84 protein-coding genes (2 of these 84 running past the window's edge) are annotated in these 115,343 nt (G+C 69.8%); 35 read left to right on the top strand and 49 right to left on the bottom strand.

Going from position 1 to position 115,343, the window contains the following annotated elements:
- The 4 genes from HHX37_RS03230 to HHX37_RS37525 form a co-directional block, all read left to right on the top strand.
- Positions 1 to 120, top strand: partial view of a hypothetical protein gene (locus tag HHX37_RS03230; protein ID WP_182884442.1) — the end only. 453 nt of this gene lie to the left of the window's left edge; 120 of the gene's 573 nt are visible here — the last part of the coding sequence; the start codon falls outside the window, past its left edge; its stop codon occupies positions 118 to 120.
- The gene (locus tag HHX37_RS03225) at positions 120 to 1,445 is read left to right on the top strand and encodes an RNA polymerase subunit sigma-70 (RefSeq protein WP_182884441.1); all 1,326 of its coding nucleotides are present in this window, start codon (positions 120 to 122) and stop codon (positions 1,443 to 1,445) included. Before HHX37_RS03230 ends, HHX37_RS03225 begins: the two co-directional genes overlap by 1 nt.
- A 128-nt stretch (positions 1,446 to 1,573) precedes the next feature.
- Positions 1,574 to 2,857, top strand: a complete 1,284-nt coding sequence (locus HHX37_RS03220) for a DNA cytosine methyltransferase (RefSeq protein WP_182884440.1) — start codon at positions 1,574 to 1,576, stop codon at positions 2,855 to 2,857.
- Positions 2,854 to 3,654 carry a very short patch repair endonuclease gene (locus HHX37_RS37525; RefSeq protein WP_182884439.1) on the top strand — a complete coding sequence of 267 codons (801 nt, stop codon included), beginning with the start codon at positions 2,854 to 2,856 and terminating at the stop codon, positions 3,652 to 3,654. Before HHX37_RS03220 ends, HHX37_RS37525 begins: the two co-directional genes overlap by 4 nt.
- Before the next feature lie 170 nt (positions 3,655 to 3,824).
- Here the strand turns inward: HHX37_RS37525 and HHX37_RS03210 are convergent, their stop codons facing one another.
- Positions 3,825 to 5,414 carry a hypothetical protein gene (locus HHX37_RS03210; protein WP_182884438.1) on the bottom strand — a complete coding sequence of 530 codons (1,590 nt, stop codon included), beginning with the start codon at positions 5,412 to 5,414 and terminating at the stop codon, positions 3,825 to 3,827.
- Between the two features lie 182 nt (positions 5,415 to 5,596).
- On the bottom strand, positions 5,597 to 12,664 hold the full coding sequence (locus HHX37_RS03205; protein ID WP_182884437.1) for a DUF4011 domain-containing protein: 7,068 nt from the start codon (positions 12,662 to 12,664) through the stop codon (positions 5,597 to 5,599).
- A gap of 564 nt (positions 12,665 to 13,228) precedes the next feature.
- On the opposite strand from HHX37_RS03205, the gene HHX37_RS03200 reads away from it, so the two are divergent.
- The 3 genes from HHX37_RS03200 to HHX37_RS03190 all read left to right on the top strand — a co-directional run bounded on the left by HHX37_RS03200 (position 13,229) and on the right by HHX37_RS03190 (position 19,099).
- Positions 13,229 to 14,659 carry an ATP-binding protein gene (locus HHX37_RS03200; RefSeq protein WP_220502549.1) on the top strand — a complete coding sequence of 477 codons (1,431 nt, stop codon included), beginning with the start codon at positions 13,229 to 13,231 and terminating at the stop codon, positions 14,657 to 14,659.
- Positions 14,656 to 17,532 (top strand): Z1 domain-containing protein, encoded by a 2,877-nt coding sequence (locus tag HHX37_RS37520; RefSeq protein WP_220502548.1) that lies wholly within the window; start codon positions 14,656 to 14,658, stop codon positions 17,530 to 17,532. Before HHX37_RS03200 ends, HHX37_RS37520 begins: the two co-directional genes overlap by 4 nt.
- A gap of 283 nt (positions 17,533 to 17,815) precedes the next feature.
- Positions 17,816 to 19,099 (top strand): hypothetical protein, encoded by a 1,284-nt coding sequence (locus HHX37_RS03190; RefSeq protein ID WP_182884435.1) that lies wholly within the window; start codon positions 17,816 to 17,818, stop codon positions 19,097 to 19,099.
- A gap of 284 nt (positions 19,100 to 19,383) precedes the next feature.
- On the opposite strand, the gene HHX37_RS03185 is transcribed toward HHX37_RS03190, so the two are convergent.
- From HHX37_RS03185 to HHX37_RS03155, 7 genes are all read right to left on the bottom strand, one after another.
- On the bottom strand, positions 19,384 to 20,169 hold the full coding sequence (locus tag HHX37_RS03185) for a DUF2637 domain-containing protein (protein WP_310740249.1): 786 nt from the start codon (positions 20,167 to 20,169) through the stop codon (positions 19,384 to 19,386).
- Positions 20,166 to 20,561, bottom strand: a complete 396-nt coding sequence (locus HHX37_RS03180; RefSeq protein ID WP_182884434.1) for a tyrosine-type recombinase/integrase — start codon at positions 20,559 to 20,561, stop codon at positions 20,166 to 20,168. Before HHX37_RS03180 ends, HHX37_RS03185 begins: the two co-directional genes overlap by 4 nt.
- A 515-nt stretch (positions 20,562 to 21,076) precedes the next feature.
- The gene (locus HHX37_RS03175) at positions 21,077 to 21,754 is read right to left on the bottom strand and encodes a transglycosylase SLT domain-containing protein (protein WP_182872949.1); all 678 of its coding nucleotides are present in this window, start codon (positions 21,752 to 21,754) and stop codon (positions 21,077 to 21,079) included.
- A gap of 48 nt (positions 21,755 to 21,802) precedes the next feature.
- Positions 21,803 to 22,288 (bottom strand): hypothetical protein, encoded by a 486-nt coding sequence (locus tag HHX37_RS03170; RefSeq protein WP_182884433.1) that lies wholly within the window; start codon positions 22,286 to 22,288, stop codon positions 21,803 to 21,805.
- 95 nt (positions 22,289 to 22,383) lie between these two features.
- On the bottom strand, positions 22,384 to 24,240 hold the full coding sequence (locus HHX37_RS03165) for a DNA translocase FtsK 4TM domain-containing protein (protein ID WP_182884432.1): 1,857 nt from the start codon (positions 24,238 to 24,240) through the stop codon (positions 22,384 to 22,386).
- 2 nt (positions 24,241 to 24,242) lie between these two features.
- Complete coding sequence (locus HHX37_RS03160; protein WP_182884431.1) at positions 24,243 to 24,614, bottom strand: effector-associated constant component EACC1; 372 nt, start codon at positions 24,612 to 24,614, stop codon at positions 24,243 to 24,245.
- Positions 24,615 to 25,246: 632 nt separating this feature from the next.
- On the bottom strand, positions 25,247 to 28,099 hold the full coding sequence (locus tag HHX37_RS03155; RefSeq protein ID WP_182884430.1) for an immunoglobulin-like domain-containing protein: 2,853 nt from the start codon (positions 28,097 to 28,099) through the stop codon (positions 25,247 to 25,249).
- Between the two features lie 454 nt (positions 28,100 to 28,553).
- On the opposite strand from HHX37_RS03155, the gene HHX37_RS03150 reads away from it, so the two are divergent.
- A complete protein-coding gene (locus HHX37_RS03150; RefSeq protein ID WP_182884429.1) occupies positions 28,554 to 29,585 on the top strand; it encodes a nitronate monooxygenase in 1,032 nt (343 codons plus the stop codon).
- Between the two features lie 4 nt (positions 29,586 to 29,589).
- Here HHX37_RS03150 and HHX37_RS03145 read toward each other — a convergent pair whose 3' ends face one another.
- From HHX37_RS03145 to HHX37_RS03135, 3 genes are all read right to left on the bottom strand, one after another.
- Entirely contained in the window at positions 29,590 to 30,306 is a 717-nt protein-coding gene (locus HHX37_RS03145; RefSeq protein ID WP_182884428.1) for an NADPH-dependent F420 reductase, read from the bottom strand.
- Between the two features lie 23 nt (positions 30,307 to 30,329).
- Positions 30,330 to 31,394, bottom strand: coding sequence for an LLM class flavin-dependent oxidoreductase (locus HHX37_RS03140; RefSeq protein WP_182884427.1), 1,065 nt, complete (start codon positions 31,392 to 31,394; stop codon positions 30,330 to 30,332).
- Positions 31,395 to 31,536: 142 nt separating this feature from the next.
- Positions 31,537 to 31,959 (bottom strand): winged helix-turn-helix transcriptional regulator, encoded by a 423-nt coding sequence (locus tag HHX37_RS03135; RefSeq protein ID WP_182881996.1) that lies wholly within the window; start codon positions 31,957 to 31,959, stop codon positions 31,537 to 31,539.
- A gap of 194 nt (positions 31,960 to 32,153) precedes the next feature.
- Here HHX37_RS03135 and HHX37_RS03130 point away from each other — a divergent pair, with 194 nt between their 5' ends.
- Both HHX37_RS03130 and HHX37_RS03125 read left to right on the top strand, forming a co-directional pair.
- Positions 32,154 to 32,567, top strand: coding sequence for a VOC family protein (locus tag HHX37_RS03130; RefSeq protein WP_182872958.1), 414 nt, complete (start codon positions 32,154 to 32,156; stop codon positions 32,565 to 32,567).
- 94 nt (positions 32,568 to 32,661) lie between these two features.
- Positions 32,662 to 33,000: an Imm51 family immunity protein gene (locus HHX37_RS03125; RefSeq protein WP_182881995.1), complete on the top strand. Its 339-nt coding sequence runs from the start codon at positions 32,662 to 32,664 to the stop codon at positions 32,998 to 33,000.
- A gap of 159 nt (positions 33,001 to 33,159) precedes the next feature.
- Here HHX37_RS03125 and HHX37_RS03120 read toward each other — a convergent pair whose 3' ends face one another.
- Both HHX37_RS03120 and HHX37_RS03115 read right to left on the bottom strand, forming a co-directional pair.
- On the bottom strand, positions 33,160 to 34,647 hold the full coding sequence (locus tag HHX37_RS03120) for a non-reducing end alpha-L-arabinofuranosidase family hydrolase (protein ID WP_182884426.1): 1,488 nt from the start codon (positions 34,645 to 34,647) through the stop codon (positions 33,160 to 33,162).
- A gap of 33 nt (positions 34,648 to 34,680) precedes the next feature.
- The gene (locus HHX37_RS03115; protein WP_220502547.1) at positions 34,681 to 36,048 is read right to left on the bottom strand and encodes an endo-1,4-beta-xylanase; all 1,368 of its coding nucleotides are present in this window, start codon (positions 36,046 to 36,048) and stop codon (positions 34,681 to 34,683) included.
- 816 nt (positions 36,049 to 36,864) lie between these two features.
- Here HHX37_RS03115 and HHX37_RS03110 point away from each other — a divergent pair.
- Positions 36,865 to 38,013 (top strand): ring-hydroxylating oxygenase subunit alpha, encoded by a 1,149-nt coding sequence (locus HHX37_RS03110; RefSeq protein WP_310740248.1) that lies wholly within the window; start codon positions 36,865 to 36,867, stop codon positions 38,011 to 38,013.
- 71 nt (positions 38,014 to 38,084) lie between these two features.
- On the opposite strand, the gene HHX37_RS03105 is transcribed toward HHX37_RS03110, so the two are convergent.
- From HHX37_RS03105 to HHX37_RS03080, 6 genes are all read right to left on the bottom strand, one after another.
- The gene (locus HHX37_RS03105) at positions 38,085 to 39,116 is read right to left on the bottom strand and encodes an ABC transporter ATP-binding protein (protein ID WP_182884424.1); all 1,032 of its coding nucleotides are present in this window, start codon (positions 39,114 to 39,116) and stop codon (positions 38,085 to 38,087) included.
- Complete coding sequence (modB, locus tag HHX37_RS03100) at positions 39,113 to 39,883, bottom strand: molybdate ABC transporter permease subunit (RefSeq protein ID WP_111700395.1); 771 nt, start codon at positions 39,881 to 39,883, stop codon at positions 39,113 to 39,115. The genes HHX37_RS03105 and modB overlap by 4 nt, the downstream gene beginning before the upstream one ends.
- 26 nt (positions 39,884 to 39,909) lie before the next feature.
- Positions 39,910 to 40,680 carry a molybdate ABC transporter substrate-binding protein gene (modA, locus tag HHX37_RS03095; protein ID WP_182884673.1) on the bottom strand — a complete coding sequence of 257 codons (771 nt, stop codon included), beginning with the start codon at positions 40,678 to 40,680 and terminating at the stop codon, positions 39,910 to 39,912.
- A gap of 18 nt (positions 40,681 to 40,698) precedes the next feature.
- Positions 40,699 to 41,109 carry a TOBE domain-containing protein gene (locus HHX37_RS03090; protein ID WP_111700393.1) on the bottom strand — a complete coding sequence of 137 codons (411 nt, stop codon included), beginning with the start codon at positions 41,107 to 41,109 and terminating at the stop codon, positions 40,699 to 40,701.
- Between the two features lie 99 nt (positions 41,110 to 41,208).
- Positions 41,209 to 42,351: a HupE/UreJ family protein gene (locus HHX37_RS03085; RefSeq protein WP_182884423.1), complete on the bottom strand. Its 1,143-nt coding sequence runs from the start codon at positions 42,349 to 42,351 to the stop codon at positions 41,209 to 41,211.
- 93 nt (positions 42,352 to 42,444) lie between these two features.
- Positions 42,445 to 46,431, bottom strand: coding sequence for a metallophosphoesterase (locus tag HHX37_RS03080; protein ID WP_182884422.1), 3,987 nt, complete (start codon positions 46,429 to 46,431; stop codon positions 42,445 to 42,447).
- Positions 46,432 to 46,931: 500 nt separating this feature from the next.
- Between HHX37_RS03080 and HHX37_RS37515 the strand changes: the two genes are divergently transcribed.
- Positions 46,932 to 48,227, top strand: a complete 1,296-nt coding sequence (locus tag HHX37_RS37515) for a cytochrome P450 (protein WP_182884421.1) — start codon at positions 46,932 to 46,934, stop codon at positions 48,225 to 48,227.
- 1 nt (position 48,228) lies between these two features.
- Here the strand turns inward: HHX37_RS37515 and HHX37_RS03070 are convergent, their stop codons facing one another.
- From HHX37_RS03070 to HHX37_RS03040, 7 genes are all read right to left on the bottom strand, one after another.
- A complete protein-coding gene (locus HHX37_RS03070) occupies positions 48,229 to 49,530 on the bottom strand; it encodes a sensor histidine kinase (protein ID WP_220501365.1) in 1,302 nt (433 codons plus the stop codon).
- Positions 49,527 to 50,216, bottom strand: coding sequence for a response regulator transcription factor (locus HHX37_RS03065; protein ID WP_220499373.1), 690 nt, complete (start codon positions 50,214 to 50,216; stop codon positions 49,527 to 49,529). The genes HHX37_RS03070 and HHX37_RS03065 overlap by 4 nt, the downstream gene beginning before the upstream one ends.
- 141 nt (positions 50,217 to 50,357) lie before the next feature.
- Positions 50,358 to 51,689, bottom strand: coding sequence for a cation:proton antiporter (locus HHX37_RS03060; protein ID WP_182884420.1), 1,332 nt, complete (start codon positions 51,687 to 51,689; stop codon positions 50,358 to 50,360).
- Between the two features lie 15 nt (positions 51,690 to 51,704).
- On the bottom strand, positions 51,705 to 53,093 hold the full coding sequence (locus HHX37_RS03055; protein WP_220502546.1) for a cytochrome P450: 1,389 nt from the start codon (positions 53,091 to 53,093) through the stop codon (positions 51,705 to 51,707).
- A complete protein-coding gene (locus HHX37_RS03050) occupies positions 53,087 to 54,133 on the bottom strand; it encodes an alpha-hydroxy acid oxidase (protein WP_208758792.1) in 1,047 nt (348 codons plus the stop codon). The genes HHX37_RS03055 and HHX37_RS03050 overlap by 7 nt, the downstream gene beginning before the upstream one ends.
- Positions 54,130 to 55,698 (bottom strand): NAD(P)-binding domain-containing protein, encoded by a 1,569-nt coding sequence (locus tag HHX37_RS03045; protein WP_182884419.1) that lies wholly within the window; start codon positions 55,696 to 55,698, stop codon positions 54,130 to 54,132. The genes HHX37_RS03050 and HHX37_RS03045 overlap by 4 nt, the downstream gene beginning before the upstream one ends.
- 65 nt (positions 55,699 to 55,763) lie before the next feature.
- A complete protein-coding gene (locus HHX37_RS03040; protein WP_220502545.1) occupies positions 55,764 to 57,353 on the bottom strand; it encodes a class I adenylate-forming enzyme family protein in 1,590 nt (529 codons plus the stop codon).
- Between the two features lie 183 nt (positions 57,354 to 57,536).
- Between HHX37_RS03040 and HHX37_RS03035 the strand changes: the two genes are divergently transcribed.
- A complete protein-coding gene (locus tag HHX37_RS03035) occupies positions 57,537 to 58,190 on the top strand; it encodes a GNAT family N-acetyltransferase (RefSeq protein WP_182884418.1) in 654 nt (217 codons plus the stop codon).
- Between the two features lie 65 nt (positions 58,191 to 58,255).
- Here HHX37_RS03035 and HHX37_RS03030 read toward each other — a convergent pair whose 3' ends face one another.
- From HHX37_RS03030 to HHX37_RS03015, 4 genes are all read right to left on the bottom strand, one after another.
- Positions 58,256 to 58,717 carry a PPOX class F420-dependent oxidoreductase gene (locus tag HHX37_RS03030; RefSeq protein WP_111700386.1) on the bottom strand — a complete coding sequence of 154 codons (462 nt, stop codon included), beginning with the start codon at positions 58,715 to 58,717 and terminating at the stop codon, positions 58,256 to 58,258.
- Positions 58,718 to 58,862: 145 nt separating this feature from the next.
- On the bottom strand, positions 58,863 to 61,076 hold the full coding sequence (locus HHX37_RS03025) for an ATP-binding protein (RefSeq protein ID WP_182884417.1): 2,214 nt from the start codon (positions 61,074 to 61,076) through the stop codon (positions 58,863 to 58,865).
- A 73-nt stretch (positions 61,077 to 61,149) separates the two neighbouring features.
- A complete protein-coding gene (locus HHX37_RS03020; protein WP_182872970.1) occupies positions 61,150 to 61,377 on the bottom strand; it encodes a hypothetical protein in 228 nt (75 codons plus the stop codon).
- A gap of 72 nt (positions 61,378 to 61,449) precedes the next feature.
- The gene (locus tag HHX37_RS03015) at positions 61,450 to 61,923 is read right to left on the bottom strand and encodes an NUDIX hydrolase (protein WP_310740247.1); all 474 of its coding nucleotides are present in this window, start codon (positions 61,921 to 61,923) and stop codon (positions 61,450 to 61,452) included.
- Positions 61,924 to 62,085: 162 nt separating this feature from the next.
- On the opposite strand from HHX37_RS03015, the gene HHX37_RS03010 reads away from it, so the two are divergent.
- The gene (locus tag HHX37_RS03010) at positions 62,086 to 64,338 is read left to right on the top strand and encodes an MMPL family transporter (RefSeq protein WP_182884416.1); all 2,253 of its coding nucleotides are present in this window, start codon (positions 62,086 to 62,088) and stop codon (positions 64,336 to 64,338) included.
- Positions 64,339 to 64,524: 186 nt separating this feature from the next.
- Positions 64,525 to 65,688 carry an MFS transporter gene (locus HHX37_RS03005; RefSeq protein ID WP_182881982.1) on the top strand — a complete coding sequence of 388 codons (1,164 nt, stop codon included), beginning with the start codon at positions 64,525 to 64,527 and terminating at the stop codon, positions 65,686 to 65,688.
- A gap of 45 nt (positions 65,689 to 65,733) precedes the next feature.
- Here the strand turns inward: HHX37_RS03005 and HHX37_RS03000 are convergent, their stop codons facing one another.
- Positions 65,734 to 65,979, bottom strand: a complete 246-nt coding sequence (locus HHX37_RS03000; protein ID WP_182881981.1) for an AbrB/MazE/SpoVT family DNA-binding domain-containing protein — start codon at positions 65,977 to 65,979, stop codon at positions 65,734 to 65,736.
- 42 nt (positions 65,980 to 66,021) lie between these two features.
- Positions 66,022 to 66,759 (bottom strand): MBL fold metallo-hydrolase, encoded by a 738-nt coding sequence (locus tag HHX37_RS02995; protein WP_182884415.1) that lies wholly within the window; start codon positions 66,757 to 66,759, stop codon positions 66,022 to 66,024.
- A gap of 54 nt (positions 66,760 to 66,813) precedes the next feature.
- Between HHX37_RS02995 and HHX37_RS02990 the strand changes: the two genes are divergently transcribed.
- A complete protein-coding gene (locus HHX37_RS02990; RefSeq protein WP_182882048.1) occupies positions 66,814 to 67,629 on the top strand; it encodes a putative RNA methyltransferase in 816 nt (271 codons plus the stop codon).
- A 110-nt stretch (positions 67,630 to 67,739) separates the two neighbouring features.
- Positions 67,740 to 69,521 carry a prolyl oligopeptidase family serine peptidase gene (locus tag HHX37_RS02985; protein WP_182884414.1) on the top strand — a complete coding sequence of 594 codons (1,782 nt, stop codon included), beginning with the start codon at positions 67,740 to 67,742 and terminating at the stop codon, positions 69,519 to 69,521.
- 38 nt (positions 69,522 to 69,559) lie between these two features.
- Here the strand turns inward: HHX37_RS02985 and HHX37_RS37510 are convergent, their stop codons facing one another.
- Positions 69,560 to 71,092 carry a PP2C family protein-serine/threonine phosphatase gene (locus HHX37_RS37510; RefSeq protein WP_310740246.1) on the bottom strand — a complete coding sequence of 511 codons (1,533 nt, stop codon included), beginning with the start codon at positions 71,090 to 71,092 and terminating at the stop codon, positions 69,560 to 69,562.
- Positions 71,093 to 71,250: 158 nt separating this feature from the next.
- On the opposite strand from HHX37_RS37510, the gene HHX37_RS02975 reads away from it, so the two are divergent.
- The 3 genes from HHX37_RS02975 to HHX37_RS02965 all read left to right on the top strand — a co-directional run bounded on the left by HHX37_RS02975 (position 71,251) and on the right by HHX37_RS02965 (position 77,125).
- The gene (locus HHX37_RS02975) at positions 71,251 to 75,465 is read left to right on the top strand and encodes a HAMP domain-containing protein (protein ID WP_182884413.1); all 4,215 of its coding nucleotides are present in this window, start codon (positions 71,251 to 71,253) and stop codon (positions 75,463 to 75,465) included.
- 3 nt (positions 75,466 to 75,468) lie between these two features.
- Entirely contained in the window at positions 75,469 to 76,101 is a 633-nt protein-coding gene (locus tag HHX37_RS02970) for a response regulator (protein ID WP_182872977.1), read from the top strand.
- 82 nt (positions 76,102 to 76,183) lie between these two features.
- Complete coding sequence (locus HHX37_RS02965) at positions 76,184 to 77,125, top strand: MerR family transcriptional regulator (RefSeq protein WP_182884412.1); 942 nt, start codon at positions 76,184 to 76,186, stop codon at positions 77,123 to 77,125.
- Positions 77,126 to 77,150: 25 nt separating this feature from the next.
- Here HHX37_RS02965 and HHX37_RS02960 read toward each other — a convergent pair whose 3' ends face one another.
- Complete coding sequence (locus HHX37_RS02960) at positions 77,151 to 79,157, bottom strand: NYN domain-containing protein (protein ID WP_182884411.1); 2,007 nt, start codon at positions 79,155 to 79,157, stop codon at positions 77,151 to 77,153.
- Positions 79,158 to 79,386: 229 nt separating this feature from the next.
- Positions 79,387 to 82,296, bottom strand: coding sequence for a sigma-70 family RNA polymerase sigma factor (locus HHX37_RS02955; protein ID WP_182884410.1), 2,910 nt, complete (start codon positions 82,294 to 82,296; stop codon positions 79,387 to 79,389).
- A 140-nt stretch (positions 82,297 to 82,436) separates the two neighbouring features.
- Here HHX37_RS02955 and HHX37_RS02950 point away from each other — a divergent pair, with 140 nt between their 5' ends.
- A complete protein-coding gene (locus HHX37_RS02950) occupies positions 82,437 to 82,979 on the top strand; it encodes an orotate phosphoribosyltransferase (RefSeq protein WP_111700374.1) in 543 nt (180 codons plus the stop codon).
- Here the strand turns inward: HHX37_RS02950 and HHX37_RS02945 are convergent.
- A complete protein-coding gene (locus HHX37_RS02945) occupies positions 82,951 to 83,397 on the bottom strand; it encodes a hypothetical protein (protein WP_182881975.1) in 447 nt (148 codons plus the stop codon). The two genes, HHX37_RS02950 and HHX37_RS02945, sit on opposite strands and share 29 nt — an antisense overlap.
- Before the next feature lie 79 nt (positions 83,398 to 83,476).
- The gene (locus HHX37_RS02940; RefSeq protein ID WP_310740245.1) at positions 83,477 to 84,181 is read right to left on the bottom strand and encodes a DedA family protein; all 705 of its coding nucleotides are present in this window, start codon (positions 84,179 to 84,181) and stop codon (positions 83,477 to 83,479) included.
- A 177-nt stretch (positions 84,182 to 84,358) separates the two neighbouring features.
- Between HHX37_RS02940 and fbaA the strand changes: the two genes are divergently transcribed.
- The 4 genes from fbaA to HHX37_RS02920 all read left to right on the top strand — a co-directional run bounded on the left by fbaA (position 84,359) and on the right by HHX37_RS02920 (position 88,543).
- Entirely contained in the window at positions 84,359 to 85,381 is a 1,023-nt protein-coding gene (fbaA, locus tag HHX37_RS02935; protein ID WP_111700371.1) for a class II fructose-bisphosphate aldolase, read from the top strand.
- A gap of 237 nt (positions 85,382 to 85,618) precedes the next feature.
- On the top strand, positions 85,619 to 86,041 hold the full coding sequence (locus HHX37_RS02930; protein WP_182884409.1) for a DUF3151 domain-containing protein: 423 nt from the start codon (positions 85,619 to 85,621) through the stop codon (positions 86,039 to 86,041).
- Positions 86,042 to 86,256: 215 nt separating this feature from the next.
- Positions 86,257 to 87,540 carry an adenylosuccinate synthase gene (locus HHX37_RS02925; RefSeq protein ID WP_111700369.1) on the top strand — a complete coding sequence of 428 codons (1,284 nt, stop codon included), beginning with the start codon at positions 86,257 to 86,259 and terminating at the stop codon, positions 87,538 to 87,540.
- Between the two features lie 73 nt (positions 87,541 to 87,613).
- Positions 87,614 to 88,543: a glycerophosphodiester phosphodiesterase family protein gene (locus tag HHX37_RS02920; protein WP_182884408.1), complete on the top strand. Its 930-nt coding sequence runs from the start codon at positions 87,614 to 87,616 to the stop codon at positions 88,541 to 88,543.
- 219 nt (positions 88,544 to 88,762) lie between these two features.
- On the opposite strand, the gene HHX37_RS02915 is transcribed toward HHX37_RS02920, so the two are convergent.
- The 3 genes from HHX37_RS02915 to HHX37_RS02905 form a co-directional block, all read right to left on the bottom strand.
- Positions 88,763 to 88,981: a ferredoxin gene (locus tag HHX37_RS02915; protein WP_182881973.1), complete on the bottom strand. Its 219-nt coding sequence runs from the start codon at positions 88,979 to 88,981 to the stop codon at positions 88,763 to 88,765.
- A gap of 21 nt (positions 88,982 to 89,002) precedes the next feature.
- Positions 89,003 to 90,199 (bottom strand): cytochrome P450, encoded by a 1,197-nt coding sequence (locus tag HHX37_RS02910; protein ID WP_182884407.1) that lies wholly within the window; start codon positions 90,197 to 90,199, stop codon positions 89,003 to 89,005.
- A 145-nt stretch (positions 90,200 to 90,344) separates the two neighbouring features.
- Positions 90,345 to 91,463 carry a magnesium and cobalt transport protein CorA gene (locus HHX37_RS02905; RefSeq protein WP_182881971.1) on the bottom strand — a complete coding sequence of 373 codons (1,119 nt, stop codon included), beginning with the start codon at positions 91,461 to 91,463 and terminating at the stop codon, positions 90,345 to 90,347.
- Between the two features lie 381 nt (positions 91,464 to 91,844).
- On the opposite strand from HHX37_RS02905, the gene purD reads away from it, so the two are divergent.
- From purD to HHX37_RS02885, 4 genes are all read left to right on the top strand, one after another.
- Positions 91,845 to 93,086 carry a phosphoribosylamine--glycine ligase gene (gene purD, locus HHX37_RS02900; protein ID WP_182881970.1) on the top strand — a complete coding sequence of 414 codons (1,242 nt, stop codon included), beginning with the start codon at positions 91,845 to 91,847 and terminating at the stop codon, positions 93,084 to 93,086.
- Positions 93,087 to 93,100: 14 nt separating this feature from the next.
- Positions 93,101 to 93,988 carry a phosphoribosylaminoimidazolesuccinocarboxamide synthase gene (locus HHX37_RS02895; protein ID WP_220502594.1) on the top strand — a complete coding sequence of 296 codons (888 nt, stop codon included), beginning with the start codon at positions 93,101 to 93,103 and terminating at the stop codon, positions 93,986 to 93,988.
- Between the two features lie 175 nt (positions 93,989 to 94,163).
- On the top strand, positions 94,164 to 95,441 hold the full coding sequence (gene murA, locus HHX37_RS02890; RefSeq protein ID WP_182881968.1) for a UDP-N-acetylglucosamine 1-carboxyvinyltransferase: 1,278 nt from the start codon (positions 94,164 to 94,166) through the stop codon (positions 95,439 to 95,441).
- A gap of 262 nt (positions 95,442 to 95,703) precedes the next feature.
- On the top strand, positions 95,704 to 96,948 hold the full coding sequence (locus tag HHX37_RS02885; RefSeq protein ID WP_165900650.1) for a transcriptional regulator: 1,245 nt from the start codon (positions 95,704 to 95,706) through the stop codon (positions 96,946 to 96,948).
- A gap of 117 nt (positions 96,949 to 97,065) precedes the next feature.
- Here the strand turns inward: HHX37_RS02885 and hisC are convergent, their stop codons facing one another.
- Entirely contained in the window at positions 97,066 to 98,121 is a 1,056-nt protein-coding gene (hisC, locus tag HHX37_RS02880) for a histidinol-phosphate transaminase (RefSeq protein ID WP_182884405.1), read from the bottom strand.
- Positions 98,122 to 98,153: 32 nt separating this feature from the next.
- The gene (locus HHX37_RS02875; protein ID WP_182881966.1) at positions 98,154 to 98,669 is read right to left on the bottom strand and encodes a hypothetical protein; all 516 of its coding nucleotides are present in this window, start codon (positions 98,667 to 98,669) and stop codon (positions 98,154 to 98,156) included.
- 135 nt (positions 98,670 to 98,804) lie between these two features.
- Here HHX37_RS02875 and HHX37_RS02870 point away from each other — a divergent pair, with 135 nt between their 5' ends.
- Both HHX37_RS02870 and HHX37_RS02865 read left to right on the top strand, forming a co-directional pair.
- Positions 98,805 to 100,997, top strand: coding sequence for a glycoside hydrolase family 6 protein (locus HHX37_RS02870; RefSeq protein WP_182884404.1), 2,193 nt, complete (start codon positions 98,805 to 98,807; stop codon positions 100,995 to 100,997).
- A 147-nt stretch (positions 100,998 to 101,144) separates the two neighbouring features.
- Positions 101,145 to 101,810, top strand: coding sequence for a polysaccharide deacetylase family protein (locus HHX37_RS02865; protein WP_182884403.1), 666 nt, complete (start codon positions 101,145 to 101,147; stop codon positions 101,808 to 101,810).
- Here the strand turns inward: HHX37_RS02865 and HHX37_RS02860 are convergent.
- From HHX37_RS02860 to HHX37_RS02835, 6 genes are all read right to left on the bottom strand, one after another.
- On the bottom strand, positions 101,789 to 103,009 hold the full coding sequence (locus HHX37_RS02860; protein WP_182884402.1) for an acyltransferase family protein: 1,221 nt from the start codon (positions 103,007 to 103,009) through the stop codon (positions 101,789 to 101,791). The two genes, HHX37_RS02865 and HHX37_RS02860, sit on opposite strands and share 22 nt — an antisense overlap.
- A 77-nt stretch (positions 103,010 to 103,086) precedes the next feature.
- Positions 103,087 to 103,761 (bottom strand): NUDIX hydrolase, encoded by a 675-nt coding sequence (locus HHX37_RS02855; protein WP_111700359.1) that lies wholly within the window; start codon positions 103,759 to 103,761, stop codon positions 103,087 to 103,089.
- A gap of 39 nt (positions 103,762 to 103,800) precedes the next feature.
- On the bottom strand, positions 103,801 to 105,636 hold the full coding sequence (locus HHX37_RS02850; protein WP_111700358.1) for a DUF4434 domain-containing protein: 1,836 nt from the start codon (positions 105,634 to 105,636) through the stop codon (positions 103,801 to 103,803).
- Positions 105,637 to 105,698: 62 nt separating this feature from the next.
- Positions 105,699 to 106,787, bottom strand: a complete 1,089-nt coding sequence (locus HHX37_RS02845; protein ID WP_182872994.1) for a glycosyltransferase — start codon at positions 106,785 to 106,787, stop codon at positions 105,699 to 105,701.
- A gap of 14 nt (positions 106,788 to 106,801) precedes the next feature.
- Positions 106,802 to 108,064, bottom strand: coding sequence for a nucleotide sugar dehydrogenase (locus HHX37_RS02840; protein ID WP_111700357.1), 1,263 nt, complete (start codon positions 108,062 to 108,064; stop codon positions 106,802 to 106,804).
- 98 nt (positions 108,065 to 108,162) lie between these two features.
- Positions 108,163 to 109,830, bottom strand: coding sequence for a glycosyltransferase family 4 protein (locus HHX37_RS02835; RefSeq protein ID WP_111700356.1), 1,668 nt, complete (start codon positions 109,828 to 109,830; stop codon positions 108,163 to 108,165).
- A gap of 56 nt (positions 109,831 to 109,886) precedes the next feature.
- On the opposite strand from HHX37_RS02835, the gene wecB reads away from it, so the two are divergent.
- The 4 genes from wecB to HHX37_RS02815 form a co-directional block, all read left to right on the top strand.
- The gene (gene wecB / locus HHX37_RS02830) at positions 109,887 to 111,014 is read left to right on the top strand and encodes a non-hydrolyzing UDP-N-acetylglucosamine 2-epimerase (protein WP_182884401.1); all 1,128 of its coding nucleotides are present in this window, start codon (positions 109,887 to 109,889) and stop codon (positions 111,012 to 111,014) included.
- 88 nt (positions 111,015 to 111,102) lie between these two features.
- Positions 111,103 to 113,172, top strand: coding sequence for a glycosyltransferase family protein (locus tag HHX37_RS02825; RefSeq protein WP_182884400.1), 2,070 nt, complete (start codon positions 111,103 to 111,105; stop codon positions 113,170 to 113,172).
- Between the two features lie 185 nt (positions 113,173 to 113,357).
- Positions 113,358 to 114,287, top strand: coding sequence for a CPBP family intramembrane glutamic endopeptidase (locus HHX37_RS02820; protein ID WP_182884399.1), 930 nt, complete (start codon positions 113,358 to 113,360; stop codon positions 114,285 to 114,287).
- A gap of 42 nt (positions 114,288 to 114,329) precedes the next feature.
- On the top strand, positions 114,330 to 115,343 hold the 5' portion of the coding sequence (locus HHX37_RS02815) for a sensor histidine kinase (protein ID WP_182884398.1). The gene runs 261 nt beyond the window's last position; the window shows 1,014 of its 1,275 coding nt (coding positions 1-1,014); the start codon lies at positions 114,330 to 114,332; the stop codon falls past the right edge of the window.

Raw genomic sequence — 115,343 nt, 5'->3', positions numbered from 1 at the left:
CCGTGGGTGCTGTGCGTGGTGGGTTCTTTCGAGAAGCCCATTCCGGCCGACGAGCGGGCGGCGGACCACCGAATCGGCGCGCGCTGCCATCTGGAGATCGTTCACGTGGACGACCTCTGATGGAGAAGACCGGCGACGAAGCGCTGAAAGGTGACTGGCTGGTCGACGTTTGGCGAACGCTCGACCAGCGCTCACGGGACATGGTCACGATGCGAGCGAAGAACCGTACGCTCGACTCCATCGGTCGCGCATGCGGTGTCAGCCGCGAGAGAGCCCGGCAGGTCATCAAGAACGCCCAGTGTCAGCTGTCCGAGAAGGCGCGGTGCGCCGCACCTGAGTGGGCCACGGGAATCTTCGAACTCCTGCAGACACGGGTCGCTGTCTCCGACGACTACCTATCAGAGACCCTCCGCGACGACAGCGGGCTCGTACGCGCGTCATTACTGATGGCGGAAGGCCTATGCCATCCCAGGGCGTGGTCGGAGGAACTCACCGACCACTGGTCGCTCAGCCCCGAGGCATTGGACGGTCTCCTGCGTGAGCTGGCGGAAGAAGCCCCATGCAAGAAGGACGAGCTGCGTGACCATGCGGCGAACATCGGACTCCCCGAGTCCCTCGACATCGACGCGATCATGTCCGCCAGCAAGAGCCCGTTGGTACTGGACGAGTCAGGTGCCTGGGTCCGACGGACCGCCAAGAAGAGAGACGTCGCTTACCTCTGGCTTGCCGACCAGGGCGAACCGAGACGAGCGGAGGCGATCGCCGAAGCCATCGCGCTGAACCCCCACGCGACTGCCGAAGCGCTTCGGCGGGATGGCCGGTTCCGCCAGGTCCGCCCTGAAGGCACGTGGGCGCTCACGGACTGGCCGCTCGACGGCGTCAGCGAGCACACCAACGCCCTAGACGTGATGATCGAAGTCTTGGCCGACCTGGGCCCCTTACCGCGACGCGAGTTAACGAACGAAGTACGCCGCCGCTACCCTGTCAGCTACTCCCGAGTCCAGCAATGCCTGATCAGCTCCCGAATCGGCCTCACCCCCGACGGACGGATCGGCCTCGTCGAACACGGCGCGTACAGCACGGAGGAGAGGGAACCGCGGCGCCCCGACAACGCCGTTCACGACGAGGGACTCGGCCTGCTGGCATTCCACCTCACCGTGGACAAAGACGTGGTGAGGGGAAGCGGGATAATCATCAGCCCGTGGATCACCTGGCAACTGGGACTACGCCAGGCACCGATGGAGAAGAGTTTCACGCTCCAAGGCAGCGGCCGGCCGATCATCTTCAGGAGGGCGACATCCGCCGCGCAGATGTCCAGCCTACGACTCGAGGTGGGTGAACAGGGCATGGTCCTGGGCTGCAAATTGGCGGTAGTCCTGCGACTTCAACCTGGCACCATGACCATCCGCCACGTCTGCGCCCCAGGAGCCTGTCCCACCACCTGACCTCGGGGGCCGCGCGAGCCGGTGCCGGGCCATCGGCGTCCTCCGCCACACCCCAGGTTCGACACCGTTTTCGATTTCCACTCGGCGGGAGGTGGCTTGGATCATCAACTCCGCGGTACACTTCGGCAATGTCTGAGCTGCTGGATTCCGCCAATCAGGACAGAACGAGCGTCGAACTGTTCGCGGGCGGCGGAGGGCTGGCGATGGCCGTCGCACGCGCCGGCTTCAGACCCTTGCTCTTGAACGAGTTCGCCAAGTGGGCGTGCGAGACCCTCGTCGCCAACGGCGCCAAACCGTATGACATCGAAGGAGAGCGGCCTCCCATCCCCACCTCCGGGGAGAGGCCGCCGCTTCTACGCGGCGACGTGGCGAAAGCCGAATTCGACCATCTCGTCGGCCTGGTCGACGTACTCGCGGGAGGTCCGCCCTGCCAGCCGTTCAGCCTGGGCGGAACCGGCCGCGGGGACGAGGATCACCGCAACGGCTTCCCTCACATGTTCAGGGCCGTACGGGAGATGAGTCCCAAGGTCGTCATCTGCGAGAACGTGAGAGGACTCCTACGCCAATCGTTCGTACCTTACTTCGAGTACATCAAGAGAGAGCTCACGCTGCCGTTCGAACAGCGCCGGGAAGGCAGTTTGTGGCATGAACACGACACGCGACTGCGCGAGCTGATCGACAAGGACGGCGGTCCGTCGGACGAGCGGTACGACGTTCAGCACTTCGCGGTCAACGCGGCCGACTACGGAGTCCCTCAGATCAGGAATCGAGTCATCCTCGTCGCGTTCCGCCGAGACTTGGGCGTGGACATGAAGAGATTCGAAGAATTGGTGAAGCCGCAGTTCTCCGAAGCCAGTTTGTACGCGTCCATGGCCGACGGAACATACTGGGACAGGCATCCAGAAGTCCCTCGGAACGTCCGGGAGAGGGTCATGGAGAGACTTCCGCAACAGACACTCCTTTCGGCGGTGGACCAGAAACCGGCTTGGCGAACGCTCAGGGACGCCATCAAAGGCATCGACGGGCAGAGAACGCTCCCACCCATTCCGATCGAGCACCTCGACCGCAAGGAGCGATTCCTCGGCGGGTTCACCGATCATGTCGGCTGGCCGGACGCTCGGATCTACAAAGGCCACACCCCTAACGAACTGGACCGCCCCGCGAAGACAGTGAAGGCAGGCGTTCACGGAGTGCCCGGTGGGGAATCGGTGGTAGCGCTCGACGACGGGTCCCATCGTTACATGTCCGTGCGCGAAACCGCCCGGGTGATGACCTTCCCCGACACCTGGACCCTCGCCGGATCCCGCGGAGAGAAGATGCGGCAACTCGGCAACGCCGTCCCGGTGCTACTCGGACATGCCTTCGCTGAGGCTGTCGCGAAGATCCTCGGCGAGGCAGAGAAGCCGACATGAGCCCGGCCAAAGGACAGGAGCTAGGTCGTTGGAAGAAGGAATGCCCTCCCGACAGCGCCTGGCGCTGTAAGCCTGACCTGCCCCAATCCGCACGCACGAAGGAGCAGGACCGTGCGGCAGGCGGCTCGAACCGGCGCATGGTCGATCTCGGTGACGGCAGAACCGCCAGGGCATCGGTCGAACTGAAGCTCCGACGGCGTACACGACGCATTCGTGCGTACCTGCGATGGTCGAACGCCGGCAAGACCCAGGTGGAGTACCTCGGTGAGGTGGAAGAAGCGACAAGAGCGCGCAATCTTGCCGTAGCTTGGGAGATCGCCACGTCCAAAGGATTCGTGCGGACGCCAGATGATTCGATGCCAGACGAATCGTGGGCGAGCTCACCCGCCATTCGCGCCTCAATGCGCGGAAACCGCGGAAAGGATACCAAGCCGGAACTCGCCCTCCGCAAGGCTATCCACAGCCTCGGCCTCCGCTACCGCGTCGATGTCGCGCCTATCGATGGATTCAGGCGACGCGCGGACGTAGTGTTCAGAGGTGCCAAAGTAGCGGTCTTCTCCGACGGCTGCTTCTGGCATGGATGCCCCGAGCACCATAGGGCATCCCAACGGAACAGCGAATTCTGGACCAGTAAGATCGCCGAGAATCAAGCCCGCGACAGAGATACCGATCGTGTATTCATTGAATCCGGTTGGCTAGTCATCCGCGTTTGGGAACACGAATCACCCACCGAGGCGGCTGAGCGGGTGGCTGCAGCAGTAGCCATGCGAAGAGAAAGCGCCGCCTCCCGGGGTTAACACATGCATCAGGCTACTCATGCAGGCGGTTAGTGACTACACGCTCCCGGCCCCCACTAGATGATCTGATTTTCTCTAGGTTTTTGTTGGTTGCTTTGGTTGGCCGGCACGTCCGTACATCACGTTAGCAGGAACCAGCATGCGGACAAGCAAAGAAGCCCGGATAAGAATCAGCCATTGCCATCTTCCGGGTATTTGGGTGACCAGCGTGGCGTTCGCGTGAGTGCGATCGTCTCCTGCTCGATTCGGATCGCCCCAATCTGCATTCGCGCTGGACGCACCTCGAAGTGGCGATCTCTTTGGGGCCAAGAGGGGCTGGTGATTCCGCCTATCAGCTGGCCAAGCGTAGCCGGCTTCGGCAGCTGCATGATATAGCGCAGGGATGTGACATGAATATCGTGCACGGGGAGCGTGCCAGCATAGAGCTGCTGAGGCGTTCCCACCGCCCAAGCCCACTCGACCTCCGCGAATCGAGGCCAGCCTGAAGGAAGGGCGTAAATCGCGTTGTCTGTGGCGAGAAAGGACCTGAGACGGTCGAGCTGTCTTACGCCTTTATCTGTGATGTCCGCGATTTTCATCGACTCTCCCAATGATTGGGCGTCGATAGGCCATTTCACCTCTAAGCAGATGCCAACGCCCGCAGAAGGATCAACAGCCACCACGTCCAAGTCCCCCGCGATTCCTCCGGCTGCCCGCTTGATCATGACCCCTTCAGTCACAAGTACTCCCGGGATCTCACGCAAAAACTTACCCCATGCGTTAGCCCGTCTACCAAGGTCTTTACTCAGCTTCCCAGAGCGGGATGGGTCGCTTGCGACAGCTCGCAGCAGCAGACGCTCTGTGCCAATTGGATTCACAAGGGCGGGGCAAATGATGAGCCGGTCTCCGCACGGAATGAGGGGAGCGGCGAGGGGACTGGCTCCCGGAGTGAAGGTCGCCAGCTCAACGACCTCTTGAGCCAGCTCCAGACCCGCCCCCTCTCCGACGGCGTCGGCCAGCCTCTCCGCAATTGTATTCTTATGCATCGACATCAGCGTGGCCCTCGTATCCCGGGTGATGGCTGCGATCCTGTCTAGTAGGTAACAGAGCCCAACCAGGGCTGCCCAGTATTGGACAGCGTTACCCACCGTCAGCTGCCCCCGGAGCGTGAAGGAATCTTGGAGACTTCCTTCTGGAAGCGCTGCCCGGTAAGCCTCAATAGCCTTCCTCCCCCACTGGGCTGACGACCTGAGTACATTCGTCGGGATCCCTGCGGTGCCCTTTCCCCGTGCAAGGCGGTTGAGCCAAACATTGACTTCAGAACCGCCGGTATCCGGGTATCTTCGTGGGCTGGTCAACACTTCCAGCATGAGATCGGCCGCCTCAATGGCAGGATCCTGAGTGATGGCAAGCTTGAAAAGACCCGATGACTTGGTGACCGAGAACGCGCCAACGCTAATTGCGGTTTCGAGCCGCTCTGTAGCGTCGAGCTCTCTTGCGAAAGCTACGACCTCTCCGGCGTCCTTCTGTGAGCAGTCCCCGTGGCCGTACGGGAAGCGAGCGTTCCAGTTGACCAGGCGGGCGAAAATTCTCGTCCATAAGGCGGAATCTTCGGTAACATGTGGATCGCCCGATATTAGCGCCTCTTCGTGCCGTATCCGTGCCGCCTGCTGGAGCAGGGTGAGGATACGATCCGGCCCTGCTCGCCAGGCCTTCAATCTAGACACCATCTGACGGCGGCTCTTGAGGTAACCCGCCAGTTCGTCATGAGCGTTTCTCATGGAGACTATTCCGCCATCAAAGCAGGTGAAAGACAACTGCTTTCACAGCCGTCGCCCAGGCGATCGCGTTGGATGAGGTGCAGGAGCCTCTCGAGCCTCAAGAGCTCCTGCACAACAGGGACACCTACGCTGGGCTGGCACGCCGGACGCGGCCCGTGAACGCGGGCGCTGGTAACGGTCGACTACACGATGCTGGTCTTCGTAGGCTTGTCCGACGACGCCCGCTCACGGTTCCGCGCCGCCCTAAGCAATGCGTCGCTTGAGTAACGAACCGTCAGTCCATCGAGAGCACCACGGCGTATGAGAACCCGCAGGTCGTCAGCGAGCAACTCGCTACTGATCCAGCTGCTCCTGCCTCCTCCGAAAAATCTCACCGTCTCGGTGAACAACTCCTGTTCTTCGATACCCGGCGCTTCCTTGGCCAGCTGGACCAGCACGATCTGTCGTTCCTCCGGGGCGATGTGGCTGATCTTGCGAGTGACGCCGGCGGATGGCGTCCGAGCCAGATTCACATTCATGCCAGGCAAGTAGAGGAAATCACCACGCTGGCGTACCCGCTTCCGTCGAATCAGGAGTCTCAGCGCTTCCTGAAGGGCCTCATCGACACTCGCTGTGATCCTTGCCGACCACCAGTCGCGAAGGCGTTGGCGTACCAGGTCCCAATGGATCGGAGCTTCCGCCTGCGCGATCGTATAGATCATGTCACCGACTTGAGAGGTGTCGTCCCAGTAGAGATCGACTGAGGGAAGGCGGGCCATCTTGTATGGCACTGCCCAGTCCCTCCCGGGCGTGTAGTTCCTCGCGTCCACCGTCCGAATCGCGGGCACAGCGAACGGACTTCGCTCACGCACCTTGACCGGTTGCTCGATGTTGGTCATGGCGTCGGTGATCGCCGACCGCAGACGTTCTTTCGTACCCTCGGGATCACGGAGCCAGTCGATGCTCCACACCCGGTGGAGGCGCCAACCAAGGCGCCTCAGCACTTCCCCGCGAAGACGATCGCGGTCGCGCGTCGCCCTGGCGGAACCGTACATGCCGCCGTCACATTCCACGCCGATAACGAAATTCTCGCGTCGCTCAGGGTGCCGAACCGCTATATCGATCTTGTAGCCGGCGACTCCCAGCCGACGCTCGACGTCGTAGCCCCATTCCTCCAGTGTGGAGGCGATAACCTCTTCGAATGGCCCGAACAACCCAGGGTCGCCCACGTCACCTTCGTGACGTCCGATCGAGCCTGTGTCTCCTTCCGCGTAGGCGAGATAACGCTTCAGGTGCCGCCTGCTGACGTTCTCGCCCTCATCGATGTCGGAGCTCCGGAGGGAGGCCAGGACCTCCACTCGACTGCGGGCGCGCGTGACCGCGACATTGAGTCGGCGCCAGCCGTCCTGGCGGTTCAAGGGGCCGAAATTCATCGCCAGCTTGCCTTCGTGATCGGGGCCGTATCCGATGGAAATGATGATTACATCTCGTTCGTCGCCCTGGACGGTCTCCAGGTTCTTGACGAAGAATCCGTCGAGCCGATCGTCGGCGAAGTACTTGTTCAGCCGTGGCCGAACTAGGCGAACCTCTTCAACAGCCTCCCAGATCGCCTCCGCCTGTCGCTCCGACATGGCGACGACGCCGAGCGAGAGACCGGGGCGAGTCTCGTAATGGTGAATAACGCGCTCGGCCACGGCCGCCGCCTCGATGCGATTCGTCGCGCTCTTGCCCCGGTCATAGACACCGTCGACCTTGACGAAGCTCACACCTACGTCCTGACCGCCTTCCACCGGCCCTGGGAAGGTGACCATAGTGTTCTCGTAGAACTCCCGGTTGCTGAAGGCGATGAGACCCTCATGCCTGCTGCGGTAGTGCCACTGAAGAGGCAGGCTGGGGATCACACCACTCGCCTTGCACAGGTCGAGCAGCGATTCGAAGGCGTCGGGGGTGTCCTCGTCGTAATCCTCCGACTCATCGCCGGAAGACCCAGTGAAGAACGACGTCGGGGGAAGCTGATTCTGGTCGCCCGCAACGATTAGAGACTTCCCGCGGTACACGCAGTTGACCGCGTCCTGGGGAAGCACCTGGGACGCCTCGTCGAAGATGACCACGTCGAAGGTGTAGTCGGTCGGCAGGAACTGGCTGACGGTGAGCGGGCTCATCATGAGGCACGGCTTGAGTGCTTGAATCGCGTGACCGGCTTCGGCGAGCAGCGTCCGAACAGGCTTGTGGCGCGTCTTCTTCTGCGCCTCCCGCGCGATCGTGGCGGCTTCTCCCACGTTCGGCTTAGGGCGACGAGTGTTGCAAGCGTCAATCACCAAGGCGTGCGCGGTCGAGATCAGAAGTTGATCAAGCTTGCGGAAGTCCTTGATCTGCGCATCCTGGTCTACACCTCGAACATCCTCAAGGCGTTCATCGTTCTCGAGTACGACATCGACCCAGGCCGAGAGCATGGCGCGCTCGATCATGTCGGATAGCCGATCCGAGCTGACACGACTACTGATCATTTGGTCGACGATGCCGCTCAGGCCATGCGCGCCCAGCCTGGCGCGTGCGCCGGTGAACGCACGCCATTCCCTAGGACCGTCCGCATCCGATCGCATACGCAGCAACGTTTCGCGCGCGGCGTCGGCACCGCCTATGAAGGCCTTGGCGAGCCTGTTGGCTTTCGCGTCGTCGAAGAGTCCGAGGACTTCCGACTTCGCCTCGTTCCACGACTGGTATGCGGCCGCGAGCAGGGGATCGTCCGTGGAAAGGATGAAGGCTTCGGCGGCGACGGACGTCATACTCCCGGTGACTTCTCGCACCTGCCTGGTCCAATTGAGGGACCGCCCCACAAGGTCGAGGTCCGTCTCGACCTGAGCGTAGAGACCACCTAGCAACGCTGTGTGCCGCTCGGCTTCGCCGCCGAATGCCGATTGGGCGGACATGGCCGCTCGTACCGCCGTCAGCTTCGCGCGGGCTTCATCGACGTCACCCGATCCGTCCGTGCCGTGCACGGCCTCGTTCAACTCGATCACCGCGTTGAGTGCCGAAATATGCTCGCCGTACCATTCGATCGCGTTCTCGAAGTCGAGACGTTCCAGGCCGAGCCGGGGCCCGTTGAGAGGCGCGGGTACGAGGCTCCGTTTCCACTCCTCCAGGTCGGCGGCGATCTTCGTTGCCAGTGGCTGAACCGTCTCGTTGGTGTTGCCGCCTACAGCGACCTGTACGGCGAGCGCGTCGCTGTCGAAGACATCGCGCGCTCGCTCATCGATGCGGTCGGCCTGGTCGAGTCCTCGCGATATCGCGTCGAAGTCCGTGGCTTCGCCGGCCCAGAACGAGCCGAGGGAACCCGCGTGCCGCAGTTCCATAGTTCGGGACTCGGCGGCGGCACGCTTCCAGGCCAGAGCCTGGCCGAGGCCGTCGAGGAGATCCATACTCCACACGCCAGTCCGAGTCAACTGGGCTATGTACGCCTTGGCTCGGGCGTGCGCTCCATCAAACCTTTCGGAGATCTCCTCGAGGTCGCTCGCGGAGAGGATCTCCGAGGTGAACATGTCCGAAGCCGCCGCGCGTGCCGCCGCCAGTCGAGCAGTCGCGGCCCGGCTGGCGCTGGCCGCAGCCCGGGCCTTCGCCCGCTTGGAGTCGTCCAACCAAGCTGGCTCGGGCTTCCTCGCCGCATCGGCGCAGGACATGACAGAACAGAAGGCGACCACCTCGCCGAGAGTCTCGGGAACGGGGAGCCCGCAAACAGCTGTCACCTGCGGCAGCGTCTTGAGATGCGCGGAGATCAAGGCACCGGTTCGGATGGCAGCGGGGTCTGGAGTGGATCCCAGCGTGACTTGCCGGGCGAGTGCGCCCAGATCCGCGGGGTTGGGAATTAGCTCACGAATCTTCCGTGCGGTTTCGACCGCCCGGATGATGGCGTGGAAGTCCGTCCGCTCTTCCTGCCAGAACTCTCCCAGCCAGTCCTTGTTCGCGTCCGCTGCTTCATCGAAGGCGCTCTGTGCTCGCCGCCACTCCAGCGCGAGCGGTAATAGTTCCACGAGGCCGCTGTTCCACGAACCTGCGGCCGTGAGTTCCGCTACATATCGCCTATCCGCACGGTGGATGGAGGACAAGACGCTGAAGATGCCCTTCTGCGTCGCAAGTCGTTCCGCTATCTCCGGGAGGCCATCCGCTGCTAGTACAGCGTCTGTGAAGCCGCTGCTGGTGGCCTGCTCACGTGCGCCACGCAGCCGGTACACGACGCTTTCCAACGTGCGAATCTGGTCATGCGTCGGCAGGGGACTTGTGGCGTCGAGCCAAGAGGCGCGCGGCTTATCGGAGACGTTCGCGAAAGCGATGAGATCACAGAGCGCGACGACTTCCGTGAGCGTGGCCGGTGTCCGTACACCGAACATGGCCGCGAGCCTCGGAAGTCCGCGAAGCCCAGATTGAAGGACTCGCGCCGACTCGATCGCCCCCCGATGGGGTGTCCCGCCGCGAGCCACCTGGGCGGCGAAACGCTCGGGGTCCACGATACGTGGCGCGAGGGACGAGATCCGTTCGGCCACAGTTAGCAACTGGTCGATGAGGTCGAAGTCCGTGCTCTCGCCGGACCAGTACTCGCCAAGTGAAGGAAAGCTCTCCTCAGCGACGTGCCAGAACGCCTGGTGGGCCCTCTGCCAGTCGATCGCTTGCGGCACACGAGTGACCATGCCGTCGGTGTAGGTAGACGTCGTGCTCAGCCGTGCGAGATAGCGTATGTCCGACCGGAAGGGACCCTCCAACCACCGCACGGCATCGTCGAGGTTGTCGGCGCTGAGGACACGGTCGGTGAAGTTGAGCTCCGCGCGATCGCGAGCGCCACGAAGCTCTGTGAGCGCCGCGCTCAACGACGTCGCCGCGTTTCGCGCCCGCTCACGCTCCTCGGAGTTGAGCCAGGCGGCTTCGGGCTTGTCAGCGGAGCAAGCGAGCAGCGTGAGTTCACAAAGAGAGATCGCCTGCTGTGCGTTGGTCGGTGCGGCGACGCCATACAGAGTCGCGATCCCGCGGAGGGAATCACGGTGCGCTGTGATCATCGCCATGGTGTCAGAGAATCTCTTCGCCAGATCCTTGGCGGACGTGCTGTCCAAGCCGGACAGAAGCACACCTGTTGGTTGGAGCCGGTCCAGCGATGCCTGGTGGAGAGGGATCTCGTCGACCAAGTCGACAGGGATATCGCGCCACGAGTCGCCGGCGATCTGTCGTGCGGCGGTTTCGAGGGAGCGCACCTCTTCGAGAGCGCCGGCGAAACGGTCGATCTCCGTGATCGTGCCGGAGAGATCGGTTGCGGTCAGCCAGCCCGAGGGAACGTCGGGGCGACTCCGCGTGAGCCGCAGTGTCGCAAGGAGACGCTCGACAGAAGCGAGGTCATTTAATCCCAGTGAGCTGGCGAGTTTCCCGTGCTTGGCCAGGCACCGCTCGAGGCTCGCCAATCGTTCAAGCGCGGCGTCGACGGCCGGCAACGGATTGGCTCGGCCTCGCAGGTCCCGCCAGACGAAGTCCGGCCCTTCTGTGACCGGCCGCCAGGCCCTGGACAAAGCGTCGGCCGCGTCGAGGATGTCGACCAGGGCGTGGCCGGTGAGTTCGCCTGGGACGAATCCCCCGCCCACGACCGGGAGACTTGGAACAGCCTGCAGCTCGGCGAGCCTGCCGATGACATCGTGGAGCGTTCTATCCAGCGGGCGACGTGTCTCGTTGATCGCCTCAGCGTACTCGGATAGACGTCGTCGCAGGCTACGCACCCGGTGACGGTCCTCTTCGCTCATCGTCCGCGACGCCTTGACTCGCTCGTCGAGAGTGCGGCCGAGTTCTTGGGCGACCTGCTTTCGTCCCGTTTTCTCGCTATGAAGCGCGAGCAGGAAAGAACCGAGCCCAACTAGGTCGAGCCGGTTACGGACCACATCGAGAGCCGCGGCTTTCTCGCTGACGAATAGGACGCTGCGTCCTTGGTGGAGCAGAGCAGCGATCATGTTGGCGATCGTCTGGCTCTTGCCCGTCCCCGGCGGCCCGTCCATGACGAAGGTCCGACCGTCCACCGCGGTCGCGACGCACTGGCGCTGTGACGCGTCCGCGTCCAAGACCAAAGGTGTGTTCTCTGGCGGCTGGACGACATCGATGTCTTCCATAGGCGCGAGGGCGGCGGGTTCTGCACCGGCCGTCTGCGCACGTGGTCCCAGGGCGATGGCACGCACGACGGGGTGCTGAAGGATGCGGGCCTCGTTGTCGAGGAGGTCCCGGTACATCGCCTCTTTGTGAGCGTGGAAAACCGCGAGCACCACACGCTCGTTGACCTTCCAGCCACGTGGAGAGACCGCACGCCGTACAGCCGACAACGTCCAGGAAAGGTTGTCTGTGTCCAACTCCGCCGGGTCGGGCCACGAGAGTCGCACCTCCGCCGCCTTTACGGCAAGGGCAGGGTTCATGATCGGTTCACTGTCCTCGACCGCGACAAGGTCATACGAGCCGTCTTCGGTTCGGTCGAGGCGTGCCGGGATCAAGACGATCGGCGCGGCGTTGAACTCCCCCACAGGATCGTCACGCCATTCCACGAAGCCCACGCCGAGGTACAGGACCCACAGACCGGTCTCGTTGAAGTGCTGAGTCGATGCCGCCGAGAGGCGCTTCAGCGAACGGTCGAGCTGAGCTTGAGTGCTCTTCTGGGTGACCAGGAGCGAGCCACGAGAAGTCGGCCGCTCGCCATCCTCGTCGATCTTGTCGAACGACAGGCCGCGTTCGAGCCCTCGGATCACCGATTCCGGAGAGGGCGCGATGATCTCAAGCGTGGCGGTCTGTAGGTGCTTGAAGTTGAGGAGTCTGTTGCGCCCGCTGAGGTCGAGCAACGAGTCCCGCCAGGAACTCACGACCCCGAGCAGGACTTCTTCCGCGTCCTTTGGGGGCGAGATGGGCTTCGGCTCAGAGATTGCCTTTGGTTCGGGAGCGGCGACAGGCCCCGGCGGGGGCGGAACGACCACCGAGGTGTCCTCATCCTGGGCGGGTTCTTGGGCCCCACCCACGTCCCAGAGCTCTGGACGGCGACCACCAAGAGTCCGATCCAGCCACTCCTTGAATTGCGTGACCGTGAAGACAGGCAGGCCAGCGATCTTGCTCTTGACCAGCCGAGGGTCGTCAGGACTGACCCACTGATCGATAACGACGTGGGTGACGCTGGCCGTGAGGCGTTCAGCGACGTCGAGCCCGTAGCGCTCGGCTTGCTGACGCAGCTCGCGGATTTCGCTCCCCGAGCCGAGCATGAGAACGCGCACCTATGCCGCTACCTTCCAAGATCATCTGTCTGCGTGGCCTGCCATGAGCCGGAGCAGCTGATCATCGCTACCAGAATGACGGCAGTGCCGCGCCGGGCCGATGTGACTCGTGGCAAAGCAGTCACGAGCAGGAGAATGGCCCTTCATGTACGGATGGGTCAACTGCGCTCACACTGGACGGCTTACGGCAAGTTGCCACGGGTAAAGGCTGAGCCATACGAGAATGGTGTGGCTATGGCAGGCTCAAGCGACGAAGTGACCGCGTGGCGCTTCAACACACCCCCCGGCTGGCCAGCGCCTCCAGCTGGATGGACGCCGCCTTCGGGTTGGAAGCCGGATCCCTCGTGGCCGAAGCCGCCCGAGGGGTGGTCCTTCTGGGTTCCAGAAGGCGCGGAACCACCCGCGCCGCCGTCAGTTCCGCCAGAGACCGTGATCGAGCCGCCTCCTCTCACACCCCCCTCGGCGCCGATGCCCCCATCCGTCCCGCATATCGAGACTCGGGATGAGTGGCGAGAGGCCATCCCTGTCGTTGGATCTGTCGATCTGCCCCCGGATCCTCGCGCCTTGGAGAGTCTGGGGCGAAACCACTCCCTCGAGACAGCCCTCGCCGATCTCGTGGACAACTCCATCGACGCTGGGGCTACCTATGTACTCATCCGTCTGGTTCGCCAGGATGGCTATCTCAGGACGCTTTACGTCGTCGACAACGGCAAGGGGATGACACCCGAGACAGTTGACGCCGCCATGACAGTTGGTGGCCACCGGGAGTATGGCGACAGCGACCTGGGCAGGTTCGGCCTCGGGTTGAAAGCGGCTTCTTTCAGCCAAGCCGATGACTTCACCGTGCTGTCCCGAGCGGCCGGCCGACCCGCCGTGGGCCGCAGATGGCGCTTGCGGTCGGGACGAAGCGGATTTCAATGCGACATCGTCTCGGAGGATTTCGCCAGCGGGGAACTTCGCCGTGATTGGAACGTGCCCATGGGAGACAGCGGCACAGTGGTCCGGTGGGATCACCTGACGTGCTTCCCCGCGACCAATGACTCCACGCGTGTCGAGACCTTCGTCGCTCGCATGACCACAGATCTCTTCAACCATCTCGGCCTGGTCTTTCACCGGTTCTTGTCCGATGGGCGAATCCAGATCGCGCTCGACGTGACGGACGTGGAGCATCCCCTCCCAGGCGCGAGATTCACCGCCACACCGAAGAACCCGTTCGCGTACAGCCGACCGGGCCTCTCCGGTTATCCCAAGGAGCTGCGTGCGAGCCTGGCTGGCCGTGAGCTTCGTTTGGTCTGCCATGTCTGGCCTCCGCGATCCACTTCTCCGGAGTTCCGGCTTCCGGGAGGTGCCGCGTCCCGCCAAGGGTTGTACTTCTACCGCCGTGATCGTCTACTGCAGGCGGGCGGCGGATGGGGCGGCCTCCAGGGGGTGGAAGATCGCCTACAGCTTGCCCGGGTAGAGGTGGATATCGACGATGACATCGCGGGGCTCTTCCGGATGAACCCCGAGAAGTCCAAGGTGGTCGTCGGACCTGAGTTCGGCGCCCTCGTGGACTACGCCGCGGCGGAGGATGGAACGACGTTCGCCGCGTACCTGAAAGCGGCGGAGGAGCGCTTCAAGGAGTCTCGACAGCGCAAACGCCAGCGCAAGAAGATGCTCCCCTTGGGAGACGGCTTCTCGGACGCGATACGCGACGCTGTGGCCGCTGAGATCCCCACCCTTCCCGGCCGCCCTCCGATACACATCCGTTGGCGGGTCATGGACGGGGACGAGTTCTTCGACATCGACCGGCATCAGCAGACCCTTTGGCTCAACGAGCGTTACAGGAGAGCGCAGGGTGACACGCCGTTACTCAAGGCACTGCTCTATCTCCTGATGGAGGACGCCTTCCAGGGGGAACACCTTGGTCCTCGCGACCGGGACAATATCGACCTCTGGCAGGCCATCCTCACAGCAGCAGTGACAGATGAGACACTACCGGGAGGTACGGCGTGAGCGCGGAACTGAAGGACGCCTACGTGGATGCCCTCTCCGCGATGATCCGGCGGGGACCGCGCGATTTGCACGCTATGGCGAACGGGGTCGACCCAGGTGTGGCTGCCACCGACGCAACGCTCCGCGAGCTCCTGAAGGCCGCCGATCGCGACGACGCGCTTTTCGATGAGTTCCAGGTACGGCTGGCGACTTGGGACAAGCACGAGACCGCCGAGTGGACTGAGGGAACCAAACCCAGCACAAACGAGCGCCGTGACGTCATCATCCGACGGCTGAGGGTCGGCGACGCCACGGCCGGCCTTCTCCTGGATCTGTTTCCCGTCGCCGGCGGCGCCAGCCCCATCGTCATCGCGCCAGAGTGGGACGAGTGGTACACCGACGAGATTCGCAGGCGCCGGAACTTCTATTGGATCCACTACGCCCATCACCTCCGCGAGAAGGGTTGGGACGCGGACGCGGTCAGTTCACTGGACGTCGCCACGGATCGGGTCGTCGAGCGCCTGTCGGATCCCACCCGCCCGGAGATCTACTCCTCTCGTGGCCTGGTGGTCGGATACGTCCAGAGCGGCAAGACCGCCAACTTCACTGGCGTCATCGCCAAAGCCATCGACGTCGGATACCGACTGGTGATCGTCCTCACTGGCACGACGAACATGCTGCGGGAGCAGACTCAGCGACGCCTCGACATGGAACTGGTGGGCGTCGAGAACATCCTCCGCGGCATCGATCCGAACAACATCGAGGCGATGGGCAAGATCGACTATCGCGACGACGATGACTGGCGAGACGGGAAGTTCGTCAGTCATGGCCTGTTGCCTTCCGACGCCGGACGGCCCGACATCCACCGGCTCACCACTCGCGCGAAGGACTACAAGAGCCTTCACCAGGGAATCGCGGCGCTGGATGTCGAGCGTCGTGAGCGGCACCGCCCCTTCTACGACCCGGCGAACCTCTTCAATAGCGACGCGCGACTCGTGGTTCTGAAGAAGAACTCAACGGTCATGAAGAAGCTCGTCGCCGACCTGAGATTGATCACAACACAACTCGAAGAGATACCAACCCTGATTATCGATGATGAGTCGGATCAGGCCTCCGTGAACACGAGTAACCCGAAGAAGTGGAAGGAGGAGCAGAAGGAGCGAACGGCGATCAATCGACTGATCTCCGACCTCCTGTCGATGCTCCCCAGAGCTCAGTACGTGGGGTACACGGCCACGCCCTTCGCGAACGTGTTCGTGGACCCCACCGACGCGCAAGACATCTTCCCCAAGGACTTCCTGATCTCTCTGCGGCGACCACCCGGCTACATGGGCGCCCGAGACTTCCATGACTTCGATGATGGCGAGATCGAAGGGGCCCACTCTTCCGAAGAGGCCCATGTTCGTTATCTCGACTCCGATGAGTCCCAGGAGCACGAACTACGCGACGCGTTGGACATGTTCGTGCTCACCGGCGCACTGAAGCTCTACCGGCAGGAATGCGGTTATGGCCGCTTCAGGCATCACACGATGCTTGTCCACGAGGCTATGCAGCGGGCGCAACACAGCGAGTCCGCGAGACAACTCCGACAGCTATGGGATTCCGCAGGGTACTTCTCTCCTCGGGGGCTGGAGCGCCTCCGATCGCTCTACGAGAATGATGTCCGCCGAGTTTCGACCACGCTGGGCCAGGCCGAAGCGACACCCGAGTTCGATCAGGTAGCTCGATATGTGGGCACCGCCGTACGCCTTATCGCACCCCACGGGGATCCCGTGATCATCGTCAACAGCGACAAGGACACCGAACGGGAAGAACTGGACTTCGACCACAACGCGGTCTGGCGAGTCCTGGTGGGCGGAAACAAACTCGCCCGAGGTTTCACAGTCGAGGGCCTCACGGTCTCCTATTACCGCCGGGGTACGAAGCAGGCTGACACCCTGATGCAGATGGGACGCTGGTTCGGCTTCCGGAAGGGCTACCAGGACCTCGTCCGGCTGTTCATCACGGAAGAACTGCATGAGGCCTTCGAGGGGATTGTCCTCGACGAGGAACTCTTCCGTGACGAGCTCCGCCGCTACGCGGACCTTGTCGATGGACGCCCGCAGATCACCCCGGCTCAGATACCACCGCTTGTCCACCAACACCTGCCGTGGATCAAGCCGACGTCCGCGAGCAAGATGTACAACGCGGAGCTCGTACTTCGACGCTCCCCCGGGGCCCCAATCGAGCCCCGCGCCTACCCCAGCAAGTCCGAGCGCATCGCCGCCAACGCCGAGGTTTGGCGACCCTTGGTCGCTGCGATCGATCGGTGTGTCCGGTTCGGCGGGGACGGCACTCCCTCGTTCGAGGCCGACGTCGCCGTGGTCACCCACGAGGAGCTTCTGGACGCACTCAGGCGCCTCGAGTGGGCGGCAAGCGATGTCTTCATTCCCGACCTCTCCTGGCTCGTTGAGCTTCGCGAGACCGGGAAGGTCAAGGACTGGGTTCTGATCTTCCCGCGGCACGTGCGGACAGGCGAGGCGAAGGCCCGAATCTTCGGCAGCGAGCCGATGAGCCTGTTCCGACGAAAGAGGATCCGTACGGACTACTTCAGCGCGATCAGCGAGTCCAGGCACCGCACGGTGGCGGACGCGATCTCGAAGTGCGAGTCGCCGGCGGGTGACGAGACCGCTCGTGGCTTGAGGGGTCCACAGCGAGGTGCCGCCATCATCTATCCCGTAGTGGAGAAGGGTTACGTCGCGGGAGACCCCAGTGATGAGATCGACCCAAGCAACCTGACCTTCGCGTTCCATCTCCTCGCGCCCGAGTCCGCTACATCGGATGACCGCAAGCTGATCGCCTTTCGGACCAAGGTCAGCTCGAAGCCTGAGCAGGCCATCGTCGATGCCTCATAACGACGCGCCCCGGAGTCGGTGGAGACTCGACGAGAGGATCGAGTCGTTGCACGTCCGTCCCCCTATCCCCTGAGCAGGCGCGCAATCCACATGGTCGCTGAGATCCGCCCGTACTATCCGACGGAGCTGGCGGTGATGAAGGCTGTCGCCGACGCCCGAGCTGGCCGTGCGGGTCAGGCAGATCCACGCTGAGTGGGCTCCACGGCGAAGGTCTCGGTCGCTCCCCGTAAGTGATCACGTTGGCTATTGCGGGGGCGCGCGGGGGGATGCGACTGTGTTGGACATGGCGGACGAGGTGCTGCGGGCGCTCTATTACCCCTTCTCGCGCACGCTACAGGAAACCACTCTCAAGCGGGCGATCCTGCTCTACGACGAGGTGTTGTTCATCGACCCGAAATCGGCGCGTGTCCGTGCCGGCTTGTATGACGTCGAGCAGCATCAGCAGTACCTACCGGGCTCTGCGGCACATCGCCTGAGCGCCGAGTGGACGCAGATCGCGGATCGCTACGCCCTGCTGGAGTCGGAGGGCCTGGTCAGGTTCGTCGACCCCGGACCCGTGATCGAGCAGGGGTCCGTCGACCAGCTCATCACCGGGGCCATGCAGGCGGACATGCTCGACCAGCAGGTGATCGACCTGTTCGCCGGGCAACCGCCCACCTGGAGCATGCTACGCAGCCGCATCCCTGCCTCCGCGCTGCAGTTCCTCAGTCACCAGTACACCCCAAGGGTGCTGTATCCGGAGAACACGCGCCGGCCGTTCGAGGTCATCGATGGATTGGGCCACGCGCTCTTCGCGGACGGCAAGCCCAATCAGGAGTTCTCCCTTCCCGGCTGGCAGAAGCGCAGCGCTGTCCCGCAGGAGCGGGAGTGGGCAGCCGTTCTGCCTTACTACCTGGGATCATCAATTGCGACCACCACCGCGCTGGCTATGTCAGTGGAAACCGTCGCCGTGCCGCTCACGGACAGCGATGCTCACTTTCGGCTGCTGTCGGCCAGGTTCGCCCGTGCTGCGGAGATTGGCCCGACACTTGCCAACATTCCTGGCCTTCGCCGGGCCTCCTCCCAGGCAGCCGCGCAGAAGTACGCGCTGGTCGAGCAGCGCATCATCGATTCGGTGCTGGACAAGGAGGCACTGGATGCACTGTCGCTGGAGCAGTGCCTGCGCTACCGGGAAGAGACGGCGGACGAGCGCAGACAGTTCCGCTCCCACCTGGCGAGCATCGTGCGCAAGGTCGCCAGCCAGCCGTGGTCACCCAGAATCGAGGACGAGATCGATGAGGCGATCCAGGAGGCGCGCAGGGAACTGGACGACCATAAGGAAGCCCTGCGCAGCGCTTACCGGAGCCTGTTCAAGCGGACGGTCGTGGGGTTGAGCGTCACATCGGCGCCCGTGCTGCTGACCACGCTCTTTCCAGGAGTGTCACCATTGTTGGCGCTGTTGCTTGGCGGCGGCACGTTCAGCGGCATCCTCAGTGAGCCGATCAAGGACGTAGTCAACATCTGGCTGGACCGCACTAAGTCGGAGAACGGCCTGGCCTATCTGATGAAGCTTCCGGGGGCGAAATAGGCGGCGGGCGGGCCCCTTCGCGGCAGGGCGTCGGGGACGTCGGATACAGAGGGCACCTTCACTTGCCTGGACCTCGTGTAGTGGCGGGCCACCCGGAACTATGGTAATTCCGCCGCCACTCGCTGGGTACGGACACATTCGGGTCTCTCGCCTGAGATGCGCACCCGCAGTGGCCGCTCACTAGTGTCCAACGCCAATGTTCCTGTCCAGCTGACCCTGATTCGACGATGTCCCTGCCGTCTCCGCCTCGCGACGGATCACCCATTCCCCTTCCATCCCTCGCGTCAACTCAGCTCGCCAGCGAGTCCGGCCTTCTTGACCAGACGGCCCCAACGAGGGCTACGAGCGAAGGCCCGAGCGATGGCGATGCCGCTGGGCAGATCTCCGTCTGCCTGGCGGTTCTGCTGTGCCCACCGCCACGCCTCTCGCTGCAACGCCCGGCCGTTCCGAATGGGCTCAGCAGGCAAGCCGGCCTCTTCCTCCTGGGTGCCCTGTTGCTCCATGGGGTCAGCATCTGCGTCGGCGGCAGGACCCTTCCGGCCAGGGCTAAGAGCGTACAGATCCGGAGCTTCTGCCCGTCTTCCGGCGCACTGGCGGAGCTGGGACATCAAGAGCTCGTAGCTACCGACCAATGCCGCGCTCGGCCACGCCGCGATGATTCGGCCGATCAGGAGGCTGGATTCGGCGACAGCGACGTTCGCCGCGAGGCTGGCGAGGCTCCCGACCACGAGCAGGGTCCACGCCAGGACGCCACCGCGGGAGCCGTACCGGTTAGCCAGCAGGATGGACATCGAAGCGACGACGATCAGGCCGTCGACGGCGAGCGGAATGAGCACCGCCGCCAGGTGGTCCTCGCCGTAGCGCAGGCAGAGCTCGTGCATGTGCCGGAATGAGACGACCGCTGCGATCAGCGCCAGTAGCGCAACGCCTGCGATCGTCGTCCTCTGGATTCGGCGTACGGCGACAAGTTCTGGAGCTATCAGCGCCTCCTCGTCAGGAGGGCACCAGTGTCGATGAACCACCAGCACGTCCGAATGTCCCGAGTTCTCTTTCTCCGTTGCTTCCTTCACCTTGCGGATCGATTCCGGATCTTCGAGAAGGCGTCCAGGGCCGTCTCGTCGGCGTCGTCCAGGGTGTGTAGGTACTTCTCGGTAGTGGCGATGGAGGCGTGGCCGAGCCGCTCCTTGACCACCTGCAGGTCGGCGCCGCCAGCGAGCAACCATGAGGCATGTGCGTGCCGCATGTCGTGAATGCGCACGTGGATCCCCAAGTCGGCTTCCTTGAGCGCGGGTTTCCAGACCTGCCGTCGGAACCAGTCAGCCGGGATGTGGCCGTCGGTGTCGCGCTGCCGAGGCTGGCGTGGGGTGTCTTTCCCTTCCTCACCTCGGCGCTTCGCCCGGTACTGCGCGAAAGCAGCGCGGCAGTACTCGCAGCGGCACTTGCCCGCGTTGTAGGCGGACAAGGTCCCGTGCTTATACGTCTTGCCGTTCTCGTTCGGGACGAAGAGGCCGTGGGTTCAAATCCCGCCACCCCGACCAGGTAGTTGCAGTTCAAGGGCCTGATCGCTGGAGACAGCGGTCAGGCCCTTGATCGTTCGTTAGCGTGGCGTTAGTGGTGGAACCCGATCATGTAACCGTTGGCAACCCCAGGCAGCCCTAAAGATCCCCCCTACGGCACCCGATTGAACCTCGGCCCCAGGTCTGCGCTGCCGGTCCGTTAGCTCCCGGTCCTACTCACCACCCACTCATGTAGGCGTTGCCCGACTCGCAGCCCGGCTGCCCCGGCCTCCACGCGGTGAATGCTCATGGCCGACGTCATCGTGGAAGGTACGATCTACGCCACTCGACGCGGCGCTCGGCGACGGGTAAGGCTGGGACGCAGGGCTCGGCGGCCTGCCGAAGGACGGGAGGGCCACGGCGCCCTGGCGGCGCCGGCCACCCGGAGCTCCGGAAGCCGCTCGACGTCCACGCCGACGGGCTACCGGAGGTGCCGTACGGCGTCCTGCGCCGCGGGCCAGTTCCCGCGCAGGCGCTCCAGGTACGACCGGGCCTCCTGCCCCAGCTTCGCGCCCCGGGCGAACGCCCGCATGTTGCCCGGCCCGGCGTTGTATCCGAGAGCGAGCAGCTCGTCCTTCGTGTACGGGGTGCGCCACTTGGCCGGCAGGTGGCCGGCGAGGTCGTGGAGGTACCAGGCCGCGGACTCGATGGCCAGATCGGGGTCGTCGGGCAGCTCCTCCCACTGCCGGGCGGCGAAGTCGCGCCCCCGCTTGGCCTCGTCGAAGGCGGCCTTGTGCATGTTCGCTATGCCGAAGGCCGCGTCAGGCTTGAGCTTCTGCCAGGCCCGCTCCAGCGCCGGATCGTGCGGCTTGTTCGACTCGTTCAGCAGGATCGCCATCAGCAGCGACGAATGCACCCGGGCCTTGCTCGCATGGGCGACGACCCGAGGGGCGAAGCGTACGGCCTCGCGGTCCTCAGCGGAGCCGGAGGAGGGAGGGGGGGACGTCCGCTGAGGCCGATGCGCCCCCGGCGTGGCGGTCGCGACGGCCCCGGAGCCGAGAGGTTCGTGGTCTCCGCCGCAGGCGGCGGTGAAACCGGACACGGCCACTCCCACGGCCAGCGCGGCGAGACCGTGGCGGCGGCACTGACGCTTCCCCATCCTTCTGCTCCTTACGTCGCCGCTGCGAGTGCCCAGGACTCTCCGCGACTAACCGCCCTCGGAGCTCCACCCGCCCGGATAATCGGGGTCCCAGCGGCTTCTGCGAAGGAGGCTGGTCAGTGCGCGGCCGGTGAGGGGTTCGGCCTGACGGGCTGGGGCCAGCCGGTCGCTCAGGTCACCGACGTGCAGGTCGACGACCGCCTCCGCCAGGTCCGCCAGCGTGGCGGCGGCCATCCGCGCACGCGACCACGCGGTCGCGAACAACAGGCCCGCGATGACCGCGCCGGGCCACCACCACACGGCCAGCAGCAGGTAGAGCGCGGACCAGCCCGTCAGGCGCGCGGCGGCGGCCAGCGAGTCGCGCGCGGCCTCCACCGCGGTCCGGCTCTCCTGCGGCACGATCAGCCACAGGTGCGGCCAGCAGGCGCCCAGATCGAGCCCGTAGGCCTCGGAGACGTGCACCCGTGGGACGCGGAGGCGGTCGCCGATCCAGGCGGGCCTGGCGGGCTCCAGCAGGCAGATGCGGTCGGCCATCGCGAGATCGGACAGCGTGTGGGGCCTTCCTGGCTGGACAGGACGAACTGCTCCAGCTTGCGCGACGCGGAGATCTTGCGGAGCTCCGTGGACTCCTACGTCCGGGGGAAGATCTTGTGCCGGACCTCGGCGAGGCGCTCGGGGACGCGGTGCACCGGGGTCGCGGTGATCACCAGCAGGCCGAAGCCCGACAGCATCACCAGCAGCGGGATCGTGATGAACGCCGGCAGGATGCTCGACGGCGGCGCCGAGACGATGAAGCCGACCATGCCGCCCGCCGCCGACACGTTGTCCATGCCGTCGGTCGGTCCGCCCGAGGGGTACGGCGTGCCGTGGGCGACGTGCACGATCCCTAGGATCCCGGCCAGCAGCGCGGTCCAGCCGATGCCCATCCTGCTGGTCTCGAAGTTCTGGTCGGCCCGGCGAAACAACCGCCAAGAAACCCAGGAGAGCGCCGCGGGCAACGACCAGGCCAACGAGCCGAGCAAGGCGCGAATCACCGCATTGGCCATCTCCATCCAGCCATCACCGCTGTTGCGATTGATGACAGCTACACACATCGAAGCGACGATCAGCACCGCGAGCGCCACCCCGTCTCTTCGGCGATCGGGATCGATGTCGACAGACCGTTTCCAGGGGGTCCGGGCCAGATGGCCAACGCTGCGGGCCAGCAGCAGCCACGGCCCCATGACCAGCCTGCCGATCTGCAGGAAAACCCAGCTAAGCGGGTCACCGCTCCGCGACCGTCGCGCTGGTGGCTTCCGGCTGGTCCCCACACGGACTGGAGGGGTCCGCACGGGTGCAGCGGGCTGCGGGGCTCTCGCCGGCTCTGCGGCCGATACCCGGCCCCCGGCGTGCGAGTCCTTGCCCCGCGGCCTCCCCTCGGCTCTTGTCCGCCGGTCACCCACCGGTCGGCGTGGCAAGTCGGCGGCGGTGTTTTCCCCGCCGACCTGCCTGAACACCGGTATGGCCGCCTCTCCAGGAGGTGCCGGCCCATATGGAGTGGTCCAGTCGGTGATGAAACGGGTGGCGCGGGCCGCTACCCGGCGATCTGCGTCAGACTGAAGGCGGCGCAGGACGGTGAGAGCGGCGGTGACGACGTCGCCGTCTGCGTTCAGCAGGAGTTTTGCCGTTTCATCCACGGCGGTCAGGCGGATCCCGGGGTGAGAGTTGCGCAGGGCATCGTGCAGACCGGGGGGAAGCAGGGCGGGCCTGGCGGCGTTCTTCGCGATGACGACCTTCCCGCTGACCAACGACAGCTTCTGCGGGTGCTGGGTGGGGTTCGCCTCGACGGTGCGCTCATAGGCGTAGTCGTAAAGTTCGTCGAGGTCCACCTCGCCATCGAAGTTGAGATCGGCGGCACCGGTCTCCAGGCCTTCAACAAGGAATCGCGTGAAAACAGACGTTGTCGCGTCGCCGACGACACCGCCGTCCTCGAATGCGTACTGCAGAGCGTCGGACGCGGTCAAAATCACACGGCCGTGCCCCTGAAGCTGCTGTGCCGCCTGCAACGTACGCGCCTGTTTCGCGATCATGTCTCGCGGAAACGCGCCACTGCCGCAGCAGTCGAGAATCACCACCTTGGTTCGGGACCTGCTGGGGTTGAGCACGTCCTTGACGAACTGCGCGGAAACAGCAGTGGAGCCGAGCAGGCCGAATCGGGTGTTCGTCATCGCGAAGAAGAGGCGACCCTCCGGATCCAGAAGCCCGTGCCCGGTGAAATAGAACAGCAGCAGATCGTCGCGTTTGTGCCCGCTGAAGAACGCCTCCAGCCTCGTGCTGACCACATGGGACGGCTCGTTGATGACGGTCTCGACCTCGAACGCCCCGACGCCGGGATCGCTCAGTACACGCGCCAACGCCCGTACATCGGCCTGAGGGCCACGCAGCTTGCGCAGTCGGGCGTCCTCGGTGTAGTCGTCCGATCCGACGAGAAGGGCGTACCTGCCCATGGTCAGTGGCGTTCCTGCTGCGCGATGAAGGCGTCGAGCAGCAGGCGACGCTCCTCATCGGTGGCGTTGGGCAAGGTGATCGAGTTGTCGCCGAACTGCACGGTCACCGTCACCGGCTCCTGACGTCGGCTCAGCCATCCGTTTATCGCCGCGATGATCGTGGTGATGACACCACCGGAGGCGGATAACGTCACCAGCAGCGTCGTCCAGATCGCCCCATCCCCCGCTTTGGCGTTCGCCGGGGCCGAGTCGGGAAGGTGCCTCACGTCGTCCACGTCCAGGTCGAGGAGTTCGCCGCGCAGGTTACGAGAAAGTCGCTCGATTTCGATTTCGTCCGCTTCCGAGCCGACATCGAGAGACACCTTGAGTTCCAATATCCTCCTCCGCCCTCAGTCACCCACCGCGCACCTAAGGTAAGACCCTTCATTCTGCCAGCAGCAGCAGACACAGTCGCCTGCATCTCACGACTCGTTCACCTACAGCCGCAATTAGGCTGCAGTGATGGGACGCGCCGTAGACCGGTACGACGTGCCCGGCTGGCAGACAGAGCACCCCGTAGCAAGCAGAGCCCAGCGATCGAGGGAACCGACGGCTCGCATGACCGGCTCGGCCGTCATCTCACCAAGTTCCGGGTAGCCCTTTTCCTCCTAACCGATTTGAGGATTCAAACGCGTCAGGATGTGATTCGAGGCCATCACCCCACCGCGTCCCGGCCAACTGCTTGAGCGTCGTTGCCCTGGGATGCGGTGCAGCGACAACCCGGCCGAGGCCGCTTCGGGGCGAAGAGGTCGTGGATTCGAATCCCGCCACCCCGACCATGCAGTAACAGCTGAGAGGCCGGTTCCGATCATCGGAACCGGCCTTCTGCGTTGCCGGGTGACTGCCCCTCCACGCGGAGCGGAGCGGCATCGTGTCCTTCTGGCGGGCCGGCGAGGTTGAGCTCGCCGGCCCGCCACCTGCCTCCCGGCCCCGGTTCAGTAGCGGGAATGCGCCGTGGCCGGTCGGGTTAGGCGCAGTTGATGGCGGTGTAGGAGGGGTTGTAGGTCGAGGTGACCTGCCGGCCATCGATCGTCGCGGTCGCCGTCACGGTCGCACTGCCCGTGGCGATCTGCCCGGCCCTGGAGTTGAAGGACTGGTAGGCCTGCTTGCCGTGGCCGACGTCGGCCACGGTCTTCGAACCGTAGGGGGTGGTCAGCGTCACGTTCGCCGGCACGGCGGCGTCGTTGACCGCGGTCACGGCCACGTACGCCGTGGTGCCCACGCAGCGGGCGGTGGCGGTCACGGTCAGCGCGAGCTCCGGAACGACCGGCACCGTGAACGACGCCGTGCCCTCCGACGCCTTCAGGTAGTCGATGCCGAGGTACTCGACCTTGACCGTCCGGGTACCCGCGGGCAGACCTTCCGGCAGCGTGACCGTGGCCGCGCCGTCCTCCAGGTAGGCGAGCTTCGACCACGAGCCGATGCTGAACCGCACCTGACCGCCGGTCTCGAAGCCGTCGGCCGCCTTGACCGTGGCCGTGGCCGTGGTCGTCTGGGCCCCGCTCGCGTACGGCTTGACAGCCACCTCCGTGGTGGTCGCGACGTCGCTGTTCGGGATCTTGCGGATGTCGTTCCACTCGCGGAGGGTAATCGGGATCACGGTGCCGTGACGCGGCCGGACGACGCCCGCGTTGGTCATCGTGATCGCCTTGGCGTTCCAGGTCGGAGCCTCGATGTTCTCGTGGCACGCGGCCTGGTAGCCACCACCGTTCGTGTACCGGTCACCCCAGAGGTAGAACTGGCCGGGGCAGGAGGTGTCACCAGGGTTGGCCTTGAAAATGATCGGCCCCTCGTACCCCTGGTCGGCGGCCCACGTCGTGCGCCCCAGAGCCGGAGCGAGCGACTTCCAGTTGGCGATGTTGCTGTCCAGGAAGTCGGTGTGCTTCTCCGAGAAGATGTCCGACCCCTGGTTGCCGGCCTCGTTCTTGGTCACGCGGTAGTAGTAGTCACCGACCCGGATCGCGGTCGTGTCGATCCGCGACAGAGGGGCCGGGTTCTGCCAAACCTTGGGAGCGGAGAACGTCTGGAAGTCGCGCGTCGTGGTGTACCACATCTGCGCGTTCCCCTGACCGGTGCGGTTCACGGGGTCGTTCCACAGCGACTGTGCCCAGAACACGGCGTAGGCGCCGATCTCCTCGACCCACAGCGACTCGGGTGCGAAGGCGTTGCCCGCGTTGTCGGGCGCGACTTTCACGTGCCGCTGAGGAGTCCAGTGCACGAGGTCGTGCGACTCGAACACCTCGATGTACTGGGTGTCGTTGATGGCGTATCCGCCCTGGTCGTACCAGTTCAGGTCGGTGGCGATCATGTAGAACGTGTCGCCGTCGGGCGAGCGGACGATGTGCGGGTCACGAAGGCCCTGGTCGCCCAGCTGGGAGATGAGCGACGGCCGGCCTCCGGTCAGCCCGGTCCAGTCCAGAGCGGTGTTCCCGTTGGACGTCGCGAACATGATCTGCTCGCCGTCGGCGATCCCCTCGCCCTTGAAGTACCCCAGGAAGTACCGCTCGCGCTCCTCGGAACGGGGCATGGCGGTGATGGTCACCGGGAACGACTTCGTCTGCGAGGCCGACCCCTTGGTGATGGTCGCCGTCAGTACGGCGTCGGCGTCCGCACGGCCGAACGCCGGGCGGGTCACCTCACCCTTCGGGGTGACGAGGTCGGTGGTCGACTTCCAGGTGATCGTGGATCCGAACTCGCCGCTGACGGGGAGGTTGATGTTTCCGCGCAGGTCGTCGGTGTCGTGCAGGGTCAGGTCGAACGTGTCACGGCCGACCGCCTGCGCGTCGTCGAACTCGGCCTTCACCACAACGGGGATCTCCCGTGTGGTGACCTCCTGGGAGCCCTTGCGGACGGTCGCCGTGAGCGTGGCCGTCGCGTCGGGCTGCCCCTTCGCGGGCCGGGTGATCCTGCCGGTGACCGCGACCTTGCGTGCGCTGGGGAGGGCCGGCGGGGTGTAGACCTGGACGACCGACGGGTCCGAACTCGTCCACGTGATGGTCGAGCCCGCCACGGAGCCCACCTTGGGCAGAACGATGTCGCGTACGATCGCGCTGGTCAGGCCGAGGTCGATGGCTTCGGCGTCGGCGTGAACGCCGGTGGAGACGGTCCTTTTCGCCAGGGCGAGTGTCTCGTCGACGCTCACTGCCCGGTCGTAGACCCGGAAGTCCCGGAGCGTTCCGCGGAACGAGTAGTGGCTCGACGTCTGCGAGCGAGCGAGGAAGTTGCAGTTGGTCCCCGCGGCGTTCACCGACGGCGGCGTGGTCAGGTTCGTTGCCGTCGCGTGCTGCACGCCGTCGAGGTAAAGCGTGCCGGTCCAGCTCGTGCCGTTCGGGTTCAGCGACTGCGTGTAGGTGACGTGCGTCCAGGCTCCCTCGGTCATGCGGACGCGGTTCTGCTGGAGGTTCGCCGAACCCACCGCGACGCGGAACCGCTGGGTGTTCGACGCGAAGATGGAGCCCTGGGCGCCGGTGTCGACGTCGCACGAGCCGGACTTCGCGCCGAAGCCCCACATCTGGTGCTCGCCGACGTTCGCCGGGTCGATCCACACGTCATAGTCGACGGTGAGGTTCGACATGCCGGCGGTGAGGTTGTTCGGCAGCTTCACGTACGCACCGTCGAGGGCGCTCTCGTAGGAGCCGGGGTTGAACCTGACTCCATCGCCGGTCAAGGTCGCCTTTCCCGGATTCACGAGCGTGGCGTTCGCCGCCGAGCCCGCGCTACCCGAGTTGACCAGCGTCGTCCCACTGGTCTCGTCGAGGGCGAAGTGGTGCACCAGACCCTCGTCGAGCGTCCCCTCGGCGGCGTGCGAGGGCGTCGCCACGAACGAGACCGAGAGAAGCCCACCCAGTACCAGGCCGGTGACACCTCTGCCCTTGCGACTCAGCCTGTGACGTGACCTTTGCTGTCGCACTCTCAATTGGTCCTCCTTGATCCGGTCACTGTGATCAGGCCTCGTTGAGCGCTCCGACGAGACGAGGGCAGCACAGACAAAGTTCACCTCGCTGTGACACATGGGGGGACGGCGTGAACTGGGGGGAGACTGGGCTATATGTCCGGGTCTTGAATGCAGACACTAACCTCCAGCCCCAGCGAAAGATAGCCTCACCATAAGTAAGCTTTGTCAGTGAACCGATGAAAGCCATGCATGACCTGGATAAAGGCCCTATCCCCGTCTAACCAGGTCACGTGGGTTCTCACTGCCGATACTCGGTTCGGGGCGGGGAGAGCCGTACCTTGGTGATCTGCGCGGAGGCGGGACCAGAGAAGGGGCCGGCATGAGCGAGGCACTGACGGCCCTCGGGGTGAGCGCTCCCGTCCTGGCCGCGCCGATGGCCGGCGGCCCGGGCACGCCCGCCCTGGTCGTCGCGGCGGCGCGCGCGGGCGGCATGGGCTTCCTGGCCGGCGGGTACAAGGACGCCGGCGCGCTGGGCGAGCAGATCGACCAGGTACGCGCCGGTGGGGTCCCGTTCGGGGTGAACCTCTTCGCACCCAACCCGCTGCCGGTCGATCCGGCGGAGTTCCGGCGCTACGCCTGCACGATCGCCCCCGAAGGCCAGGCGTACGGCCTCGACCTCCTCGCCGCGGAGGCCGTCGAGGACGACGACCACTGGTCCGACAAGATCGAGCTGTTGCTGTCCCGACCGGTTCCGGTGGTCAGCTTCACCTTCGCCGTTCCGCACCCGGCGGTCGTCAGGGCACTGCGCGCCGCCGGGACGCTCGTCCTCCAGACCGTCACCTCACCCGCGGAGGCGCTTCAGGCCGCGGAGGCCGGGGCCGACATGCTGGTCGTGCAGGCCTCGGCCGCGGGCGGTCACTCGGGCACGTTCACGCCCCGGCGGAGCCCCGCCGACGTGCCGCTCCCCCGGCTGCTGGGCGAGGTGGCAAACCGCGTGTCCCTGCCCCTCATCGGCGCGGGCGGGCTGGCCACCCCCGCCGACGTGGTCCAGGCGCTGGGGGCCGGCGCCGCGGCGGCCATGGTCGGCACCGTTCTGCTGCTTGCCGACGAGTCCGGGACGTCGCTCCCCCACAAGGACGCGCTGGCGGGCGCGGCGGACCGGGGAACAGTGGTCACCAGAGCCTTCACCGGCAGGCCGGCACGGGCCCTGCGCAACCGCTTCACCGACCGCTACGGCGATCTCGCGCCCTTCGGCTATCCCGCGCTGCACCACCTGACCGGCCCCATGCGCCGGGCCGCGGCAGCCGCCCGGGATCCGGAGCGGATCAACCTGTGGGCCGGCACCGGCCACCACCACGCCACTCCCGAACCCGCCGCCCGGATCCTGCGACGGCTCGCATCCCGCCTCTGAGGAATCAGGGCGTCGGGCAGGGCGACGACGTCACTCCGCCGCGCGCGCGGAGCACCTCGCGGCCGCGCCGCGACTCGGGGAAACGATGGAGCATGGCACGCAGTCCGGCCGCGTGGATGTTCGCGCCGAACGGCTCCGTGCCCGGCTCCGTGCGGACGCCCTCGGCGAGCGGGCCGGCGATCACGGGGTCGAAGCCGAGCGCGTCCACGATCGAGGCGACGACCTCGACATCCTCCGGATCGTCGCCGGCGACGGCGATCGCGCGGCGGCCGGGAGCGCCGGCGGGACGGGCGCTCTCCTCCAGGTCGTGGTAGCCCATGTGGTTGAAGGCCTTGACGACCCGCGCGTGCGGCAGGAACGCCTGGACGATCTCGCTGGAGGACGTGCGCGGGTCGGTGAGGTCGTCCCGGACCCCGTCCACGTCCTGCCAGTAGTTCATCGCGTCGAGCACCAGCCTGCCCCGCAGCGCTTCGGCGGGGACGTCGCGATGCCTGCCGAGTGGCAGGGCCAGCACCACGGCATCCGCCTCGGACGCGGCCTCCACCGCGGTCACCGCGGCCGCGCCGGGCGTGACGACCTCGACGGTGAGGGAGATCCGTGCGGCCTCCCCGGAGCCCGCTATCAGGACGCGGTAGCCGGCCGCCACGGCGAGGCGGGCCAGGACGGTGCCGAGCTTGCCCGCGCCGAGGATGCCGATGGTACGGACATCGCCTGGTTTCATGGTCGCTCCAAGTCGCCGATGGGTCACGCGTGGACCGTGCCGGCTGCGAGCAGCTCACGTACGCGCGGGGCGACCTCTCGGCCCAGCAGCTCGATCGTGCGAGCACGGGCGTCGCGAGGAAGGTGCATGATGTCGTACTTGAGATCGAAACGGCTCAGGCGGAGATCGCGGGCCACCCTGACGATCTTGCGGGCGACCGTCTCAGGCGATCCCACGAAGAGCGCGCCGTCCTCGACCTCGGCTTCGTACCGCTCCCGATCGGGGGCGTAGAAGCCGCGCTCGGCGGCGAGATCCTCGACGACGGGCTGCCAGTACCGCCACCACGTCTCGACGGCCTCCTCGTCGGTGTCGGCGACGAGGCCGAGCGAGTGCTGGCCGATCGGCAGCGCGGGACGACCGAAGCGCTGAAGCGCTGTGAGGTACAACTGGACGTTCCTGGCGAAGCGCTGGGGCCGTCCGCCGATGACGGCCATCATGAGCGGCAGGCCGTGACGGGCTGCGCGCACCACGGAATCCGGGCTGCCGCCGACGCCGATCCAGGTGGGGATGCCGCCCGGCCGCATCCGGGGATGCAGTCGCTGCCCGGTGAGCGGCGGACGCACCGTCCCGGACCAGGTCACCCGCTCCTCGCGTTCGAGCCGCAGGAAGAGGTCGAGTTTCTCCTCGAACAGCCGCTCGTAGTCGGCCAGGTCGTAGCCGAACAGCGGGAACGACTCCGTCGCGGAGGCACGGCCCAGCACGATCCGGGCCCGGCCGCCGGACACCGCGTCGAGAGTGGAGAACTCCTGGTACAGCCGGACCGGGTCGTTCGTGCTCAACACGGTCACGGAGGTGCCGAGCCCGATTCGCCGGGTGGCCGTGGCGATCGCGGCGAGCAGCACCGGGGTCGCGGAGTCGTTGTGTCCCTCCCGGTAATGCTCTCCCACGCTGAAGACGTCCAGCCCCACCGCCTCGGCCAGCCGGGCCTCCTCCACGAGCAGGCGTACGGTCTCGGCGTCGTCGAGCACGCGCCCGCCGTCCGTCGCCACCTCCCCGAACGAGTTGAGCCCCAGCTCGAAGCGTGGGTGTTCGGACCTACCGACGGTCATGGTGCCAGACATACCGATCAACTCCCGTACGTGCGCCGACGGCCTGGAACAGGCCGCCTCAGCGACTCCGCATACCTGGGTACACGCCGGCGATCGGTAACTTCAATTGAACCGTGGTCACATGAAGTGGACCGACGAGGTCTCAGTCGAGATCGTCGATATCGAGGCCGGCCGCCTGGTCGAAGGCGCGGCGGTTGGCGCGGATCGCGTCCTGGTTGTCGGCCGCCCACCGGGTGAGCGCCAGGACGGGCTCGGACAGGGTGCGTCCGAACGGGGTGACCTCGTACTCCACCCGGGGCGGGATCTCCGGATAGATCAGGCGCTTGACGAGCCCGTCACGCTCCAGGCCGCGCAAGGTCAGCGTCAGCATGCGGCGGGAGATGCCGGGCGCCGTCCGCAGCAGCTCGGTGAAGCGCATCGGCCCCTTGTCGAGCAGCCCGATGAGGATCAGGCTCCACTTGTCACCGACCCGGTCCAGCACGGATCGGAGCACGTCCGGGTCGTGTTCGAGGCACGCCCTGCCCAGCGAACGCAGCACCCTGTCCGCCTCGGTCTGGTGTGACATGGTTCCCGCCTGCTCCGTCACCCGAAGGTGACCAGGTCATGTTGCTGTTACCGGTTGCCGAAGAGTACATCCGTGACCAAAAGCAACCTCCGTCGCCCGCTGACATCGGTCACGAATCGAGAAGCGCCGGACCGGGAGCCGCTCGTAGCGTGAGCTTCATGAGCACGACCCCTGAAGCGCGAAGGAGCAAAGGCATGAAGGCACACGTCAGCTCGATCCTCCTCGGTGTCCGTGACATGGACCAGGCCAAGCGGTTCTACACCGAGGGTCTCGGCTGGAAGATCAAGAACGACTACGGCGTCTCGGTGTTCTTCGAGTCGGACGGAGCTTCGCCGGTCGGCTTCTACGGCCGCGACGGCCTGGCCGACATGGTGGGAACGAGCCGGGACGGCAGCGGCTTCGGCGGGCTCGTCCTCACCTACGTCGTCCGCAGTGAGGCCCGGGTCGACGAGATCATGGCAGAGGCCGAGAAGGCCGGCGCCACGATCCTCAAGCCCGCCGGCGCGCTGCCGTGGGGCGGGTACGGCGGCACCTTCGCCGACCCGGACGGCTACATCTGGAGCCTCGGCTACAGCGCCCAGGGACAGGACCAGCCCTACGCGGAGTGACCCCGGCGCGAGGCTCCCAGACGCCCTCGGGGCGGCGCCGGCCGGGCCTGGGCCAAGGCTTGCGGCTCGAGAACGACAGTGGCAGCATGCGCCGGTGCATCCACTGAGACTGATCGAACCGACCCCGGGCGAGTACTCGCTGTTGCTGGACGCGGGAACCACGCGGGTCGACGGCGTGATCGAAGATCTCGGCCATGAGCCGAACGGATACTTCTGGGAAGGCGTCGCGCAGGTGCTCGTCGGCACCGAGGCGTCCGCCCTGGAGGGCCGGTTCTCGTACGACCCCGAAGGCGGCATGTTCTGCGCGTACGGAAAAGACCGTGGCGCGCTGGAGGAACTCGGCGTCCTGATGGCGGCCGTCGCGACGGACGCCGATCGCGTGCGGCGGCTCGTGGCGGCCGCCGAGGCGGACGGTTTCGAGTTCGACGACTGACTCGCCCGCCGCCGAGCGAGGCAGGCGGGGCCGGACGCGCTCGATCCGGGCCGGAACAGACTGAGGCGGGCTCGGCGTCGTGCCGAGCCCGCCTGTCTCGGGTCCGCCCGGTCCCGGCGTTCAGCCGTCAGGACGTGCGGGTGGAACCTGTGTCATGCCTTAGCGCTGCAGGGTCAGCAGGCCCGGACGGTAGGGCAGGAGACCGTAGTCGACGCCGTCGGAGCTGGGGCTGCGGCCCTGGTAGAGCAGCTGCAGGTTGCAGGGGTCGACCGTCTTGGTCTGGTCGGGGTTGTTGCGGACCAGGTCACCGTGGCTGATGTCGTTGGTCCAGGTGGCACCGCTGTTGGCCTTGCCGGCGAACGGGTTGCTCTCGGTCGCGGCGTTCGGCGTCCACGACCCGCTCAGGCTGTCGGCCGTGAACGAACGGAAGTAGCGGCCCCGCGAGCCGATCGCCTCGACGAGCATGAGGTACTTGTTCTGGCCCTGGAGCTTGTAGACCTCGACCGCCTCGAACAGGTTGTTGGTCGAGTCGCTCATGATCTGCGTGTAGTTCGAGCCGAAGCTGCCCGGGAAGTTCCCGATCGGCATGCTCTGCCGGTAGATCTTGCCGTTGTCGCCGGCGAAGAACAGGTACATGTTCTGGCCGTCACCGATCAGCGTCTGGTCGATCGGGCCGGTGCCCGAGCCGGAGATGCTCGCGGTGGACAGCGTCTGCTGCGCCGACCAGCCGTTGGGGTTGGTCGGGTCGCTGGAGGTCCGGTAGGAGAACGCCGTCCCGCCCCACTGGTAGGCCAGCACCCAGACGTTCTTGGGCGCGAAGTAGAACAGCGTGGGCGCGACCGTGCCCGAGTTCATCTTGGTCTGGGTGGCCGAGGCCATGTCCGACCAGTTGGTGAACGTGCTGAAGCCCATCGAACCCCAGCTCGACCCGTTGTCGTGCGTGGTGGCGTAGACCAGGTGCTTGCCGTTGTAGACGACGTTGGTGAAGTCCTTCAGCGAGACCCACCCGGACTTCGGCTGCGCCAGCGCGCCCGTCGAGGTCCAGCGGTACGACGACGGAAGCGGGCACGTGCCGGTCGGCGTCACCGACGGAGACGGAGACGGCGACGGCGACGCGGACGGCGACTGGGACGGCGTCGAGCTGGGCGACTGCGTCGGGGTGGAGCTGGGAGTGGCGCTGGGCGTGCCCGGGTTGCCGGTGCAGGCCACACCGTTCAGGGAGAACGAGGCGGGCACCGGGTTGCTGCCGTTGTACGAGCCGTTGAACCCGAAGTTGGTGTTGCCGCCCGAGGGAATGGAGCCGTTGTAGGACACGTTGGTGGCGGTCACCGACGACCCGGACTGGCTGTTGGTGGCGTTCCACATCTGGGTGATCTGCTGGCCGGCGTCGAAGGACCAGGTCAGCCGCCAGCCGTTGATCGCGTCACCGAGGTTGTTGATGGTGACGCTGGCGTTGAAGCCGCCCGGCCAGCTCGAACTGATGACGTAGTCGACCCGGCAGGCCACGGCGGCCTGGGCGGGCTGGGTGGCCAGCAGGCCGGCTCCGCCGCCCAGCAGGGCCGTGACGGCGCCGATCGCGAGACCGCGGCGCGAGGCGGTCGTGCCGGCGGAGAGGCGCGATGACCGCGCTCGCCAGGGCAGATGCATTCGAATTCTCCTTGTGATCATTAATAGCCGCCGTCAGGGGCTGGTGCAGGTAGCGGTCGGGGTGGCCGCCGTGCCGTTGGCGGTGAAGCCGAAGGTGGTGGAGCCGCCGGCGGTGATGGAGCCGTTGTAGGTCTCGTTGCGGACGGTCACCGAGGAACCGGACGTGCTCTGCCGGCCGTTCCAGAGGCTGCTGATGCTCTGCCCGCCGGGCCAGGTCCACTTCACGGTCCAGCCGTTGACCGCCGAGCTGCCCGCCTGAACCGTCACCTCGGACTGGAACCCGCCGCCCCAGCTGTTGATCGTCTTGATCGTCGCCGAGCATCCGCCGGGAACCGGGGACGTCGACGGCGAGGCCGACGGGCTCGCGCTGGGGCTCTGCGAAGGACTCGCGCTGGGGCTGACCGGCGGGGTGGGCGAGATGGTGGGACCGGAGTTCAGGGCGTTGAGGACCGCGTCGTAGGCGGGCTTCTTGTTGTTGCCGCTGAACAACAGCGGGGTGTCACCGGACCGCCAGGAGTCCTGGTCGCGCACGCCCCACGTGGTGATGCCGTTGCAGCGGGGCACGGCGAGGCAGTCGTTGGTCACGGCCGCGTAGGTCGTGGGCGAGGCGCCCTGGATGTCCAGCTCGGTGATCTGCACGTCCACGCCCAGCGCGGCGAAGTTCTGCAGCGTGGTGCGGAAGTTGCTGTTGTACGGGCTGCCGCTGTTGAAGTGCGACTGGAAGCCGACGCAGTCGATCGGCACGCCCCGCGACTTGAAGTCCTTGACCATGTTGTAGACGCCCTGCGTCTTGGCCCAGGTCCAGTTCTCGATGTTGTAGTCGTTGTAGCAGAGCTTGGCGGCCGGGTCGGCGGCGCGCGCGGTGCGGAAGGCCACCTCGATCCAGTCGTTTCCGGTGCGCTGCAGGTTGGAGTCGCGCCGGCCACCGGAGTTGCCGTCGGCGAACGCCTCGTTCACCACGTCCCAGGCGTAGATCTTGCCCTTGTAGTGGGCCATCACGCCGTTGATGTGGTCGATCATCGCCTGCCGCAGGCTGCTGCCCGACAACTGCTGCATCCAGCCCGGCTGCTGGGCGTACCAGGCCAGCGTGTGGCCACGCACCCGCTTGCCGTTCTGCACGGCCCAGTTGTAGACCCGGTCGCCGCTGGAGAAGTTGAACTGGCCCCGGTTGGGCTCGGTGGCGTCCGGCTTCATCTCGTTCTCGGGCGTCACCATGTTGAACTCGCGGTTCGCGATCGTGGTGTAGTTCGAGTCGCCGAGCCGGCCCGCGGCGATGGCGGTGCCGAAGTACCGCCCGCTCTGCGCGGCGGCGGCGCCGAGCGTACTCGCCGCCGCACCCGCCGGCGTGGTCGACACCGCCACCGCGGCGACCACGCCGAGTACGCCGACGGCCGCGGCCATCAGAACCCGCGGGCTTCTGGAAGGCCGCGACGGAATTAAGGCTTTGCTGCCCATGAGGGAGTGCTCCAGACTGAATCACGGGAAAAGCGGACAACGGGGGTCTCACCCACGCGATCGACGCCGCGTCCCGTGATCAGGGAACGCACACCACTGGGGCGTCGCGAAGGGCGGTCCTCACCGCTCACCACCACAGGGCAGGAGGAAGCCGCCTCGGGACACAGTTTGGAAACCACTCCGAAATGTGTCAAGCCCCGCAAGAAAGTTTCAGAGCGACGCTCTCGCCGTCACGGGCGGCGCCCGCTGATAACGCCTGATGAGGCGCACACCCGCCTGCCACCCTCCCGCAGGCGAGCGGCGCCCGTCCTTGACGCCTCCTCTTCGTCTCGTATTGGCTCCGATCTGCCACCACCACCGTCTGACAGAGAAGGAACCGCGACAGGGAAAGCGTGTGAGCGCTAACAGCCGAACCGGGTCCGTCACCCGGCGGCCGGCGCGGGGCGGTCCGGGGGACAGACACCACGTCCCTGGAGCCGCCCTCCCGGACAGTCACCGATGAGGAGGTTCACGACCGCAGAGACGAACGTCCAGGACGCTCGCCTTCGTCGCGTCGTGCCGGCACCGGCGCAGCCGCGGGTCGTCCGCCCCTTCTCGGCGGCGTCCGGTTTTCCCTCGCCGCACCCGCCCGCATCACACAAAAGCCTTGAAACCCGACGAAAAGGATCTTAATCTCGATCCGGTCGACACAGGCTTTCTGTGCCGTCTCACGGGACAGCCGCTCAGGCCCTCGTGCACCTGGTGTCATGCATCGGAGGTACGGTGACACCGCACTCGACCCCGGCGATCGAGCACATCTCCGCCGGGTACGACCCTGACCCGGCACTGTCGATGTCGTTGCACGCCGACGCGTACACGGATCCGAAGTGGTTCGGCGTCGACCAGAGGGCGATCTTCGCTCGCACCTGGCAGTGGCTGTGCCACGTGGAGAAGCTGCGGGAGCCCGGCAGCTACGTGACCGGCACGGTGGCGGGCATGCCGATCGTCGCCGTACGGGACGAGGCCGGCACGCTGCGGGCGTTCTACAACGTGTGCAAACACCGGGCGCACGAGCTGCTGTCCGGCTCCGGCGTCCGGCGCAGCATCGTGTGCCCGTACCACGCCTGGAACTTCGACCTGACCGGCCGGCTGAGACGGGCGCGCAACACCGGCGGCATGCCGGGCTTCGACGCCTCCGCCGTGTGCCTGGACCAGGTCGGGATCACCGAGTTCGGCGGCATGGTCTACGTCAACCTCGACCCCGAGGCGGCCCCTCTGGCGGAGCAGGCCGGGAACCTCGAAGCGGAGATCGAGACGTGGGCGCCGGACGTGGCCAAGCTGACCCTCGCCCGCCGGCTCACCTACGACATCGCCTCCAACTGGAAGAACGTCGTCGACAACTTCCTGGAGTGCTACCACTGCCACGTGGCCCACAAGGACTTCGTCTCCCTGGTGGACATGAGCACCTACAAGGTCACCACCTACGGGATCTACTCCAGCCACATGGCCCAGGCCGGCAAGACGGAGAACTCCGCGTACGACGTGTCGGACGCGACGGTCACCGAGCACGCGGTCTGGTGGCTGTGGCCCAACACCTGCCTGCTGCGCTACCCCGGCCGCGGGAACTTCATGGTCCTGCAGATCATCCCCGACGGCCCGGACCGCACGCGCGAGATCTGGGACTTCTACCTGGAGACCGCGGAGCCGAACGAGGCCGAACGGGACAGCATCCGGTACATCGACGAGGTGCTCCAGGTGGAGGACATCGCCCTGGTGGAGAGCGTCCAGCGCGGGATGCGCACCCCCGCGTTCACCCAGGGGAAGATCGTCTTCGACCCCGAAGGGTCCGGGTTGTCGGAGCACGCGGTCCATCACTTCCACGGCCTCGTCCTCGACGCGTACCGACGCGAACTCGGACGAGACCACTCGTGACGAGGTGACACGGTCACGGTGAGCGTCTCCACGTTCGCCCAGGTCCCCCGCCCCACCGGCTGAACCGGGCCTCATGCCGGATAGGCGTGCGTCTCCGTGGCCTTGACGGCGGCCCAGACCTCCTGGCCGGGGACGAGGTCCAGGTCGGCCGCGGCGGACGGCGTGACGTCGGCGGCGAGCGGGATCGGGCCGTCGAGGTGGACGCGGACGTTGTCGCCGTGCCGCTCGATGCCGTCGATCACGGCCTTCCACAGGTTCCGGGGGCTGCCGTCGGGGCGGGTCCGGTAGAGGGCGACGGCGGACGGCGGAAAGGCGACGAAGGCCGGGCCCTTCAGGCGTTCGGCGCTGCTCAGGCGGACGTCGCCCACGGTGACGTGGGTCCCGTCGGCCTCTCCGCGGTAGAGGTTGAGGCCGACGAGGCGGGCCACGTAGTCCGTACGCGGACGGCGGGCGATCTCGGCGGGGACGCCGGTCTGCACGACGGCACCGTTCTCGACGACCACGAGCCGGTCCGCCAGGACCATCGCGTCGAGCGGGTCGTGGGTGACCAGGATCGTCGCGCCGTCGAAACCGGCCAGGTGACGGCGCAGCTCCGACCGGATCTCCAGCCGGGTGTGCGCGTCGAGCGCCGCCAGCGGCTCGTCCAGCAGCAACAGGCGGGGCCGTACGGCAAGGGCGCGGGCGAGGGCGACCCGCTGCGCCTGGCCCCCGGACAGGCGCCCGGGGCGGACGCCGGCGAAGTCGGCCAGGCCGACGCGCTCCAGCAGCCCGGCGGCGATCCGGCGGGCGGCGGCCCTCCCGACGCCCTGGCACCGCGGCCCGAAGGCGACGTTGTCCAGGGCCGTCAGGTGCGGGAACAGCAGGTAGTCCTGGAAGACGACGCCGATCCGGCGGTGTTCCGGCGGCAGGTGGTGCACCTCGGCGCCGTCCAGCACGATGCGCCCGCCGCTCAGCGGCGTGAGCCCGGCGAGCCCGCGCAGCGCGGTGGTCTTGCCCGCGCCGTTGGGACCGAGCAGGGCCACCACCTCACCGTCCGGCACGTCGAGTTCGGCGTCGAGGCGGAAGGCGGGGCGTTCTACGACCAGGTGGGCCCGCAGACTCATGCCGATCCCACCCAGCGGTCGCGCAGCGCGGCCAGCACGATCACCGAGACCGCGAGCAGCACCAGGCTGAGCACGATGGCGGCGTCCGGATCGGTCTCCAGGGCCAGATAGACGGCCAGCGGCATGGTCTGCGTACGGCCAGGGAAGTTCCCGGCGAAGGTGATGGTCGCGCCGAACTCGCCGAGCGCCCGGGCCCAGCACAGTACGGCTCCGGCCATGACGCCGGGGGCGATCATGGGCAGGGTCACCCGGCGGAAGACCGTCCAGCGTGAGGCGCCGAGGGTGGCGGCGGCCTCCTCGTACCGCTGGTCGGCGGCGCGCAGCGCCCCCTCCACGGCGATGACGAGGAACGGCATCGCCACGAACGCCTCCGCGAGGACGACCCCCGTGGTGGTGAAGGGCAGGGAGACGCCGAAGGCGTCGTACAGCCAGCGCCCGGCGAGGCCGCGCCTGCCGAGCACCAGCAGCAGCGCGACGCCGCCGACGACCGGCGGCAGGACGAGCGGCACGGTGACCAGCGCGCGCAGCAGCCGCCTGCCCGGCAGGTCCGTACGGGCGAGCAGCCAGGCCAGCGGCACGCCGAGCAGCAGGCAGATCACGGTCGCGACGGTCGCGGTCACCAGGGACAGCCGCAGGGCCTCGATCACCCGCGGTTCGGCCAGCCGCTGGGGCAGGGCCGGCCACGGAGCGCGCACCAGGAGCCCGGCCAGCGGCAGCACCAGGAAGGCCAGCCCCGCGAGCGCGGGCACGAGCAGCGCCCACGGCATGCGCCCCCGCGCTCGTACGGGCCCGGTCACGGCGCCTGGAAACCGGCCTTGGTCAGCACGTCCCTGCCCTGCCGCGACAGCACGAGATCGACGAACCCCTTGGCCAGGTCGGACGCGGGCGCGGTGCCGAGCGCCGCGATCGGATAGTCGTTGACCGCCTGGGCGGCTTCGGGGAAGTCGATGCCCGTGACCTTCCCGGCGGACGCGATCACGTCGGTGCGGTAGACGAGCGCCGCGTCGACCTCGCCGAACTCGACCTTGGTGAGCGTCGCCTTGACGTCCTGCTCCAGGGTGACGGGGGTGACCTTGAGGCCGGCCGCGTCCAGCGCCCTGACCGCCGCGGCGCCGCAGGGCACCTGCTCGGCGCACAGGGCGACCTTGACCTTCGGGTCGGTCAGGTCCTTGAGCGACTCGACCTTCGCCGGGTTGTCCGCGGGCACCGCGATCTGGAGCGTGTTCCTGGCGAACACCGCAGGCGCGGAGGCGGTCGGCCCCGCGTCGGTGACCGTCTTCATGGTGGCCGGGCTGGCGGCGGCGAAGACGTCGGCCGGGGCGCCCTGGGTGATCTGCTGGGCCAGCGTCGCGCTGGAGCCGAAGTTGAAGGTGACCTTCGTGCCGGCGTGGGCGCTCTCGAACCGCCTGCCCAGCTCGGTGAACGTCCCGGTCAGGGACGCCGCGGCGAACACGGTGAGCGACCTGCCTTCCCCCGACGCGGCGGGGGCCGCCGGGCCGGTGGAGGAGCCGCACGCCGCCAGGCAGGACACCGAGGCGAGGACGGCGGCCAGGGAGAGACGCATGAGCACGACCGGCTCCTTCTAGTGACTCGCGACGCGCGCGTTGTCCGGGATCTCGACGACGACGTTGGTGGACTTGACGACGGCCACCGCCATCACCCCCGGCTCCAGCCCGAGCTCGTCGGCCGCCCGCCGGCTCATCAGGGAGACCACCCGGAACGGCCCGGCGGCGATCTCCACCTGGGCCATCACGGAGTCTCTGATCACCTCGGTCACGATCCCGCGCAGGCGGTTGCGCGCCGAGGAGACCCCGGTGCGCTCGTCCTCCTCGGTCTGCGCCCTCGCGAACGCGGCGAGGTCGGTGCCGGCGATGACGCGGTGGTCGTGCTCGTCGCGGTGCGCGGGCAGCCGGCCGCCGTCGACGAGACGCCGTACGGTGTCGGCGCTCACGCCGAGCACCGCGGCGGCTTCGCTGATCCGGAACATCGTCACAGACGACACCCTACGCCGCAGTTGCGGATCACAGAGACTCAGTAGGGTTGCAATATCGACCTCATTTATGGGTCTGTATCTCGCATCTGCGAGGCTCGTTCAGAGCTGCGGCGCGATCCGGTCGACGCACCAGTAGAGGCTCACCGCCACGATGGGGACCGACATGGCGGCCGTCACCCAGCGAGCGGCGGAGGTGCGGCGCAGCAGCGCCAGCAGCGGGAAGAGCACGGCGATGATCAGGAGCTGGGTCACCTCGATCCCGGCGTTGAAGCAGAGCAGCGACAGGAGCAGCCCCCACGATCCCTTCTCCTCGATGTCCAGCGCGCTCGCGAAGCCCAGTCCGTGCACCAGGCCGAAGGCGAAGACGATCGGCAGCCGCCATCCGCCCAGTCCGTCCTCGTCGCGGCCCAGAAGGTTGGCGACGGCCACGACGATGATCGACACCGCGATGATCGGCTCGACGATCTCCGCGGGCACGTCCACGATCCCGAGCGCCGCCATGAGGAACGTGATGCTGTGGGCGGCCGTGAAGGCGGAGGCCGCGACGACGACGTCGCGCGGGCGGCGGGCGCCGATGATCAGGGCGAGCAGGAAGAAGACGTGGTCGAGGCCGGACAGCAGATGCTCGGCGCCGAGCAGGAAGAACTCCCCGGCCTGGTGCGAGGCCCGGTGCTCGCCGACGCGCAGCGTCGGATTCCCCGCGGTCAGCACCGCGGAGCCGGTCGTGCCGTCGAGCGTGTACCGGACGATCGTCTGCGTGCTGTGCACGAAGCTCTCGGCGTCGGGGAAGAGCGCGCTGGAGACGGTGTGCCCGCCCCCGCCGTCTCCCGCGCAGCGGTAGGCGAGGGTCACCACCGCGAAGGCCACCCCGTCGCGGTCGCGCACGTCCGCGTCGCCCACGGAGGTGGGTGCGCACGGCGCGTCGCCGTACGCCACGGCGAATCGGCGCGTGACGTAGTCGGCCACCGCGGCGTGGTTCTTCCTGAGCTGGCGGAGTTGCTCGGCCCGTTCCTTCGCGTCGTACGCCTCGGCGTACAGCCAGGCCGACTTCATGAGGAGGTCGTACTCCAGGTCGAGCACGACTCTGACGTCCGCGCCCGTTCCGGTCACCGTGGCGTGCGCCTTCGTGGTCACGTCGTGCGCCGACGCCGGGGCGGCGGACACCATCAGGCCGCCGAGCAGGCCGCCGAGGAAAAAGGCGAAAGCGAGGACGGCGGCGGACAGCCGGCGCCTGCGGGACATGTCTCGTTCTCCAGGATTCGAGCGGTTGAAGGGGAAAGGCCGCCCCGGGCGCTCCGCCGTGAGGCGGTGCCCGGGGCGGTGGTCACGGATTACTCAGCTCTTCTCGTGCTGGAACCAGTGGTAGAGGGGCGAGTCCGGTCCCCACTTACCGGGGCGGCCGTGCTCGTCCTTGGTGACGAGGACGCTCGGCTCGGAGGCGGTCACGCCGCCGCCGGTGGAGCGTGCGGTGACGAACCAGGCGTACGCCGTGTCGCCCTTGAGGCGGTCCCAGGTCACCGAGGCGACCTGACCCGACGCGACCGTGCTCGTGCCGATGACCCGGGTGGGCTTGTAGATCGCCAGCGAGTCGGTGGTGAAGCTCGTCGTACGGGTGGTGAGGTCGACCGGGAGCACCATGTTGTCCTCGCGCCCGTCGTAACGGCGCAGCGGGTCGAACTCGCCCGCGCCGAAGTCGTTCAGCAGCGGCGAGTAGGTGTCCACGGTCAGCTCCGCCCGCTTGACGTCGAACTGCAGCAGCCGGAAGAAGCTCGCGCCGAACTGGAGCTGGTCGTCCGGGTTGTACCCGCCGACCTGCGTGAGCCCGAGGCGGTCGGCCGAGACCGTGTAGAACTGGTAGTCGGCCAGCAGCTCGACGACGCCGTTGCCGACCTGGCCCACCTTCGGCTTCACGTTCGTCCCCACGCCGTGCTCGTGCCCGGCGAGGATGAGGAAGACGTTCGGGTTCTTCTCGACCACCGTCTTGTAGAGCATCGAGCCGTCGGGCGCCGAGAATCCCGCGCCGCGTCCGTCCGGGTTGGTGCTGGGCACGAGGTAGTCGTGCGAGAGCAGGATGCCGTTGCGGCCGGGGAACCGCTTGAAGACGGAGTCGGCCCACTCGGCCTCCTCCCGCGTGACGCCGTACGACAGGCCGACCACGACGAAGTCCAGCCCGCCCGCGGAGAACAGGTCGTAGTGGTTCTGGTTGTCGCCCTCCTTCCACGGCCCGCCGTACTCCGCGTGCTGCCAGCCCTGCGCCGCCGTCCGGTAGCGGCCGGGGCCGTAGTACTTGTTGTAGATCGCCTCCGGCCCGTTCTCGGTGCCCGACTGGTTGTCGTGGTTGCCGGCGATCACGCCGTTGGGGATGCCCGCGTCGTCCAGCACCTTCTGCTGCTTGGACGACACCTCCAGCTCGCCGGCGACCTGCCGCTGCGTGGCCTCGTCGGCGGGCTTGCGGATGTTGTTCTCGATGATGTCGCCGGTGTGCGCGACGTAGGAGATCTTCCGCTCGTCCCTGTTGCCCTTGATCCAGTTGACGATCCCGGCGTACGCGGACTCCCACACCGCGCGTTCCTCGGCGGTCTCCTGCTCCACCGCGCCCTCCGACAGGTACTGCGTGTCGGTGAAGTGGACGATCGAGAAGTCGTACGTGGAGGGGTCGGCGAAGCCGTTCGGGTCGCCCGGGTCGATGTCGTCGGTGAACGGGTCCTCACCCGTCACCATCACGTGGACCCGCTGGCCGTCGACGTACTCGTCGCCGACGACGGCGCTGAGCGTGGTCCGGCCCTCGGCGGCGCCGCGTGCGCTCGTCAGCAGATCCCACGCCCGGGTCCCGGTGTTCCAGGCCCGCAGCGACACCAGGCGCTCGGGGTCGATGACGCCCTCCCAGCGCAGGACCGGGGTGTCCACGTGGCCCTTCACCTGGATGTCGTACCGCTGGTAGGTGAGGTTCCGTCCGGCGGGCGCGTCGAGCGTGGCGCCGTCGGCGGGCTCCAGGCCCGCGGCCTTGACCTTCTTCTCACCCGGCACCTGCAAGGTTGTCGGGACGGCGTCGGCGACGCCCTGGTAGGCCTGGTTCGGGGTCAGGATGTCGGCTTCGGAGAACGTCGCCCTGACCCGGCCGCCGCCGGGCTCGGCCACCTTCGCCGAGAGCGTGACGGTGCCCGGCACGTCGGCGGTCCCGGACGCCGGGGTGAGCTCGGCGGGCACGTCCGGGATGCCCGCGGACTCGAACGCGATCTCACGGGTGGCGGTGTTGCCGAGCGAGTCGGCGCCGGTCACGGCGAGAGTGTGCCTGCCGGGCGGCAGACCGGGGCCCACCCGGGTGCCCAGCGCGATCGGCCGGCCGTCGAGCGTGACATCCGGCCCGGACACCACACCGGAGGCGTCCTCCAGCGTGACGTCCAGCACGACGGAGGCGGTGATCTTCTTGCCCGCGGCGGGGACGCTCGTCGCGACCTCGGGCGCCGTGTTGTCGGTGACCAGTGTGCGGGTGGCCTTCTCGCCCGTGGTCGAGATCGCGGCGAGCGCGTGCCTGCCGTCCTTGATCGCGGTGGTGTCGAGGTCCGCGCGCAGACCGGCGGCGGGCGCGTCCACGAGGAACTCGAGGTCGATCTCGGTCAGCAGGTTCACGTTGTCGCCGCAGTTGCCGTCACCCATGCTGTAGGAGCTCTTGAGCATCTGGCCGCTCGCCGTGCCCCGCACCGGGGTGAGGGCGATGTTCGAGATCGCGAAGTCGTCGCGGTTGGCGCCGCACGACGTCGGAAAGGTGCCGGCCACGAAGTCGATCGTGTTCCAGCCGGGCACGAGGTACTCGTTGGGGAAGGTGAAGTCGACGCGCCGGCTCACGAAGTCGCCGTCGAGCACGACCTTCTGCCCGTTGACGAGCACGTAGTTCTGATAGCGCGCCTCGATCGAGTTGGTGCCCACGGTGAAGCTGAGCTTCGCCTCTCCCGAGCCGAGCGTCTGGACGACACGCACACCCGGCGCGTCGATCGTGTAGTGCAGTTCGACCTCCCGGAGGGCGCTCTGGCCGCTGCCGCAGGTGCCGTCGCCCATGTCGTAGGACGGCTCGATGTCGTGACCCTTCACGGTGGCGCCGTCGAGGGCGAGGTCGAGGTTCGCGATGGCGAAGTCGTCGCGGTCGACGCCGCAGGACGCCTTCCAGTCGCCGGTCACGACCTTGATCGTGTTGTCTCCGGGCACCAGGAACCGGGCCGGGACCGCGACGGTGACGCGCCGGCCGGCCCAGGAACCGCCCAGGTCGACGCGCTTGCCGTTGACGAGCAGGAAGTCGTCGTACTTGTCCTCGATCCCGTCCGCGCCCACGTCGAAGCCGAACATCGCCGCGCCGTTGCCCAGCGTGGCCTTGGCGGCGGGTTCGGCGCCGTCGACGGTGAGGGACGAGACGCCGCCCGCGCCCGCGGCGGGCACGGTCGCGGACACCGGCGTGGTGCCCGACACCAGCGTGCCGTCCGTGGGCAGCAGCCGGGGCGCCCCGGCCGGGGCGTTGTTCACGGTCACGGCGTTCTTGACGGTGGCCCCGGACGCGGTCGTGGCGGTGATGGCGTGCTCGCCGTTGGCCAGGGTCGTGGTGTCCAGGTCCGCCGCCAGACCGGTCGTCCCCTGCGGGTCGCCCTTGACGAAGAACTTCAGCGCGGCCTGCTTGAGCAGCGCGGTGTTAGATCCGCAGTTGCCGTCGCCGAAGGACAGGGTGTACGGGTTGTCCTCCCCGTCCGCGACCTCGCCGAGCAGTTCGAGGCCCACGTCGGACAGGACGAAGTCGTCGTAGTTGACGCCGCACGAGCTCTGGACGGTCCCGGCGAAGATCTCGATGGTGTTCTCGCCCTTGACGAGGTGTTCGTTCGGGATCTCGATGGTCGCCCGCTCGTTCACGAGATCGCCGATGTCGGTCCGGTACGCGCCGTTGACGAGCACGTAGTTGTGGTACCGCGCCTCCGTCGAGTTCGAGCCGACGTCGAAACGGAGCCGGGACACGCCCACCGTACGGGTGGCGTTCAGGGCGTCGCCGTCGACGGCGAGTCCGGTCACGCTGTCACCGGCCGCGGCCGGGACCGCCGCGACCTTGACCAGGCCTTCGAGGTACGAACCACCGGCGGGGCTGAGCGTCGGCGGGGTGGGGGAACCGGTCGGCGCCGGGCTGGGACGTCCGCTGCCCGCTTTCGCGGGGTCGGGGTCGGCGTGCGCCGTGGTCACGACGGCGCCGGCGAGCAGCGTCGCGACCGTGGCGATCACGGCGGCCACGGCGAGACGCCCTCGCCGCCGCACGCCTCCCAGCAGCTTTCTCGCTGCCACTGGCTGCATCTGGTGCAGTCCTTCCATCACGTTCGATAAGACGCCGATAAAAAAACGGCGTGGTCTTCGAGCGGTCACAGTGGATTTCGCGAGTGAACGAAGTGCGTGAAGAGACTGAAGTGAAGACGAACTATCGCCTCATTCTGGTCATATGTCACGAATCGGGAACAAGTGCATCACATTGCCCGTAATCCGGCGAAGAGCGGCCACTCAGTCGAACTCCGGGCGTTCACCCGTGGCCCGCCGTCGCTCTCCGTACGCCGGTCAGGCTCGATCACGACATAGGAACAGTGCCGCGCGCGGGGCCTCCGGGCCGCTGACAGACGGAGCCGGGCGCTCTAAGATCGCCGCCCATACCCGGGCGTCGCGCGATCGGCGCCGTCCGGGCGACTGGAAAGGCGGGCGATTCCTTGACTCCCGACATATGGCCGGCGCCGACCGCGGAAGACCTGCCTTCACTGCCCCTCGAATCCCTGCTGACCAGGGAGTACGAAACGAACCCGGCACGCGTGCACGAACGTCTGCGCGCCGCGTACGGCCCGGTCGCCCCGATCGAGCTGCACGGTGTGCCGGTGTGGTTCGCCTTCGGGTACGACGAAGTGCGATACATCATGCAGAACCCGGACGAGCTCTGGAGTAAGCACGTCGGCAACTGGCGGGCGTTCGCCGAGGGCCGGATTCCCGCCGACTGGCCGCTGGTCCCCCTCCTGTCGGCCGACAACTCGGGCTTCTACGACGGAGACCGGCACCGCGGCCTCCGGGGCGCGTGGATCGCGGGCCTGCGGGAGTTCCAGGACCCCGGCGGAGAGCACACCCAGAAGTTGGAACGCGCCATGACGAGGTACTGCGACGACCTCATCGAAGTCATGACGGAGGGCACGCCCACCGGTTGGGCGGATCTGGCGGCCCAGTACGGGCGGCCGCTGCCCCTCATGGTCGCCAACCACCTCCTCGGCGTCACCCTCGAACGCGGCGAAGAAATGATCATGGATCAGTGGCGCCTGCTGGACGGCCCCGACGCCGCCGGCGCCTACCAGCGCCTGAACGCCGCCCTCCTGGAACTGGCGACGGTCAAACGCCACCAGCCCGGCCACGACCTGCCCTCCGCCATGTTCGCGGCCGATCCCGCGCTCACCCCCGAGGAGGTGGCTCGCGAGCTGTTCATGCTGTCCGGCTTCCTCGACTTCACCGGCAGCCTGATCTGCAACGTCCTCCTCGAGGCCGTCGGCAACCCGGACCTGCGGACGTCGGTGTCGTCGGGGCAGATCGAGGAGCTGGTCAACCGCGTCGCCCTGCTCAACCCCGCGCTGGCCAACCTGACCTTCCGCTACGCCAGGGCGAGCGTGAAGCTCGGGCGCTTCACGATCGCCGCCGGAGACCCGGTCATGCTGTCCATCTCGGGCGCGCACGCCGATCCCCTGTTCGCCTCCGCCCTGAACCGGAACACCGTACGCAGCACCCGGGCCCATCTCGCCTGGGGCGCCGGCCCGCACAGGTGCCCAAGCCAGCGGCTCGCCACCCAGATGTGCACGATCGCCGTACGCCGGCTGCTCGACCGGTTCTCGGTGCTCACGCCGGCGATCCCGCCCCACCAGCTGCCCTGGCGGCCCTCCCCGTTCATCCGCGCGCTGCGCTCCCTGCCCGTGCGGTTCGAGGTCAACCCCAACGCCGTGCCCATGTCCCGTCCCGGTCCGGCGACCGCCGCCCAGGAGCCGCCGCCGGAGGAGACGAACGCCGGCGGATGGCGGCCGTCCTCCCGTTCCGGCTTCTGGACGTTCCTCCGGAAGCTGCGCCGCGGCCAGTGAGTCACCGGCCCGCGGGGCCGTCCCCGGCGGGCAGGGAGGTCGCGCTCCGCGCCTGTTGCGGCAGCAGGAGCCGGGGCTCGCGCGGCACCGGTTCCGGCGCCGTACGGGGCAGGCTGATGGTGAAGGTGGCTCCGGCTCCCGGCAGCCCGTCCACCTTCATCGTGCCACCGTGCGCGTCCACCACCTCGCTCACGAGAGCCAGGCCGATGCCGAGACCTCCGCTGTGGGGCGCGCCGGTGTGCCGGGCGAACAATCGCTCGCCGTCGCGCGGATCCAGGCCCACCCCGTCGTCCCGAACGCTGAGCTGGACCAGATCGGGCCCCGAGCAGATCGTCACCCAGATGTGCCCGCCCGTGGAGGTGTGCCGGAGCGCGTTGTCCAGGAGCGCGGAGATCACCCGGCGGAGCGCGGACTGCGCTCCGCGCACGACGTGGTCGCCCGGCCCCCGCCGCACGTCGATCGTCACCCCGCGCTGCCCGGCGCGGGCCGCCTCGGCCCCGGCCGACTCCTCGGCCAGCGCGGCCAGATCGACCGGCCCGGACGGCCGGTGCTGCCTGAGCTGGCTCGACAGCAGCAGGTCCTCGATCACCTCGCCGAGCTGACCGATGCCCGTGACCAGCCGGTCGAGGTCGCCCGCGACGAGGCCGGGATCGGGTTCCCGGCCCAGGCGCCGCGCGGCGAGCTGGGCGCGGACGTGCAGGCGGGCCAGCGGACTGCGCAGCTCGTGGCTGACGTCGGCGGTGAACCGGCGCTGCCGGTCGAGGGCGTCGCCAAGCGGCGCGATCGCCCGGCGGGCGAGCACCTGGCCGATCAGCAGCGCCGCCAGCAGGGACGCGACCTCGGCGGCGCCGAGGACCCGCAGCAGCCGCTGCCGCTCGGCGGTCTGGTAACGCAGGTCCTGCACCGCCTGCACCGGCACGTCGCCGCGGAGCTGGGTGTGGACCAGCAGGTCACGCCCGGCGAGGCGCACGAGGCCGGTCCGCGTCCTCCCGTCGGCGGCGACCGCGTCCAGCGTCGCGCGGATCGGCAGGATCGACGGCGCCCCGGGGGAGCTCCGCATGGTGCCGCCGCGCAGTTCGAACAGCCAGACGCAGGGCGGAGGCTGGGCGAGCGGGGCCACCTGCGCCGCGACGGCGAGGTCCCGCCGGGCGCCGACGTCCTGCCCGTGCGCCACCGCCCAGTAGACCACCGCGCCCATCACCGCCGTCACCAGGCAGAACACGCCCGCGATCTGCAGGGTGATCCGGCGGCGGGCCCGGATCAGCAGGCGCCGCTCCGGGTCGAAGGGCCGCCGGGGCGTCACAGCTCGCCCAGGCGGTATCCGACGCCGCGCACGGTGCGTACGACGCCCGGGCCCAGCTTGTTGCGCAGGTAGTAGACGTAGGTGTCGACGATCGACTCGGTGCTGGCGCCGTCGAAGACGCGCTGCCGAAGCGAGGAGCGCGTGTGCACCTGCCGGGGGCGGGCCGCCAGCGCGTGGAGCAGCCAGTACTCCCGGCCGGACAGCGTCACCTGTTCGCCGGACGGCAGCCGTACGGTGCAGGACCCGGAGTCGAGCCAGCCGGCGCCGAGCGGCAGCAGCGTGGCCTGGTCGAGGTTCCTGCGGTGCAGGGCGCGGACCCTCGCCAGCAGTTCGTCGATCTCGAACGGCTTGACCAGGTAGTCCTCGGCCCCGGCGTCGAGCCCGGTCACCCGGTCGGCGACGGCGCCGAAGCCGGTGAGCATCAGCACCGGCACGGTGACCGCCCGGCGGCGCAGCCGTCTCAGCAGATCGAGCCCGTCGACCACGGGGAGCCCGCGATCGATGATCATCACGTCGTAGCCGCGGCTCAGTCCCAGATGCAGGCCCCGCTGCCCCTCCAGTGCCAGGTCGACCGTGTATCCCTGGTCACGGAACACGTCGGCCAGCATGTCTCCCAGCTCGCGGTCGTCCTCCACGAGCAGCAGGCGACGGGAGCGCGGTTCGGATGTCCCCGATATCCGTGCCACTGGAATACCGTGGCACCAATATCGCGAAATATCCAGACTTTGGGACGTCGCTCCGGCTCCCGCCCCCGCCGTTCTGCGTTTTCTCCGGATTTTCCCTGGCCGCCTCCCGAGCGGAACGTGAAAGTAGCTGAAACCGTTTTCTCAGGCGGCCGCCCGTTCGCGCCCGGCCAGGCTCTCCGCGTCCGCCGCCTCCGCCCGCTCGATGCGTTCCGGCAGCGCCAGTTTGTACAGCGGCAGGGCGCTCGCCGTGGTGAGCACGGCCACGAGGACGAGCATCGCGAAGAGCTCCTGCGTGATCATTCCCTGGGCCAGGCCGATGTTGATGAAGATGAGGATCATCAGCCCGCGGGCGTTCATCATCGAGCCCACGGCCCAGGACTCGCGCCAGCCGAAGCCCAGCCCTCTCGTCGCGAGGGAGCAGCCGAAGTACTTCCCGCAGAAGGCCGCGGCCAGGATCAGCGCGAACGCCAGGAGCGCGGAGCCTCCGGCGATGCCCGCGAGATGGGTGTTCAGCCCCGAGAACGCGAAGAAGACGGGGAGCAGCAGGGTCGAGACGACGTCCATCATCCGGCCGTGCAGGGCGGCGCGGAACGCCGGCTGGCGCGGCATGGCCAGCCCGGCGATGAAGCCGCCGAACACCGAGTAGACGCCGATCGCGTCGGTGATGTACCCGGCGGTGAGGGGCACCAGGACGACCACGTAGACGGCGCCGGCGCCGAACCGCCCGGTGCGGGCGACCTGGCGGCCCAGGGGGCGCAGCAGCCGGGCGACCACCAGGAGCATCACCGCCGCGAACACCGCCGTCAGGCCGATCGTGCGCAGCGTGTCGGACGGGCCGCCGCCCAGATGTACCGCCGACAGAGCCGCGAGCAGGCACCACGCCACGGCGTCGTCGATGGAGGCGGCCAGCAGGGTGAGACGGCCGACACGCGTGTTCTGCAGCCCGCGCTCGTACAGGATCCGCGCGAGCATGGGGAACGCGGTGAGCGACAGCGCTCCCCCGAGGAACAGGGCGAACTCCCACCGGCCGACGTCGGGGCGGGAGAGCCGGTCCCACAGGAGGAGCCCGGCGCCGAGGCCGAGGACCATCGGGGAGCCGATTCCCGACGCCGCGAGCACGCTCGCCTTGCGCAGCTCGCCCGGCGCCCGGGCGTCGTGGTCGATCCCGGCTCCGACGAGGAACATGTACAACGTCAGGCCGATGGTGCTGAGCACGTACAGGATCGGCCTGACGTCGGCGGAGAACAACGCCGCCTGGGCGTCGGGAAACAGCGCGCCGAACAGCGTCGGCCCGAGCAGGACGCCGGCGACCATCTCGCCGACGACGCGCGGCTGCATGACCATGGTGGCCAGCCGGCCGCACACCGCCGCGGCAAGCAGGATGACGGCCAGGGCCGGCAGCACCTTGAGAGCGAGTGCGAGGTTGGGGTCGGAGGCGGGTGCGGCCGCCAGGGGAAGGGCCGGAACGAGCATGACACGCTCCTCAGCTCATGAACGGATGGCGTCGCCGGAGAGATCGGCGAAGTGGCGCTCGCACAGTCGCAGCCTGCGCGCGTCCCAGACCATGTACGTGCCGAGGACGAGCTGCACGAGGCTGCGCCAGAGGTTCTCCCAGTCGTCCCTGAACCGCATGAACAGCAGCGTCATGCGGTGTCCGGGCCCGCGCGGGGTCCCCAGGGGGGTGAGGAGGCAGGGTCCGCGGTTGGGCAGGGACCGGGTGTGGGCGGCGGTGGAGTCGAGCCGGTACGCCCCGAGGATCTCCCGCACCGCGACCCGCATCATCAGGGGGGCGAGCCGCCAGGCCGGGCAGGGACGGTTCGCCGGCATACCGAACGGGATGTGGTTGAGCTCCCGGACCGGGGTGTGCCCGGGGGCGAAGCGCCCGGGATCGAAACGCTCCGGGTCGGGGAACCCGGCGCGGTGGAAGGAGGGGTAGTCGAAGCACAGCACCGAGCCGGCCGGTATCGCCGCCCCCTCCCCGAGGGGGATCTCACCGGTGGTTATGCGGTGCGCGATGCCGAAGAGCGGGTAGAGCCGCAGCGTCTCCGAGATCACCTGGTCGAGGTAGCGGTCGTCGCCGCCACGCGCCCTGTCCTGGACCTCCGGATGCTGCGCGAGGGCCATCAGCACGTGTGCCGTGGCCTCCGACATCTGCACCACGGCGGTGTTGAAGAAGGCGCCCTGGAGGTAGAGCGCCCGCTCCCGGTCCGTCAGGCCGGGTGGGAGTTCCCGCCTCACGTCGTCCCGCAGCCTGGGCAGCGACTCGACGAGATACGCGGTCAGCCGGTCGCGCCGGTCCATGTGCCGCAGGCCGCAGCACTTCAGGGAGGTCACGACGTCGTCCGCGTTGCCGACGATCAGGTCGCGGGCGTACGGCGGGCACTCCTCGCCGAAGACGAGCTCGTAGGAGAACTCGGCCCACGCCGGCATCGTCAGGTCACGCAGCCGGACCACGCCGCGTCTCTCCCGGCCCTGCCCATCTCGCAGCGCACGAGTCACGCAGCGGCGGGTGAGCTCCTCCGCCCGCGCCCGCGGCACGGACAGGATCCGGCGGGTGGCCAGGGCGACCGCGTCGTAGCGCTCTCCCTCCTCCAGGTGCTCCTGGTGCATCTCGGGTCCCGGCGACAGCCAGTACCAGAACAGGTCCGACAGGGCGGCGCCCCTGCTGCGGCCGGAGGCCGCCGGGTGGGAGTAGACCTCCCTGAACCGATCGACGCCGACGAGATCTCCGGGGACCGGGATGCTCTCGTCGCCGTTGATCCGGGTGAAGACCCACCCGCGCAGGGCGACAACTCGCCCGGGGAGCCACCGGGGCAGGCTGACCACGACGAGGGCCGCGGCCGCCCATCCCGCCGTCGCCCACATCCCGCTCAGCACGGCCGCACCAGGTCGGGCCCGAGGTCCCGTACGGAGGCGACGCCGCACAGGGCGAGCGCGTGCTCGATCTCGTCGCGGAGCAGCCCGAGCACGCGGGCCGCGCCGCGCTCGCCGTCCGCCGCGAGGCCCCAGATCACCGGACGGCCCACCGCGACGGCGGACGCGCCCAGCGCCAGCGCCTTCACCACGTCGGTGCCGCGCCGGATCCCGCCGTCCACCAGCACGGGTACGGCGCCGCCGACGGCGGCGGTGATCGCCGGCAGCAGGTCGACGGCCGCCGGGACGGTGTCGAGCTGCCGTCCGCCGTGGTTCGACACGTACAACGCCGACACGCCGTGGTCCAGGGCGAGGCACGCGTCGGCGGGATGGGTGACGCCCTTGAGCACGATCGGCAGCCGCGTCATCCGCCGCAGCCGGTCGACGTGCTCCCAGCCGACCTCCGGCGACATGACGATGGGCCGCACCCGGTCGCCGTCGCGCAGGTTCTCGCAGCACATGCCGTCGGGCAGGTCGTCGAAGCCGTTGCGGGCGTCCCGATCCCGCCGCCCCCGGGCGGGGGAGTCGACGGTGACCACCAAAGCCGCGCAGCCGGCCGCCTCGGCCCGCCGGACGATGGCCTCGGTGAAGTCCATGTCCGGCTGCAGGTAGAGCTGGAACCACAGGGTGACGCCCGACGCGGCGGACGCGACGTCCTCGACGGCCATGGTCGAGGCCATGCTCACGATCATGACGGTGCCCGCGGTGGCCGCCGCGCGGGCCGTGGCCCGCTCGCCCTCGGGGTCGGCCAGCCGGTGGAACGCCGTCGGCGCCACCAGCACGGGCATCGCCAGGGAGCTGCCGAGCAGGGTGATCCCGGTCCGGGGGCTCCCCGCGCCGCGCAGCACGCGCGGCAGCAGCGCGAGCCGGGCGAACGCCGTCTCGTTGGCCCGCAGGGTGATCTCCTCGCCGGCCCCGCCCGCGAAGTAGTCGTAGTGGGCGGGGGCGAGGCGGTCGCGGGCCGCCGCCTCGTACTCCCCGATGGTCGGCAGCACGGTCGTCACACCGAGACCGGAAGGCTGTGGTGCTGGAAGAAGTCCCGCAGTGGGTTGAGATGCACCTGCTCGGACGTCCAGTCGTTCTCCAGGTTCTCGGTGACGTGGTGGACGGCCTCCACCACGCCGTTCCGGAAGCGGCGCACGACGGGGTGGAGGTAGTGGCCCTCGTGCGCGCGCTCCGCGTCGCTCTGGGTGATCCGCCCCACCGAGATGTCGAAGGGGTCGACCTGGTCGTGGCCGGGGCCGTACTCCAGCGTCACGGCGAAGTGGCCCTGGTCGCCGACCGGCGGGCCCTGCAGGTCGAGCGGCACCTCCTCCAGATAACGCGCGCCGCCGCGGCCGTCGGGGACGATGACGTCGGCCAGCACCCCGAACTGCTGCCACAGCGCCGAGCTGCGGTTGACCCGTTCGAGCACGGCCGCCGCGAGCGCGCCGGGGTCGCCGGACAGCTCGCGGCCCGGCCACTCGACGCCGTGGTACCGCGCCTCCAGGGCTCGGTGCAGGGCGCGTACGCCGTACCGGAACCCGTGGATGAACCCGCTGGTCCCCCGCTTGAAGTCGCGCGACTGGGTGATGGTCCCGGCGAAGTGGAGATCGGGCACGTTGACCGACTCGTACGCCGGGGTCAGCGCCGGGAACCTGTCCTTGATCGCCAGCTCGGGACGGCACTCGGGCGCGAAGATCGAGGAGTCGAACCGGAATCCGGTGCAGACGATCACCCGGTCGTACGGGATGTCCTTGGTGATCTCGTCGGCCCGGACGAAGGCCACGGTCACCAGGTAGGAGCCGTCGGCCCGGCGCTCGATGCGCCGGATGTCGCCGTCCAGCACGGCGTTCTGCAACTTGAGCTGGTAGGTGTCGAGGAAGTTGTTGTTGTACGCGCGCAGGTGCCCGACGAAGTGGGTCTTCCAGGCCAGCTTGACCGATTGCGGCCCGGCCACGTGGATGACCGCGGCGGTCTCGATGAGGTTGTCGGCGGTCTCGAAGGCCGAGTTGGCCTTGCCGATGATCAGCACCCGCTTGTTCGTGAAGTCGGCGGGGTCGACGGAGACGGCGCCGTACTGCTCGGCGGTCTCGATGCCGGGGATCGGCGGGACGTTGGGCTGCGTGACCCCCGTCGCGACGATCACCCGCCGGGCCGTGAACGTCCGGCCGCTCTCGTCGGTCACCCTGAACGGGCCGCCGGCGTCGGGGCGCGCGACCTCGGCGACCCGCGCGTCGTACGTGATGTTCGGCTCCTGCGTGGCGGCGAAGTCCTCCAGGTAGCGGACCATGTCGTCGGCGTCGGGGAAGTAGCGGTCGCTGTACTGGGTGAACAGGAGCCGGGGGTCGTCGGACAGCAGCGAGTTCCAGTCCATCCGGAGGTTGAGCTCCGGGTCCTCCCAACCGGTGTACTTCTTGTTGATGGAGATGAGCGTCCGGTGGCGGGGAAAGGTCCGGAAGAACGCGCCCGGCGCGGGCGTCGCCTCCAGGATCCGGTAGCTCCGCCCCGCCCGGTGCAGGAAGTGGCCCATCTGCAGGCCCGCCGGTCCGGCGCCGATCACCAGGTAGTCAAGGATCTTTTCCGGCACTGCCGCCTCCCTCGCTGGGGTGGTTGAAGTTTCACCAGTGTTGGCGGGTGATTCTCAGAAAACTCTCAGAGCGCGGACGGCGGGTGCCGTTCCAGCAGGGCGCGCTTGTCTGGTTTGCCGCTCGCCGCGACCGGCACTCCGGGCACCGTCGTGATCGTCCGGGGCACGCTGTCCGCGCCGAGCTCGGCGCGGACCAGGTCGGCCAGGGCCGCGGAGTCCGGCGTGCGGCCGGGCACGGGGACGACGAACGCGTGGACGGCCTCCCCCGTCCGCTCGTCCGGCGCGCCGGTCACGTACGCCTCGGCCACGTCCGGGTGCCCGGCCAGCACCCGCTCGATGGGACCGGCGTAGACGACGATCGCGTTGACCATGACGACGTCCCTGGTCCGGCCGGCCAGGTAGAGCAGGCCCGCGTCGTCGAGGCGGCCGAGGTCGCGGGTGCGCAGCCAGCCGTCCCGCAGCACGTCGCGGGTCTCCTCCGGCTGTCCCCAGTAGCCCGTCATCAGGAAGGGGCTGCGCACGTGGACCTCACCGGTGCGTCCCGTCACGACCGGGCGGCCCTCCTCGTCGCGCACGCTGATCTCGACGCTGGGGTGGGCACGGCCGACGGAGGCCGGCGCGCGGGTGAGGTCGCCGGGGTTGAGGATGGTGATCATCCCGGCCTCGGTCGCGCCGTACGCCTGGTAGACGACGGGACCGAGCCGGTCCGCCGCCTCACGCATCCGGTGGGGGCTGATGGGCGACCCGGAGACCATCAGCATGCGCAGGCTGCCGACGTCGACCCGCTCCTCGCGGAGCAGGTCGAGCATCTGGCACAGCCGGGGCGCGGTCACGATGGCGCTGGTGATGCGGTGGCGCTCGACCGCGTACGGGAACAGCGGCCGGCCGTCGTCCTCCGGGATGACCACGGTGCCGCCGCCGAGCAGGCACGGCCCCAGGAACTCCAGCATCACCAGGCTGGCCAGGGTGCCGAACAGCAGGTGCCGCCCGAACCGGTCGGTGAAGCCGGGCTCGACCGACGACCAGACGCGCGGCCAGGACCAGTGCGCGGCGAGAGCGCGGTAGGTGAGCACGCAGCCCTTCGGCTCTCCGGTGCTGCCGCTGGTGAAGGTCAGCAGGGCCACGTCGTCCGGCCGCGCCGTGACCTCGGGTATCGGACCGCCGCCCGTTCCGGCCGCGGTGAGGATGTCGACGGCGGCGGGCACGCCCTCGACGGGACCGAGTGACAGCACCGTCGCCGGCCCGGCGGCGTCGAGCACCTCCGGGGTCGCGGACTCCGGGTCGACGACCACCGCGTCGACGCCCGTCCCGAGGACGTGCGCGAGCTGACGGGGCGTGTATCCGGGCTTCACGCTCACGACGCGGCAGCCCAGCACGTGCGCGGCGATCTGGGCGGCGAACGCCTCCGGCGTGACCCCCGTCCGTACGGCGACGCCCCGGCCGGGCCCGAGACCGGCCTCCCGCATCGCCACGGCCAGGTGCCCGATCAGGCCCAGCAGCTCGCCCCGGGAGACGGCCCTGCCCCCGTGTTCGAAGGCCGGGCTGCCGGGCGCGCTTTGCAGCGCGTCCAGGAGCACCTGCGGAAACGCCACGGCATCGGCCTCGGCGGGCAGGGGAGATGCGGCGGGCGCGGTGGGCGCGGCGGGATCGTGCACGTCCAGCTCCTTCGTCTCGCGGGCGCCGGACCGCGGCGACGACGCCGTCGGCCGCGGCGCGGGTGCCGGTGTGCCACCGGCACCCGCCGACGGTAGGAGGCGCACATCAGAGCCGCATCAGAGCCAGGGCCGTTCCCGGAAATCGGGGTGCGGCGAGGCACCCGGTCTTGCCACGATCGGCGCATGCGACACTGGCCGCTCTTCGCACTCAAGGTGACGACCCCCCGGCTGGAGCTACGGCTGCCCACCCTGGACGACCTCGACGCGCTCGCCGACCGCGCGGCGGAGGGCGTCCACGAGCCCGGGGGGATGCCGTTCGGGGTGCCGTGGACGGACGCCCCGCCGCACGAGCGCGCCCGCTCGACGGTCCAGATGCATTTCCGGCAGTGGGGCACCTGGTCCCCCGACGATTGGCACTGCTCCTTCGTCGTCGCCTGGGAGGGCCGGATCGTCGGCACGCAGGAGATGGCCGGCCGCGACTTCGCGTACACCCGGGAGATCTCCACCGGCTCCTGGCTGGGCCTGCGCTTCCAGGGCAAGGGCATCGGCACCGAGATGCGCGCCGCCGTCCTGCACCTCGCGTTCGCCGGGCTCGGGGCGCGCCACGCGGTGTCGTCCGCCTTCACCGACAACCCACGGTCGCTCGCCGTGTCGCGCAGGCTCGGCTACCGGGACGACGGCATCGAGGTGCACCGGCGCCGGGACGAGGCGGCTCAGCAACAGCGCGTGCGGCTGGCCCGCGAGGACTGGACGGCCCCGGACGGGTTCGCGATCCACGGTCTCGAACCCTGCCTGCCCCTGTTCGGACTCGCCGAAGGCCGCCCCCCGCACGCCTAGCCGTACTGCCCCGTGCGCTCATGCGTGCGGGGCGAGCTCTTCGGACGAGTGGCGTCTCCTCGGCGTCAGGCCAGGCGCGGCGGGAACCCGCCGGTGGCCACCGGGCCCCAGGAGATCGGGGTGACCCGCAGCAGCGACTTGCCCTGCCGGATCATCGCCGCGCGATACTCCTCCCAGTCGGGGTGCTCGCCCGAGATCGAGCGGTAGTACTCCACCAGCGGCTCAAGGGCGTCGGGCAGGTCGAGCACCTCGGCGGCGCCGTCCACCTGCACCCACGGTCCGTCGAAGTCGTCCGACAGCACGACCACGCTGACGCGGGGGTCGCGGCGGGCGTTGCGGGCCTTGGCCCGCTCGGGGTACGTCGACACGACGATGCGCCCCTCGGGGTCGACGCCGCAGGACACCGGGGACGCCTGCGGCCCGCCGCCGCTTCTCGTCGTGATCAGGATGGCCTTGTGGCGGTCACGGACGAAGTCGAGCAGTTGTTCACGGGAGACGGTCTCGGCGGTCGCGATCCTGGGACTCATGACGCAACTCTAATAACCGGCCCCCGCCGCGACGTGACCTGCCGGGGCCGGGCTCGCCGCGTCGAGGCGGGGCACGCGGGTCACCGCCTGCCGGACCCGGAGTCGCCGGCCCGCGCGATCGCACGCGGCCTCTCTCCAGCAGGCCCTAGACGGCCGGCCTCCTGTTCACCCAGGCCGCGACCTGGACGCGGGACCGGAACCCCAGCTTTTCGAGGATGTGCTCGATGTGGCCCTCGGCGGTGCGCTGCGAGATGACCAGCCTGCCGGCGATGTCCTTGTTGCTCAGCCCTTCGGCCACCAACCGCGCGATCTCGGTCTCCCTGCGGGTCAACGGCGCGATCTTCCCGGGTGCGTGGGCGGCGGGCGGTCTGTCCGCCAGGGCGTACGCGACCGCCTCGTCCGAGGGCATGGCCGCGCCCCGGGCGAGCGCGGCCCGGAAGGCGGCCTCGCCGAGTTCCGTACGGGTCGCCGCCACGCACGCGTCGTGGAATCGGTGCAGGTAGCCGAACTCCCCCATTCGCGACCCGGCGGCCGCCCAGACGGCATCGGCGGCGCCCAGCAGCCGGGCCGCCCGCTCGTGGTCGCGCGCTCCCGCCGCGAACCAGGCATGGGCCTCCAGGTTCACGCCCAGGCCGAGCCGGTCGTCCAGCAGGGCGCTGTGCCGCAGGCTCTCGTCGCCGTGCTCCACGGCCGCCCGCGCGTCCCCGCGGCGCCAGGCGGAGATCGACAGCGCGAGCAGCGCGTACGCCCGGTGCCGGCCCTCGCCGTACAGGTCGCACAGGGCCACGCACTCCTCGGCGAGGCCGCGGGCCTCCGGACGGCCGAGGGACGCGTTCGCCAGGGCGAGCCGGCTGAGGGCGAGCGCGAGACCGACGGGGTCGCCGACGGCGCGGTGGGCCCGCGCGGCCTCCTCGTACCACCGCATGCCGGCCCACAGGTCACCCCCGCGGACGGCGGTCATGCCGGTGAGGAACGCGACGTGGCCGTGGATCCCCCGCAGGCCGAGCCGCGCGGCGATCGCCCCGGCCTCCGCCAGCCGCACGGCCGCGGTGGAGTGGTCTCCGCCGAGCAGGGAGATCCAGGCCCCCGCCCACAGGCCGTGGGCGCGCACCTCACCCGGATCCGTCTGGGCGGCCAGGCCCCGGCCGAACCAGCCCGCCCCCTCCGACAGGTGGCGGCCGCTCCAGTGGTACAGCAGCTCCGCGATCATCGTCAGGGCCGTCCCGGCCTCTCCCGGCTCGCGCAGCGACCAGTCCAGCGCCGTACGCAGGTCGGCGTGCTCGCGCTGGAGGCGCCCGGTCCAGGACCGCTGCGCGGCGCCGGACGGCTCCGCCCAGGCCCGCGAGGTGATCTTCCGGTAGTAGTCGCGGTGCCGCCGGCGCAGCGCCGCCTCCTCGCCGGTCTCGGCCAGCAGCGCACGGCCGAACGCCCGGACCGTGTCGTGGAGGTGGTAGCGGACCACCCCGTCGCGCTCCCGCCGGAGCAGGACCGCCGCGTCGGCCAGACCGGCGACCAGCGCGGGCACGTGCTCCCGGGCGACGCCGTCCCCGGCGCACACGTGCTCGGCCGCCTCCAGGTCCACGCCGCCGCCGAAGACGGAGACCCGCCGCCACAGCAGCCGTTCGCCGGGCGTGCACAGGTCGTGGCTCCACTCGAACAGCACCCGCAGCGCGCACCGATGCCGCGACCTGGCGTCCAGCCCCTCCAGCACCTGCCGCACCGACAGGTCGCGCAGCCGTGCGGCGGCCATCTCGATCGCGAGCGGCAGCCCGCCGAGGCGGCGGCAGATCCCCGCCACCTCGCACCCGGCCGTCTTGAACCCTGCCGTCCCGAACCCCGGCACGACGGCGGCGGCGCGATCCGCGAACAGCCGCACCGCGTCCGGCTCCGGGAGCGGCGCGAGCTCGACCACCCGCTCGCCCGGAAGACCGAGCGGCCGCCTGCCGGTGACCAGGACCCGAAGCTCGGGAAGCGCGCGGACCAGCGTGTCCACGAACGGCGCGCACCCGGGGAGAAGGTGCTCGCAGCCGTCCAGCACGACCAGGGCCGGCCCGCCGCGCAGCCGGTCGATCACCGCCTCCAGGGGCGGCCCGGCCGAGTGGCCCGCGACCGGCAGGGCATCGCCCACGGCGTGCACCAGCAGCGCGGGGTCCTCCAGTGCGGCGAGCTCGGCCACCCGGACGCCGCCGGGGAAGCTCCCGCGCGCCTTCTCGGCCACCCGCAGGGCGAGGCGGGTCTTGCCGACGCCGCCCACGCCCACCACGGTGACCACGCCCGCGGTCCCCAGCAGACGCCCGATCCCGGCCAGCTCGGGACCGCGCCCGACGAAGCCCGCGCCTCCCGGTCCCTCAGCGGTCATGACGCCCATGCCGCCCCCGTCGTCCGTACGCCAGTGGCCTCTACCAGCGTACTTTCGCCGGCGCGGCCGTCGCTCAGGCGGAGCCCATGCGCCGCAGGATCTGCTCGCGCCTGACCTGCAGGTCGTCGATCAGCGCCTCCTGCTGTTCGACGTTGGTCAGCAGGGTGGCCCGCTCCGCCATGTCGGTGGGCGCGTCCCAGCTCTGCCCGATCTCCTCGCGCATCTGCACGCTGTCCCGGCGCATGCGCTCGATCTGCGCGTCCAGCTCCTCAAGCTCCTTCTTGAGCTCCGGATCACCCATGCCACACCGTCCCGCTTCCGTCACTCGCGCTCGTCGTTCCGTTCGCCCACCCCATTTCCACGCGGAGGAGAACTATTCGAGGACGGAGCCGCCGAGGTACTCGGTCGTACCGCTCTCCCGCGCCCGCGCCGCGGCGGTCAGCCGGGCCAGCAGGTACGCCGGGAGGAGAGGAGCGGCCTGCTCGGCGGTGAAGAAGCCGTAGTCCTCCAGCTCCTCCTCCTGGAGCACCATGCCGGTGCCGTCCTCCACGACCCCGCAGTCGAACAGGAAGTGGACCAGCGGAATAGGCCGGTCGTCGAGCGGCGGCACCCAGTGGACGACGAGCAGGTGGCCCACCGGCAGGACGAGGCCCAGCTCCTCGGCCAGCTCCCGGTGGCAGGCCGCCTCGGGCGACTCGCCCTCGTCGACGTGCCCGCCCGGCCAGCCCCAGTGGTCGCGGTAGCCCGGCTTGACGAGCAGGACCCGGCCCGAGGGATCGGTGACGAACCCGGCCGCCGCGGCGGCCACCTTGAACAGGCCGGCGTAGAAGGCCTCCGCCGGTATCACCGCAGTTCCGATCGCATGTCCCTGAGCCTAGTCGGGGACGTCCCCTAGACCGCTGGGAGGAGCGGCGTACGCCCAGGGCAGTACGCGCGATCTGGTCTGCTCGCCCGATGTTTCGCCCTTGATCGACTTCTACCGTCGAGACAGTCGTGAAAAGGGGAGGTCATGAGAGGCCGCAGGAACATCGCCGCCGCCATCGGCGGCTGGAGCGCACGCCACCGCTGGCTGGCGCTGCTCATCTGGATCGCGTTCGTCGCCGTGGCGACGGTCGCGGGCAACGCCGCCGGCACGGTGGAGATGCGCGGCTACGAATCCGCGAACGGCGACTCCCGCCAGGCGGAGCGGATCCTCGACGGCGCTGCGTTCAAGGACGTGGCCGGCGAGATCGTGCTGGTCCAGTCGCGCACGGGGACGCTGACCATCGCCGACCCGGCCTTCCGCCGGGCGGTCGAGGACGTCAGGAAGGCCGTGGAGGCCACCGGCCAGGTCGAGCACGTGCGCACGCCGTACGACAAGGAGCCGTCGCCGGTGACGCAGGACCGGCGGACGACGCTGGTGCAGTTCGACATGAAGGGCGACGGCGGCACGGCCGAGGAGCGGATCCAGCCGGTGCTCGACGCGGTGGCCCGGGTGCAGGGGGCGCATCCGGACCTGCGCGTGGAGGAGGCCGGATCGGCCAGCGCGGGCAAGCTGATCGGTGAGGCGATCGACAAGGACTTCGTCCGCGCCGAGCAGCTTTCACTGCCCATCACGATCGGGATCCTGCTCGCCGCGTTCGGCGCGCTGCTGGCGGCGATCGTGCCGGTCGCGCTCGCGATGACCGCGATCTTCGCCGCGACGGGCCTGCTGGCCTTCACCAGCCACCTCCTGCACGTCGACTCCGCCACGAGCAACGTCATGCTGCTCATCGGCCTGGCCGTAGGTGTCGATTACAGCCTTTTTTACATAATGAGAGAAAGGGAAGAAAGGGCGAGGGGCCGGAGCAAGAAGCGGGCCATCGAGATCGCGGCGGCCACCTCGGGACGCGCCGTGCTGATCTCCGGCATCACCGTCATCGTCGCCATGGCGGGCATGTTCCTCACCGGCAACGGCGTCTTCATGGGCTTCGCCGAGGGCACGATCCTCGTGGTGCTCACGGCCGTCGTCGGCTCGCTGACCGTCCTGCCCGCCCTGCTCTCGCTGATCGGCGACAAGATCGACGCCCGGTTGGTCCACGGAGTCGTACGGGTCGTCACCGGCGGCCGGGTGACGTGGCGCCGGGTGCTCGGCGTGCGCGGCGGCCAGAGCCGGGTCTGGGGGGCGATCATGCGCCCGGTGCTGCGCCACCCGCTCGTCTCGGTGCTCCTCGCCGGCGGCCTGCTCGTGGGCCTCGCGATCCCCGCCTTCCAGTTGAAGACCGGTGCGCAGACCATCGACGACCTGCAGGGCGACTACCAGATCGCCGAGACGTTCAAGCGGATCGACAACGCGTTCCCCGGCGGCAACGAGCCCGCGGTCGTCGTGGTCGAGGCCGCCGACGTGACGACGCCCGCGTTCACCGCGAAGATCGAGGACTTCAAGCGGCGGGCGCTGGCCACCGGCGAGGCCAACGAGCCCTTCGCCGTCGCCGTCAACCCCGCGAAGACCGTGGCGAAGATCAGTATCGGCATCAAGGGCACCGGCGCCGACGAGGTGTCCGAGCACGCGATCCGCACGCTGCGCGACGAGGTCGTGCCGGCCGCCCTCCCGGGCGCCCACGTCACCGGCAACACCGCGGGCTCGATGGACTTCAACGAACAGCTCGGCCGCAGGATCCCGCTGGTCTTCGCGTTCGTGCTGCTGCTGGCCTTCGTGCTGCTGCTGGTGTCGTTCCGCTCGCTGGTCGTGGCGGTCAAGGCCATCGCGCTCAACCTGCTGTCCGTCGCCGCGGCGTACGGCGTGCTCGTGCTGGTCTTCCAGAAGGGGTACGGCGAGAGCCTGCTGGGCTTCCACTCGACGGGGACGATCACCAACTGGCTGCCGCTGTTCCTGTTCGTGATCCTCTTCGGGCTGTCGATGGACTACCACGTGTTCATCCTCAGCCGGATCAGGGAGGCGTACGACAAGGGCATGAGCACCGAGGACGCCGTGGCGTTCGGGATCAGGAGCACGGCGGCCGTCGTGACGAGCGCCGCGCTCATCATGGTGGCGGTGTTCGCGACGTTCGCCACGCTGTCGCTGCTGACGTTCATGCAGATGGGCATCGGCCTCGCGGTGGCGGTCCTGATCGACGCGACCATCGTCCGGGCGGTGCTGCTGCCGGCCACGATGAAGCTGCTCGGCGACTGGAACTGGTACCTGCCGCGCTGGCTCGGCTGGCTCCCGCGGCTCTCCCATGGCGACGACGCGGCCGAGGAGGCCCCCGAGACTCCCGAGGAGCGGGTCCCGGTCCTCGTCTGATCACCGAAGCCCGCACCGGGACGGCCCAGTCGACACTGGCGCCGTCCCGGCGTCGGCGTGTCCGGACTCACACCGGGTCACACAAGGGACAAGAAGCATGCAACGGTAAAATGCGTCTACGTGGTGCATACGGGTGGGAACAGTCGAAAAGCTCTGATCTATTGGGCCGCCGGTGTGCTCGCGTACATGATCGCGGTTTTCCATCGCCAGTCGCTCGGCGTCACCGGCATCGACGCGGCGACGAGGTTCGGAGTCGGTTCGACGGCGCTGTCCACCCTCGCGATGCTGCAACTGCTCGTCTACGCGGCCATGCAGATCCCCGTCGGGGTGCTGGTCGACCGCCTGGGCTCCCGGCGGATGCTGCTCGCCGGCGCCGCGGTGATGGCTCTCGGCCAGCTTCTGTTCGCCGTCTCGGCCGATCTTGTCACGGCCGCCGCCGGCCGGGTGCTGGTCGGCTGCGGCGACGCGATGACGTTCATCAGCGTGATCCGGGTGGTGAACGTCTGGTTCCCACCCCGCCGAAACCCGCTGATCGTGCAGCTCACCGGCATCCTCGGCCAGTTCGGCGCGGTCGTGTCGGCCGTACCGCTGATCACCTCGCTGCACGCGTACGGCTGGACCCCGACCTTCCTGTGGGCGGCGGGGCTCGGCGGCGTGGCCCTGGTCGCGGTCGCGGCGGGGCTGCGCGACCGGCGGCCCGAACGCGCTCCGGCGGCGTCCGGAGTGCGCGCCGCCTGGGCCGAGCCGGGCACCCGCCTCGGCATGTGGACCCACGCCGCCACCTCGTCGTCGGCGGCGGCGTTCACCCTCCTGTGGGGATATCCGTTCCTGGTGCAGGGCCAGGGCCTGTCGCCCCGGACGGCCGGGATGCTGCTGACCTCGCTGACCCTGCTCGCCATGGCCTGCGGGCCGCTGCTCGGCCACCTCGCCGGCCGCTTCCCGCAGCGCCGCTCGTGGATGGTGCTGACGATCATTGGTGGCACGGCCGGCGCGTGGACGCTCGTCCTGCTGTGGCCCGGCCGCGCCCCCGTCTGGACGCTCGGGCTCCTGATGGTGGCCCTCGCCACGAACGGGCCCGGTGCGGTCATCGGCTTCGACTACGCCAGAACGTTCAACCCCGCCGAACGCATCGGCGTCGCCACCGGAATCGTCAACGGCGGCGGCTTCGCCGCCTCGATGTCCGTGATCGCGCTCATCGGCGTCACGCTGGACCTGCAGGGTGGCTACCACTGGGCCTTCGCCGTGCAGTACCCCGTCTGGCTGCTCGGCGCCGTCCAGGTCATGCGTTACCGCACCCGCGCCCGCCGCCGCGCCTCCGCTCCCCTCACCCCCGCCCCGGCCCCCGCCTGACCGGGCTCAAGATGTTCGTGTCGAGCATCACCAGGGGTCGGCCAGTCATTGCCAGCTGTCCCGGCTGTTCTCCACGTCTACCGCATCGGTGAAACCGGGAATGGTCCCTGTTACGTCCTTGAAGCGGCTGCGGTGACGGCGAATCACGATGTGATCACCCTCGTCCGCAATGTCGACCGCATCGCCCGGCCCGAGACCCAGCTTGCACAGGAGGGAGACCGGAAGGGTGACCTGGTTCTTACGAGAGATGCGCGCAGGCCCCCTGTGCGTCGCCGGGTTCGCATACTCCATGACCTTTACCGTTACGGACCGCACACAAGTGGATCCGTTGAGTCAGAGATTCGTCCGCAGGGCGACGAAGGGCTGGGGGAAGTGGGCGGGGGCGAGGACGGCGGCGCGGGCGAGGAGGCTCCGGCGCGTCCGTACGGCGAGATCGGGATCCTCGTCGTACACGTAGCGGATCGTGAGATCGGCGAGTTGCGCCGGGTGGTGCAGGAGGTCGCCGCTCATCAGCACGTCCCCCACCTGTACGCACTGGTGGCCGGGCGTGTGCCCGGGGGCGTGCAGCACCCGGACCCCGGGGACGGGTTCGGCGTCGCCGTCGAGGACGTCGACCCGGTCCCCCAGAGGCAGGATGATCCGCTCGCGCACCGGGCCGGACGCCCACTCGACCTCCGCCCGCTGCAGCAGGTGGCGGGCGTTCGGGTAGGCCGGGGCGCCGTCCACGACGCACCCGCCGGCGTGGTCGCTGTGCAGGTGGGTCACCACCACGACGTCGACGTCGGCCGGGGCGACCCCGGCGGCGGCCAGTTCCGCGCCGAGCCGTCCGGGCAGGGGCGCCCAGGTCGCGGGCGAGTCCGCGCCGCCGATGCCGGTGTCCACCAGGACCGTACGGCCCCCGGCCCGCAGCAGGAAGCAGTGGAAGTGGAGCACCCACTCCTCGTCCGGCCCGAACGACGAGCCGGCGAACATCTCCGGCAGCGGTTTACGGATGGGCGGTCCCATCGGGCCCACGGCGTCGCACAGCGGAGTGATCTCGACACCGGCCACTACTCTCGGCTCGTACGGCATCCGACCACGATACGGCGGGTGCGACGACGCCCGGGCGGCCGGGATGATGGAGGCGTGCTCGCCGACGTCATCGACCTGCTCGCCTGCCCCCTCTGCGGGGCGAGGACCCACCTCGCCGGGGGATCGGTGCGGTGCGGGAGCGGCCATTCCTTCGACGTCGCGCGCCAGGGGTACGTGAACATGCTCACCCGGCCCGCGGGCACGGCCGACACGCCTGACATGGTGGCGGCGCGGGCGCGCTTCCTCGACGCGGGCCACTACGCTCCGCTGGCCCGCCGCCTCGCCCGGCTGTGCGCGGGCGCGGAGGTGGTCGCCGACGCCGGGGCGGGCACCGGCCACTACCTGGCGGCGGCGCTCGGCGACGGCGCGGTGGGGATCGCGCTCGACGTGTCCAAGCACGCGCTGCGGCGGGCCGCGCGGGCCCATCCCCGCGTCGGCGCGGTCGTCGCGGACGTGTGGCGGCCCCTCCCGGTTGGCGACGACCGCGTCGACGTGCTGCTCAACGTCTTCGCGCCGCGCAACGCGCCGGAGTTCGCCCGCGTCCTGCGGCCTGGCGGGACGCTGGTCGTCGTCACGCCAGGCCCCGGCCATCTGCGCCCGCTCGTGGAACGGCTCGGCCTGCTGTCGGTGGACGAGGACAAGGAACGCCGCCTGGAGGAGAGCCTGGGTGGCGCGTTCACCCGGGAGGACGAGGAGACGGAGGAGTTCACGCTCTCCCTCGGCCACGAGGAGGTCGGGGCGGTGGTCGGCATGGGCCCGAGTGCCTGGCACACCCGCCCGGAGGAACTGGCAGCGGGAATCGGCGATCTGCCCGACCCGGTCGAGGTGAGCGCCTCGTTCCGCGTCTCCCGCTGGGCCGCCCGCACCTGACCTTTCCTCTGTGGGCGGAATCCTCGCCCGACATCACCCATTTAGCGGTCATTGTTACGCCTCACCGGACATACTGAACGCGACCCCGTAGGAGCGCTGGGGAGGGCGGCATGAAGGCCGAGGAACGCTGGCAGGCCAGGTTCCGGGCACCCCGCGTGACCCTGCCCACGTGGGCGCGGCAGGCGCCGCACCGTGCCGTCTACCGCGGCAACGCCTCCGGCGCCTGGGAGATCTACGCCTGGGACCGGTCGAACGGGCGCACCCGCCAGGTCACCGACCGCCCCCACGGCACGCGGTACGGCGCGATCGATCCGACCGGCCGCTGGGTCTGGTGGTTCGGCGACGCCGAGGGCGACGGGCAGGGCGTCTGGTCGCGGCAGCCGTTCGACGGCGGTCCCAACGTGCCCCTGTCCCTGCCGCCCGGTCATCCGGGCGGGCTCGCGCTCGCCTCCGACGGCACCGCGGCGGTCGGCCGTTCCTCCCGGGACGGTTTCGAGATCCTGCTGGCCCGGCCGGGAGACGAGCCGGTGCGGCTCTACCACCACGACGAGTACGCCGTGGTCGCCGACATGTCCCTCGACGGGGCGGTCGTCGCCGTCAACCACAGCGAGCACGGCGACCTGCTGCACCCGGCCGTACGGGTCGTGAAGACGAACGGGTCGGTGGTCGCCGAACTGGACGACGGGCCCGGCAAGGGAGTGATCGCGGCCCGCTTCGCCCCCGTGCCCGGCGACCGGCGGCTGCTGGTCCTGCACGAGCGCCGGGGCCGCCGCGAGCCGCTCGTGTGGGACCCGGTGACCGGCGAGCAGCGGGAGATCTGGCTGCGGGTGCGCGGGGAGATCTCCGCCGACTGGTACGACGACGGCCGCGCCCTGCTGATCGTCCACAACCACCGGGGCCGCACCGAACTGCTGCGCTACGACCTGGCCGGTGGGGGCCTCACCCCCATCGACAGCCCGCACGGGGTGATCGAGGCGGCGGCGCCCCGGCCCGACGGCACCGTCGAGTACGCGTGGTCGAGCGCGGCCCACCCTCCGGTGATCAGGTCCAGCAACGGCCACGTGGTCTTCAGCCCCGGCCGTACGCCACCGCCGTCCGTGCCGCTGGAGGACATCGACGTGGACGGCCCGGGCGGCCGGATCCACGCCCTCGTCTCCCGGCCGGAACGGGCCGCCGCGCCGTACCCGGCGGTGTTCCTGCTGCACAGCCAGCCGGCCGCGTTCGACGGCGTGCCGGGCGGGCAGGACGACGACTCCTTCCAGCCGCAGGTGGCGGCGTGGGTGGACAACGGCTTCGCCGTGATCCGGGTGAACCACCGCGGCTCGGCCGGGTACGGCTCGGCCTGGCGCGACGCGCTGCGCGGAGACGTCGGCCACATCGAGCTCGCCGACGTGGCGGCCGTGCGCGACTATGCCGTGGAGCACGGCATCGCCGACGCCGACCGTCTCGTGCTCGCCGGGGCCGCGTGGGGCGGCTACCTGACCCTGCTCGCGCTCGGCACCCAGCCGAAGGCCTGGGCGGCGGGGATCGCGACCACGCCCATCCCCGATCACGCGGCGATGTACGAGCACGAGGCCGAGTGCCTGCGCGCGGCGCACCGGGCGCTGCTCGGCGGCTCTCCGGACGAGGTGCCCGACCGGTACGCCGCGTCCTCCCCGATCACCTACGCCGACATGGTCGAGGCGCCGCTGCTGATCATCGCGGGAGACGACGATCCGCACTGCCCGATGGAGCAGGTGGAGCACTACGTGCGGGCCCTCGCCGACCACGGCCGCGAGGCGTCCCTCTACCGGTACGCGGCGGGACCCGGCGGCACGCCTGCGGTCGAGGAGCGGATCCGGCAGATGGGGGCGTCCATCGAGTTCGCCGTACGCGCCCTGGGCGGGGCCTGAACTGGCCTGACCTGACCTGACCTGCGCGACCCGGCCGGTCAGGGGGCGCGCAGGACGAGGATGGCGAGGTCGTCGGCGCTCGGCTCGGGCGCGAAGTCCTGCACGGCGCGGCGGATGCGTTCGGCGACGGCGCGGGCGGACAGGTCCGCGCACTCCGCCAGCAGCCTGGCGAGGCCGCCGTCGTCGTCCAGCAGCCGGTCGCCCGACCGCCGCTCGGTCACCCCGTCGGTCACGCCGAGCAGCACGTCACCGGGGGTGAGCCGCAGCTCGTCCTCCTGGAACCTCGCCTCGGGGAACACCCCGAGCAGCGACTGCGGCGAGGCCACGACCTCGACGTCGCCGTTCGGCCGCAGCCGCATCGCCTCCGGGTGCCCGGCGGAGACGAGCCGGATGTCGAGTCCTTCGGGCACGACGTTGATCTGGCCGTGCAGCAGCGTCAGGAAGCGGGCCCGCTCCCCCTCCTCCAGGATGGCCTGGTTGAGGCGGCCCACGACGGCGGCCACGCCGTACCCCTCGCGGGCGAGCAGCCGGAGCGTGTGCCGGGCCAGCCCGGTCACGGCGGCGGCCTCGGGGCCGGTGCCGCAGACGTCGCCGATCGCGAAGCGCCAGACGCCCTGGGCGACCGGGAACAGGTCGTAGAAGTCGCCGCCGACCTCGTTGGTCTCCCCGGCCGGCTCGTAGATCACATGGAAGTCGAGGCCGGGCGTGTCCGGCTCGTCGGGCGGCAGCAGGCTGCGCTGGAGCGCCCGGTTGGCCGCCGCCTGCTGCGCGTACAGGCGGGCGTTGTCGAGCGCCAGCGCCGCGCGGCGGCCGAGGTCCTCGGCGATCTGCATCGCCTCGTCGGGGAAGTGGTCGCGCCGGCCCAGGCACATCACGCCGAGCCGCCGCCCGCGCGCGGTCAGCGGGTACGCCAGCGCCTGCCACTCACCCAGCGGCAGCACGGCGGGCCCTTCGTCGGCCGGCAGCGCGACGTCCTCCAGTTCGTCGCGCATGGCGTCGATCTGGGTCTCGTCCGCGTGCCACAGGTACGCGGGGCGCAGGTCGCCCGAGCCGTCCTGCGCGGTGTAGACGGCGCACCAGCTGGCCAGGCGCGGCACCACGATCTGCGCGATGATCGCCGGCACCATCTCGGGGTTGAGCGTGCCCGCGAGCAGGTCGCTCGCGTCCGCCAGGAAGCCGAGCCAGCCCGGGCCGTGCGCGGCCTCCAGCAGCCACTCGTCGCTCTGCACCGGCTCACCGCCGGGCAGGTCGAGCCGGGCCCACCGGGTGCGCAGGGCCGAGGTGAACGTCACACCCCAGGTCACGGCCTCGGCCTGCGGCCCGAAGTCCGAGCCGTCCGTCTTCTCCCGCACCTCCACCTGGACGTTCTCACCGTGGTGCAGCCAGGCGACCTCGAAGGGCCCTCCCGACGCCTCCGCGACGAGTTCGCCCACCAGCCGCTCGGCCTCCGGGCACACGGACAGGGCAGCCCACGCCGTCATCACTTCACGCGTGAACCGCTTCGCATCGGGTACGGCCGTCTCGCCCGGCGTGAAGGACGCGGCGAGAACGGCACGAGGGGAAACAGGCACTGCCTCCTGCTTACCACACTTCTGGCTGACACCGGGTCAGGCAAGGGGGCCCCGCACCCCACGGAACGTGACAGACTGGCATGGAGTCCACGGCTGGACAAGGTCGTATCGGCCGCTGCCTTGGTCGCGTCAGCCCCGATCGGGGTAAAGGAGGCTAGATGTCGCCCGCCAACGTCGAACTGGCCGGGACCGAACGGACCTACACCGAATCCGATCTCGTTCCCTTTCTCGAAACCCTCATCACCTGGCGGGACGGCGACTTCCGCCGGCGCGTCTCCCACGCCCCGGCGGGGATCCTCAGCGAGATCCGGCTGCTGCTCAACGAGGTGGCGGACCGGCGTGAGCACCTGGCCAACGAGCTGGCCCGGGTGCGCCGCGAGGTCGTCAAGGAGGGCCGGTTCACCGAGCGGCTCAGCCCGGGACCGGGCGTGGGCGCGTGGGCGGAGAGCGTGGGCTCGGTCAACGACCTGATCGACGCGATCGTCACCCCGGTCAGCGGCGCCGCCGACGTCATCGACGCGGTGGCCAAGGGCGACCTGTCCCGCCGGATCGACGTGGACCGCGCGGCCCGGGGCGAGGTGCGGCGGCTCGGCAAGGCCATCAACGGCATGGTCGACCAGCTCTCGCTGTTCACCTCGGAGGTGACGCGGGTCACCCGCGACCTCGGCACCGAGGGCAGGCTGGGCGGCCGGGCGAACCTGCGCGGCATGTCGGGAAGCTGGCGCGACCTCACCGAGGCCGTCAACACGATGTCCGACCGCGTCTCCGCGCAGGTGCGCGACATCGCCGAGGTGACGACCGCGGTGGCCAGGGGCGACCTGAGCCGCAAGGTCACCGTCGACGCCGTCGGCGAGATGCTGGAGCTCAAGCACACCGTCAACACGATGGTCGACCAGCTCTCGGCGTTCGCCGAGGAGGTCACCCGGGTCGCCCGTGAGGTCGGCACCGAGGGCAAGCTGGGCGGCCAGGCGCAGGTGCGCGGCGTCTCCGGGACGTGGAAGGACCTCACCGACAACGTCAACTTCATGGCGAACAACCTGACCTCGCAGGTCCGGCAGATCGCCGTGGTGTCCACCGCAGTCGCGAAGGGCGACCTGTCGAGGAAGATCACCGTGGACGCCCAGGGCGAGATCCTGGAGCTCAAGGAGACCCTCAACACGATGGTCGACCAGCTCTCGGCGTTCGCCGACGAGGTGACCCGGGTCGCCCGCGAGGTCGGCACCGAGGGCAAGCTGGGCGGCCGCGCCGAGGTGAAGGGCGTGTCGGGCGTCTGGAAGGACCTCACCGACAACGTCAACTCGATGGCCAAGAACCTCACCTACCAGGTGCGCAACATCGCCCAGGTGACCACGGCCGTCGCCAACGGCGACTTCACCCGCAAGATCGACGTCGACGCCCAGGGCGAGATGCTCGAACTCAAGAGCACCATGAACACCATGGTCGACCAGCTCTCGTCCTTCGCCTCCGAGGTGACCCGCGTCGCCCGCGAGGTCGGCACCGAGGGACGCCTCGGCGGCCAGGCGCAGGTGCGCGGCGTGTCGGGCAACTGGAAGGACCTCACCGACAACGTCAACTTCATGGCGAACAACCTGACGTCCCAGATCCGTCAGATCGCGGTCGTGTCCACCGCCGTCGCCCAGGGCAACCTGTCCAAGAAGATCACCGTGGACGCCCAGGGCGAGATCCTGGAGCTCAAGGACACGATGAACACGATGGTCGACCAGCTCTCGGCGTTCGCCGCGGAGGTGACCCGGGTCGCCCGCGAGGTCGGCACCGAGGGACGCCTCGGCGGCCAGGCCCGGGTGCCGGGCGTCTCCGGCGTCTGGAAGGACCTCACCGACAACGTCAACTCGATGGCCAGCAACTTCACCTACCAGGTGCGCAACATCGCCCAGGTGACCACGGCCGTCGCCAACGGCGACCTGACCCGCAAGATCGACGTCGACGCCCAGGGCGAGATCCTGCAGCTCAAGAGCACCATGAACACCATGGTCGACCAGCTCTCGTCCTTCGCCTCCGAGGTGACCCGCGTCGCCCGCGAGGTGGGCTCGGAGGGCCAGCTCGGCGGCCAGGCCCGCGTCGAGGGCGTCGAGGGCACCTGGAAGCGGCTCACCGAGAGCGTGAACGAACTGGCCGGCAACCTCACCACGCAGGTGCGCGCCATCGCCGAGGTGACCAGCGCCGTCGCCAGGGGCGACCTCACCCGGTCGATCACGGTGGAGGCCCCGGGCGAGCTGGCCCAGCTCAAGGACAACATCAACACGATGGTGTCCACCCTGCGCCAGACCACCAAGACCAACCAGGAGCAGGACTGGCTCAAGTCCAACCTGGCCCGGATCTCCCGCCTCATGCAGGGCCACCGCGACCTCATGGAGGTCGCGCGGCTCATCATGAGCGAGCTCACCCCGCTCGTGTCGGCCGGCCACGGCGCCTGCTACCTGTACGACGGCGGCCGGCTCAACCTCATCGCCGGGTACGGCATCCAGCCGGGGTCGTCCCCCAAGCCGTGCTTCGAACTGGGCGAGGGGATCATCGGCCAGGCCGCCCTGGAGGCCAAGCAGATCATCCTGGAGAACGTGCCGGCCGACTCGATCACGATCGAGACCGGGCTCAGCCGGTCGCACCCGGCGCAGATCGTCGTGCTGCCGATCCTGTTCGAGAACAAGGTGCTCGGCGTCCTGGAAATGGCCTCGTTCACCCAGTTCAGCCAGGTGCACGTGGCGTTCCTCACCCAGCTCGTCGAGACCATCGGCGTCACCATCAACACGATCATGGCGAACTCCCGGACCGAGGCGCTGCTGACCGAGTCGCAGCGGCTCGCCATCGAGCTGCAGGAGCGCTCGGACGAGCTGCAGCGCCAGCAGGAGGAACTGCGCCGGTCCAACGCCGAACTGGAGGACAAGGCGGCGCTGCTGGCCAAGCAGAACCGGGCCATCGAGATCCAGAACTTCCAGATCGAGCAGGCCCGGCGGACGCTGGAGGAGCGCGCCGAGCAGCTCGCGGTGTCGTCCCGCTACAAGTCCGAGTTCCTCGCGAACATGTCCCACGAGCTGCGCACCCCGCTGAACAGCCTGCTCGTGCTCGCCAAGCTGCTCACGGAGAACGCCGAGGGCAACCTGACGCCGCAGCAGGTCGAGTTCGCCCGCACCATCCACGACGCCGGCTCGGCGCTGCTCCAGCTCATCAACGACATCCTCGACCTGTCCAAGGTCGAGGCGGGCCGCATGGACATCCACCCGCAGGCCATGTCGCTGGCCGCGCTGGTCGAGTACATGGAGGCGACGTTCGCCCCGCTCGCGCGGGACAAGGGGCTCTCCTTCACCGTCGACGTCGATCCCTCGGTTCCCGGCGACGTCAGCAGCGACGAGCAGCGCCTGCAGCAGGTCCTGCGCAACCTGCTCTCCAACGCGGTGAAGTTCACCCACCAGGGCGAGGTCAGGCTGGAGGTGACCCGCGCGCCCGGCGACGTGCCGTACGTGGACGAGAAGCTGCAGGGCGCGCAGGAGATGCTCGCCTTCAAGGTCGTCGACACCGGCATCGGCATCGCCCCGGACAAGCTCGAAGTGATCTTCGAGCAGTTCCGGCAGGCCGACGGCACGACCAGCCGCAAGTACGGCGGCACCGGCCTCGGCCTGTCGATCTGCCGGGAGATCGCCCGCCTCCTCGGCGGCGAGATCCACGTCCAGAGCACGCCCGGGGCGGGCAGCACCTTCACGCTCTATCTGCCGCCGAGCTACTCCGGGCCGCTCGCCGCGTCCGACGGCGGTGCGATCACCTCGCTGGCGGCCTCGGACGGGCACGAGGTGGACGTGCCCGAGCTGCACATCAAGGAGATCCTCCCGGAGATCCCGCTCCCGACCGACCCGCCCATGGCGCAGCTCGCGCCGATCCCCGACGGCCACGTCCACGACTGGCAGGGCGACGACCCGCTGTCCGGAGCGAAGATCCTCATCGTGGACGACGACATCCGCAACGTCTTCGCGCTGACCAGCGTGCTGGAGCGGCACGGCTCGACCGTCGTCTACGCCGAGAACGGCCGCGAGGGCATCGAACAGCTCGAACGCAACGAGGACGTGGCACTCGTCCTGATGGACATCATGATGCCCGAGATGGACGGCTGGGCGACGACCTCGGCGATCAGGAAGATGCCGCAGTTCGCCGATCTGCCGATCATCGCGCTGACGGCGAAGGTCATGCGGGGAGACCGGGAGAAGAGCATCGCGTCGGGCGCGTCCGACTACGTGCCGAAGCCGGTCGACGTGGACCGGCTGCTCGAACGGCTGCGCGGATGGCTCATGCGCGGGCGGAACGTGGGCACAGAACGGACGAGGGGTCTGCCGGCCCCCGAGCCCCGCGACTCCCAGGAGGCATGATCGATGCCCGACCGCGCCAGGGTCCTGCTGGTCGACGACCGCGAGGAGAACCTGATCGCCCTTGAGGCGATCCTGAGTTCGCTGGACGTCGTGCCCGTACGGGCCCGCTCCGGCGAGGAGGCGCTGAAGGCTCTCCTGTCGACCGACTTCGCCCTCATCCTGCTCGACGTGCGCATGCCCGGCATGGACGGCTTCGAGACGGCCGCGCACATCAAGCGGAGAGAGCGCACCAGGAACATCCCGATCATCTTCCTGACCGTGGTCGACAGCGCACCCGACTACGCCTTCCGCGGGTACGCCGCCGGAGCGGTCGACTACCTCACCAAGCCGTTCGATCCCTGGGTGCTGCGCGCGAAGGTCTCCGTGTTCGTGGAGCTGTACGCCATGAACCGGCGGCTCACCGAACAGGCGGCGCTGCTGCGCGAGCGGCTGGCCGGTGAACTGCCGGGAGGCCGCGACACCGACCTGACGTCCGTCCTGGCCGAACTGGCCAAGCGGCTCGCCGCCGTGGAGGACGACCTGCGCCGCGTGCGGGAACAGGCCGGCAGGTCGGACGACTCACCACTGAACGGCGCCATCTCCGACCTGGGTGAGCGGGTCGCCCACCTCCGGGCCGGCTTCGACGCCCTCACCTGACAGCGAACCGCCTCTCTCACCCCGCCGGACCGTCACCCCGCCGGGTTGAGTCTCCCGTAGGGGGAGACGGAAGGCTGGAGGCATGGACGGCGACACGACGTGGTCGATCGGGGAACTGGCGGCGCGAACCGGGCTGACGGTCAAGGCGATCCGGTTCTACTCCGACCGCGGGATCGTGCCGCCCGCCGACCGCAGCCCCGCCGGCTACCGCCGTTACGACGCCGACGCCGTGGCCCGCCTGGACCTCGTACGCACGCTGCGCGACCTGGGGATCGACCTTCCCACGATCAGGAGGGTCCTGGACCGGGACGCCACGCTGGCCGAGGTCGCGGCGGCGCACGCCGAGGCGCTGGCGGCGCAGATCCGGGTGCTGCGGCTGCGGCACGCGGTGGCGCTGGCGGTGGCCAGGCGCGGCTCCACCCCTGAGGAGATGGATCTGATGCACAGACTCGCCAGGCTCACCGAAGACGAACGACGGCGGCTGATCGACGACTTCCTCGACGCCGCCTTCGGTGAACTGGACGCCGACCTGACCGGGATCAGGCGGACGATGACCCCCGAACTCCCCGACGACCCCGACCCCGAGCAGGTCGAGGCCTGGGTCGAGCTGGCCGAGCTGTCCGGCGACCCCGCTTTCCGGGCCGCGCTCAGGCGCATCGCCGAGCAGCATGTCGCCGACCGCGCACCCGCCGCCCCGCTTCCCGACACCGCCCCACGTCCGGACGCCGTCGCGATCGTCCGCGACCAGGTCGCCCCCGCGCTGGCGGCGGACGTCGACCCCGCCTCGCCCGGCGCCGAACCGTACCTCGCCGCGGTCACCGCACGATATGCCGCGAGCCTGCGCCGCCCGGACGACGCGACCCTGCGACGCCGGTTGCTCACGCTGCTGGAGACCGCGAACGACCCGCGCCGCCAGACCTACTCCCGGCTGCTCGCGGTGGTCAACGGCTGGCCGCCGCCGGACGACCTGACGCCCGCTCTCACCTGGTTCGCCGAGGCCCTGCGCACCCGGATGCCGGACTGAGCCCCGCGGGGGTCAGCGGCGCAGGTTAGCGGCGGGCCCGCTCCAGAGCGTCCCAGAAGCCGCGCCGCAGCGCGTGCCGGACCTCGTCGTGGAGGAGGAAGTCGATCGGGAGCGACGACCCCTGCAGAAGCCTGGCCTCCAGGTCGGACGGCATGCGGGGCTTCCGGGCGAGCACCGCCTCCAGCCAGAGCGCGGGAGCGTCCCTGGCCACGGACTCGCCGAAGTCGTGTCCCTCCTTGTGCGCGGCCTGCACCGCCTCGGCCAGCGTGGTGGTGCCCCCGGGCTGCATCGGCACCGGCGCGGGCTGCGGGCCCGTGTACGGCCCGAGCTGGGAGGGCGGGTAACCGACGGGTCCGGAGGCGTACTGGCTGTTCAGCGGGGTCGTCGGCGGCGCCTGACCCGCGGGCGGCGCCGGCGGAGCAGGCAGCGGCATGGACGGAGGCGGCATGGACGGGGACGGCGGAACCGGACGCTGCTGCGGCTGACCCGGCGACTGCTGGGGCTCCAGCGGATAGCCGTTGTACGCAGGAGGGGACGGCTGCGCCGCCGGACGGGCGTGCCCGGAGGATCGGCCGCCGCCGTGGGCACCGGAGCCGTGCGCGCCCGAGCTGTGGGTTCCCGAGCTGTGGGTTCCCGAACTGTGCGCTTCCGAACTGTGCGCTTCCGAACTGTGCGTTTCCGAGCCCTGCGCGCCCGGACCATGAGCACCGGAACCATGGGCACCGGGCCCCTGAGCCCCGGAACCATGTGCCCCGGAACCATGGGCACCGGAACCATGGGCACCGGTCCCATGGGCACCGGAACCGAACGCACCCGCGCCCTGGGCACCGGAATCCTGCGCACCGGACCCGAGGCCGCCCGAAGAGTGATCGCCGGACGGGTAACCCCCCGGCGTGTGGCCGCCTGGCCCCGCGGTGCCGGACGCGTGCGCACCGGACCCCTGGGCGCCGGACCCGGACGCGTGGCTGCCGGACGAGTGAGCGCCCGTGCTGTGGGCCCCGCCGCCGAGCGACCCGCCCAGCGACGACCCGCCCAGCGACGATCCTCCATGCGACGCCGGACCGAGCGATCCCGGATCGCGCGAACCGGTGCCGTGCGAACCGGTGCCGTGCGAACCGGCACTGTGCGACCCCGTGCCGTGTGACCCGGAGCCGTGGGAGCCGCCGCTCTGCGGCAGCCCGTCGGATGCCGGCGTGCCAGATGCCGGAAGACCCGGCGTCGGAGTGTCCGGCGACGAGGTGCCCGGCGTCGAGGCGCCGTGTGCGCCCGAACTCCGTGAGCCGGAGCCGTACGAGGCGTTGTCGTGCCCGCCGGAGGCGGAAAGGCCGGGAGTGTGCGAGCCGAGGATGTAGCCGGCCTGCGACTGCGAACCGTACTGCTGCGAACCCTGCGGGTGGGAGCCGTTGGCGTGGGCGACGACGCCGTTGCCGTGGTGCTGGCCGTTGCCCGCTGTGAGCTGGTGCTGCCCGTTGCCGCTGTTGAGGCTCGTGTCCGCCGCGGTCGACAGGGTGACGTACGACCGCAGGTGCGCGCCCGCGATCTCTACGAGGTCGTCGCACTCCTGGCGCAGGGTGCGCGCGGCGGACCAGGCGCCGTCCGCGGCCAGTTGCATGACGGTCACCCGGACGCCGAGATCCTGCGCGTCGCTCACCACCTGGGTGAGGTCCTCGTCACCGCTGACCACGACCGCGTCGCAGACGGCGTTGTTGCGGGCCAGGGTCATCAGGTCCCGGTGGACCTGGGCGTCCACGCCCTCCCGGCGGCCCGGACGGATGCGCCCGAGGCGGAGCTTGAGACCGGGGATGTCGGCCAGCACGTCGTGCTCGGGCGTCCGGCGGCCCTCGACGGTCGCCTCGTACCAGTAACAGCGCAGCAACGGCAGGCCGGTGCGCTCTCGCGACAGGTTCGTCAGGAACCGCAACAGCCCCGGATAGTCCCAGGAGACTGCCTCGCGATGGCGAGTCCCATGGACGGCCATCGCGCCGTCCGCCAGCAGGTAGCCGGCGTCAACGAACAGCGCGCAGCGATCCACGCGACACCGCCCTTCCTTACGTGGCTCTCTCAGGGTAGTCAAGCGTGTGTTCCCGCGAGGGTGATTCCCGGCGATTCAACCCTCGCCCCCAGGTGGGAGATCGGGACGTCCGCGGCCCCTGGAATCGGAAGCGTTCACGCCGACCGTACCAGTTTGTCCAGGTATTACCTGCCACTCATTCGTTATCGGTCACCTTCGGAAAAAGCTCCCCTCGGGGAGGCGGAATATGTCAGGACCATGTTCTCGCGCTCACGACCGCGACCCCGAAGAAGGCCGGCTCCCGCCTGGTCGCGAGACGCAGCGTGGGGCGGCGTCCCAGCAGTGTGTGGAGGGAGTCCACCGCGACACCGCCGGTGGCTGCGGTGGCTCCCGTGGCTCCCGTGGAGAGGGCACCCGCCTCCCCCGGGTCCTCGCCACGACCCCGGCCGCCGGTGGTGGCGAGCCCGGCCCTGACCCCCTCGGCGTTCCACACCATCAGATCGATCCGCGCCGGGGCGCCGCCGGGGGCCAGGCCGTCGAGCGGGATCCGCAGCGCTTCCTCCTCGGTCCCCACGACGGCCGCGGCGTCCAGCACCACCACCCGCGTGTACGGCTGGCGCTCGTCCACGGCCAGCATCACCAGGCCCCACGCGGCGTGCCGGACCGTCCCCGTACGCGCCGGGGCCGCCCCGGCGACCCACCATCGTCCCCCGCCCGCGGCCCGGACGAGGGACGTGACGTCGGCGAACGCCTGGTAACCGGGACCCGTGGGCAGGTTCCGCCGCGCGATCTCGGCCGCGCGCACGGTGACGTACGCCGGGCTGCCCGGCGCGCGCACCCGGACGTCCCCGGTGGGCTCCGCCCGCCTGCCGTCCGCCGACCAGTAGAGCCCGGCCCACAGCACCCGGCCGGCCCCGGGCAGAGCGAGATCGGCGCAACTCGACGTCGGCGTCGAGTCGTCCGCGTCGAGGTCGACGGGCACACTGACGCCCGGGCCACGACCGGGAGCGGTGGAGGCGGCGGTGCCCACGAGCGTGTTGCCGACGACCCGCGTGACCAGACGGCCGTCCGCGGCGAACCGGGCCGCCACACCCGACCCGCGTACTCCCGCCGTCGATCGGGCGGCGGCCTCCGTCCGCCCCGAGCGGACCCGGACCGTGAACGCCCTATCCGTGGGCGCGTCCGCGGCCACGGCCACCTTCAGGAAGATCGCGGTCACCTCCCCGGCCGCCAGCGGCCCACGGGCGCAGCGCACGACCCGGCCCTCCGCCGTGCAGGTCCAGCCGTCCCCCGTGCCGGCGTCCCCTTTCGCGCGCCCGTCCTGTTCCCCGCCCCGATGCCCGCCTCGATGCCCGCCGGAAGCCGTGTACCGGCTCCGGGCCACGAACCTGACTCCCGGCGGGAACGTCACGGTCGCGACGACCTGGTCCTTCCCTTCCCGGCTCTCCCCCTCCGTGGCTGCGCGGCCCGCGTCGCGCAGCCGTACGGCGACGAGCCCCGGCTGCCCGCGCAGCAGGGCGCCGAGCGGGTCGACGGCGACGACCGGCCCGGCCTCCCCGCTCCCGGCACGGCTCACCGTGCCGGGGTGCGGGGTCCGCGCCGCGTGCCGCCTCCCGGTCTTCTCGTCGCCGCCGGGCCGGGTGCTCCGTCCGGCGTGCTCCGCGTGATCCCGGACGCCGGCGCGGGCCTGCCCGGGAACCCGCTGACGCACCTCCTGGCGGGTGGGGAACTGCTGGTGCGCCTGCCGGCGGCCCTGGTCGCGGTCCGTCTCGTACGGAACCCGGGGAACCCGCCGGCGCACCCGCTGCCGTTCCGGGGCCGAGACGCGGCCCTCCTGCGCCGTATCCCCTTGGGCGACGCCCTCCTGCGCCGTACTTCCTTCCTGCGCTGTACTCCCTTCCTGCATCGGGGCGTGCCCCGCGTTCACCCGGACATCGGAGGAGTGACGGGGAGCCGGAGGCCACCCGGTGTTCCCTCGGCTGTCATGGGGCGGCGGGACCGGGTCGTCCGGCCGGGCCGGCTCCGGCATCGCGGCCGTCCCGGCCGGTGTCGCGGAGCCGACCGGCTCGCCCGTCCGGCCCGGTGACCCCGAGACGCTCACCGGAAGCACGCCCGCCGGCTCGGCGACGAGCAGGAAGGCCGCCGTCGCCAGGCCGGCCACGGCGATGCCTCCCAGCACCGCGCGGTAGGAGGCCGGCACGCTCTGCACGAGGGCCGGCAGCCGCAGGATGGGCGCCCGCACCCGGTCACCGGCGGCCCCGAGCACCGCGACCGCGCCCGTCCAGACGCTTCGCACGGAGGCCCGGGCCCTGTCGTACAAGGCCCGCAGCACGGCCAGGGGGCTGTCGTCCATTCGGGCACCCGCCCGGACGCCCGCTCTGAAGTCCCCGCCGGCCTGGCCGTGCCGCGTGTGCGCGGCGAGGTCCGCGAGGTAGTCGTCCACGGCCGGCCCCGCGACGAGCTGGCCGACGACGTCCCGCAGCCCCTGCGTGAGGTCCACCATCTCCAGGAAGACCGACCGGCAGTCGATGCACTCGGCGACGTGCCCGTCGACCTCGGCGGCCTCCTGCTTCGGCAGGCCGTTCTCCAGGTACCGCAGGATCGTGATGAGGACCGGCCGGCACTCCTCGCGCGGGCCGCCGTCCAGGCGCAGCCGCACGTACGCCTCCCGCAGCGCGCGGCGGGCCCTCCCGGTGAGCTCGACGGTCGCCCTTCCCGAGAGCCCGAGCAGCGGCCCCGCCTCCGCCGGGTCGGCGCCCTCGACCTCCACATGCCACAGCACCATGCGCCAGCGCTCCGGCAACGAGAGATAGGCGCGGGCGAGCGGCGCACGTTCGAGCCCCTTCAGCTCGGGGTCCACGTAGAGGGAGTCGCCGTCGGCCAGGTCGACCACCCCGGTGGCGGCGTACCGGCGCAGCGACGCCAGCAGATAGGGCCGGAAGGCGGAGGCGGGGCCGCCGCCGCGCCGCACCAGTTCCAGCACCCTCGCGAAGATCTCGACGAGGAGGTTCTCGACCGCCTCCTCACTCTGCGTGAGCTGCCGGGCCAGGGACCGGGCGGCCGTGGAGTGACGCCGGTAGAGCGTTCCGTACGCCGCCGTGTCGCCTCCCCGGACGGCTTCGAGCAGCTCCACGTCGGTAAGCCGGACTTGTCTACGCATTGCGACCTCGCGATTACGATGAGTTGCATCGCCAATCATTCCGCAGTCCGCGTCCTGGCTAAACCGCAGCCAGGTCTTTACTCTGCGTAGCCGTCGGGCCCTGCGAACCATCCCGCCGGGCCGGCCGTACGCTGAGGCCCATGAGTGACCGCGAGAAGCTGCTGGACGAGATCAAGAACAAGGGCATCGTGCACGGGCGGGTCGTGCTGTCCTCGGGCAAGGAGGCCGACTGGTACGTCGACCTGCGCCGCATCACCCTCGACGGCGTGGCGGCGCCACTGGTGGGCCGGGTCATGCTGGACCTCACCGAGGATCTCGGCTACGAGGCGGTCGGCGGCCTGACGCTGGGCGCGGACCCCGTGGCGACGGCGATGCTGCACGCGGCGGCGGCCCGGGGCCGCGCGCTCGACGCGTTCGTCGTCCGCAAGGCGGGCAAGGCCCACGGCCTGCAGCGCAGGATCGAGGGCCCCGACGTCGCCGGACGCCGGGTGCTCGCGGTGGAGGACACCACCACCACCGGCGGGTCGGTGCTGACCGCCGTGGAGGCGCTGCGCGAGGCGGGCGCGCAGGTCGTGGGCATCGCGACGATCGTGCACCGGGGCGGCGACGAGGCGCTGGCGGCCACCGGGGTGCCCTACCGCTCCGCCTACACGCTCACGGACCTGGGGATCGCCGCACACTGAACGCCTGCCGCTCGCCGGGCGGCCCGGGGGACCTGGCGGCTCCGTTCGTGAACACCTCGACCGTGCTCGCGTCGTCCAGGACGACGTCGAGTTCGGGGTCGAAGTAGGACGCCTGCTCGCCCCGGGCCAGGTCCCGGTCGACCAGCACGTCGCCGCCCGGCACCCGGACGAACACCGGGCACCGGTCGGCCTGGCACACCACCCGTACGGTGGGCACGCTGGGCGGGGACGCCGCCGCGGAGGGCCGGGCCGCCGGGGACGAGGACGCGACGGCCGCGGGGTCCCCGGACTGCCCTGATCCGAACGTCGAGAACAGCGCCCTGCCGCCGATCACGATCACGGCGAGCAGCAGCACGACCGCCAGGCCGACGAGTGCCAGCCTCGCGATTCCGAGGGGATCAGACCTGTGGCGTCCCACAACCCGGAGAGTAGCGGCTGTGCGGGAGGTTCAGTGCTGACCTGTCGCTTGTCAGCAGGCATTCATCGCCGGGCCCGCGTCAGACGCCGGGGTGGTTCCGCTGCTCCACACCGGCGTGGTGGCGGCCCTTCGGCACGACGACGGCGGCCCGGCGGCTCTTCATCACTTCACGGACGATGGGAATGATCGACAGGACGATGACGACGAATACGCCGGGAAGGATGTACTTGTCGATGCCCTCGACCTTGCTGCCGAGGAAATAACCGAGCAGCAGCAGCGCCTCGACCCAGACGACGCCGCCGACGACGTTCCAGACGAAGAACCGGCGCGCGTCCATCTCCAGGACGCCGGCCACGGGGTTCATGAAGGTGCGGACGATCGGCATGAACCGCGCGACGACCACGGCCTTCGCCGGGCCGAACCTCTCGAAGTAGTGCTCCGCCTTCTCGACGTGCTCTCTCTTGAACAGCCGGGAATCCGGCTTGTCGAACATCCTGCGGCCCACCTTCGCGCCCAGGAAGTGGCCCAGCTGCGCCCCCGCGATCGCGGCCAGCGGCGCGCCGATCAGCAGGGCCGGCAGTGACAGCGGCGCGATCCCGAACCCCTGGGCGGCCGCGACGGTACTGAAAATTCCAGCGGTCACGAGCAGCGAGTCACCGGGCAGGAAGAACCCGACGAGCAGCCCCGTCTCCGCGAACACGATGGCGATGACGCCGATCGTGGCGAAGGCGCCGAGCATTCCCAGCCACCACTTCGGGTCAAGAAGGTCCAAGAGCACGTCCACGGCCCGAGCCTACCTGTCCGGGATGAGATGAGACTGAGAAGAGACAACGGCTGTGGAAAACCCGGGTCGCGCAATGACCGCGGCTTTCGGCGGCCTCCACCCGGCCCGGCTTTCCGGATCGGCCCGGCCTTCGGGATACTGGCCACGCCGCATACCGTCAGAAGGAGATGACTTCGCATGCCTATCGCGACTCCAGAGGTCTACGCCGAGATGTTCGACCGCGCCAAAGCGGGCGGTTTCGCGTACCCGGCGATCAACGTGACCTCGTCGCAGACCCTGCACGCCGCGCTGCGCGGCTTCGCGGAGGCGGAGAGCGACGGGATCATCCAGGTGTCGACCGGAGGGGCTGAGTTCCTTTCCGGCACCACCGTGAAGGACATGGTCACCGGGTCGGTGGCGTTCGCCGAGTTCGCCCGTGTGGTGGCCGAGAAGTACCCGGTGACGGTCGGTCTGCACACCGACCACTGCCCGAAGGACAAGCTGGGCTCTTTCGTCCGCCCGCTGCTGGAGATCTCCGCCGAGCGCGTCGCGCGCGGCCAGGACCCGCTGTTCCAGTCGCACATGTGGGACGGCTCCGCCGTGCCGCTGGACGAGAACCTCCAGATCGCCAGCGAGCTGCTGGACAAGACCGCCGCCGCCAAGGTGATCCTCGAGATCGAGATCGGCGTCGTCGGCGGCGAGGAGGACGGCGTCGTCGGCGAGATCAACGAGAAGCTCTACACGACGCCGGAGGACGCGCTGGCCGTCGCCGAGACCCTCGGCCTGGGCGAGCGGGGCCGCTACATCGTGGCCGCCACCTTCGGCAACGTGCACGGCGTCTACAAGCCGGGCCACGTGAAGCTCCGCCCGAGCGTGCTCAAGGAGATCCAGGAGGCCGTCGGCGCGAAGTACGGCAAGGAGAAGCCCTTCGCCCTCGTCTTCCACGGCGGCTCCGGCTCGGCCATGGAGGAGATCCACGAGTCGATCTCGTACGGCGTGGTGAAGATGAACATCGACACCGACACGCAGTACGCCTTCACCCGTCCGATCGTGGACCACGTGTTCCGCAACTACGACGGCGTGCTGAAGATCGACGGCGAGGTCGGCAACAAGAAGGCCTACGACCCGCGCGCGTACGGCAAGCTGGCCGAGGCCGGCATGGCGCAGCGCATCGTCGAGGCCTGCCAGCACCTCAAGTCCGCGGGCACCAAGCTCAAGTAGCGGGCGGACCGGCGGGAACTGAAGATCATTCTCGTATCGATCTTCCGTTCCCGCCGGCCGGACCATGCCCCTCGGGCTGTTCAGCAGGTAAGACTGTGCTCGTGACTCCTCCGCTTCCCTGCAGGAAGCGGCTTCTCGCTTCCCCAGGCAGGGTCGGCGACGGACAAGCCCTGCCCGTACAAACAAAAGGACGGTAGCAAGGAAGCGATCCGCAGACAGGTAAATTACGCTGATCAGATGGACACGCACGAGAACCTCCTTGCCGGCCCGCCGCCCACCCTGCTGCCCGACAACGCCGAGGCGCGGCAGATGCTCGAGTCGGGCGCCAAGGCGGCCGACGTGGCCGCGCGCTTCCCCGCCTACTCCGCGGCCTGGGGCGCACTCGCCGACGACTACTTCGCCTCCGGCCACGCCGTCACCTCGTACGCGTTCGCCCGGACGGGCTACCACCGGGGCCTCGACCAGCTTCGCCGCGCGGGCTGGAAGGGCCACGGCCCGATCCCGTGGGAGCACGAGCCGAACCAGGGGTTCCTGCGCTGCCTGAACGCCCTGGCCCGGGCCGCCCACGCGATCGGCGAGAAGGACGAGGCCGAGCGCTGCGCCCAGTTCCTGCGCGACAGCAGCACGGCCGCCGCGGAGGCGCTCGCCACGGCCTCCTGACGGCCCGGGAACGACGGCTCGGGTACGACGGGCCCGGGAACGACGACTCGGGAACACGGCCCGGGAACACAGCGGCACGCGAGGGCCGGCGAGGCTCCGTCTCGCGAGTTAAGACGCCGTTCACCCACGGCGCGGCCCTCGGGTAGTCTCTGTGTGCAAGAGGCCCCTGCCGCGCTTGCGCCAGGGGCTTTCGTCGTGGTTCGGGAGATTTGACCATGCCGGCTGTCGTTCTCGTTGGTGCCCAGTGGGGCGATGAGGGCAAGGGGAAGGCCACCGACCTGCTCGGTGGTGACGTCGACTACGTCGTCCGTTACCAGGGCGGCAACAACGCGGGTCACACCGTGGTGATCGGCGACCAGAAATACGCCCTGCACCTGCTGCCGACCGGGGTGCTCTCGCCGGACGTCGTACCGGTGATCGGCAACGGGGTGGTCGTCGACCCGGGCGTCCTGCTCTCCGAGATCGACGGGCTGGCCGAGCGCGGCATCTCCTGCGAGCGGCTGCTGATCTCCGCGAGCGCGCACCTGATCATGCCCCAGCACAAGGCGATCGACAAGGTCAGCGAGCGTTTCCTCGGCAAGGCCAAGATCGGCACGACCGGCCGCGGCATCGGCCCGGCGTACGGCGACAAGATCTACCGCATGGGCATCCGGGTGCAGGACCTGCTCGACCCGGGCATCCTCGGCAAGAAGATCGAGGCCGCGGTCGGCGAGAAGAACCAGGTCCTCACCAAGATCTACAACCGCAGGGGCCTCGACCCGGCCAAGGTGTTGGAGGAGTACCTCGGCTACGCCGAGCGGCTGCGCCCGCACATCGCCGACACCTCGCTGGTGCTCTCGCAGGCGCTCGACCAGGACAAGGTCGTGCTGCTCGAAGGCGGGCAGGGCACGCTGCTCGACATCGACCACGGCACCTATCCCTTCGTGACCTCCAGCTCCCCCACCTCGGGCGGCGCCTGCGCCGGCTCCGGCATCCCGCCGACCCGGCTGACCAGGATCATCGGCATCCTCAAGGCGTACACCACGCGGGTGGGCTCCGGGCCGTTCCCCACCGAACTGCTGGACGAGCAGGGCGAGTGGCTGCGCCAGACGGGCGGCGAGTACGGCGTGACCACCGGCCGCGACCGCCGCTGCGGCTGGTTCGACGCGGTCATCGCGCGGTACGCCACCCGGATCAACGGCGTGACCGACTTCTTCCTGACCAAGCTCGACGTGCTGTCCGGGCTGGAGCGCATCCCGGTCTGCGTCGCGTACGACGTCGACGGCACGCGCCACGACGAGATCCCCATGACGCAGACCGAGTTCCACCACGCCACGCCGGTCTACGAGGAGCTGCCCGGCTGGCAGGAGGACATCACCGGCGCCAAGACGTTCGAGGACCTGCCGCCGAACGCGCAGGCGTACGTCAGGGCGCTGGAGGAGATGAGCGGCGCCCCGATCTCGGCCATCGGCGTGGGCCCCGGCCGCACCCAGACCATCCAGATTCGCCCGCTGATCTGATGGTTCGTGGCGTACGCGCCGGGAACCGGGGGATCACCCGCGTCACCCCCGCGGGGCGGTAGGGTACGCCGCTGTGCACGGATACGTTGAGCTGCACGGGCACCGTGGAGCACGAGGGCTGCGGCCCGAGAACACGCTGCCCGGCCTGGCCTTCGCGCTGGAGCTCGGGGTCGACGCCTTGGAGTTCGACGTCGCCATGTCGGCCGACGGGCAGCTCGTGCTCACCCACGACCTGCACGTCTCCCCCGTGACCAGCGCGGACACCGGCATGGCCACGCCGGGGGACGAGATGTTCCCGTACGTCGGCAAGCCGGTCGTCGCGCTCACGCTGCCGCAGCTGCGGACCCTCGACGTCGGCGTACGGCTGCCGCAACGGCCGGAAGACCGCTTCGCGCTCACGCAGGTGCCGTTGCCGGACACCCGGATGCCCACGCTCGGCGCGGTGCTCGGCCTGGTCGGCGCTCTCGGCGCCGACGACGTGCGGCTGAACGTGGAGCTCAAGTCCGACCCGGTCCGTCCGGACCTCTGCCCGGACCCGCGGCGGTTCGTGACGGAGGTCGTCCGCGAGCTCGACCGGCACGACCGGCTCTCCAGGTCGGCCCTGCTCAGCTTCGACTGGCGGCTCCTGGAGATCGCCGGGCCGCTGATCGAGCGGCGGTACGCCCTCGTGGAGCGCGACACGATGACGCCGGAGTGGATGAACGGCATCCGCCTCACCGAGGTGGGCGGCGACCTCGCGGCGGCCGCCGCCGCGGTGGGCGCGACGACCCTGTCCCCCGACCGGGTGCTCGTCGACGAGGCGCTGATGGCCGGGGCGGCGCGGCAGGGCCTGCCCGTCGTGGTGTGGACGGTCAACGAGCCCGACGAGGCGGCCCGGCTCATCGACCTGGGCGTGGCCGGCGTCGTCACCGACTACCCCGACCGCATGCGCCGGTTGTGGAAGGCACGCGGGCTGCCACTGTCCCGGCCGGTCAGCCCGTTGCGCCCGGTGGGAGCGCCGTAAGAGACCCTGCCGTTGAGGGACGTGGGAAGAGCCCCGCCGAGGCTCCTCTTCTGAGGGGCTGAGACGGGGCTCCAGGGTCACCCACAAGAATGGCTTTCACAGCCACTTACCAGACAACCTCATCGCAGGGTGCGCGTCAAGTAGCTGACCGTCACCCCGTCCTGCGTGTCGCGCCGGGCCGGTCGCCGCTCGCTCCTCGGCGTACTCGATCGGCTCGGCCTACTCGATCGACCCGGCCGCATCTGTCGTGTCGAGCGAGAGGGCGCCGGACGGGCAGAGCTGGACGGCTCTGCGCACCGCCGCCGCCAGTTCGGCCGGCGGCTCGGGGTCGAGAATCTCGACCGTTCCGTCGTCCTCGCTCTGGTCGAAGACCTGGGGCAGCGTGAGCGCGCACATCCCCGCTCCGACGCACCGTTCGAGATCAGCCTTGATCTTCATCGTTTCCTCCCGCGCATCGCCTCACCAGAGCACCGGCAGGCGGCGTACCCCGTAGACCGCCGAGGTGGCCCGCATCGGCACCTCCTCCGGCGGCACGGCCAGGCGCAGGCCGGGGAACCGGCGCAGCAGGGCCGGATAGGCGATCCGCATCTCGACGCGCGCGAGCTGCTGGCCCAGGCACTGATGGATGCCGTGGCCGAAGCTCAGGTGGCCCTGGGCCGACCGGGTCACGTCGAGCGTGTCGCCGCCCTCGAACCGCTCGGGGTCGCGGTTGGCCGCCCCCAGCGACAGGGTCACCGACTCCCCGGCCCTGACCAGGGTGCCGCCGATCTCGACATCCTCCAGGGCCGTACGGGTGGGCCCGATGTGCAGGATGCTGAGGTAGCGCAGCAGCTCCTCCACCGCGTTCTCCACCGCGCCCGGGTCGTCCCGTACGACGGCGAGCTGCCGGGGGTTCGTCAGCAGCGCGAAGGTGCCGAGGCCGAGCATGTTCGCCGTCGTCTCGTGGCCCGCGATGAGCAGCAGCAGGCCCATGCCGGCGATCTCGGCGTCCGTCAGCTCCCCGGAGGCGGTCAGGCCGCTCAGCATGTCGTCGCCCGGGTCCTTCCTCTTGGCGGCGACGAGGGTGCCCAGGTAGGCGAGCAGGTCGTCCCTCGCCGCCGTGATCTCGTCGGTCGAGGCCTCGAGATCGAGGATCACCGACGAGTCGTGCTGGAACTTCTCCCTGTCCTCGTACGGCACGCCCAGCATCTCGCAGATGACCAGCGACGGGATGGGCAGTGCGAAGGACCTGACGAGGTCGGCCGGGGCGCCCTCGCGCTCCATGGCGTCGAGGCGGCTTTCGGTGATGTCGTGGATACGCGGTTCGAGCTGCTTCATCCGCCGCACGGTGAACTGGCCCGTCAGCAGCCTCCGGTACCGGGTGTGGTCGGGAGGGTCCATCTGCAGGAAGAACCCCGGCGGCAGGGGCCCCCGGCGGAGCTCCACCCGCTGGGGAAGCGCCGAGTGCATCAGTTCGGGCCGGCTGCTGAAGCGGGCGTCGGCGAGGATGGCGCGGGACTCGGCGTAGCCGGTCGCCAGCCAGCCCTCGTGCCCGTCCCCGTACATCATCCGCTGGAGCGGCGCCTCCGCGCGGCGGCGCGTCAGCTCGTCCGGCGGGTCGAAAGTACGCTCACGCGCGAGGGGAAAGATGGACAACCGGGGTGTCGCCTCTGTCATGACACGCTCCTGTGGAAGTGGAAACGGTCGATGTGCGCGAGCGGCCCGCTCTCCCCCACCTAACAACATCATCTGACATATCGCAATGACCGATGCCCAGAGTCGGGCTCAGCCGGCCCCAATTGACAAAGCAGGAGAAAACAGATCAGAGCCAGCCGTTGCGACGGAACGCCCGATGCAGGAGCGTGCAGGCGACGACCATGACACCCAGCACCAGCGGGTAGCCGTACACCGCCTTGACCTCGGGCATGTGCTCGAAGTTCATGCCGTAGATGCCGGCGATCATCGTGGGCACCGAGATGATCGCGACCCAGGACGAGATCTTGCGCATGTCCTCGTTGGCGAGCGCGTTCGAGCGCGCCAGCGCGGCCTGCAGGATCGAGTCCGACAGTTCGTTGGAGGCCTGCACCTGCTCGCACACCCGGGAGAGGTGGTCGCCGACGTCGCGGAAGTACTCGCGCATCTCCGAGGGGATGCTGCGCCGCTGGGGAAGGGCGTTGAAGGGGGTCTGGAGCGGTCCCACGGCCCGCTTGAGCTCCAGCATCTCCCGCTTGAGCTGGTAGATGCGGTTGATGTCCCGGGAGCTGACCTCGGCGAACACCGCCGCCTCGACCTCTTCGAGCTCCGCCTGCATCAGGTCGGCGACCTGGAGATACTTGTCCACCACGTGGTCGGCGATGGCGTGCAGCACACCCGCCGGGCCCCGGCTGATCAGCTTCGGCTTCGACTCCAGCTTCTCGCGGACGTCGCCGAGCGGGCAGTACCGGCCGTGCCGTACGGTCACCACGAAGTCGGGGCCGACGAAGACCATGATCTCGCCGGTGCCAATGATCTCACCGCTCGCCGTCGGCACCTCTCCGTCGAGGAACGCGACGGTCTTGAGCACCACGAACAGCGAGTCGCCGTACCGCTCGACCTTGGGCCGCTGGTGGGCCTTGATGGCGTCCTCCACGGCGAGGGGGTGCAGGCCGAACACCTCGGCGAGCCACTCCACCTCGGGCGCGGCGGGCTCGTGCAGGCCCACCCAGACGTACGCGCCGGGCAGCTCGTTGGCCTCGTTGTGCTCGCGGACCATCCGGACGGCCTCGGGGATGCCGTTCGCGGCGACCTTCTTGCCGCCGATGTACGCGCCGAACTCGACGAGGGAGCTGGCCGGCGGCACGCAGCGGACGACGGCGTCCGCGCTCACCGGCGCGGAGCCGAGGTGCGTGGACAGGACGCGGGTGTGCCTGTTGATGCGGGGGAAAAGCAGAGTGGAGCGCATGGCGGTCCCTTCCCGCCCGAGCCGGCACGCTCTACGCGCGACGTGATGTCACCCCTTCATGCAGGCGTGAGCTGCCCCTCGGGACTCAGTGTCGAAGTGGTCGGGAGTGCGCACGACGTACGTGCGCGAGCACGTACTGACGGGATCACCAGAATTCATCCCAGACCACCTCCAATCACTACGAGACAGCGCGAAGCCTCACCAACCTAGCACACGGCTGCGTGACGCCTGTTCCAGGGTACCGGCGTCAAGACCCTCCGATCATGCACTTCTTGCCAAAAAGGGGTCGGACAAACTGGTCACCCCTGTGTATCCGGCGCCCATCGGCCTGTACGGAGGCCGGACGGCGGAGGACGCGGAGAAGACTGCGAGAATGAGCGGGTGCGCGTTCTTGTCATCGGTTCCGGGGGTCGCGAGCACGCTCTGTGCCGGGCCCTGCGGCTGGACCCCTCCGTCGTCGAAGTCCACTGCGCCCCCGGCAACGCCGGCATCGCCGAGGTGGCCACCCTGCACCAGGTCACGCCCACCGACGGCGCGGCGGTGACCGCCCTCGCCGAGCGCCTGGGCGCCGGTCTCGTCGTGATCGGCCCGGAGGCGCCGCTGGTCGCCGGCGTGGCCGACGCGGTCAGGGCCGCGGGCATCCCCTGCTTCGGGCCGTCGGCCGAGGCGGCCGCGGTCGAGGGTTCCAAGGCGTTCGCCAAGGACGTCATGACGGCCGCGGGCGTGCCGACCGCGCGGGCGTACACGTGCGTGACCGAGGAGGAGGCCGCGGCGGCGCTCGACGCCTTCGGCCCTCCGTACGTCGTGAAGGACGACGGCCTGGCCGCGGGCAAGGGCGTGGTCGTGACCGACAGCCGCGAGGAGGCCCTGGAGCACGCGCGGTCGTGCGAGCGGGTGGTGATCGAGGAGTTCCTCGACGGCCCGGAGGTGTCGCTGTTCGCCCTGTGCGACGGGACGAGCGCGGTGGCGCTCCAGCCGGCCCAGGACTTCAAGCGGGCCTACGACGGCGACAAGGGCCCCAACACCGGCGGCATGGGGGCGTACACGCCGCTCCCCTGGGCCCCGGAGGGCCTGCCGGAGCGGGTCATGGCGGAGATCGTGCGACCGACGGTCGCCGAGATGGCCCGGCGCGGCACGCCGTACACGGGCGTGCTGTACGCGGGGCTGGCCCTGACCGCCGACGGCCCCCGCGTGATCGAGTTCAACGCGCGGTTCGGCGACCCGGAGACCCAGGTCGTGCTCGACCGGCTGGAGACCCCGCTGGGCGGGCTGCTGCTCGCGTGCGCGACCGGAACCCTCGCGGACCATCCGCCGCTGCGCTGGCGCGACGGCGCCGCCGTGACCGTGGTGCTCGCCGCCGAGAACTACCCGGCCGACCCGGCGAAGGGCGACCCCGTCGCGGGGCTTCCCGCGGCGACCGACGAGGCGTACGTGCTGCACGCCGGGACGGCCCTCGACCCGGAGAACCGGCTGGTGTCGAACGGCGGGCGGGTGCTCAACGTGGTCGGGACCGGCGCCGACCTGGCCGAGGCGAGGACGCGGGCCTACGAGGCGCTGGAGCAGATCACCCTGCGCGGCTCCCACCACCGCTCCGACATCGCCCTGACCGCCGCCTCCTCCTGACGCGACCCCTCCTCCTGACGCGACACGGGGTGAGGAGCTGGGAGAATGGCGGGGTGAAGCACCTCCACTCCGGCAAGGTACGCGACCTGTACGAGACCCCCGAGGGGTTGCTGCTGATGGTCGCGTCCGATCGCATCTCGGCCTTCGACTACGTCCTCGAACCCGGCATCCCCGACAAGGGGGAGATTCTCACCCGGCTGTCGCTGTGGTGGTTCGAGCAGCTCGAGGACGTCGTGCCCAACCACGTCGTCCCGGCCGACGTGCCCGCGGAGTTCGCCGGGCGCGGGGTGCTGTGCCGGAAGCTGCGGATGGTGCCGGTGGAGTGCGTGGCCCGCGGCTACCTCACGGGCTCCGGGCTGGCCGACTATCGCAGGGAGGGCGTCGTCTCCGGCGTACGGCTCCCGGAGGGGCTCACCGACGGGTCGCGGCTGCCCGAGCCGATCTTCACGCCGTCGACGAAGGCTCCCATGGGCGAGCACGACGAGCCGATGACGTTCGAGCAGGTCGTGGCCGAGGTGGGCGCGGACGTGGCCGAGCGGCTGCGTGACATCACCCTCGGCGTCTACCGCCGGGGGGCGGAGATCGCCCTGGACCGGGGCATCATCCTGGCCGACACCAAGATCGAGCTGGGCTGGGACTCCGACGGCGTGCTGACCCTGGGCGACGAGGTGCTGACCCCCGACTCGTCGCGCTTCTGGCCGCTGGACCAGTGGGAGCCGGGCCGCTCCCAGCCGTCGTTCGACAAGCAGTTCGTCCGGGACTGGCTGCTGTCGCCCGCGTCGGGCTGGGACAGGGCCTCCGGCGAGGCTCCTCCGCGGCTGCCGGACGAGATCGTCGAGCGCACGCGCGACCGTTACGTGGAGGCGTACGAGCGCCTCACCGGAGAGCGCTTCCGCGCCTGAGTCACAAACGTCACACAAGTCATCTCGTGTGACCTGTTCCCCCGTCTGTTCTGGGGGTAGTTCCTCCCCGAAACGCCCGGGACAGCGGCTACTCTAGGCCGACGCATTCGCCGACGACGTGGCTGCCGGCCGACGCGAGTCCCCCCACTTTTCCCCCAACATAGGAGTCGAATTCATGGTCAGTTACCGCGTGCGCGGTGGCAACGTACTGCGTGGAACCGCCTTCATCCAGGGCGCGAAGAACGCCGTACTGCCCATGATCGGGGCGGCGCTGCTCGCGGCCGAAGGCCGTACAGTGCTCCGCAACGTGCCCGTCATCGAGGACGTGCGCCGGGCGGTCGAGCTCGCCGAGGCCATCGGGGCGAAGGTGGAGTTCCACGAGAGCGAGCGGACGCTCGTCATCGACGCCTCCCGGCTGACCAGCCCGGTGCTGCCCGCCGAGATCGCCCGCCGGTTCCGGGGATCGGTGCTGTTCGTCCCGGCCCTGCTCCACCGCCTCGGCGAGGCGATCATCGAGGGCATCGGCGGCTGCAACCTCGGCAGCCGCAACCTCGACTTCCACTACCTCGGCTACAAGCGCCTCGGCGCGATGGTGGACGAGGGCGAGGCCGTCATCCACATCAAGGCCGGCGGCCTGCTCGGCGCCCCGCTCTATCTCGACACCCCCTCGCACACCGGCACCGAGAACCTGATCATGGCGGCCTCCCTCGCCCGGGGCACCACCGTGATCGAGAACGCGGCGCTCGAACCCGAGGTGCTCGACGTCATCACGATGCTGAGCCGGATGGGGGCGCGCATCCGCGGCGGCGGGACCGGCTTCATCACGGTCGAGGGCGTCGACGAACTGACCGCGGTCGAGCACACGGTGATGCCGGACCGGCTCGACGCGGGCGTGTTCGCCATGGCCGCGGCGATCACCGGCGGCGACGTGAGCCTGGTCGGCGCCTCGCTGGAGCACCTCGGCGTGGTCCGCTGGAAGCTGGAGCAGATGGGCGTCGAGTTCGAGGAGCACGGCGCGGTCCTCCAGGTGCGCCGCGACCGGCCGCTGCGCCCGATCAACGTGATCACCGACACCTACCCCGGCTTCGCGACCGACCTGCAGTCTCCCCTGATGACCGTGGCCTGCCTCGCGGAGGGCTCCAGCTACATCCACGAGCGCATCTTCGACGGCCGCTTCGCGCTCGCGGGCGAGCTCAACAAGATGGGCGCGAACGTCGAGGTGGAGGGGAGCCGCGCGGTGGTGCACGGCCCGACGCCGCTGCACGGCGCCGACGTGACGGCCCACGACCTCAGGTCCGGAATCGCGCTCGTGCTCGCCGGTCTCGCCGCCGAGGGAGAGACGTCGATCGGGTCGGGTTATCTCATCGACCGCGGCCACGGTGCGCTGGCGCAGCGCATGCAGGCGCTTGGCGCTGATGTGGTGCGTGAAATTTCCACTTCGGACGGCCGCTGAGTCCGAAAACCTTTACTAACGCCCTGACCAGGGGGTATCCGGGATATTACGGATGCGGCTCGACCACCCAGAATGGTATTCCGGAAAATCTGGGCGTGACATTACGGCCTTAACCAGCGATCGTTCCAAAGAGAAGCCACAACAACGAGGGCGACGTGGGATGGGACGAACATTGGTCGAGCGCACGGAAGACACTCCGCGCGGGTCACGTCTGGGGACGGTGACACCCGACCTCACCATCGGCGTGGTGGGGTCACATGATTTGGTCGAACGCGTGATGCTCATGGGGCACTCGGCTGCCCCGGTGCCCTGTCGGCTGGTCGCCGCCGCGTACAGGGACGAGCAGGAGGCCGCGGACAAGGTGACCCGGCTCGGGCCGGGTGTGGACGCCTGCCTGTTCGCGAGCCCGGTGCCCTTCGAGCTCGCCCGGCGGGCCGGAGTGCTGACGATGCCCGCGACACACGTGCAGCTCGGTGGAGCGGCACTGGTGGCGGCGATCGCGCGGGCCTCGCTGGACGAGCGGACGGATCCCCGCCGGGTGAGCGTGGACGTGCTCGGGCGGCCGGACATCGACGAGGCGTACGCGGACCTCAACCTCCCCTCGGGGGAGGTGCACAGCCGCGACGAGCCGGGCCCGATCGGCACGGTCACGGCCTTCCACGAGCGGTTGTTCCGCCAGGGGGCCACCACGGGCGCGCTGACGTGCGTCCAGGGAGTGGCCGACCGGCTGACCTCGGCCGGGGTGCCGGTCGTGCCGATCCGGCCGACGTCCGCGGCCGTACGGACGGCACTGCACACGGCGGCGCTGCTCGGCGCCCGGCACCGGCTGGAGGAGTCGCAGCTCACGGTCGTGCTGGTGGAGGTGCCGACGCTGCGCGAGCCGGTACGGCGGGCCGCCCCGCGCTACTGGCGTGACGAGCTCCGGCTGTCGCTGCACCGCCTGCTTGTGCAGGAGGCCAACCGGATCAACGCGAGCGTGTGGCCGATCGACGACCACAGCTACCTGGTCGTGGCGACCAAGGGCTCGATCGCGGCCGCCACCGACGGGTTCCGGGTGCTGCCCTTCGCCGCCAGGATCCGCGAGGAGCTGGGGCTCGCCGTCGAGGTGGGCGTGGGGATGGGCCGCACGACACACGAGGCCGAGACGCACGCGCGGGGCGCGCTCGCCCGCACCCAGGGCGGCAAACAGCCCCAGGGCTTCGCGGTCGACCGGGAGGGCCGGGCCCTGGTGCCGCCGCCCCGGATGCCTCCCCAGCCGGGCGGGCCGATCAAGCCCAAGGGCGTCGAGGTGCTGGCGCGCCTGGCGGCCAAGCTGGAAGGCGGAGACACGGTCGTGGACGCGGAGGGGGCCGGGCGCATGCTCGGGGTCACCCCGCGTACGGCTCGCCGGTTGCTGCGCACGCTGGTTGACGAGGGACTCGCGTGGCCGCTTCCGCCGAACCGCACTCCGCAGCCGGGCCGGCCGCGCCAGCTCTACCGGCTGATCGTGGAGAAGCTCAGCCGGTGACCGGGCGGTCGTGAACGACAGGTGTGGACGGCGCTCGGCGCCGGGCAGACGGCGTGGGGCCGGCGTGCCCCGGCAGCGCGGCCGCCGTCCACACTCTCCCTTCGATGGGAGGACCGCTCAGACGAAGGCCTGGGCCACGGACAGGAAGACGTCGTTGGCCTCGGGGTCGCCGATGGACACCCTGGCCCCCTCGCCGTCGAACGGGCGCACGGCGACGCCCACGGCCGCGCACTCCGCGGCGAACTCCGTCGTGCGTTCGCCGAGGCGCAGCCATACGAAGTTGGCCTCGGTCGGCGGGACCGTCCAGCCCTGCGACAGCAGGGCCTCCCGCACGCGCGTGCGCTCCTTGATGACGGTCTCGACCCGCTCCAGCAGCTCGTCCTCCGCGTCGAGGGACGCGATGGCGGCGGCCTGCGCGAGGTGGTTGACCGCGAAGGGCAGCAGCGTCTTGCGGACGGCCGCGGCCACCGGCTCGTGCCCGATCAGGTAGCCGACCCGCAGCCCCGCCAGGCCGTACGCCTTGGAGAAGGTGCGCAGGACCGCGACGTTCGGGTGCTCGCGGTAGAGCGTGAGGCCGTCCGGCACGTCGGCGTCCCGCACGTACTCCCGGTACGCCTCGTCGAGGACGACCGTGACGTCGCCGGGCACCCGGCCGAGGAACCGCCTGAGCTCCTCGGTCCGGTTCACGGTGCCGGTCGGGTTGTTGGGGTTGCACACGAAGACCAGGCGGGTCTCCGGCGTGAGGGCGTCGGCCATCGCGTCGAGGTCGTGCGTCTCGTCGCGCAGCGGCACCTGGACGGAGCGGGCGCCCGAGAGGTCCGCGAGCAGCGGGTAGGCCTCGAAGGAGCGCCAGGCGTACAGGACGTCCGCACCGGGCTCGCCCACCGCCGCCAGGATCTGCTGCGCCACCGCCACCGACCCGGCGCCGAGCGCGACGTGCCCGGCGGGCACGTCGTACCGCTCGGCGAGCGCCTCGGTGAGCCGGACGGCGCCGGGGTCGGGATAGCGGTGGACCTCGGTGGCCGCCCGCGCGACCGCCTCGACCACCGACGGCAGCGGCCCGTACGGGCTCTCGTTGGAGGAGAGCTTGTACGACCGGCCCTCCGGGGAGACCACCGCCTTGCCGGGCTTGTAGGGCGGCATGCTGTCGAGGATCGAGCGGAATCGCGGCATACCGTCACCTTAGAAGATGACCCGGGGAGGCTCTACTTGTAGTAGGCGTACAGCGTCTTCCAGGTGCCGGCGTACTGGCAGTTGAGCGACGGCTTGGCGGCCTTGCCCTCGGAGCAGACCTTGAGCTCGACCTCCCCGACGTTCTTCATCGTGAAGGCGAACTTCTTCTTCACGTTGTACGAGCAGGTGCGGTAGTTGCGGTAGGCCAGGTGCGGCGTGTTGGAGGAGTCGAACCAGCTGACGCGGAAGAGCGCCCAGCCGCAGGAGGACGAGGAACGGGTCCGGTCGACGACGCTGCCGGAGACCTTGACCCACGGCGCGGGCACGCTGGGGTCGTCCTTGGCCGCGGCCGTCAGCGAACCGCTCACCTTGGCCTTCGAGCCCACCGCGAAGTACGGGCCCCAGGGCTTGAAGGCGGCCTGGGCGGCGGTGGCCTGAGTGCCGGCCTGCGTGGTGGCGGCCTCGGCGGCGGTGGCGGTGGCGAGCGGGGCGAGAGCGAAGATGCCGGCCGCCAGCGTGATGCCGGCCAGGGAGCGGGTGAGCGCCATTGCGGGGTTCCTTTCCTCTGTTGTTGCGCTCACTTTGTCGCAGGCCGCTTTCAATGCGCTTGACGCCCGCTGTACGCCCCTTTCGGACGCCGATATTAGTTAGGATCGCGCCTGAACCGGCGATCGGGGAAAAGCATGACGAACGGCGCTGAGAGCGGCGGACCGCGATACGACGATCCCCGGCGCATCGGGCCGTTCCACATTCTCGGGCGGCTCGGTCAGGGCGGCATGGGCACGGTGTATCTCGGCCGGGACGACGAGGGCCGGGAGGCCGCCGTCAAGGTGATCCACCCGCAGTGGGCGGCCGACCCCGGTTTCCGGCGCCGGTTCCAGCGGGAGGTGGCCGCCGCGCAGCGGGTCGCCCGCTTCTGCACCGCCGCCGTCATCGGCGCCGGGCTGGACGGCGACGTCGCCTACCTCGCCACCGAGTACGTCCCCGGCCCCACCCTCCAGGAGGTCGTACGGGACCGCGGGCCGCTGTCGGGATCGAGCCTGGAGGCGGTCGCGGTGAACGTGGCCGTGGCCCTGCAGGCGATCCACAGCGCGGGGGTGATCCACCGCGACCTCAAGCCGTCGAACGTGCTGCTGTCGCCGGTCGGCCCCAAGGTCATCGACTTCGGCATCGCCCAGGTCACCGACAACACGGCGGACCTGAGCGGCATCGTCGCCGGGACGCCGTCCTTCATGTCGCCCGAGCAGGCGAAGGGCGACCGGCTGACCCCGGCCTCCGACATCTTCGGCTGGGGCGCCCTGGTGGCGTACACCGCCTCCGGGCAGGCGCCGTTCAGCGGCGGGTCGATCCCGAGCATCCTCTACCGGGTGCTCCACGAGTCTCCGCAGATCTCGGGGCTCGAACCCCGGCTGCGGTCGATCGTCGACCTGGCGCTGGCGAAGGAGCCGGCCCGGCGCCCCACGGCGCAGCGCCTCGTCGAGATGCTGACCGGCCACGAGCCGGTCGAGCTGATCGCACCGGCCGCTCCGGTCGCGACAGCCGAGCCGGCCGCACCGGCGGCGACGGTCACCGGGGCGCCGACGGTCGCCGGAGACGCGGCCGGCCGGCCGTCCCGGCCCGGCCTCACCGGCGGCGTCAGACTCGGGATCGCGACCGTCGTGGCCGCCGTCCTGGTCTCGGCGGGGATCTTCGTCGCCGTCCGGTTCACGTCGTCGGAGAAGCCGTCGTCCGGGACGCCGGGGAAACCCCTGGCGGCGTCCGGGAGCCCCGCCGGGTACACCACCCCCGCCCCCACCCCCGCCCCTACGGGCACGACGGCTCGCGGCGCGGGCTCGGGCAACCCGCTGCGCGAACCGGACGTACGGCTCTACGCCGACCCGGCGGGCGACGAGGCGCGCCAGGCGGAGGCCTGGGCGGCAGCGGGGCGCGGCGAGGACGCCGAGACGATGCGGAAGCTGGCCGCGGTGCCGAGGGCCGTGTGGCTGACCGGACCGAGCGCCGCCCAGGCGGGCCGTACGGCGAGCGCCGCGCTCGGGGCCGCCGCGCGGCAGGACGCCGTGCCGGTCTTCGTCACCGACGACCTCCCGCTGCACGCGTGCAACGAGGGCGGCGCGGCCGGCTCGGCGCAGTACCTCGCCTGGATCGACGCCGTCGCCTCGGCCGTCGGCGACCGCAGGGCGGTGTTCGTGCTGGAGCCCAACAGCCTCACGGAGCTGCCGGGCTCGCCGGAGTGCTCGCTCGGGAACGCCGCCGACCAGCGGGCCAGGCTGCGGATGCTCTCCTCGGCGGTCGAACGGCTCGGCGCGCTGCCGAACACCGCCGTCTACCTCGACGGCAGCCTGGAGGGCTGGCCGTCACCCGAGGTCATGGCGACGCGGCTGGTCGAGGCGGGCATCGCCCGGGCCGACGGCTTCTACCTCAACGCCGCCGGCTACCAGGAGACCGGCTCGCTCGTCGCGTACGGCACCCGCCTCGCCGCCTGCGTCAAGATCAAGTCGTCGGGGAGCGGCACCTGCGCCGACGCCGGGACGAGCGGGGACACGGACGGGGGCACGGGCGGGCTGCCGCACTTCGTCGTCGACACGAGCAGGAACGGCAGGGGCGCGTGGACTCCGCCGGAGGGCAGGTACAAGGACCCCCAGGAGTGGTGCAACCCCCCGGGACGCGGCGCCGGGGCGCGGCCGACCACCGACACCGGCAGCGCGCTCGTGGACGCGTACCTGTGGGTGCGACCGGCCGGGGTCTCCGACGCCCGGTGCACCCGTGGCGAGAGCGGCTCCGCCGACCCGGTGTACGGCATGGTCACGCCGTACGGCGGCCAGTGGTGGCCCGAGCTCGCCCTCCAGCGGGCCAAGGACGCCGTCCCGCCGCTCTGACGAAGGTCTGATTACCCTCTCTGCCGATATTCACTAAGATCCCGCGACATGTGGCGGAAAGTCAGAATCTCGTTGGCCGGTGTCTGCGTGGCGGGCGTCTGCGCCGTCCCCACCTCGGCCGCCTCGGCCCCGGTGTCGGTGAAAACGGTGGCGGTGAAAACGGTGGCGGCCGTGCAGACGGTGAAGGCGGCGAAGCCGTACTGCGCCCGGTACAAGTGCATCGCGCTCACCTTCGACGACGGCCCGTGGCCCTACACGCCGGCGCTGCTCGACACGCTGAAGAAGCACAAGGCCAAGGCCACGTTCTTCCTGCTCGGCCGGAAGGTGGCCAACCGCCCCGAGCTCACCCAGCGGATCGTGCGGGAGGGGCACGAGATCGGCAACCACACCTGGAACCACCCCGACCTGACCAAGCTGCCCGACGAGGAGGTGCTCAGCGAGCTCACCAGCACCTCGGACGTCATCTTCGAGACGATCGGCAGGAAGCCGGAGATCATGCGCCCGCCGAACGGCGCGACGAACGCCCGCATCTCCGGGCTCACGGCGCAACTCGGCCTGCCCCAGATCCTCTGGACGGGGTCCACGCTCGACTGGCAGGCCAGGAACACGAAGGTGATCGCCGCGCGGACGCTGAAGCTCGCCAAGCGCGACGGCGTCATCCTGCTGCACGACATCGTCCCGGAGACGGTCAAGGCGATGCCGGGCGTGCTGAGCAAGCTGGAGAAGCAGCACTACAAGTTCGTCACCCTGACGACCCTGCTGCAGGGCCGGACGCTGCGCGGGGGCGAGATCTACCCGCCCCGCGGCAAGTAGGCGGCCGGCGCCTCCGCGAGCGGCGCCGGTGCCTGCGTCTCCATCGGCGTCTCCATCGGCGTCTGCATCGGTGCCTGCACCGGCGTCGGCATCGGCGGGACGGGGACCGCGGCCGCGGCGTCCGCCGTGAGCGACCGCTCCAGGGCCGCCCGCAGGCGGGGCTGCAGGGGCCGCTCCACCAGCCGGTGCACGGCGTACGCGACGGCGAGCACCGCGGCGGTGACGACGGGCAGGGCGAGCCGGTTGCCGAGCGGCCCGTGCAACGCCTGGATGAGCAGGAACCCCACGTGGTGGTGGAAGAGGTACAGGGGGTAGGTCAGCGCGCCGAGCGCGGTCAGCCACCGCCAGTCGAGCCGGTCGAGCGCGCCGACGGCGACCGCGACCATCACCAGGAAGATCAGTGAGATCACGCCGACGACGAGCGCGGACCCCAGTGCCGGGCCGAACCGGTCGACCGCCGGGAGCTTCTCCCCCAGCACCGACACGATCGCGAGCGCCCACCCCGCCCCGACGAACAGCCAGGGGAACATCGACCCGCCGAAGCGGTGGATCAGGAACAACGCCATGCCCGCGATGAAGTACGGCGCGCTGAACGGCAGCAGCACCGCCTGGAGGAGGTCGGCGTCCACCCGCTCGGCGATGACGAGCAGGAAGACCCAGCCGCCGAGGAACGCCAGGCAGCGGCGGTAGGTGATGCCGACCGCGGCGAAGCACGCGACGAGCACATAGAAGACGAGCTCCTGCCAGAGCGTCCAGTAGACGATCTCCAGGTCCCGCACCCGCAGGCCGTGCTGCAGCATGGTCAGGTTGGCCAGCAGCTCGGCGAACGTCGGCCGGTGGTCCGTGATGAGCCCGGCGACGGCCAGCGCGCCGAGGACGAGCACGCTCGCCCAGTACGCCGGGTAGAGCCGGGCGATCCGCGACGCCGCGAAGTGCCCGGACGTACGGCCCCACGCGCTCATCAGGATCACGAACCCGCTGATGAGGAAGAACAACCGCACGCCGTACACGCCGAACATGGTCACCGCGCTCAGGGCCGGGAAGGCGTTCGGGGTGCCCCACGCGCGGGTCTCGCCGAAGTGGAACAGGACGACGCCGAGAGCCGCGCAGAACCGCAGGAGGTCGAGGACGCGCAGCCGCGACGGTCCGCGGAGGATGGCCGGCGCGTCGGGGGCGACGCGTGGGGCCGCAGCGAGCATAGGCCGGAATATATCCTGAAAGATCCCTGTGAGGCGGACGATCAGGTCGTGGCAGCCACCGCGCGGCTACTGTGCGGCTATTGGGGGGCGGCGGCGCCGGCGCGGAGCATCGGGGGATGCAGCAGCACGGCGGGGCCGCGACGGTGCAGCATGGCGGGCCGGCCGCCGTCCCGGGTCGTCGTGCGTCCGGTGGGCACCAGGAAGCCCTCGGTCTTGGTGACCTTCCGGTGGAAGTTTCGGGGATCGAGCGGGCGGCCCCAGACGATCTCGTACACGCGGCGCAGCTCCGCGACGGTGAACTCCGGCGGGCAGAAGGCGGCGCCGAGCGAGGTGTACTCCAGCTTGCTCCGCGCCCGCTCCACGCCGTCGAGCATGATCCTGCGATGGTCGAAGGCCATCTCCGTCAACTCCGCCACCGGCTGCCAGCTCATGTGGGCCTCGGTGGACGCGGGCAGGTCGGGGGCGAGGCCGAGGTAGGCGACGCTGACCACCCGCTGACGGGGGTCGCGGTCCGGGTAGCCGTAGGTCTGCAACTGCTCCAGATGGACGGGAGCGCCGGGCAGGCCCGCCCGCTCGGCGAGCACCCGGGCCGCGGCGGCCGGCAGGTCCTCCTCCAGCTTGATGAAGCCGCCGGAGAGCGCCCACCTGCCCTCGTACGGCGGCCGGTCGCGCCGCCAGACGAGGGCGCTCAGCTGCTGGGACCTGACGGTGAGCACGACGAGATCCACGCTGACCGGGATGCGCGGGATCATGAGCGAACGCTATCAGTACGCGACCGGTTGCCCGGTGTCTCAGCCGGTGTTGTGGTAGTAGACGGGCTCCGCCGACTTACGGCCGTCGGCGGAGGTGACCTCCACCCGCACCCACACGCCGCCGGGCACCGTCGCCCAGTCCACCGGGATCCAGATCTGCTCGGTGCCCGCGGGAAGCCCCGGGATCGGCGTGCCGTCGTGCCAGCCGACCGTCGCCGAGTCGACGACCCTGGGGGTGTCCAGCCCCGGCCAGCTCAGCGTGACCTTCGCGTCGCCGAGGTGGTAGCCGCGGATCTCCAGGCCGTCCTGGATCTGCCGTTCGCGCCGCTGCGCCTCCACCGGGATCGGCCGGTCCCAGTCCTCCGCGATCTCCTCCGACAGCGACGGCGAGCCGCAGGTGAAGAAGTCACTCCACATGTACGAGATGATCTTCGAGACGTACGGCCCGGCCAGCGTGACCTGGGTGTCGAGCCGGGGCTTGTCGGTCCTGCCCCGAGTTCCCTGACGGCCGCAGTTCTCGGTGGAGGACGGCTCGAAGGCCTCGACGTTGGCCCACAGCTCCACCTCCACGCCCTCCTCGGCCAGCTCCGCCCGCGCCTTGGACATCTCGCGGTAGTAGTCCCGGGTGCCGCCGTAGTAAGCCGTGGCGTAGGTGCTCTCGCCGACGACCGGCTTGAGGCGGTCGTCCACCGGCTTGTTCTTCCAGTTGGGCCAGAACAGGCCGACCTTGCCCGTGCCCCGGCCGTCCTGCGGGGCGATGATCTCCACCCCGGTCCGGGCGAGGGCCTTGAAGCCCGCGGCGACCTGCGCCGGCGTGGAGGTGTACTTCAGCCGCCTGCGGCTGTCGATGTACGGGCTGACCAGGATGGGCTTGCCGGGCAGCTCCTGCTCGACGATCCGGTGCTGCTCGGCGTACACCTGGAGCGTCTGGACCTTGCCCGGGTCGGGCCAGTCCCTGAGCTGCAGCTCGAACGGCTGGTAGACGCCGCCCAGCGACTGACGGTCGCCGAAGCGGTTGCCGTAGTCCTGCAGGATCCGCCGGGTCAGCGTGGTGAGCGTGCCGATGTGCCGGGGGTCGGCGCGGGTGGACTCGGCCGGGTCGCGCGGCGCGAGGGGCAGCGCGGGGAAGACCCTGATGCCGAACCGGTCGCCGAGGTCGAGCAGTTCGCTGAGACTGTCCTGCTCGCCCGCCGAGACGAGGATCAGGTGGTAGGCCCGCCCCTTGGTGGTGAAGTCGCAGGTGGGGTCGTCCGAGCCGTCCTCGGGGGCGATGAGCCGGTAGAAGACGTCGCCGTTCACGACGATCTTCCGTTCCACCTGCGGGCAGCGGAAGATGCCAGGCCCGAACTGCTCGTCGGTGCGGTAGACGTACGTCCAGCTGATGCGGTTGCCGGGGTTGGCGGCCCGGAGCTCCTGCTCCGCCGCCTTCATGCAGCTGAGCCCGCTCTCCACGCAGACGGCGTACCGCTTGTCGGGCGGCGGGGTCTTCTCCCGATCCTTGTCGTCCACCGGCTGGAGCACCTGCCCGTCGTCGTCGGTCTGGCGCGGCGACAGGCCGAAGCCGAGGCGCACGACGGTGTCCCCGCCGAGGCGGTGGATGGCCTGGAGCTGACGCCGCCAGGTGCACGGGTCCGAGGTCGGGATGAGCCAGTACCCCCGCACGGCGTACGGCGTGGCCGCGGCGGTGTCGAACGTGCCACAGGGGTCGGTGAACTCGCTGTGCGCGGGGGACGGGCTGGGGCTCTCGGTCGCCGCGGAGAGGGTCCGCCCGGCCCCGGCGGCGCCGGGATCGGAGCTCCCGTCCCGCAGGACGATCACGACGGACGCGACACCCGCGAGGATCGCCACACCCAGGATGAAGGTGAGCCAGCGCACTTTCAGGACACTACCCGCCCGTCGTTCGTCGAACTTGTCACGCCGAAGTGTTCACCGGGGCTTCAGCTCTTGACGCCGGCCCACGCTTCCAGCTGGTCGACGAAACGACGCGCCGAGTTGGGCCAGTGGTGATGCGCCCGCGCGGCGGCGTAGCCGCGCCCGCCGGTGCCGCGCCGTTCGAACGGGTTGTCCCTGAGCTGGAGCACCGCGCGCGCCACCGCCTGCGGGTCCCGCCACGGGACCACCATGCCGCACTGGTAACGCTCCACGAGCTCGACGGCCCGGGGCGAGGGGGTGGTGATGACCGGGATGCCGTGGGCCATGTACTCCACGATCTTCGTGGGCATGGAGTGGCGGTAGTTGGGCTCGTCGTGCAGCAGCGACAGCCCGGCGAGCGCGCCGTCGAGCCGCTTGAGCGCCTCGTCGTTCGGCATGAAGTCGCGCCACTCCAGCACGCCCTGCGCGACCGCCTCGTTGAGCAGCGGCCTGCTCTGCGGGTCGGCGTAGCCGATCAGCTCCACGGCCACCCGGTGCGGCTGGAGCAGGCGGGCCACCTCGACGGCCTCCTGCACGCCGCGGGCCTCCGACAGCCAGCCCAGGTAGACCACCCGGTCGTCGCCGGGCGGGCTGACGCTGTCGGGCACCCAGGTCTCGTTCGGCACCACCAGGTGCCGCTGCCTGAACCGGCCCGCGTACGCCGCCTCGGCCAGGAGCAGGTGCATCCGGCGCTCGGCGGTGCCCTCCAGGAGCCGGGCGAGGAACCGCGTCGGCGGGCGCAGGAACGCCGGCAGCCACGGCTTGAGCGACAGCGTCGCGGGGGTGTCCTCGTGGACGTCCCAGACCACCGGCGGGCTCTTGCGCACCCCGGCGACGGCGAACAGCAGCTCGGGGTCGTGGATGAGCGCCAGGTCGACCTTCCCGCGCATGCTCTTGAAGAGCTTGCGGGCCGCCCGCACCGCCGACAGGCGGCGCCGCTCGGCGGCCCTCGGCAGGTCGACTCCGGTCACCCACGAGCGCGGCACGACTCCCCGCGCGGTGTACGGCGCGGCGTACGTGACCTCATGACCGGCATCGACGAGTGCCCGGATCTGCCGGTGCAGGATCCGGGCGTCCTCGGGGTGATGCACCACCGTCATGACGAGCACGTGCACGGCGCGGACCCTTCCTACAGCCGCTCGACGCGTTCGCTCGTGGCGAGCACGCCACGAGTGTCCAGGACGAGAAGGGCCTGGTCCTCCACCACGTCCAGGTCGAACGCCGCGTGCTGCTGCAACAGGACCACCACGTCCGCGGCGGCCACGGCCGACGACAGGTCCTCCTCGCGGGGGATCGCCCTGCCCTCGACCGACCATTCCTTCACGTACGGGTCGCAGAACGACAGCTCCGCGCCCAGCTCCAGCAGCGCCTCGGCCACCGGGATCGCGGGCGTCTCCCGCTCGTCGGCGATATCCGGTTTGTACGTCACGCCGAGGAGCAGCACGCGCGAGCCGTTCACCGGCTTGCGGGCCCGGTTGAGCAGCCGCTGCACCCGGGCCACGACGTACGACGGCATCCGCTCGTTGATCTCCTGAGCGAGCTCGACGAATCGGAAGGGATAGCCGAGCTTCCGCACCGTGTACGACAGGTACGAGGGGTCGACGGGGATGCAGTGCCCGCCGACGCCGGGGCCGGGCAGGAACTTCTGGTAGCCGAAGGGCTTGGTGGAGGCCGCCTCGATGGACTCCCAGAGGTTCACCCCGAGCTCGTCGCAGAAGATCGCCATCTCGTTGACGAGGGCGATGTTGACGTGCCGGTAGGTGTTCTCCAGAAGCTTGGCCATCTCCGCCTCGCGGGTGCCGCTGACCGGCACGACCCGCTCGACGAACCGGGCGTAGAAGGCGACCGCCCGCTCCTTGCAGGCCGCGGTGTAGCCGCCGACGACCTTGGGAGTGTTGCGCAGGCCGAACTTCGGGTTGCCCGGGTCGATCCGCTCCGGCGAGAACGCCAGGTGGAAGTCGTCGCCCGCGGTGAGCCCCGACTCCTCCAGGATCGGCCGTACGAGCTCGTCGGTGGTGCCGGGCCACGTGGTGGACTCCAGCACGACGAGCGTGCCCGCCTGAAGGCGCTCGGCCACGGCCCGGGTGGCGCCCTCGACGGCCGACAGGTCGGGACGGTGGTCCTCGTCCAGCGGCGTCGGGACGCAGATGACGATCGTGCTCGACCGCGACAGCACCGACGCGTCCAGCGTGGCGGTGAAACCCGCCGCGAGCATCGCGTCGAGGTCGGCGTCCGTCAGGTCGTCGATGTAGGAGCGGCCGGCGTTGAGCGCGTCCACCTTGCGGGGGTCGACGTCCAGACCAGCCACCCGCAGACCGGCCGCCGTGGCCTCCTTGGCCAGCGGCATGCCCACGTATCCAAGCCCGATGATCGTGAGATCGAAGGCAGTCACGATACGGCCTGAGGGCGGAAACAACACTTCATGGTGGCAAAGGTTATCTCAACTCGGCACCAGGCACGCCTGATGCAACACATCGGACTTCGTGCGTTTTACCGGGTTTCGGTCAGCGACTGGTAGATCCCCCGGTAGGTCCGGGCCAGGCTGCTCCAGGTCCGGTGCGCGGCGACCTCGGCCTTCCCGGCCTCGCCCATGACCCGGCGGCGCTCCGGATCGTCGCGCAGCGCGGCCAGCCCCTTGGCGAGCGCGGCCGGGTCTCCTGGCGGCACCAGCAGACCGGCGCCCTCGCCGCCGACGAGCTCCGACAGCGCGGGCAGGTCGCTGAGCACGACCGGCTTGCCCAGCGCCATCGCCTCGACCGGCTTCAGCGGCGTGACCAGGCGGCAGACGCGCAGGTCCTCGCGTGGGCAGACGAAGATGTCGATGGCGGCCTGGGCCTGCAGCGCCTCGTCCGGGCCGACCCGGCCGGGCAGGATCGCGTCCCTGAGGCCGAGCCGCTCGACCTGTTCGAGCAGCGCGGGCCGCTCCGCGCCGTCGCCGACGAGCAGCACCCGCACCGGCGTCCCGGCGTCACGCAGCAGCGCGGCGGCGTCCAGCAGGGTGGCGAAGCCCTCGTAGCCCACGATGCTCGACACCGAGCCCACGACGATCTCGCCGCGGCCCACGCCGTAGCTCTCGCGGAACGCCTCGCCGTCGTAGTCGGCGGTCAGCAGGGAGTCGTCCACCGCGTTGGGCGCGAGGAAGATGCGCTCCCGGGGGACGCCGCGCTCCATGATCTCGGTGGCCATGGTCTCGGCGAGCGTGACGACCGCGTCGGCCTCGCGCATGATGCGCGCCTCCCGCTCCCGCTGGAGGACGTGCCGCTCGCTGCCGACCCGGGCCGGGTCCCGGGAGACCCAGGTCTCCTCCAGGAAGCCGCGCACCTCGTACACGAAGGGGGTGTTCGTCCGCTCGCGGACGGCGAGCGCGACGGAGCCGTTGCGGTGGTCGGTGGCCGCGTGCAGGACCTGCGGGCGGAGGGTGCGGACCAGCTCCGACACGTCCGCGGCGCCGCGGATCATCCGGCCCTGCGTCTCGAACGGCACGTCGTCCTTGGGCAGCAGCCGGTAGTAGGGGACCCCGTCGATCTCCTCGTACGGCTCGGCGTCGGTGTGCCCCTGGAGCATCGGCCAGCCCCAGCTCGTCACGACGTGCGGGTCGAGCCCGGCCGCCCGCTGCGCGGTGACGATGCGGTGGGTGCGCACGGTGTATCCCGCCTGCGTGTACGGCAGCGCGTTGGTGACCATGTGCAGCACCCGGCCGGGCACCCGCTCGCCCATGATGACCTTGGGCTTCGGCGGGATCGGGTCCGGGCCCAGCGCCGCGAGCTCGCCCTCGTAGTAGGCGATCCTGCGGCGGACGAACGGCCATCGGGCCTGCGCCTGGAGCACCCGGACCGACTCGGACATCCGCCCGGCGTCGAAGTGCGCCTTCGCCTCCTTCAGCGGGCCCTTCGCCGCCCGCTGAAGGATCTTGCGCGTACGGACCTTGACGAAGCGGGCGGCGGGCCAGGCGACGCGGCCGACGAACGGGCGCACCCCGGCCGGCATCGCGTCGGCGGCCGCCTGGGCGATCCGCATCGGGTCAGACTTGGCCTTGCTGGCGACGATGCGGGAGACGAGGATCGGGTTCCGCGCGAACCCCCGGAGGAAGCCGCCGAGACCGGCCTTCGCGGACGCGGCGGACACGACCTTTACGGGCTTGTTGGCCTCGGTTTCCACGGCGCGACCGTACCATAGGCAACGTTTGTCTCAGGGTTAGGTGAAAGGCGAGGTAGATGAGAGACCAGCCCCTCGTCCTGCACGTTTTGGGCGCCCGGCCCAACTTCGTCAAGGCGGCGCCCGTCGTCAAAGGACTGGCCGCGCTCGGCGTCCGGCAGGGCATCATCCACACGGGTCAGCACTACGACGCGCTGATGTCGGACGTGTTCTTCGCCGACCTCGGGCTGCCCGAGCCGATCGCGAACCTCGGCGTCGGCAGCGGCACCCACGCGCGGCAGACGGCGGCACTCCTCACCGGGCTTGAGGACGTCGTCCTGGAGCACCGTCCGGCGCTCGTGGTCGTCTACGGCGACGTGAACTCCACGCTCGCGGCGATCCTGGTCTGCGCCAAGCTGGGCGTGCCGACCGCGCACGTCGAGGCGGGCCTGCGCTCCTTCGACCGGGGGATGCCGGAGGAGGTCAACCGGATCGTCACCGACGCGCTGTCGGACCTGCTCTTCGCCACCTCGCCGGACGCGCTGGCGCACCTCGCCAACGAGGGCGTGGACCCGGCGAAGGTGCACCTCGTCGGCAACCCGATGATCGACAGCCTGTTCGCCGCGCTGCCCTCGCTCGACCCCGCGCCCGTACAGGAGCGCCTCGGCATCTCCGGGCGGTACGCGGTGGCGACGCTGCACCGCCCGGCGAACGTGGACGACCCCGAGGCCGCCCGCGAACTGGTCGACGCGGTACTCGGGGTGGCCGAGCAGGTGCCGGTGATCGTGCCGCTGCACCCCCGCGGCCGGCAGCGCCTCGCGGAGGCCGGCCTGGTCGATCGCGACGGACTGCGGATCGTGGACCCGCTGGGTTACGTGGACTTCCTGTCCCTGGTCCGGGGCGCCGCCCTGGTGGTGACCGACTCCGGCGGCGTGCAGGAGGAGACGACCATGCTGGGCGTCCCGTGCCTGACCGTACGGCCCAACACCGAGCGGCCGATCACCGTGACGCACGGGACGAACCGGCTCGTGACCCCGGCGTCGCTGCCCGCCGCCGCGTCGAAGGCGCTCGCGGACGGCGCCGCCACCCCCAGCGGGGAACTGCCGCCGCTCTGGGACGGCGCCGCCGGGCCGAGGATCGCCCGCGTCATCGACGCCTGGCTCCGCGGTGACAACCTCTCCCCCTCCGCCAAAGGCCGGGCGCGCTAGCAGGAAGCTAGCTGCGAGGCTGAATCACCTATTTCGGCATAAAGGCGGCGGCGACAGCCGTACGATGGCTCTTCCTTGAGGGGGAAGCATGGCTGAGACCGACGAGACTCCTGAAGAGCCGCGTTTCCAGCGGCTGGGGCCGGTGAACTGGCTGCCCGAGGAGCGCAAGCACGTCGAGCAGTACGAGGCGCGCATCCGCGACCTGGAGAACCGGCTCGCCTACCAGGAGGCCCGCGCCGACTACGCGCTCTGGCGGCTCCAGGCCACCCAGACCCAGAAGCCGTACCGGGTCGCGCAGGTGCTGACGAACGCGGCCAAGCCCAAGAAGATCGTCCGGCTGCCGCGCGACCTCAGCAAGGCGATGAAGGACGGCAGGAAGGCGCCGAAGGCGCCGCCGTCCGCGATCGAGGTCGCCGCCGCGGCCGAGGCGCGGGGTCCCGAGGTCAAGATCCCGACCCTCCAGTGGCCCGACGGCCCTGTCGTACGGCCCGACATGCGCGTCGCGGTGATCCTCGACGACTTCTCCCGCATGGCGTTCAGGTACGAGTGGGACCAGATCGAGTTCGGCCTGCAGGACTGGCGGGAGATCTTCGCGGAGCGGCGTCCGGAGATGCTGTTCTGCGAGTCGGCCTGGCACGGCAACCAGGGCCGCTGGCGCTACCAGATGACCGGGACCAACGCGCCCAAGCAGGAGTTGCGCGACCTGATCGCCTGGTGCCGGGAGGAGGGCATCCCCACGGTCTTCTGGAACAAGGAGGACCCGCCCAACTTCGACTTCTTCATCGAGACGGCCAAGCTGTTCGACCACGTGTACACGTGCGACGGCGACATGATCCCGAAATATCGCGAGATGCTGGGTCATGACCGTGTCGGCGTGCTGCAGTTCGCCGCCCAGCCGCGGATCCACAACCCGATCCAGACCAAGCAGGGCCGGCCGTACGACGTCGTCTTCGCCGGCATGTACTTCCGCGACAAGCACCCCGAGCGGCGCGAGCAGATGGAGACCATCCTCGCGCCCGTACGCCCGCTCGGCCTGCACATCTTCGCCAGGAACGGCACGGTGGCCGACAAGTACGCCTGGCCGGAGGAGTACCGCCCCCACATCGCCGGCGAACTGCCGTACGAGCAGATGCTGGCCGCGTACAAGATGTACAAGGTCTTCCTGAACGTGAACTCGGTGATCGACTCCCCGACCATGTGCGCCCGGCGCGTCTTCGAGCTGTCGGCCTGCTCGACCACCGTGCTGTCGGGCTGGTCGCGGGCCATCGAGGAGACGTTCGGCCCGCTGATCCCGGTCGCGCACTCGCAGGAGGAGGCGTACAACCGGGCGATCTACTTCATCAACAGCCCGGAGCTGCGGGCCCGGCAGGGACACCTGGCGATGCGCGAGGTGTTCGACAAGCACCTGTTCTCCCACCGGGTCGACCAGATCCTCACCGACCTCGGCCTGCCGGTCGTGTCGCGCTCGCGGTCGATCTCCGTCGTGCTGCCGACCAACCGGGCCGGCCAGCTCGAGCACGCGATCACCCAGGTGGCCCGGCAGCGGCACCGCGACCTGGAGCTCGTGCTGGTCATGCACGGCCTGTCGGAGGACCCGGCGGTCGTGCGCGACAAGGCGCTCGCGGCGGGCATCCCGGCCGTGAAGGTGCTCACCGCCGACCCGTCCTGGACGCTCGGCGAGGTGCTCAACCACGGCATCGCCCACGCCGACGGCGAGCTGATCTCGAAGATGGACGACGACAACATCTACGGCGAGCACTACCTGTCCGACCTGGTCCGTTCCTTCGACTACGCCGACGCCGAGATGGTCGGCAAGGGCGCCCACTACACCTACTTCCCCGACCAGAACGTCACGATCTTCCGCCTGCCCGGGCTGGAGCACCGCTACGCCCACCTGATCCAGGGGGCGACGATCCTGGCCAGGACCGACCTGCTGCGCGCGTTCCCGTTCGAGCCGGTCAACGCGGGCGAGGACACCCGGCTCGTACGGCGCTGCAAGGAAGAGGGCGTACGGATCTACTCGGCCGACCGCTACAACTTCATCTACATGCGCGGCTCCGACGCCACCGCCCACACCTGGCAGGCCGCGGACTACAAGCTGACCCGCAACGCCCAGTTCTGCTTCGCCGGCAACCCCGAGCCGCACGTGCTCATCTGAACGTACTTGTCCGGCGTGAGGGCCGCGGCCCTCACGCCGCCTCCCGGCCGACGCTATGAACTGGTCGTTCTCTCCTTGGTACCCCTGGCTGTACCCCCATTGGGGTGTACGCGGGAGCGACCGGGAGGGCCCGCGGCTGGTGTGCTGATCACTGTCAGTCGAGCACTCCCACAGGAGAGAGTGAAATGGCAGTCGACAGCCGGCCGGAGGCCGAGCGGTACACGAGTCGGAGCGGGGTTAGGGGCTTCATCCGCAACCATCCGCTGATCAGCTTCTTCGTCCTGGCCAACCTGATGAGCTGGGTCGCCTGGGTGCCCTACATCCTCTCGGCGACCGGCCTGGCGGTCTGGGACTTCGCCTTCCCCCAGTTACTCGGCAGCACGCAGCTCGCCGGGGTGCTGCCCGGCGCCTATCTCGGCCCCATCTTCGCCGCGTACATCGTGACCAGGGTCGCGGACGGCAAGGAAGGCGTCCGCCGGTGGCTGCGGAGGATGACCAAGTGGCGGGTCGGCTGGGTCTGGTATCTCGTGGCCGTCCTCGGCGTCCCCGCCGCCATCATCGCCGCCTCTCTCGCGCTCTCCGGCGAGGACATCCACGTGCCGCCCGTCGCGGTGCTGGTCGCCTACCTGCCCAGCCTGCTGATCCAGATGGTCACCACCGGTCTCGCCGAGGAACCCGGCTGGCGTGACTTCGCCCTGCCCCGCATGCAGCGCAGATTCGGCCCGCTGGGCGCCACCGCCATCCTCGGCCTGCTGTGGGGCGTCTGGCATCTGCCGCTGTTCCTGAGCGAGTGGGGTGGGTGGCCGGACGTCACCATGATGAGAGTCGGCGAGTTCGTCGCCTTCTGCTGCGCCTTCAGCGTGGTCGTCACCTGGATGTTCAACCGGACCGGTCAGAGCCTGCCGCTGGTCATGCTGCTGCACGTGAGCGTCAACAACTTCATGTCGCTCCCCTATGGGGAGATGTTCCCGTCGATCGCCACCGCCGAGCAGGCGAGCCATGTCACCCTGCTCGCGGCCACCACGGCGGCGATCCTGCTGCTCATCGCGACCCGCGGCCGTCTCGGCTACCGTCCGGTCGAGGAACCCGTGCCGGAGCTCGCCCGGCAGAGCTGAAGGGATGTCCTGTTCCAAGCACTCTGGCCCACAAGGGGGTGCATGATGGCGGCACACCAGGCGGAACCGGCCGACACCCGGCGAAACGATCGGAGGGGTGTCGCCGCACGCGCCCGTGACGTCTTCGGCGCGTTCGAACATCTCGTCGGCGGCCTCGGCACGGCGCTGCTGGCGCTCGCCGCTCTGGTGTGGCTCGTCGTGGCCGGACTGACCTGTGTGATCGGTGTGGGCCTGCTCCTGCTGCCCACCGTGCCGCGTGTCGTACGGTCCGCCGCCGAGCGCGAGCGTGACCGGTTGTCCCGCTGGGGTCCGGAGATCGTCCGTTTGGGGCCCGCGCCGGCCGGCGCACGCGCCGCGCTCGCCGATCCGGCCGTACGGCGGGAGCTGTGCTGGATCCTCGCGCACGGCACGCTGGGCCTGTTCCTCGGCGTGGCCGGGTTGACCATAGTGCTGAACGCCGTGCAGAACATCACGTATCCGCTGTGGTGGCGGGCGCTGCCCGCGGAGGATCCCACCCCGACCCTGGTGTTCTGGGACGTGATCGACGACGCCGGCGCTATGGCGGTCGCGATCCTCGGCGTGGGAATGGCCGCCTGCTTCCTGGTGCTCGGGACGGGAATGGCCCGGTTGCAGGCGTGGCCGGGACGCCGGCTGCTGGCGCCCACCGCCGACGTCGACCTGTCCCTGCGGATCGCGGAGCTGTCGGCCACTCGCGCGGCGGCACTGGACGCCCACGCCGCGGAGTTGCGGCGGATCGAACGCTCGCTGCACGACGGGGCGCAGAACCGGCTGGTCGCGGTCACCGTGATGCTCGGCGCGGCCCGCCGCGCGCTGGCCCGTGACCGGCCGGACGCGGAGGACATGCTCGAACGCGCCCAGGAGACCGCCGAGCACGCGCTGGCCGAGCTCCGTACGGTCGTCCGCGGCATCCTGCCCCCTGTGCTGGCCGACCGGGGACTCGCCGGTGCGCTCGCCGGGCTCGCGGCGAACTGCGGTGTGCCCTGCCGGGTCGACGTCGACGCGCTCGGCAGGTGCCCCGCATCCATCGAGGCCACC

The sequence above is a fragment of the Microbispora sp. H10885 genome (assembly GCF_014161415.1).
In the GTDB taxonomy this organism is placed as follows: Bacteria; Actinomycetota; Actinomycetes; order Streptosporangiales; family Streptosporangiaceae; genus Microbispora; species Microbispora triticiradicis.
Note: the sequence above shows the minus strand (reverse complement) of the source record. Positions and strands in the feature narration are given on the sequence as shown.

What these genes read in the sequence shown, in the direction of transcription:
- HHX37_RS03225 (WP_182884441.1), top strand. Translation starts at nt 120, where the DNA reads ATGGAGAAGACCGGCGACGAAGCGCTGAAAGGTGACTGGCTGGTCGAC.
- HHX37_RS03220 (WP_182884440.1), top strand. Translation starts at nt 1,574, where the DNA reads ATGTCTGAGCTGCTGGATTCCGCCAATCAGGACAGAACGAGCGTCGAA.
- HHX37_RS37525 (WP_182884439.1), top strand. Translation starts at nt 2,854, where the DNA reads ATGAGCCCGGCCAAAGGACAGGAGCTAGGTCGTTGGAAGAAGGAATGC.
- HHX37_RS03210 (WP_182884438.1), bottom strand. Translation starts at nt 5,414, where the DNA reads ATGAGAAACGCTCATGACGAACTGGCGGGTTACCTCAAGAGCCGCCGT.
- HHX37_RS03190 (WP_182884435.1), top strand. Translation starts at nt 17,816, where the DNA reads ATGGCGGACGAGGTGCTGCGGGCGCTCTATTACCCCTTCTCGCGCACG.
- HHX37_RS03175 (WP_182872949.1), bottom strand. Translation starts at nt 21,754, where the DNA reads ATGGGGAAGCGTCAGTGCCGCCGCCACGGTCTCGCCGCGCTGGCCGTG.
- HHX37_RS03170 (WP_182884433.1), bottom strand. Translation starts at nt 22,288, where the DNA reads ATGGCCGACCGCATCTGCCTGCTGGAGCCCGCCAGGCCCGCCTGGATC.
- HHX37_RS03165 (WP_182884432.1), bottom strand. Translation starts at nt 24,240, where the DNA reads ATGGGCAGGTACGCCCTTCTCGTCGGATCGGACGACTACACCGAGGAC.
- HHX37_RS03150 (WP_182884429.1), top strand. Translation starts at nt 28,554, where the DNA reads ATGAGCGAGGCACTGACGGCCCTCGGGGTGAGCGCTCCCGTCCTGGCC.
- HHX37_RS03145 (WP_182884428.1), bottom strand. Translation starts at nt 30,306, where the DNA reads ATGAAACCAGGCGATGTCCGTACCATCGGCATCCTCGGCGCGGGCAAG.
- HHX37_RS03140 (WP_182884427.1), bottom strand. Translation starts at nt 31,394, where the DNA reads ATGACCGTCGGTAGGTCCGAACACCCACGCTTCGAGCTGGGGCTCAAC.
- HHX37_RS03135 (WP_182881996.1), bottom strand. Translation starts at nt 31,959, where the DNA reads ATGTCACACCAGACCGAGGCGGACAGGGTGCTGCGTTCGCTGGGCAGG.
- HHX37_RS03130 (WP_182872958.1), top strand. Translation starts at nt 32,154, where the DNA reads ATGAAGGCACACGTCAGCTCGATCCTCCTCGGTGTCCGTGACATGGAC.
- HHX37_RS03120 (WP_182884426.1), bottom strand. Translation starts at nt 34,647, where the DNA reads ATGCATCTGCCCTGGCGAGCGCGGTCATCGCGCCTCTCCGCCGGCACG.
- HHX37_RS03115 (WP_220502547.1), bottom strand. Translation starts at nt 36,048, where the DNA reads ATGGCCGCGGCCGTCGGCGTACTCGGCGTGGTCGCCGCGGTGGCGGTG.
- HHX37_RS03105 (WP_182884424.1), bottom strand. Translation starts at nt 39,116, where the DNA reads ATGAGTCTGCGGGCCCACCTGGTCGTAGAACGCCCCGCCTTCCGCCTC.
- modB (WP_111700395.1), bottom strand. Translation starts at nt 39,883, where the DNA reads ATGCCGTGGGCGCTGCTCGTGCCCGCGCTCGCGGGGCTGGCCTTCCTG.
- modA (WP_182884673.1), bottom strand. Translation starts at nt 40,680, where the DNA reads ATGCGTCTCTCCCTGGCCGCCGTCCTCGCCTCGGTGTCCTGCCTGGCG.
- HHX37_RS03085 (WP_182884423.1), bottom strand. Translation starts at nt 42,351, where the DNA reads ATGTCCCGCAGGCGCCGGCTGTCCGCCGCCGTCCTCGCTTTCGCCTTT.
- HHX37_RS03080 (WP_182884422.1), bottom strand. Translation starts at nt 46,431, where the DNA reads ATGCAGCCAGTGGCAGCGAGAAAGCTGCTGGGAGGCGTGCGGCGGCGA.
- HHX37_RS03060 (WP_182884420.1), bottom strand. Translation starts at nt 51,689, where the DNA reads ATGCTCGTTCCGGCCCTTCCCCTGGCGGCCGCACCCGCCTCCGACCCC.
- HHX37_RS03035 (WP_182884418.1), top strand. Translation starts at nt 57,537, where the DNA reads ATGCGACACTGGCCGCTCTTCGCACTCAAGGTGACGACCCCCCGGCTG.
- HHX37_RS03030 (WP_111700386.1), bottom strand. Translation starts at nt 58,717, where the DNA reads ATGAGTCCCAGGATCGCGACCGCCGAGACCGTCTCCCGTGAACAACTG.
- HHX37_RS03025 (WP_182884417.1), bottom strand. Translation starts at nt 61,076, where the DNA reads ATGACCGCTGAGGGACCGGGAGGCGCGGGCTTCGTCGGGCGCGGTCCC.
- HHX37_RS03020 (WP_182872970.1), bottom strand. Translation starts at nt 61,377, where the DNA reads ATGGGTGATCCGGAGCTCAAGAAGGAGCTTGAGGAGCTGGACGCGCAG.
- HHX37_RS03010 (WP_182884416.1), top strand. Translation starts at nt 62,086, where the DNA reads ATGAGAGGCCGCAGGAACATCGCCGCCGCCATCGGCGGCTGGAGCGCA.
- HHX37_RS03005 (WP_182881982.1), top strand. Translation starts at nt 64,525, where the DNA reads ATGATCGCGGTTTTCCATCGCCAGTCGCTCGGCGTCACCGGCATCGAC.
- HHX37_RS03000 (WP_182881981.1), bottom strand. Translation starts at nt 65,979, where the DNA reads ATGGAGTATGCGAACCCGGCGACGCACAGGGGGCCTGCGCGCATCTCT.
- HHX37_RS02995 (WP_182884415.1), bottom strand. Translation starts at nt 66,759, where the DNA reads ATGCCGTACGAGCCGAGAGTAGTGGCCGGTGTCGAGATCACTCCGCTG.
- HHX37_RS02985 (WP_182884414.1), top strand. Translation starts at nt 67,740, where the DNA reads ATGAAGGCCGAGGAACGCTGGCAGGCCAGGTTCCGGGCACCCCGCGTG.
- HHX37_RS02975 (WP_182884413.1), top strand. Translation starts at nt 71,251, where the DNA reads ATGTCGCCCGCCAACGTCGAACTGGCCGGGACCGAACGGACCTACACC.
- HHX37_RS02970 (WP_182872977.1), top strand. Translation starts at nt 75,469, where the DNA reads ATGCCCGACCGCGCCAGGGTCCTGCTGGTCGACGACCGCGAGGAGAAC.
- HHX37_RS02965 (WP_182884412.1), top strand. Translation starts at nt 76,184, where the DNA reads ATGGACGGCGACACGACGTGGTCGATCGGGGAACTGGCGGCGCGAACC.
- HHX37_RS02955 (WP_182884410.1), bottom strand. Translation starts at nt 82,296, where the DNA reads ATGCGTAGACAAGTCCGGCTTACCGACGTGGAGCTGCTCGAAGCCGTC.
- HHX37_RS02950 (WP_111700374.1), top strand. Translation starts at nt 82,437, where the DNA reads ATGAGTGACCGCGAGAAGCTGCTGGACGAGATCAAGAACAAGGGCATC.
- fbaA (WP_111700371.1), top strand. Translation starts at nt 84,359, where the DNA reads ATGCCTATCGCGACTCCAGAGGTCTACGCCGAGATGTTCGACCGCGCC.
- HHX37_RS02930 (WP_182884409.1), top strand. Translation starts at nt 85,619, where the DNA reads ATGGACACGCACGAGAACCTCCTTGCCGGCCCGCCGCCCACCCTGCTG.
- HHX37_RS02925 (WP_111700369.1), top strand. Translation starts at nt 86,257, where the DNA reads ATGCCGGCTGTCGTTCTCGTTGGTGCCCAGTGGGGCGATGAGGGCAAG.
- HHX37_RS02915 (WP_182881973.1), bottom strand. Translation starts at nt 88,981, where the DNA reads ATGAAGATCAAGGCTGATCTCGAACGGTGCGTCGGAGCGGGGATGTGC.
- HHX37_RS02910 (WP_182884407.1), bottom strand. Translation starts at nt 90,199, where the DNA reads ATGACAGAGGCGACACCCCGGTTGTCCATCTTTCCCCTCGCGCGTGAG.
- HHX37_RS02905 (WP_182881971.1), bottom strand. Translation starts at nt 91,463, where the DNA reads ATGCGCTCCACTCTGCTTTTCCCCCGCATCAACAGGCACACCCGCGTC.
- murA (WP_182881968.1), top strand. Translation starts at nt 94,164, where the DNA reads ATGGTCAGTTACCGCGTGCGCGGTGGCAACGTACTGCGTGGAACCGCC.
- hisC (WP_182884405.1), bottom strand. Translation starts at nt 98,121, where the DNA reads ATGCCGCGATTCCGCTCGATCCTCGACAGCATGCCGCCCTACAAGCCC.
- HHX37_RS02875 (WP_182881966.1), bottom strand. Translation starts at nt 98,669, where the DNA reads ATGGCGCTCACCCGCTCCCTGGCCGGCATCACGCTGGCGGCCGGCATC.
- HHX37_RS02870 (WP_182884404.1), top strand. Translation starts at nt 98,805, where the DNA reads ATGACGAACGGCGCTGAGAGCGGCGGACCGCGATACGACGATCCCCGG.
- HHX37_RS02860 (WP_182884402.1), bottom strand. Translation starts at nt 103,009, where the DNA reads ATGCTCGCTGCGGCCCCACGCGTCGCCCCCGACGCGCCGGCCATCCTC.
- HHX37_RS02855 (WP_111700359.1), bottom strand. Translation starts at nt 103,761, where the DNA reads ATGATCCCGCGCATCCCGGTCAGCGTGGATCTCGTCGTGCTCACCGTC.
- wecB (WP_182884401.1), top strand. Translation starts at nt 109,887, where the DNA reads ATGAGAGACCAGCCCCTCGTCCTGCACGTTTTGGGCGCCCGGCCCAAC.
- HHX37_RS02825 (WP_182884400.1), top strand. Translation starts at nt 111,103, where the DNA reads ATGGCTGAGACCGACGAGACTCCTGAAGAGCCGCGTTTCCAGCGGCTG.
- HHX37_RS02820 (WP_182884399.1), top strand. Translation starts at nt 113,358, where the DNA reads ATGGCAGTCGACAGCCGGCCGGAGGCCGAGCGGTACACGAGTCGGAGC.